Genomic DNA, 112,098 nt, shown 5'->3' with positions numbered 1-112,098 from the left:
CTCGTGTTCGGCTTGAGGAACATCAGCGGCTCGTCGGGGACGTCGTTGCCGAGCTCGGCCGCGTGCGCCGCGTAGTTGCGGCCGATGCCGACCACCTTGCTGCGCGGCAGGACCGGCGCGAGCAGGCGCACGTCCTCCAGCCGGTGCTCCTTCTCGAGCAGCTTGATGCCGACGTAGAGCGGGTCGCCCGCGAGGCCGACGATCACCGCGTCGTCGCCGGGCTGGCCGTACTCGTCGAGGTCGCCTACCAGTACGCCGTACGACGGCTCACCCTGTCCGATCTCTTGGCTGGTCGTGAATCTGACGATGCGCACGCGGCGAGCCTATCGACCTAGGCTGGTGGGTCGTGACAGTGCCGGTCGGGAAGGGGCAGGTCGCCGCGGAGCAGCGGTGGCGGGAGCGGGCGGCCGCCCATGCCGCGCGCATCGACGCCTACGTCGCCCCGCACCTCGCCCGCCGCGAGGCGCACGTGAAGCACCCGGTGTTCGACTTCCTGTTCACCTACTACTCCTACCGCCCGGCCCAGCTGCGCCGCTGGCATCCGGGCTTCGGGGTCGTGCTGGAGTCGGCCCCCGAGTACGCCGGGCTCAAGGGGTACGGCGCGGACGGCGCCGTCGAGTTGTCGTATGTCTTGTCGCAGCGGCGGTTGATCTCGTCGCTGCACGCGCTGCTCACCGCCACCGCCCGGCGCGCGCCCCACTTCGGCTGCTTCGGCCTCCACGAGTGGGCCATGGTCTACCGCCTCGCCGAGGACGAGACCCGCCACGCCGACTGGCCGCTGCGCCTCGGACCCGCCGGCACCGACGCCGTCGTCGAGGGGCACCGGATCGCCTGCTCCCACTTCGACGCCTACCGGTTCTTCACTCCCCCGGCACGTGGACTGAACACGCTGCACCCCGGTCGCGACGACCGGCCCGCCTTCGAGCAGCCCGCCTGCCTGCACGCCGGCATGGACCTCTACAAGCACGCTTTCCGGCTCTCGCCCATGATCGACTCCGACCTCGTCGCGGACTGCTTCGAGCTGGCCTGGGACATCCGGGTGATGGACATGCGGGCGGCGCCGTACGACCTGGCCGACCTGGGGTTCGATCCGGTCCGGATCGAGACGGCCGAGGGGAAGGCGGAGTACGTCGAGGCGCAGCGCGGGTTCGCGGAGCGGGGCGCCCCGCTCAGGGACCGGCTGATCGAGGAGTGCGAGCGGCTGCTGTCGACCCAGAGCTGAACCGCACCCCATGCGGATCTGTCGTCGATCACCCTGATCCACGACGAATCCGCACGGGGCGCGGCGCAGGATCAGTCCGCCGAGACCGGAGCCAGCTGGCCCGAGAGGTTCGGGTCGGTGTTGTCGGAGAGGTACGGCTGGACCCGCTCGTCGAAGAAGACCTTCTTGAGCTTCTCGACCTGCGGGTCGTCGAGGTAGGCGGTGCCGACGACGAGCTGGCCGGCGAACTCCTTGGGGGCGTCGGGCTCGTAGATGCGGTACCTCTCGGGGGTGCCGGCGTCGACGAAGGACATGTTGTAGTCGATGACGGCGTCGACGGAGTCGAGGGTGCGGGGCCCGGCGCCGTACTCCATGTAGGTGAACCTGTAGCCGCCGATGTTGTCGGCGATGTCCTGCTCGGTGGCCGCCCACGGGTCGACGCCGTCCTTGAAGGTGAGCTTGCCGGCGCGCTCGAGGATCCACAGCGCCTGCGCGGTGTTCGCGGGGTCGTTGAGGAGCGCGATGGTGGCGCCCTGCGGGAGCTCGTCGAGGGAGGCGTGCTTGGTGGAGTACACGGAGTACGACCACTGGAAGACCTCGCCGAGGGCGGTCAGCTCCATGCCGGTGGCGTCGGTGACCTGCTTGAGCCAGTGCTTGTGCTGGTAGATGTTCGCGATGTACTTGCCGTCGGCCGTGGCCTGGTCGAGCTGGTTGCCGTCCTCGATGCCGATGCCCTCGATGGTGACGCCGTAGTCGGGTGCGATCTCGTCGTTGAGGTAGTCGAGGAAGGCCTTCTCCGAGGCGCTGCTGGCCTGGTAGGCGATCTGGAAGTCGTCGCCGAAGTGGCTGCCGGCGACGGTCTTCTCGTCGCCGCCGGAGAGCTTGAGGACGAGGAGGACGACGAGGGCGAGGACGACGATCCCGCCGATCGCGGGCAGGAGCCACCGGCGGCGGGCGCCGCCGAGGTCGATGGCGTCGGCTCCCTCGTCGGCGGTACGGCGACCGGGCTGCTGGGTGGTGGACATGACGGTTCCTTTCGAGGGACTACAGGGACGAGCGCTCAGTGGGTGAGCGCCCGGACGATCCGGTCGCCGGAGAACTGGATGAGCTGGACCAGCGCGATCAGCAGCACGATGCAGGCGATCATGATGTTGTCGTCGAAGCGCCGGTAGCCGTAGTTGACGGCGAGATAGCCGACGCCGCCGGAGCCGATGGCGCCCGCGATGGCGGAGTACTCGATCATCGCGATCACGTTGAGCGTCAGCCCGGCGGCGAGTCCGGGCAGCGCCTCGCGGAGCTGGATCGAGGTGACGATCTGGCGCTTGCTGCTGCCGCCGGCGAGGCCGACGTCGAGGAGCTCGCGCGGCACCTCGCGCACGGCGTTCTCGGTCAGCCGCGCGAAGAACGCGATGCCGGCGATCGACATCGGGATCAGCGCCGCCTGGAAGCCGATGGTGGTGCCGAAGACCAGCTTCGTCACGGGGATCACCGCCGCCATCAGGACGAGGAACGGCAGCGAGCGGCCGAGGTTCGCGACCCAGCTGATCGACACGTGCACGGGGCGGTGGGGGAACAGCCCGAGCGGCGAGGTGTTGAAGATGAGCAGCCCGAGCGGCCCGCCGAGGAGGACCACGATCGCCATCACGATCGCGACCATCCGGAAGGTCTCGCCGAGGGCGGGCAGCAGCAGGTCCGGTACGTCGGGCCAGGGCGTGCCGAGCAGGACGGTCATGCCGCGCCCTCCGTCCCGGCGGTCCCGCTCGTCCCGGCAGCCCCGGCGGCCGCCGGCACCGCGCGCAGCACCGCCCGGTCGACCGGCTCGGCGACCACGCCGTGCCGCTGCAGCACGTCGGCCACGCGCCGGTCGTCGAGCCGCGGGTCGAGGCCGATGGTGAGCCGCCCGACCGGCGACTCCCCCGCCGCCTCGACGAGAGCCGCGAGAACGGCGATGTCGGTGTCGAGCTCGCGGCCGGCCTGCGCGAGCCAGACCGGTGACACCGCGGCGTCCTCGTAGCGCACGGTCCACGGCCACAGCCGGTCCTCCTCCGGGACGGGCGGCATCGGCAGCAGGGCGCGGGAGAGCGCCGAGTCGGAGCGTCGTACGACGTCGGCGACCGTGCCCTGCTCGACGATCCGGCCGTGGTCGAGCTGGGCGACCAGATCGGCGATCCCGCGTACGACGTCCATCTCGTGGGTGATCACCAGGATCGTGACGCCGAGGTCGTCGCGGAGCTCGGTGAGCAGGTCGAGGATGGCGCGCGTGCTCTCGGGGTCGAGACCGGACGTGGCCTCGTCGGCGAGGAGCACGGCGGGGCGCAGCGCGAGCCCACGGGCGATGCCGATCCGCTGCCGCTGCCCGCCGGAGAGCTGCGACGGGAAATGGTTGGCGCGGTGCAGCATCCCGACCCGCTCCAGCAGGTCGGCCACCCGGCGGCGCACCTCCGCGTCGGGCAGGCCGGCGTGCCGCAGGGGCAGCGCGACGTTCTGCGCGGCGGTGAGCCGGCGGAGCAGGTTGGCGGACTGGAAGACGGTGCCGATCTGGCGGCGGGCCTCGCGCAGGTCGCGCCGCGAGAGCCGGGTCAGGTCCTGGCCGTTGACCGCGATGGTGCCGCTGGTCGGCCGCTCCAGCAGGTTGATGCAGCGGGCCAGCGTGCTCTTCCCGGCACCGCTCGGGCCCACCACGGCGGCGATCCGCGCCTCGGCGACGGTGAGGTCGATGCCGTCGAGCACGGTGGTCGCGCCGTAGGACTTGGTGAGTCCGGAGATCTCGATCATCCGGCGCCCCCTTCGACAGTCGTTGTTTCTCGACTGACTTTATTGACTTTCGGGGGCGGCGCCAGAGAGCGCGGTCACTTCCCACCCTGGACCGGCCGATCCCCCGATCACCCGGGCCTTGCAGCCGGGGGCTCAGCGCGCGGCGATGCCGTCGTACATCACGGCCCGGATGGCCGCGCTCAGCCGGGCCTGCCGCTCCGGCGCGGGATCGCGCAGCCCGGCCAGGACCGAGCCGAGGATCATCCCGTTGATCGCCTGCGCCGTGGGCTCGACGTCGAGGTCGGGGCGCAGGTATCCGAGCCGGACGCCGTGCTCGAGGTACGCCGCGGTGAGCGGCGTGGTCGTGTCGAACAGGTCGAGCATCCGCTCGCGCATGGCGTCGTCGATGCCGGCGGCGGACAGCAGCAGCTGGGGGACCCGCGGGTCGTCGCTGAAGATCCGGGCGAGGGCGGCGCCGATCCGCTCGGTCTGCGCGCGGTAGCCCTCGAGGGTGGTGACGGCCTCCGGTGCGTTCTCCTCGCCGAGCGCGTCGACGATCCGCTCCACCGTCTCGGTGATGACGTGCTCGACGATGTCCCGCTTGTTCTCGAAGTAGCGGTAGAAGGTGCCGTGCCCGATGCCGAGTCGTGCGGCGATGTCGGCGATCCCGGTGGCGTGGTAGCCCTGCTCCGCGAAGCAGGTGAAGGCGGCGTCGATGATCTCGCGCCGGGTCTCGGCCTTGCGCCGCTCCAGTCGCGTGAGCCCCTCCGTCGTCGCCGTCATGACCTCGGAGCCTATTGCAGGCGGTCGAGAATGACGATACGTTCCGAAACTGACATCCCGTTCCGTTTCGTACGACAGGGGCCGCATGGGGCGCGCACTGGTCATCGGGTGCGGCGGCACGCTGGGCTTCGCCTGGACCGCCGCCGTGCTCGCCGAGCTGGAGCGGCAGGGCTGGGACCCGCGCACCGCCGACGTCCTCGTCGGTACGTCGGCGGGGGCCGAGCTGGTCGCGCTGCTCGGCGCCGGGGTGCCCGGCAGCGCGATCCACGACGGCAGCGACCACCTCGTCGCCGCGCACCTGTCCTCGCCCGGCGCCCCGGGCGGCCTGCCGGGCCTCCCCCGGCCGGGACTGCCCGGCCTCGGCCTGACCCGCGCCGCGCTCGCCCGCCGCGTGGACCTGCTCGCCGGCCTCGCCGGCCTGCTCCCCCGCGGTGGGGGCGACGCGCGCTGGCTGGTCGACCTCGGCGACGCCCTCGCCGATCCCGTGACCGGCTGGACGACACATCCGCGGACCTGGCTGGTCGCCGCCGACGGGCGCACCGGCGAGCGGGTCCCCTTCGGCCGTGCGGACGCGCCCACCACCACCCTCGGGCGGGCGATCGCCGCGTCGTGGGCGATCCCCGGCTGGTTCCCGCCGGTGCGCATCGGCGAGCGCGCCTTCCTCGACGGCGGTGCCGTCTCCCCGACCTCGGCCGACCTGCTCCTCCCCCGGGTCGCCGACGGCGGCATCGACGAGGTGGTCGTGGTGGCCCCGATGTCGAGTCGGGGCGGGGCTCCCGCCCGCGGACCGGCCCGCGCCGAGCGGCTGCTGCGCCGCCCGATGACCCGCCGCGTCGACCGCGAGGTCGCCGCCCTGCGCGCGGCGGGCGCGCACGTCGTCCGGATCGAGCCGACCGCCGCCGACCTCGACGCCCTGGGCGCCAACTTCATGGACGGCTCCCGGGTCCAGCGGGTCCGCGACACTGCCACCCGCTCCGCCCCCGCCCTCGTCGCCCAGCTGGAGGTCCTCCGATGACCCGCCCCACCCCGATCGACCTCGCCGGCGCCCACGTCGCGATCACCGGCGGCGCGCGCGGCATCGGCCGCGCCACGGTGGAGGCCTTCCTCGCACGCGGCGCGAGGGTCTCCTTCGGCGACCTCGACCTGGCGACCGCGCAGGCCACCGCCGAGGAGACCGGCGCCGGCGCCCACCCCCTCGACGTGGCCGACCCCGCGTCGTACGACGCCTTCGTGACCGCCGCCGAGGCCGAGCACGGACCGCTCGACGTGCTGGTCAACAACGCAGGCGTGATGCCCAACGGGCCGTTCCTGGAGATGGATCCGGCGCTGGACCGGCTGATGATGGAGGTCAACGTCCACGGCGTGCTGCACGGCATGCGGCGGGTGCTGCCCGGCATGGTCGAGCGCGGCCGCGGCCACGTCGTCAACGTCGCCTCGCTCGCCGGGAAGTTCCCGATCCCGGGGCTGGCGGTCTACAACGCCAGCAAGTTCGCGGTGGTCGGGCTGACCGCCGCGACCCGGCTGGAGATGGCGCCCCACGGCGTGACGCTGACCGCCGTACTCCCGTCCGCGGTCGACACCGATCTCGCCTCCGGCCTGGACATGAGGCCGATCCCGAAGGTCGGCCCCCAGCGGATCGCCGAGGCGGTGGTCGGCTCGGTCCGCAGCCGTGAGGCCGAGATCGCCGTGCCGCGGTACGTCGGCGCGCTGGCCGCCACCACGACGCTGCTGCCGACCGGGGTGCTCGACCGGGTCCGCAGGGTCGTCCGCGACGACCGCGCACTGCGCACCGACGCCACCGAGCGGGCCGGCTACACCGAGCGCCTCATCGGCGCCGCCACCGAGAGGACCCTCCGATGACCCAGCTCCAGGACACCGCGATCCACGACGCCGTCATCGTCGGCGCCGGCTTCGGCGGCATGGGCGCCGCCATCGAGCTGCACCGCCAGGGGTACGACGACCTGGTGATCCTCGAGCGCGAGGACGACCTCGGCGGCACCTGGCACGTCAACCGCTATCCCGGCCTGGCCGTCGACATCCCCAGCTCGACGTACTCCTACTCCTTCGAGCCGAACCCGCACTGGTCGCGGCTGTTCGCGCCCGGCCCGGAGCTGAAGAGGTACGCCGAGCACGTGGCCGACAAGTACGGCCTGCGCCGCCACCTGCGGTTCGGCACGGTCGTCGAGGGCGCGCGCTGGGACGAGGACAGCGCCACCTGGGAGGTGCGGGTCGAGGGCGGCGAGGTGGTCCGCGGCCGCTTCCTGCTGACGGCGACCGGCTTCCTGTCCCAGCCGCGGCTCCCCGACATCGCCGGCATCGAGGACTTCGCCGGCACCGTCGTGCATACCACCCGCTGGGACGACGACCTCGAGCTCGAGGGCAGGCGGGTCGGCATCATCGGCACCGGCGCGACCGCCGTCCAGCTGATCCCCGAGCTGGCGAAGGTGGCCGGCCACCTCACCGTCTACCAGCGCACGCCGATCTACGTCTCCCCCAAGCTCGACGGCCCGGTGCCCGGCATCGTGCGCGCTGCCTTCGCGAAGGTGCCCCTCACGCAGCGGGCGACCCGGCTGGTCGGCACGTCGATCCTCGAGCTGCTCATGGTCGCCGGCGTCCTGCACTTCCGCGACCTGCCGTGGGCCAACGCCACCGGCAAGCGGGTCTGCGAGGCCCACCTCAGGCGCCAGGTCAGGGACCCGGAGCTGCGGGCGCGGCTGACGCCCGACTACGACTTCGGCTGCAAGCGCCCCACCTTCAGCAACACCTACTACCCGACCTTCACCAAGCCCCATGTCGACCTGGAGACGACCTCGATCGACCACGTCGACGCCGGCGGCATCGTGACGGCCGACGGCCGTCGTACCGACCTCGACGTCCTGGTGCTCGCCACGGGCTTCGACCTGTGGGAGGCGAACTTCCCCGCGATCGAGGTCGTCGGCCGCGAGGGCCGCAACCTCGGGAGGTGGTGGCGGGAGAACCGGTTCTGCGCCTACGAGGGCATCACGATCCCGCGGTTCCCGAACTTCTTCTCCCTCAACAGCCCCTACTCCTACTCGGGCCTGTCGTACTTCACGACCATCGAGACCCAGATGGCCCACCTGGGGCGGCTGCTGCGGACCATGCGGAAGCGCGGCGCCGACGTCGTGGAGGTGACCGAGGAGGCCAACGACCGCTTCCTGGACCGGATGACCGGCCTCCTCGGCAACTCCGTCTTCAACGCGGGCAGCTGCGCGACCGCGCGGAGCTACTACTTCAACCAGCACGGCGAGGCGGTGCTGCTGCGCCCGACGTCGACGCTGAGCGCGGCCCGCGAGGCCACCCGCTTCCCGCTCGACGACTATGTCTACCTCCGGAAGGAGGTAGCGGCGTTGTCGGTGTGACCGCGCTCACCTACCGTGGGGGCATGGCCCTCGACCTGTCCCGCACGCTCGCGGAGTTCCGCGCGACCGGCGACAGCGACATGGCCTTCGGCGGCCCGGTGGTCGCGGACGGCACGGCCATCGACATCACCGGGCTGCACAGCGCCCGGACCCGCTCCCTGCAGGGTTTGCGCGTGCGCTCCGGCTTCGGGCTGGGCGGCAAGGCGCTGCTCCTCGGCCGGCCGACCTCGGTCACCAGCTACCACCACGCCCGCGGCATCACCCACCAGTACGACGAGCCGGTGCGCGCCGAGCGGCTGGAGACCGTGACGGCGCTGCCGATCGTGGTCGACCGGGTGCCGCGGATGGTGGTCTACCTCGGGCACCGCGCGCAGGTCGTGCTCGGCGACGTCTGGTACGACGCGTTCCTGCCGCTCGTCCGCCGGGCCGAGCGCGAGATCGCCGTCGACGACGAGGTACGCCGCCGGCTCGGCCGCCTGCGCGGCCTCGGGCACACCCCCGAGCCCGCCGCGCCGCAGGTCCGGCTGACCCGCGCCGACCTGCGCGACATCTCCGACGAGCTCGCCGACCTCGCCGCGCTCGTGGAGGACGACGCCCTGCGCGCCCGCCTCGAGGACGTGCGCAGCCGGGTGGAGCGGGGCCGCTCCCCCGCGGCGTCCCCGGACCGCCGTACCGCACGGGGCGCCGCGCCGACCGGCCTGGCCGCGCGCGAGATCGACGTCCTCGCCCAGATCGCCCTCGGCCAGAGCAACCGCGAGGTCGCCGCCTCGCTGGGCCTGGTCGAGAGCACCGTGAAGTCCTACCTGAAGAACGCCATGCGCAAGCTGCACGCCACCAACCGGGTGCACGCCGTACGACTGGCCCGGGAGGCGGGCGTCATCGACTGAGCGTCAGCCTCGATCCGCTGATTTGCCGCGTTGCGAGCGTCACCAGCGCGCCCGGATGGTGACGCGCAGCAGCGGCAAGTCGGCGGATCGAGGCTCAGGCGCCCATCGAGTTCGGGTCGCGCCACTGCCGCTCGAACGGCAGCCGCCAGGCGTACGGCGCGACCAGCTGGTGGATCTGGTTGGGCCCCCAGCTGCCCTGCCGGTACGGCCGCACCACGGGCGGTGCCTCGAGCAGCGGCTCGGAGACCTCCCACAGTCGCTCGATGCCCTCGGCGGAGGTGAACAGGGTCTGGTCGCCGCGGGCGGCGTCGTAGATGAGCCGCTCGTAGGCCTCGAGCACCGAGCCCGCCCAGGTCGTGTCGGTCATCGCGAACTGCATGGACAGCTTGTCGAGCCTCATCCCCGGTCCCGGTCGCTTGCCGTAGAACGACAGCGACATCTTCGCCTTGTCGGCCAGGTCGAAGGTGAGGTGGTCGGGGCCGTGGTCGCCGACGCCGGAGTTCTTCGGGAACATCGAGCGCGGCGGCTCCTTGAACGCGATCGAGATGATCCGCGCCCCCTCGGCCATCCGCTTGCCGGTGCGCAGGTAGAACGGCACGCCGGCCCAGCGCCAGTTGTCGATGAAGCACTTGAGCGCGATGAAGGTCTCGGTCTCCGAGTCCGGGGCCACGCCCTCGATGTCGCGGTAGCCCTGGTACTGGCCGCGGACCACGTTGGCCGGGTCGATCGGCATCATCGAGCGGAAGACCTTGTTCTTCTCCTCGTTGATGGCGTCGGGGTGCAGCGAGGTCGGCGGCTCCATGGCGGTGAACGCGAGCACCTGGAACAGGTGGGTGACCACCATGTCCTTGTAGGCGCCGGTGGACTCGTAGAAGTTGGCGCGCTGCTCGAGTCCGAGCTCCTCGGGGACGTCGATCTGGACGTGGTCGATGTTGTTGCGGTGCCAGATCGGCTCGAAGAGGCCGTTGGCGAACCGGAACGCGAGGATGTTCTGCGCCGCCTCCTTGCCGAGGAAGTGGTCGATCCGGTAGATCTGCGACTCGTCGAAGGTCTCGTGCAGCTCGGCGTTGAGCGCCTTGGCCGAGGCGAGGTCGACGCCGAACGGCTTCTCCATGATGATCCGGCTGCCCGCCGCGAGGCCCGCCTCGTCGAGCGTGTGGACCACCGCCAGCGCCGCCTTCGGCGGCACGCTCAGGTAGTGCAGCCGCACCCGGTCGCCGTCCCACCCGGACTCGGCCTTCTCCACCGCGGCCCGCAGGCCGGCGGGACCCTCCGCGCCCGGCGCCCAGTGCAGCAGCTTGGCGAACTCCGGCCAGGCCGCCATGTCGTTGTCGTCACCGGAGAACTCCAGCACCGCCTCGTGCACGAACTCCACGAACGACTCGGTCGTGTGCTCGTCGAGCGAGGTCCCGATGATCTGCAGCTGCGGCAGCAGCCCGGTCTCGAACAGGTGGAGCATCCCCGGCAGCAGCTTGCGCCGGGCGAGGTCCCCCGTCGCCCCGAACAGCACGACCGTCACGGGCCTCTGGGTCTTCGGTGCCATGTCGTCCACAGTGCCTCCTCGTCGTTACCGCCACGATAACGAGAGACGACGGGTGTACGCCGTCAGGCGAGCCGGGCGCGCAGCCCGTCCAGCACCAGCCCCAGGCCCAGCGCGAAGTCCGCGTCGTCGGCGTCCTCGTGGGACAACACGAGCCGGACCAGGGTGCGGGCGCCCACCCGGGTGAGCTGCGCGCCGGCGCCGGCGCGCTCGAGGGCCGAGCGCAGCGGCTCCTCGAGGGCCTCGGCGTCGGAGCGGTTGACCTGGGCGATGAGGAGGGCGCCGTCGCGGTGACGGCGCATGGCGTCGCGCAGGCCGAGGCACAGCAGGTGCAGCTCGGCGTCCCAGGCCATGATCTCGGCGGGCCGGCGGCCGCGGTGGAGGATCTCGTCGGCGATCGCGGCGAGCAGGGCGTCCTTGTTGGTGAAGTGGTGGTAGAGCGCGCCGGGCTGGACGCCCAGGTCGCCGGCGAGGCGGCGCATGGAGAGGGCGTCGAGCCCGTGGGCGTCGAGCACCTCGATCGCGCGCGCCACCACGTCGCTCCTGCGGTACCGCACCGTCCTGCACTCCCCTCGTCCGCGGACCCCCGTTGACCGGGACCCTTCGGTCAGCCTAACCTGAACACTGTTCAACTGCGCGGATCGCGCAGCCCTGCCCCGAGAGTGACCCATGACCCGCCGTACCCCCACGACCGACGTCGCCCTGATCGCCGGCTTCGCCGCGCTCATCGCCGTGTGCGCCATCCTGCCCGACATCAAGACCGGGATCGGCGTGCCGTACTCCCTGCAGACCTTCGGCGTGCTCCTCGCCGGCGCCGTGCTCGGCCCGGTGCGCGGGTTCCTGTGCGTGCTGCTCTACCTCGTCGCCGGGCTGGTGCTGCCGATCTACTCCGGCGGCGCGTCGGGGATCTCGCACTACAGCGGCGTCACCGCCGGCTATCTCGTCGCGTTCCCACTGGCCGCGGCGCTGTGCGGCTTCCTCGTCTACCGCAACCGCCAGAGCGCCACGCAGTTCACGCTGGTCTTCACCTGCGGCCTGCTCAGCAGCTTCGTGTTCATCCACACCCTCGGGCCGCTCAACCTTGCCTGGCGGGCGGACCTGAGCATCAAGGAGGCGTTCAGCTTCGACGCCGCCTACTTCCCCGGCGACATCGCCAAGAACGTCGTGATGGCGCTGGTCGCCACCGCCGTGCACCGGGCCTTCCCCGACCTGATCGGCCGTCGCCGGAGCTCCGCCGAGGCCGAGGAGATCCCGCGGAGCTCTCGTGAGCCGGGCGGTATGAGTCGGATCGAGCTCGACCGGGTCGTCGTCCGTGCGGCGACACCCGGCGGGCCTGCTCCCGAGGTCACGGTGCTACGGGAGACCACCCTCGACCTCACCGAGCAGCGGATCGCGCTGATCGGCCCCAACGGCTCGGGCAAGTCCACCCTCGCCCGGCTCGTCAACGGCCTGGTCGAGCCCACCTCGGGCCGGGTCGTCGTCGACGGGCTCGACGTGGCCAAGAAGGGCCGTGAGGTACGACGCCGGGTCGGCTTCGTCTTCACCGACCCCAGCGCGCAGCTGGTGATGCCCACGGTCGTCGAGGACGTCGCGCTCTCCCTGCGCCACCAGGTCAGGGGGCGCGAGGAGCGGGCGGACGCGGCGCGGGCGGTGCTGGCGTCGTACGGGCTGACGGAGCTGGCCGAGCGCAGCGTGCACACGCTGTCCGGCGGGCAACGGCAGCTCCTGGCGCTGGCCGGGGTGCTCGCCACCGACCCGGCGGTCCTGGTCGCCGACGAGCCGACCACCCTGCTCGACCTGCGCAACGCCCGGATGATCGGCGACCTGCTGTTCGGGCTCCCCCAGCAGCTGGTGCTGGCCACCCACGACCTCGACCTGGCACTGCGCTGTGAGCGGGCACTGCTGGTCGACGACGGGGCCGTGGTCGCCGACGGCGCGCCGGACGAGGTCGTCGCCCACTACCGCGCCACGGTGGGCTGATCCGTGGCCGCCAGCCCGCTCGGCGACTACCAGCCGGGGACCTCCGTGTTCCACCGGCTCCCCGTGGGCGCCAAGCTGCTGGGTCTGCTCGTCCTGAGCATCGTCGCGGTGACCTTCCGGGGCGTCACCACGACGAGCGCCCTGCTCGCACTCGCGGTGCTGGGCTGCGTGGTCGCCGGCGTCCGCCTGGGCCGCGCGGCCCGGGCGCTGCGCGGCGTCCTGGTCGCGATGACCCTGCTGGCGGCGTACCAGACCTGGCAGCGCGGCGCCGAGCACGCCTTCGTGGTCGTCGGCGCGCTGGTCGCGCTCCTGCTGCTGGCGACCGTCTTCACCACGACCACCTCGGTCGAGCGGATGGTCGACGCGATCACCCGCTGGCTCGGGCCGTTCCGCCGCTTCGGCGTCAACCCCGAGCTGGTCGCGCTCGCGTTCTCGCTGATGATCCGCGGCATCCCGCTCACCCTCGCCATCGCCGGCGAGACCCGCGACGCCGCCCGCGCCCGCGGCCTCGACCGCAACCCCCGCGCGTACCTCACGCCCCTCGTGATCCGAGTCGTCGCCCACGCCCGCGCCACCGGCGACGCCCTGCACGCCCGCGGGCTCGGCGACGACTGACGAAGTGTGAGGTCTGCACCCGCGAAGTGCGAGTTCTGCAGCCACGACGTGCGCGGCCTGCACCCTCGAGGTGCGAACACTGGCTCACTCGGCCCGCAGCCGCTATCGTGAGCGACCTGAACACTGTTCAGTTCGACGCCCAGGACCCCCGAGGAGCACCATGACCACCACGAGCTTCGACGAGCTGGCCACCCGGATCCTCCACGGAGGTGCGGCCACCGAGGCCGACGCGCTCGCCGTACTCCGGGCCTCGGACGACGACCTGATGTCCGTCGTCGCGGCGGCCGGGCGGCTGCGACGCGCGCACTTCGGCAACACGGTCAAGGTCAACTACCTGGTCAACCTCAAGTCCGGGCTGTGCCCCGAGAACTGCAACTACTGCTCGCAGGCGCTCGGCTCCGAGGCGCCGATCCTCAAGTACTCCTGGCTGTCGAAGGACGAGACGCTCGAGCAGGCCGGCGCCGGGCTGCGCGGCGGCGCGACCCGGGTGTGCATGGTGTCGTCGGGCCGCGGACCGTCGAACCGCGACATCGACCGGGTCGTGGAGATGACCGAGGCCCTCAAGGAGGAGTACGACGGCGTGGAGGTCTGCGCCTGCCTGGGGCTCCTCAAGGACGGGCAGGCCGAGCGGCTCAAGGCGGCCGGCGTGGACGCCTACAACCACAACATCAACACCGCCGAGTCCCACCACGACAACATCGTCCAGACCCACACCTACGACGACCGGGTGGACACCATCGGGAGGGCGAAGGGCGCCGGCCTCTCCCCTGCTCGGGCCTGATCGCGGGCCTCGGCGAGACCGACGAGCAGCTGGTCGAGGCGCTGTTCGCGCTGAAGGCGCTCGACACCGACTCGATCCCGGTCAACTTCCTGATGCCGTTCGACGGGACGCCGTACCAGAACACCTGGGAGCTCGCCCCGATCCGCTGCGTGCTGATCCTCGCGATGGCGCGCTTCGTGTGCCCCGACAAGGAGATCCGGATCGCCGGCGGGCGCGAGATGCACCTGCGCTCGCTGCAGGCGACCGCGCTGCAGGTCGCGAACTCGCTCTTCCTCGGCGACTACCTCACCTCCGAGGGCCAGGACGCGCAGGCCGACATCGCGATGATCCGCGACAACGGCTTCGTGATCCTCGGCGCCGAGGACGCCTTCGAGGAGCCGGCGGTCGAGCACGACCCGGCGATCCGCCGCCGCGGCGCGGGCACCGAGGTCGCCGCGAACGCCTGACCCCGCCATGACCGTCGCGCTGACCGAGGACCTGCTCGCCTTCGACCGCGAGCACCTGTGGCATCCCTACACCTCGATGACCGAGCCCACGCCGGTGCGGCTGGTCACCGGCGCGCGCGGCGGCGAGCTCGAGGTCGACGGCCGGTGGGTGGTCGACGGGATGGCGTCGTGGTGGTCGGCGATCCATGGCTACCGTCACCCCGTCCTCGACGCCGCGATCGCCGAGCAGGCCGCGCGGTTCAGCCACGTGATGTTCGGCGGGCTCACCCACGAGCCGGCGGTCGCGGTCGGTCGCCGACTGGTCGAGATCACGCCGGAGCCGCTGGAGCGGGTGTTCCTCGCGGACTCCGGCTCGGTCGCGGTCGAGGTCGCGCTGAAGATGGTTCTCCAGTACCAACGCGGCTGCGGCCGTACTGATCATCCGTCTGGGCGCACCCGGATGCTCACCGTCCTCGGCGGCTACCACGGCGACACCTTCCACCCGATGAGCGTCACCGATCCCGACGGCGGGATGCACGCCATGTGGCGGGGCGTGCTCCCGGGGCAGGTGTTCGGTCCCCGGCCCCCGGCGTACGACGCGAGCCCGGCCTCGATCGCGGAGTGGGCCGATGCGCTGCGGGATCTCGCCGCGCGCCACGCCCACGAGCTCGCAGGGATCGTCGTCGAGCCGCTGCTCCAGGGCGCGGGCGGCATGTGGCCGTACCCGCCTGCGTGCCTGCGGATCCTCCGCGAGGTGGCCGACGAGCACGGCCTGCTGCTGGTCTTCGACGAGATCGCGACCGGCTTCGGCCGCACCGGCCACCTGTTCGCGAGCGAGCTGGTGACGCCGGACGTGCTGTGCCTCGGCAAGGCGCTCACCGGCGGGTACCTCACGCTGGCCGCCGTCCTGACGACCGACCGGGTGGCTCGTGGCATCTCCGGCAGCGAGGCCGGCGTGGTCATGCACGGGCCGACGTTCATGGGGAACCCGCTCGCGTGCGCGGTCGCGAGCGCCTCCATCGACCTGCTGCTCGCCTCGGACTGGCCGGCACGCGTGGGCGCGATCGGCACCCACCTGGCCGCGGGCCTCGCTCCCCTGCGGTCGCTGCCCGGCGTCCGCGACGTCCGCACGATCGGGGCGGTCGGGGTCGTGCAGCTCGACCACCCCGTCGACGTCGTCGCGGCGACGGACGCCGCACTCGCCGCGGGTGTGTGGCTGCGGCCGTTCCGGGACCTGGTCTACGCGATGCCGCCGTACGTCGCCGGCGCCGGCGAGCTGGACCGGCTCGTCGCGGGGATCGGGGCGGCGGTGCGAGCGGGATGACTGCGTGGGAGGAGTGGCTCGCCGCGGAGGCCGCATCACGGGAGGCCGCGGGACTGACCCGGCGGCTGCGGCCGCGGGCGGCGGACGACGTCACGATCGACCTGGCCGGCAACGACTACCTCGGCCTCGCGCGCGACCCCGAGGTCCGGCAGACGGCCGCGGACGCCGCGCTGCGCTGGGGATCCAGCGCGAGCGCCTCGCGGCTGGTCACCGGCACCCTCGCGCTCCACGAGGAGCTCGAGACCGCGCTCGCGGCGTACCTCGCGCAGCCCGCGGCCCTGGTCTTCTCGACCGGCTACCACGCCAATCTCGCCGTCGTGAGCGCGCTCGCCGACCGCGGCACGCGCGTGCTCTCCGACGCTCATGTCCACGCCTCGCTGGTCGACGCCGTCCGGCTCTCGCGCGCCCGGCTGAGCGTCGTACCGCACAGCGACGTCGACGCCGTGCGCGCCGGCCTGGCCGCCGCGGCCGAGGCCGGCGAGCGGGCGCTGGTGCTCGTCGAGTCGGTCTACTCGGTGCTCGGCGACGCGGCGCCGCTGGTGGAGCTGGCCACCCTCTGCGAGGAGTACGACGCCCTGCTGGTCGTCGACGAGGCGCACGCCGTGGGGGTGCACGGGCCGGGACTCGTCGCGACGCTGGGACTCGCCGGGCTCCCGCATGTGGTCGTCACGGCGACGCTGTCGAAGGCGCTGGGTGCGCAGGGCGGTGCCGTGCTCGGGCCGGTCGCACTGCGGGAGCATCTCGTCAACCGGGCCCGCCCGTTCATCTTCGACACCGGCCTCGCGCCCGCCCCGACCGCCGGTGCGCTGGCCGCGCTCCGGGCGGTCCGCTCGCGGCCGGGGCTGGGCGCCCTGGTCCGGGAGCGGGTGGCCGCGCTGGCCGACGTGCTCGGCGTCGTCGCGCCCGCGGGCGCGGTGCTGTCCGTGCCGATGTCCTCGCCGCAGGCCGCCGTCGCGGCCCAGGCCGCCGCGCTGGAGGCCGGTCTGCGGGTCGGCTGCTTCCGCCCGCCGTCAGTGCCCGACGGCATCTCGCGGCTGCGGATCACCGTCACCGCGGGGGTCGCCGACGACGACTGGGCGCGCGCGGTCGACGTCCTCGTGGCGCTCGTGAAGGAGCACCAGTGACCCGCGTCGTCGTGGTGACCGGCACCGACACCGGCGTCGGGAAGACCATCGCCACCGCGGCGCTCGCCGCGGCGGCCTCCGCCGCCGGGGACCGGGTGCTGGTGGTCAAGCCGGTGCAGACCGGCATCGGCAGTCCCGACCCCGACACCCCGGACGTCGACACGGTCCGCGCCCTCGCCGGCGTCGAGACCGTCCAGCTCGCCGCCCTGGACGAGCCCCTCGCCCCCGACACCGCGGCACGCCGCCAGGGCGTGCGGATCCCCACCGTGCGCGAGCACGTCGCCCGGATCCGCGAGCTGCTGCCGTCGTACGACGTCGTGATCGTGGAGGGCGCCGGCGGCCTGCTGGTGCGCCTCGACGCCGAGGGCGGGACGCTGCTCGACATCGCCCGCGATCTCACCTTCGCGCTGATCCGGGCCGACGGCTCGCCGGTCGAGGTGGTCGTCGTGTGCCGTGCCGGCCTCGGCACCCTCAACCACACCGAGCTCACCACGACCGCGCTGCGAGCGGTCCAGGTCGAGCCCGCGGGCCTGGTCATCGGCGCCTGGCCCGTCGAGCCCGGCGTCGCCGAGACCTGCAACCGCACCGACCTGCCGCGCGTCACCGGCGTACCGGTCCTCGCCGTCATCCCCGACGGCGCCGGCTCCCTGGCGCCCGAGGACTTCCGGGCCGCGGCCCCGGCCTGGTTCGGCTGAGCCTCACCACAGCGGCGGCCGGCGATCCCTCCAGGGGGCGGCGGCCTCGACCTGGGCGGCGAGGGAGATGAGCAGCTCCTCCTCGGCGGGGCGGGCGGCGAGCATGACGCCGACGGGGAGGCCCTCGGGGGTCTGGTGGAGCGGGAGGGAGATGGCGGGCATGCCGGTGACATTCCACGCCGAGGTCCACGGGGTGAACCGCTTCTGCGCCTCGAAGTCGCCCGCCGGATCCGCGTCGTCGCGGATCGCGCCGACCGGGAGCGGCGGGGTGGCGAGGGTGGGCGTCAGCACGATGTCGTACGGCGCCAGCGCGACCAGCGCATCGGCGGCGTACCGGCGCATCGCCCCGATCGCGAGCCCGAACTCCGGCCCCGACACCGCCTCGCCCCGCTTGCCGAGCCAGCGGGTGAGCGGTCGCAGCTGCTCGCGCTGACCCGGTCCGAGCGGCACGGTCGAGAGCGCGGTCAGCACCGCCCAGCAGGTCTCGAAGACCGCGACCGCCTCGGGCGGGAGGGGGACGGGGACGTCCTCGACGGCGTGGCCGAGCGAGGCGAGCAGGCGGGTCGCGTCGTCGTAGGCGCGTTGGACCTCCGGGTGCACGTCGGCGTCCGCGATGACCGGGGTGTCGAAGCAGGCGATCCGCAGTCGCCCGGGCTCCCGGCCGGCGGCGGACAGGAAGGTGCCGGCCGGGTCCGGCGCCCAGGCGGGATCGCCCGCCCGGCGGCCGGCGAGCACGTCGAGCAGGGCGGCGGCGTCGGCGACGGTGCGGGCGATGGATCCCGAGACGGCGAGGCCGACCGGGTCGCCGTACATCGGGAAGCCGCTGATCCGGCCGCGGGTCGGCTTGAGCCCGACGAGTCCGCAGCAGGACGCGGGGATCCGGATCGAGCCGCCGCCGTCGGAGCCCTGGGCGACCGGGACCAGCCCGGCGGCCACCGCGGCCGCGGCGCCGCCCGAGGACCCGCCCGCCATCCGGGTCGGGTCCCACGGCGTGACCGCGGGCGGGCGTCCCTCCGGCTCGGTGTAGCAGGGCGAGCCGAACTCCGGCGTGCTCGTCTTCCCGAGGCTCACCATCCCGGCGTCCTCGATCGCGAGGGTCACCCCGTCGGAGACCTCGGGCACGTAGTCCGCGAACACCGGCGAGCCGAACGCCGTCGGCACGCCGCGGGTGAGGTTGAGGTCCTTGATCGCCGTGGGTACGCCGGCCAGTGGCGACGCCCCGTCCCCCACCGGCCCCACGGCCGCGACCTCGCGGGCACGCCGCCGTGCGGCGTCGGGGTCGCGGAGCACGAACGCGCCGTCGACGTACTCCTGCGGGAGCCGCGCGGCGCGTTCGAGGTAGTGGTCGGTGAGCTCGACGGGGCTGATCTCGCCGGTGCGGATCAGCTCCCCCTGCTCGAGGGCGGTCAGGTCGTGGAGTTCGGCCACGACCCGACCGTAGCCCCTCGGCGGCTGTCAGGCGGCGGTGGTCTCCGGCGCGAACGCCACCAGCTTGGCGATGGCGTCGTGCAGCTTCGCCCGGGCGTCGCGGTCGACGAGCACGTCGCCCTCGCCGGCCGGGTGGGAGACGGTCGCGTCGGCGACGACCTTCGCGCCGGCGATGCCGGCGGAGCGGGCGGCGTCCTCGTGGGCCCACTTGCCGCCGTACGGCGTGGGCGTGGTGCCGATGACCGCGAACGGCTTCCCGCTGATCGCGCCGGCGCCGTAGGGACGCGAGAGCCAGTCGATGGCGTTGTTGAGCACGGCCGGGAGGGTGCCGTTGTACTCCGGGGTCACGGCCAGCACGCGGTCGGCCAGGGCGACCCGCTCGCGCACGGCCACGGCGGCGGCGGGAGCGTTCTCGCCGTCGATGTCCTCGTTGTAGAAGGGGAGCCGGTCGAGCCCCTCGACGATGTCGAGCACGACGTCGGTCGCCGCCTCGTCGCGCAGGAGCTCGGCGAGCTTGCGGTTGACGGAGTCGGCGCGGAGGCTGCCGACGAGCACGGCGACGCGGGTCTTCTGGGTGTCAGTCATGGAGATCGAAACGGACCGTGGTCCGCTTCCATTCCCCGGGCTGGAATATTTCTCAGAACGTGAGGACCCGGACGTCGACGGCAGACCCGACCGTCGTCGGCGCTGCCCGTTACTGTGACGAGACCATGCCGAAGCCCCTCCCCCTGCTCACCGCGGCGCCCGTCGTACGACGCGACGCGGCCCGCAACCGGGAAGCGCTCCTGCAGGCCGCGGCCGAGCTCGTCGAGCGCTGCGGCGTCGCCGACCTCACCACCGATGCCGTGGCGGCTCGGGCGGGGGTCGGCAAGGGGACGGTGTTCCGCCGGTTCGGGAGCCGCGAGGGCCTGATGGCCTCGCTGCTCGACCACCGCGAGCAGGAGTGGCAGGCCAGCGTCATCAGCGGCCCGCCACCGCTCGGACCGGGCGCGCCGCCGATGGAGCGGCTGCTCGCCTTCGGCGCGTCCCGGCTGCGCCACCACCGCGAACAGGCCGCGCTGATCGAGGCGGCGGGCAGCACGTGGGGCGAGAACTACGCCGTGCTGGGGTTCGTCGCGCTCCACGTCCGGATGCTGCTCACCCAGCTCGGCGTGCACGGCGACCTCGGCTACCTCGCGACCGCCCTGGTCGCTCCCCTGAGCGTTCCCGTGCTGCGCCAGCAGATCGACGTCGGCGGCCTGACCGAGGAGCAGGTGATCGCGGGCTGGACCGATCTCGTACGCCGCGTGGTCGGCGCCGACTCCCCCGCCTGAGACGACGGTCGGCGTCAGTCCCGATGCTGGCGCAGCAGGCCGAAGGTGAGGCTGTCGGCGAGCGCCTCCCAGGACGCCTCGATCACGTTCGCGCCGACGCCGACGGTCACCCACGACGACGCACCGTCGGTGGTCTCGATGAGCACCCGGGTGATCGCGTCGGTGCCGTGCCCCTGGTCGAGGATGCGGACCTTGAAGTCGATCAGCTCGAACTTCGCGATCTCCGGGTACGCCTGCTCGATCGCCGCGCGCAGCGCCTGGTCGAGCGCGTTGACCGGGCCGTTGCCCTCGCCGGTCACGACATAGCGCACGCCCGCCGCGCGGAGCTTGACGGTCGCCTCGGAGACGGCCTCCTCGTCGGGCTGGGCGTGGGTGAGGGTCTCGGTGATCACCCGCCAGCTCTCGACGTCGAAGTACGACGGCCGCCGCCCGTCGACCTCCTCGGCGAGGAGCAGCTCGAAGGAGGCGTCCGCGGCCTCGAAGGTGTAGCCGCGCAGCTCCAGCTCCTTGACCCGATTGGTCACCCGGGTGACCAGCTCGGGGTTGTCGGAGAGGTCGAAGCCGAGCTCGCGGCCCTTGAGCTCGATGGTGGCGCGCCCGGCCATGTCCGAGACGAGCAGCCGCATGTCGTTGCCGACCCCGGCGGGGTCCATGTGCTGGTAGAGGTCGGGGTCGACCTTGATCGCGCTGACGTGCAGGCCGGCCTTGTGCGCGAACGCCGACGCCCCGACGTACGGCTGGCGCGAGGCGGGCGGCACATTGGTCACCTCGGCGACGGCGTGCGCGATCCGGGTCGCCTCGGTGAGCAGGCCGGGGGGCAGCACCTGGCGGTCCAGCTTGAGCTCGAGGTTGGCGACGACGTTGACGAGGTCGGCGTTGCCGGTGCGCTCGCCGTACCCGTTGATGCAGCCCTGGACGTGGGTGGCGCCGGCCTCGACCGCGGCGAGCGTGTTGGCGACCGCGCAGCCGGTGTCGTTGTGGCAGTGGATGCCGACCCGGACCTGGGCGTTCTCGATGACGTCGTGGACCACGTCGGACACCCAGCCCGGGAGCATCCCGCCGTTGGTGTCGCAGAGCGCGATCACGTCCGCGCCGGCGTCGTACGCCGTCCGGAGCACCTCGAGCGCGTAGGACCGGTCGAGGCGGTACCCGTCGAAGAAGTGCTCCGCGTCGAGGAACACCTGCTGGCCCTCCGCACGGAGGTGGGAGACGGTGTCGCGGATCATCGCGAGGTTCTCCTCGGTCGTGGTCCGCAGCGCCTTCTCGACGTGGCCGACGTGCGACTTCGCGACCAGGGTCACCACGCCCGCTCCGCTGTCGCGCAGCGCCGCGACCTGCGGGTCGTCGGCGGCGAGCAGGCCCGCCCTCCGGGTGGAGCCGAAGGCCGCGAGCCGGGCGTGCTTGAGGTCCAGCTCCTCCGCCGCGCGACGGAAGAACTCGGTGTCCTTGGGGTTCGCGCCCGGCCAGCCGCCCTCGATGTACCCCACGCCCAGGCCGTCCAGGTGCCGCGCGATCGCGAGCTTGTCCGCCACCGTCGGGTTGAGGCCCTCCTGCTGCATGCCGTCGCGCAGGGTGGTGTCGTAGACGTGGAAGGAGCCGTGCAGGTCCAGGGGCTGGTTCATCGGGGTCTCTCGCGTGGTGGGTCCGGGCAAAACAAAAGCCTCCGAGAACGAGAGGCTGGCGCGTCCGACGGGGCGTCGGACGCGCTAACTAATGATCGTCGTGAGGGTGGTCACGAGGTCAGTCTGCCACGGATCGCGCCGGCGCCGGGTCAGAGCCCGAACGGACCCGAGCTCCACGGCATCCAGCTGACGCCGCTCCCGGCCACGAGCGCGCCCAGCCCACCGGCGACGGCGAGCAGCACCGCGCAGGTCAGCAGCCACGGCACCGGGCGGCGGCACACCGGGTCGAGGACGCGCCCGATCGGCGAGCGGAACCTGCTGCTGCCCGGCCCCGACCAGAGGGCGACGCCGAGGGTCGCGCCGCACGCCATCAGCGTGCTCGGCACGTCGAGCTGGAGCGCGTAGCCGAGCAGCCCGGCGGCCAGGCCGAGCCCGGCGCTCCACGCGACGAGCACGGCCGTCCCGGTCACCGCACGGACCAGGTGCCACGGGCTGGTGGCGAGCCAGCGCAGGCCGTCGTACCACTTGACGCCGCGGACGGTACGGCGGCTGGCGACCGCCGACGCCGCCAGGGATCCCGCCCGGAGCAGCCAGACCGCGAGCACGACCACCGTGGTCGCGACCCACGGCGCGGCGGCGAAGCCGGCGCCCACCGCGACCGCACCGAGGCCGATCGCCGCCCAGCGCCGGATCCGCTCGGCCAGCGGCGGGCGGGACGGGGGCGCGAACGGGCGGTCGGGGTCGTAGCCCTGGTCGAACTGCTCCTCGAGCCGGGCCATCGCCGCGGCCGGCGGAGGCGGCGGAAGGGGGGCGAGCGGTCCGGGCGGCGGGGGCGGCGGCGCGACCTCGGTCGGCAGCGCCCGGGTGCCCGGCGCGGCCGGCTCAGGGACCGTCGGCGGGGTGAGCGGGCCGGGCGCGACCGCCGGGCCCGCCTGCGCGGCCAGCGCCAGCGGCAGCGTGTAGTCGTCGTCGACCGGCGCCGGCGCGGCGAACAGCGCCCCCGGCGGCGGGACCGGCGGCAGCTCGGGACGGGTGCTCAGCGGCCGCAGCCAGGCCAGCAGCTCCTCGAGCAGCGGCCGCTCGAGCGGGTCCGGGTCGAGCGCGGCGGCGAGGACGTCCGCCAGCGGGCTCTCGATCCCCGTGAGGTCGTGCTGGCCGCGCCGGGTGCGGTCCATGACCGCCATCGCGGGACCGCGGCCGTACGGCGGCCGCCCGCTCGCGGCGTACGCGACCGTCGCCGCCCACGCGTGCACGTCGGCCGCGGGCGTGGCCTCGTCGCCGTACAGGATCTCGGGAGCGAGGTAGCCGGGCGTGCCGAGCAGCCAGCCGGTCTGGGTGAGGCGTACGTCGTCGGCGACCCGTGCGAGCCCGAAGTCGATGAGGATCGGGGTGCGCCCCTCCATCAGCACGTTGCCCGGCTTCACGTCGCGGTGCAGCACTCCGGCGCCGTGGACCGCGGCGAGCCCCTCGGCGAGGCAGCCGGCCAGCCAGTGCAGGTCGCGGCCGGCGATCGGCCCCTCGGCGGCGACGTGGTCGTGCAGCGAGAAGCCCGGCACGTAGCGGGTGACGACGTACGGCACCTCGGCCCACGGGTCGGCGTCGAGCATCTCCGCCACCCACGGGCTGCGCACCCGGGTCAGCGAGCCCACCTCGCGCGCGAGCCGGTTGCGCGCCTCCTGGTCGCCCACGACCTGCGGCCGCAGCACCTTGAGCGCGACCCGCTGGCCGTCGGGTCCCTGGGCGAGGTGGACGATGCCCATCCCGCCCTCGCCGAGCCGGGTCAGCAGCGCGTAGCGGCCCACCTGCGTGGGGGCGCTGCTGTCGGGCCGGATCGTCATAGACGAGAGGCTACCCAGCGATCGCGCTCGGCACGCCGCGACGCGACCTCGCCACGGCCTCTCTGGCTTACATCAGTATCTACTGATATAAGTGGACCATGACCTTCACCTTCCCTCCTGCCGACCACCTGGGCGCCGTCGAGCGCTCGCTGTCCACCCGCGACCGGGACGGCGAGGAGCTCCGCGTCCTCACCGTCACCCGGACCTTCGACGCCTCCCCCGCGGAGGTGTGGGACGCCCTGACCACCAAGGAGCGGATCGACCGCTGGCTGATGCCCGTCAGCGGCGACCTCCGCCTCGGCGGCCGCTACCAGCTCGAGGGCAACGCCGGCGGGGAGGTCACCGCCTGCGAGCCGCCGGAGCGGCTCAGCCTCACCTGGGAGTACCAGGGCATCAGCTGGGTCGACGTGACGCTGACCGGGGACGAGCGGACAACGCTCGTCCTGGAGCACGCCGCGCCGGTCCCGCCGGAGCTGTGGGAGCAGTTCGGCCCCGGTGCGGTCGGGCTCGGCTGGGAGTCCATGCTGATGGGCCTGGCCGAGCACCTCGCCGCCCCGGACGCCGCCCCGCCGCGGGAGAGGGTGCCGGACCTCACCGACTTCATGGCCGGCGCCAGCGCCGCCTGGGCCGAGGCCGACATCGCCTTCGGCACCGACCCCGAGCAGGCCCGGGCCGCGGCGCGGCGCTGCTTCGAGGCCTACACCGCCGTCCCCGGGGAGGACGCCTGACGTGCACGCCTTCGACGTCCTCGGCGACCCCGTCCGGCGGCGGATCCTGGAGCTCCTCGCCGAGGGGAGCACACCTCGGGCGCGGTCGTGGACGTCATCGCGGCGGAGTTCGGGATCAGCCAGCCGGCCGTGTCCATGCAGCTCCGGGTGCTGCGCGAGAGCGGGTTCGCGACCGTCCGGGCCGAGGGGACGCGCCGCATCTACGCCATCGACGCCGGCCCGCTCGCGGAGGTCGACGCCTGGCTCGGCCGATTCCGGTCCTTCTGGGAGCAGCGCCTCGACGCGCTCGACACCGAGATCAGGCGGGGTCGGCGCGAGGGTCGCTGACGCCCGGCGGCGCGTCAGCCCGTCAGTCCCGGGCGTCGAGCTCGGCGAGCAGCCGCTTGCCGGCGACGCCGCGGTACGACGCGTCGACCAGCTCGGCGATCTCCTGCCAGTCCACGTCGGGCCGGGCGAGGTCGGTGGCGCGCCAGGGCGAGCTGCCGGCGTACATCGGCAGGAAGAAGCGCTCGTCCTCGTCGATCGCCGGCAGCTCCTCCGGCGCGATCTTGACGCTCAGCGCGCTGTCGACGCGCCGGTGCGTCCCCGGGCCGGTCTTGAGGCCGGCGCCGAAGGAGGCGAACACCTTGCCCTTCTCCCCCGCCTTGAAGCACGGCCGGCCGTGGCTGACGAACTCCACCGCGCCCGGCAGCGCCAAGACGATCTCGCGCAGCTCGGCGAGCCCCGGGTCGTCGTCGCGGAACATGATCGGGTGGGCCACGGCACCAGCCTGTCAGTCGAGCAGCGCGCCGGGGCGGACGGTGACCTCGAACGGCGTCGTGGCGGTCCACGCCTGGCCGGCGCCGACGTCGGCGACCTCGGCGTACCGCCCGTCGCGCAGCTCCCACGCCACCAGCCGCAGCTCCGTCGGATCGACGATCCAGTACGACGGCACGCCGGCCCGCTCGTAGCGGCTGAACTTGGTGGTCAGGTCGTAGAGCCGGTTGGACGGGGAGAGCACCTCGACCGCGAGCAGCGGGATGCCCTCGAAGTAGCGATGCTCGAGCGCGGAGCGCGGCGCCACGAAGAGGTCGGGCTCGACCCAGGTGATGTCGTCGACGATCGCGCCGGTCGGCGCCTGGATCACGATCAGGTCCGGCGGAGCGGCATGCCGCAGCACCTCGCGCAGGCCGGAGGCGACGTAGGTGTGCCGGACGTCAGCGGGCGCCATCGCGATCAGCATCCCGTCGATGAGCTCGTAGCGCGGGGTCGGCCCCTCCCCGTCCGGCTCGTCGGGCAGATCGAGCAGGTCCGCCACCGTCACCGGCCCGCGCGGCGCCCAGTCGAGGTCGGCCTCCAGCGTCATGTCCACCATCGTGCCCCATCCTCCCGAGAGAAGTCATGGGGCGATGCTGGCACCGACCTCCGTCACGGCCGGGGGTTCTCCACAGGAGGGCAAGTGATCCCCATCTACGACGCGCGGGACCCTCGCGGCGCTCAGACCACCCGGTGCATCCAGCCGAACGTGTCCTCTTCCCGGCCGAGCTGGACGCCGACGAGCGCCTCGCGGATCCGCATGGTCAGGTCCTGGCCGGCGGGGGCGGGGGTCTCGCCGCCGGCGTACTTCAGCGAGCCGACGGGGTGACCACGGCCGCTGTGCCGCAGGCGAAGATCTCGGTGATCCGGCCGCTGGCGACGCCGTCGCGCCACTCGTCGATGCCGAACCTCCGCTCGGTGACCTGGTGGCCCATCTTGCCGGCGAGCTCGATGATCGAGGAGCGGGTGATGCCTTCGAGGATGGTGCCGGTGGCGGGGGTGACGATGGAGCCGTCGTCGAAGACGAAGTACATGTTCATCCCGCCGAGCTCCTCGACGTACCTGCCCTCCTGCCCGTCGAGGAAGACGACCTGGTCGCAGCCCTCGGCGTAGGCCTCCTGCTGGGCGACGAGGGACGACGCGTAGTTGCCGCCCGTCTTGGCCGCGCCCATGCCGCCGCGGCCGGCGCGGGTGTACTCCTCGGTGAGCCACAGGGTGACCGGCTTGACGCCGCCCTTGAAGTAGGCGCCGGCGGGACTGGCGATCACCATGAAGGTGACGTGCTGGGCCGGCCGGACGCCGAGGAACTTCTCCGAGGCGAACATGAACGGCCGCAGGTAGAGGCTCTTCTCGCCGCCGTCGGGGTTGCCGGGCACCCAGCGGGCGTCGACCCTCACCAGCTCCTCGACGGCCTGGAGGAAGTCGGGCACCTCGAGCACGGGCAGGGCGAGGCGGTGGCTGGAGCGCTTCATCCGCTCGGCGTTCGCCTCCGGCCGGAACAGCCACAGCGAGTCGTCGTCGTGGCGGTAGGCCTTCATCCCCTCGAAGGTCTCCTGCGCGTAGTGCAGGACGGCCGCCGCGGGGTCGAGCGTGACCGGTCCGTACGGCGTGATCCGCGCGTCGTACCAGCCCTTCTCGGGCGTCCACTCCACGGTGAACATGTGGTCGGAGAAGTGGGTCCCGAAGCCCGGGTTGGCCAGGATCTCCGCCAGGCGGGTGTCGTCGGTGGGGGTCGCAGAGAGCGTGGTGGTGATCTGCATGGTCATCAGGTTAGTCCTCGTTAACGCGGGTCGGGAGGGTGCAGGAATCACCGCTTCAGCGGCGATTCCTGCGCTTCTTGGCCGTTGCAACGGGCGGTAAGTGCAAGTTTCACCGCTTCAGCGGCGATTCCTGCGCGCCCTCACCCCGCTACTCGCGCCGCGATCGCGTCGCCCACCTCCGGCGTACGACGCCGCTGGGCCGGGTCCCGCGCCTCGAGGTCGGCGAGCACGGCCGCCTCGATCCTCGCCGCGGCCTCGGGGTGGCCGAGGTGGTCGAGCAGCAGCGCGCCGGAGAGGATCGCGGCGGTCGGGTCGGCGATCAGCTGGCCGGCGATGTCGGGGGCCGAGCCGTGCACGGGCTCGAACATGGAGGGCGCGGTGCGGTCGGGGTTGACGTTGCCGGAGGCGGCCAGGCCGATGCCGCCGCTGATCGCGGCGGCGAGGTCGGTGACGATGTCGCCGAACAGGTTGTCGGTCACGATGACGTCGAAGCGCTGCGGGTCGGTCGCCAGGAAGATCATCACGGCATCGATGTGGCAGTAGTCCGTGGTGACGTCGGGGTACTCCGCGCCGACCTCCTGGAACAGCCGCCACCAGACCTGCCCGGCGTGCACGAGCACGTTGGTCTTGTGGACGAGGGTGAGCTTCTTGCGGGGCCGGCGCCGGGCGCGCTCGAAGGCGTCGCGGACGACCCGCTCCACGCCGTACGCCGTGTTGACGGAGACCTCGGTGGCGACCTCGGCCGGGGTGCCGACGCGCAGCGCGCCGCCGTTGCCGGTGTACGGGCCCTCGGTGCCCTCGCGGACGACGACGAAGTCGACCTCGCCCTTGGCGAGCACCTCGTCGGACAGCGGGGAGACCGAGCCCGGGTAGATGCGCGAGGGGCGCAGGTTGACGTAGTGGTCGAGCGCGAAGCGGAGCTTGAGCAGCAGCCCGCGCTCGAGGATGCCCGGCGGCAGGTTCGGGTCGTTGGGCTTGCCGCCGACCGCGCCGAGCAGCAGCGCGTCCTGGCCGCGGATCTCCTCGAGCACGCTGTCGGGCAGCACCTCGCCGGTGCGCAGGTAGCGCTCCGCACCCAGGTCGTACTGCGTCGGCGCGAACTTCAGGTCGGCCGGCGCCGCGGCCTCGAGGACCTTGAGCGCCTCGGCGGTCACCTCGGGTCCGATCCCGTCGCCGGGGATGACGCCCAGGGCGACCTGGCCGGTGGTGACGAGGGCGGCGGCGGAGGTGTCGGTCGAGGAGTCGGTCATGGACGAAAACCTAGTTGTCGTCGGGTCGGGCGTCGTCGCCGTCTCGCAGGGCAGTCCCGAAGAAGCCGTCGGACTCGCGGTGCGAGGGCTGGTCGGGATCGTGACGGGCCGGGCCCCACTCCGAGGTGTCGGTGGTCAGGGTGGCGTACCCGGTCGGGTTGGTACGACGGATGGTGGTGCTGGACATGCTGGTCTCCGTAGGTGACGGGACCCGTCGAGAAGATCTGCGGCGGGCCGGGATCTGATGGTCCGAGGGGCCCGCGCGGAGTCAGGGGAACGCCGCGGTCACCGCGGCGAGGTGGCCTCTCTCAGGCCTCGCCGCGGCGCACGATTACGAGAAGGGCGCTCCGCATGATGGACGGGATCCTACGCCGCCTGCGCTCCTGTTGTCCTGGGAACGTCCAGGATCCGGGCAGGTGGGGCGACGTTGCATGGATCCCGGACATCCGGGGATCCATGCGGTTGTCAGGGGTTGCAACGCCTGACAACCGCATGAACTCCCCGACCGGCGGGACTCCTGAGACGGGTGGGACACTCCAGCGCGAGCCGCCCGTCGCCGGCCACCCCCACCGCGACCACGATCCGAGACCGGCGTCCCGTCCCTTGATCGCGGGGTGAGACTCGACGCATGACCACCCACGGTGTTCTTCTCCTCCGCTGCGCTCCCCGAACAACACCGCGGGGACGCCGGATGAGCGCGCCTCCCGAGCTGCCCGACGTGGTCCACCGCGCTTTCGACGTGTCCCGGCGCGCCGGCTACGTGTCCTTCTGCCGCAACGAGACCGGCCGGCTGCTGGCCGCGCTCGCCGCGACCCGGGAGGGGACGATGGCCGAGTTCGGCACCGGCTGCGGCGTCGGCACCGCCTGGCTGCGCTCGGGGGTGCGCAACGACAAGGCCCGGATCCTCACCGCCGAGCTGGACCCGAAGCTCGCCGCGGCCGCGACCGAGATCTTCCATCACGATCCGCTGGTCGACGTCCTCGAGGCGGACTGGTCGACCCTGCTCGACAAGGGGCCGTTCTCGCTGCTCTTCCTCGACTCCGGCGACCCGTCGGCGGTGGCGGTCGACAAGCTGGCCGATCTCGTCGAGCCGGGCGGGATCGTGGTCCTCGACGACTTCGTGCCGTGCGAGATGTGGCCGCCGATCACGGGCGGGCGGGTCGACACGCTCCGCGAGGAGTGGCTGACCGACGAGCGGTTCACCACCGTCGAGGTGATGGTCGCGCCCGACGCGTCCGCGCTGATCGCCACCCGGCGCTGAGCCCAGCCCAGCCCAGGGAGGCTCAGCCCTCGCCGCGCGCCCTCCGCTCGTCGTTGGCGACGTTGCGGGCGCTGGTGGAGCGACCGAGCGCCCGCACCTCGGCGTCCATCCGCGGCAGCAGGTCGGGGACGAGCTTGAGGACCGGCCGGTTGCCCGCGGCGGAGTTGATGACATTGCGGTTGAGCCCGGCCGCGCGGACCCAGCCCGGGCAGTAGACGTGCCGCGAGCGCCGGTCGACGCCCTTCACGAACGCCTTCACGCACGACTCGACGTCGGTGGTCCGGTTCAGCGGCGGCGGCAGCTTGCTCAGCAGCTCCTGGAAGGTCGGCAGGTCGCTCTTGGCGTCCTGGACCAGCGGGGTGTCGATCCACGACATGTGCGCCGACCCGACGGCGATGCCCAGGTGGGCGACCTCGAGCCGCAGCGCGTTGGCGAAGTGCTCGACGCCCGCCTTGCTGGCGTTGTACGCCGCCAGGCCGGGCGCCGCGGCGAAGGCGGCGAGCGACGACACGACCAGCAGGTATCCCTTGCTCTCCTCGAGCGCGGGCACCGAGGCCCGCGCGGTGTTGAAGACGCCGACGACATTGATGTCGATGGTGCGCTGGAAGGCCGCCGGGTCGATGGCCAGCACCGAGCCGTAGCTCGCGATGCCGGCGTTCGCGAGCACCGTGTCGAGGCGCCCGAACCGCCCCAGCGTGGTCGCCACCGCGGCCTCCATCGCCGCCAGGTCGCACACGTCGGCGACGACGCCCTCGCACCGCTCCGCGCCGATCGCCTCGACCGCCTCGGCCAGGGCCGGGCTGTCGAGGTCGGTCAGCACCAGCCGGGCGCCCTCCGCCGCCAGCGCCTTCGCGGTCTCGAGCCCGATGCCGCGGGCGCCGCCGGTGATGAGGATGACCTGGTCCTTGATCGCCATGGACGCATCGTCGCAGATACCGGCGTCACGACGGCCCGCCGCCGGCACCTCGCGACCCTCGGACCCGGATCACCTCGTGACCTTCACCTTGACCGTGGCCGAGACCGCCGGCAGGTACGTCGCGTCGCCGGCGTACGCCGCGCTGAGGCGCCACTTGCCCTTGGCCAGCCTCGGCAGGGTCACGGTCACCGCGCCCGCCGCCAGGGTGCCGGTCGCCTGCTTCGACTTCGCCCCCTTCGTGAGGGTGACGGTGACCCGGCCGCCCGGGACGGGGAGGCCGGTGGACGGGGGTACCCGGACCACGGCCTTGCCCTTCTTCCTCGGAGTGGGCGCCTTCTTCACCTTCACCGTGGGCGTCCGCGGCGGCACCTTCACCGTGGGCGGCACCGGCGCGGGTGGCACGACCTGCGGGACGGTGACGGTCGTCTGGGCGAAGCCGGCGAGGACGGCGCCGCTGCCGTCGTACTCGACGCGGAGGGTGTGGCTGCCCGAGGTCACGACGCCCGAGGGCAGGGTGAGCGTGGCGGCGCCGCCCGCGAGGGTGCGGGTGTCGACGGGCGTGCCGTCGTACCGGAGCCGGACGGTGCCGGTCGCGGCCTGGCCGGTGCCCACGGCCGTCACGGTGACGCCGACGGCCGCAGGAGCGCCGGCGGCGAGGGCCGGCCACGTGACGCCGACAGCGGCCGCCACCGGCGGCGGGGTGTCGGCGGGCACCCACTTCCGGAACTCCACGTAGCGGGCGACGGAGCTGCCGAGGTAGACCGAGCCGTCGGGCGCCTGGAGTGCGGACCAGTGGCGGGTGTTGCCGTCGAAGCAGGCGTTGAGGAAGTCGCTCAGCACGCCGTCCCCGCCCAGCACGCGGGTGTTGCAGGAGCCGCCCGGGCCGATGTTGGAGGCCGGGGCCGAGTGCTGGTAGCCGACCAGGATGTCGTCGCCGGACACGAACGTGGCCGACACGAAGCCGGAGCGGCTCGACGTGGTCGTGCCCGGCGCCTGGAAGGAGCCGTTCGGGTTCGCGAACGTCCGGCCCTCCCGGTAGTAGTTGATGGTCCGGCCGTACTCCCCCTGCCCGCCGACGAAGACGGTCCGATCCCCATCGGCGTCCCAGACCTGGTGGATGCTGCGACCGTCGGGCAGCTTCGGCAGCCCGGGGAGCACGGTCTCGAACGCGCGGCCGTCGAGGTCGTCGTCGGCGACGACCATGCCCCCGACGCCCTGCTCGCAATAGCACCGGATGGTGTAGTTCGGGTAGAGCCCATCGACGTACGACATGCCGTACCGGTTGTTCCACCACAGGTGCAGGTCGCCCTCGGGGTCGTACGTCGCCCCCGCCATCCCGGTGACCTCGTTGCGGTAGCAGAGGGTGACGGTAGCCGCGATGTTGCCGTTGGCGTCGAGGACCCCGACGTCCACCTCGCAGTTCGTGTAGATCTGGTGCGTCGTCACGGTGGTCCAGTCCCCGCCGGGATCGAGCTGGGCCAGCCGCAGATGGTCGCCGTCGGCGGCCTTGTAGGCGACGCTGATCTGGCCGTCGCTCGCCCGGACCGCCGTGCCGTAGTCCGCCCAGTACCTGGGGAGCTCGTCGCCGCCGGGACCGATCTTGGCGGCGGCCCACGAGCCACCGGACCAGGTGCGGGACCTGATCACGTCCGCGTCGTCGTCCTGCCAGACGACGGTGCCGCCGGCCGGGCCCGGGAAGAGCCGGCGCAGGTCGCCGACGTCACCGGTCCACAGGTCGGTGGGCGGGCTCCAGACGCCCGCCAGCGACCGGGTCGACGTCCGCAGCGCCACGTCGACCCCACCGATCGGCAGGTACCAGACGGCGACCACGCTGCCGTCGGGCGCCGCGAACGCCTCCAGGTCGAAGGGCACGGCGCCCTCGCCGGCCCCGTCGGGGAACTCCATGGCGCCCCAGGACGCCCCATCGCCCGACCAGGCGATCACCCGGCTGGGCAGCGCCTGGTTGGCCGACTGGGTGATGGTCAGCTCGACGAACGAGCCGTCGGGACGTCGTACGAGCGCGGTGTCGGCGGCCGCGAAGTTTCCCGTGGCCGGACTGTAGATCCGGGTGGTCTGCCAGGCGTAGCCCGTGAAGTCCGCCTGCGCCGGCGGCGCCGCGAGGAGCGGCAGCACCAGGAGCAGGGCCGTGGCCAGCGTCAGGGCAGGCAGGGCAGGCAGTCGGAAGCGCACCCGTCGAGCATCGGGCGCGCGCCGGGAGCCCCGGAAGGCCGAGCCGGTCTCACCCTGGTCTCACCTGTGCCGGGCGTTCGACCCGGCTCAGACCTCGCCCGGCTGGGCCCGGCGGATGACCAGCCGGGTCCAGGCGCCGAGGTAGACCCGCGCGTCCGGCGCGATCTCCCGCTTCTCCCCCGACGGGATCGGCTGCGTGGGCAGCGCGCCGACCGTGGAGCCGAGATAGGTGCCGTTGGACGAGCCGAGGTCCTCGACCCACCAGCGGGTGCCGTCGGTGGTGAGCTGGCAGTGGCGGCGGCTGATGCCGTTGTCGGAGCCGAGGTCGATGTCGGGGTGGATGCCCCGGCTGCGGGAGGTGCGGCCGACGAGGACCGACGTGGTCTTCAGCGGTACGACGGTGGGCACGCCCGCCGACGGCAGCGGATCGGTCGACTCCTGGTCGGCGTACCAGTCCGGGTCGATCCAGACCTCGGCCACCCACGCGTCGGCGAGCGGTGGCGCGATGGAGGCCTCGGCGGCCGGCGGGGCGGCGTCCGGCTTCCGCGCCTCGGCGGTGCCGGGGTCGTCGGCGCCGGCCGGCGTGCCGAGGTCGAGCACCGACGGCGGCGTGATCGGCCGCGGCATCGAGCCGGTGGTGAAGTCGTAGCCGCAGGCCTCGCAGAACAGCGCGTTGGGCGGGTTGGCCGCCTGGCAGTTGGGGCACTCCGTGGTCGCCGGGGCGGCCGGCTCCGCCGGCGCCGAGGACGCCGCTGCCGGTGCGTCGGCGGGCGCGGACGGTGCGTCCGGCGCCCCTCCGCTGTCGCCGCCGCTCGTGCCGCCCGCCGGGATCGGCAGCCCGCAGACGTCGCAGTAGTCGTCCGAGGCCGACTCGTGCCCCGACGGGCAGGTGCTCATGAGGTGGGCTCCTTGCGGATCCGCGTCGTCTTGGTGGACGCGGTGTCGAGGGCCATCTCGTCGGCCTTGTCGACCGCGCGCTTGAGCCGGACGGTGCCGGTCTCCTCGTTGTCGACGTCGACCACCTTGCGCAGCTTGGACGTGGCCTCGTCGTTGCCGGTCTCGGCCGCCAGCTGGACCGCGCGACCCAGCTTCGTGGTCGCGGTCGCCTCGTCGCCGGCGGCCTTGGCGGCCAGGCCCTCCTGGATGGCCTCGGCGAGCTCGGCCTGTCCCGTGTAGTGGGCGACCTGCTGGTCGATCCGGGTGGTCAGCTCGGAGTTGTTGGACCAGGTCGCCTTCACCAGCGCCTGGGTCACGACGTCGTTGCCGAGCGCCAGCTGGACCCGGGCGGCGAGCTGCTCCTGGCCGATCGCCTTGGCCGGGACCCGGACCGCGACGTGGTAGTCGCGGGACTCGTCGGCCCAGGCGCCCGTCGGGTAGTCGCCGGTGAGCGGGTTGACCGGGGTCCGGCGGTTGGTGAGGTCCTCGACCGTCGGGGAGACCTGCCGCACGAAGAGCACCTCGGCGCCCTGCGGCGTCCACACCCGCAGCGACGCGTCCGCGACGCCGCGGGACATGGCGTTGCGCATGATCTCCTGGAACTGGGCCTTCATCTCGGCGGGCCGCGGGATGATGTCGACGGTTCCGAGCAGGGCCTGCGCGATCCGGCGGATCTCGGCGACCTGCCAGTCCGTGCCGGCGCCGCGGCAGTCGGCCTGGAAGTAGCCGGTGGCCCGGTTGATGGCGTCGTCGAGACGGCCCGGGCGCTCGCGGTTCTCGCCGTCGGTGAGCAGCAGCACGTGGCGCTGGGTGATCTCGGCGACCGAGGCGAACAGCTGGCCGGCGAGGTCGAGCCACGTGCTGATGGCCGTGCCGCCGCTGCCGACGAACCGGTCGATCGCGGCCGACGCCTCCTGGCGGCTGCGGGCGTCCATCCGCACCAGGCCGGGGCCGCTGGAGACCTGCGGATAGGCGAGCATCGCCCGGTCCGCGCCGGCGATCACGCCGAAGTAGGTGCCGTCGACGATCTCGGCGAGCGCGGCCTGGGCCGCCTCCTTCGCGGCCGACATCGTGGCCGGCCCCATCGAGCCCGACGTGTCGACGATGATGATCTCGCCGGCGCTGCCCGCTCCGGATTGACCGGCCGTCCCGGCACCCTTGCAGGTGATCGTGACGATCGCGTTGACGTCGGTCCCACCGTCGGGCAGGAACTCGTTCTGGTAGACGGCGGCGTTGAACTCAGCCATCGCTCGGCTCTCCTCCTGGGGTCGGCGTCTGGTCATTCTGCCCGAGGCCGGTGACATCGACCCGGGCGAGGGCGGCGGTGATGTTGTCGTGCCCGCCGGAGTCGTTCGCGAACGCGACGAGCGCGCGGGCGAGCGTGGCGGGGTCGGTCGTGCCGGCGGCGCGGACCTGCGCGGCCAGGGCGTCGGGCTCGGACGCGTAGTTCCACAGCCCGTCGGAGCAGGTCAGCAGCCAGCCGCTCTCCGTGACCTCGAGCGAGCCCACGGTCGGCGTCTGGTCCTCGGAGTCGCGGCCCAGCCACTTGGTGATGGCGTGCGCCTGGGGCCCGTTCTCGGCGACGTCGCGGGCCACGCCCGCGGCGATCTGCGCCTGGGCGACCGAGTCGTCGACGGTGAGCTGGAGCGGCGTGCCGGCGTCGGGCAGCCAGTACGAGCGGGAGTCGCCGATATTGGCCCAGGTGATCCGGTTGCCCTCCAGCACGGCGGCGGTGAAGGTCGCGGACGCCGGGTTGGGCGAGTCGGGGTCGGTGACCGCGACGATCGCGGTGTTGGCGGCCGCGGCGGCGTTCGCGAGCACCTTGCGTACGGCGGCCTCGCGGCTCTCCGGCGTACCCATCCCCGACGGCAGGGGCATCCGCAGCACCTCGCGCGCCGCCCGGGCCCCGGCGAGAGACGCGACGTCGGAGTCGATGGAGTTGGAGACGCCGTCCATCACGATCAGCACCGCCCGCGAGCCGGGCTCGGCGCCGGCGAGCAGGGCCATGGCGTCCTCGTTGCGGTTCTTGCGGACCGCCTTGTCGCAGACGCCGGCCACCCAGGACGCGGGCTGCTCCTCGAAGTGGTCGCGCTCGCTGGGCGCCTTGGTGCCGCACTCCAGGCAGTAGAGGTCCGGACCGACCTCTCCCCCGCACTCCGTGCACGGCCTACGGCCGGCCGGGGCGGGCGGGTCGGGCAGCGCGGACGCCGGCTTGCGGGTCGGTGCGCTGATCGGCGCGTCCCCGAGCGCGTCGTCGAACGGCCCTCCGACCGTGGTGGCGGCGGGGGCGGCGACCGCCGCGGCGTCGCCGAGCTGGGCGCCGCAGTTCTCGCAGAACCGCGCACCGGGCGCGAGGGCGGCGCGGCAGGACGGGCAGTTCACGTGAGGCTCCAGTTCCGGACGGCGTTGGCCTGGTTGACCAGGGTGACCCGCTCCTTGAGGTCGACGGCATCGCGGGCGAGCATGCGCAGGGCGTTCTCGAGCCCGTCGCGGACGCCGGCCTCGGTCGCCTCGATCGCGCCGATCCGCGCTCCGGCCGGCAGCGAGCCGTTGCTGACCACGGGCAGGGCCTCGTTGAGGATCCGGACCGTGAACCGCTGCCGGGTCTGCTGGTCGACGCTGGAGCTGTCGATGGTGCGCATCGCCTGGTCGAGGACCGCGATGTCCTGGGAGCTGCCGGACAGCAGCACCTCGGCGCGCTGCTGGCGGCTCTCGGTGTAGCCCCGGCTGGTCGTCGGCACCAGGTCGAGCGCCGCGACGGCGCCGGCGGTGTCCTTGCGGTCGGCGCGCACCCGGGCCATGCCGAAGGCAGCCGGCGGGACGTAGGCGGCGTCGGTCAGCGCGCAGACCTGGTAGAGGCCCTCGGCGACCTCCGGCAGGCCGCCGCGCTCGCAGGCGAACGCCAGCGCCAACTTGGGCGCCAGCTCGCCGGGGACCTGCTGGTAGACCGCGTTGAACGACGCCTTCGCCGTCTCCCAGTCGCCCGCCTCGACCGCCGCGAGCCCCTCGATCCACAACGCCCGCCACTCCCACGGGTCGTCGGTGAGCAGCCGCTGGGCGTGGTTCTTCGCGAGCACCGGGTCGCCGAGGTCGAGCGCCGCCCGGGCGCGGGCCAGCCAGATCTCGGCGGTGTCCTCGGGCGCGGACTCCAGGTCCTTGAGCCGCTGGCGCGGGTCGTCCTCGCCGATCGTGCTCAGCCAGCCGTACTGCGCATCGGTGGTGTCCACCCGCAGGTCGGGCAGCTGGCTCCACTCCGTGATCGGCCGGGCGGTGGCGGGCGACTCGAAGAGCACCGACGCCGCCGAGGTCGTGGCCGTCCCCTGCCGCTTGCGGGCGACCACCTCGCGCAGCACGCCCAGCACCTGGGTGCGCATCTCGTCGACCGAGGCGAACCGGTCGGCGGGGTCGGGCGCGCAGCACTTGGCGATCAGCTGGTAGAGCGAGTCGTTCTGCTGGAACAGCGGCGTGGAGTCGACCGGCGGCAGGCTGTGGAGGTAGGTGCCCTGGTAGCCGCGGAACTCCATGCACAGCACCACCAGGGTGCGGCCGATCGTGTAGATGTCCGAGGCCACCGACGGCCCGACCTCGGCGACCTCGGGCGCCTGGTAGCCGACGGTGCCGTAGATCGCCGACTCCTCGTCGTCGATCCGGCGTACGCCGCCGAGGTCGATCAGCTTCATGGCGTCCCCGACCTGGATCATGTTGTCGGGCTTGAAGTCGCAGTAGACCAGACCGAGGTCGTGCAGGTACTGGAACGCCGGCAGCAGCTCGAGGATGTACGCCAGCGCCTGGTCGACCGGCAGCGGGTCGTACGCCCCGTTGTTGGCGGTCATCCGCTGCTTGAGGATCTGCTTGAGCGACTTGCCGCCGACGTACTCCATGACGATGTAGCCGGCGCCGTCGTGGGTGACGAAGTTGTAGATCTCGACGATGAGCGGGTGCTCGACCTGGGCGAGGAACTGCTGCTCGGCGATCGCCGCCGCGAGCGCGTCGGGGTCCCCGGAGTTGAGCAGGCCCTTGAGGACGACCCAGCGGTTGGAGACGTTGCGGTCGCGGGCGAGGTAGATCCAGCCGAGGCCGCCGTGGGCGAGCGCGCCCGCGACCTCGTACTGCCCCGCGACGAGGTCACCCTGCTGCAGCTTGGGGGTGAACGAGAACTGCTGGCCGCAGTTGGGGCAGAAGCCCTCGCTGCGGCCGGGCTGGCCGTCGATGCTGCGGCCGACGGCGTTGCCGCACTTGGCGCAGCTGCGCTTGTCCTCGGGCACCTGCGGGTTGGCCATGATCGCCTTGGCGGCGTCGACCGGAGGCTCGGGGGGACGACCGTCAGGCCGGCGCCCAGCCGGGCCGCGCGCATCCGCTGCGACCCGGTGCGGGTACGGCGGGTGGAGGTGCTGCCGCTGGCGCCGGCCCGCTTGGAGCCGATCGCCGCGGACTGGACCCGGCTGGCGGCGGTCGCGGAGGTCCCCTCGCGGCCCGACAGCGGCTGGGACTCGGCGATCGCGGTCGCCTCGGCCACCCGCGCCCCCGGCACGGCGGGCGTCCCGCAGACGTCGCAGTAGCCGTCGAGGATGGTGCCCGTGCAGCCGGGCTGCTGGCAGGTCGAGGACGCGACGCTGGGCGCGCTGCCGCCCGCCACGGCGGCCGCGATGGGCGCCTTGACGGTGGCGGCCTCGCCGGCCGGCGTCGTCGTGCCGCCGTCGCCGGGCATGCCGCACACGTCGCAGTAGCCGTCGACGATGCTGCCCGTGCAGCCGGGCTGGGTGCAGGCGCCTGCGCTCATGGGTTGGTCTCCTTGTTCAGCCAGGTCTGGTACGTCGTGACGAGCTGCTTCGCGACCGCCATCGGGGTCGGGCGCCGCTCGAGCAGGTCGCGCGCGGACCGCTCGCTCGCGACCAGGTCGGGGTGGTCGGCCACGGCCGCCGCGCGGGCCTTGGCGACGTAGGCGTCGAGCAGCGCGACCAGCTGGGTGTGCTCGGCGAGCGCGTCGGCGTAGGCGTGCTGGGCGATCTCGAGCGCCTGCGACACCCGGTCGAGCCGCTCCAGGTAGGGGCCGATCTCGTCGGGCGTGACGGGCACCGGGCCGAGGGCGTCGACATCGGGTACGGCGTAGCGCGGCGCCGGGTCGACGGTCGCCACGCAGGTCTCGGCGAGCTTCTCCAGCGCCGCCTCCCGCGCCTCCAGGTCGGCGCGCAGCTCGCGCGCCGAGATCACCTGGTCGCGGGCGTCGCGGCGCCGGGCGTTGCCGACGATGAGGTCGCGCTCGAAGGTGGTCGCCTCGGTCTCCAGCGGGCCGAGCATGCCGCCGACGTCGCCGCCGCGCTCGGCCTTGGCGGTGATGCCCTCCAGCCGCGACATCAGCTCGGCGAGCCGGTGCACGGCGGTGTCGCGGGTGAGCGCGGGCTCCAGGCCGACCTGGTCGCGGATCCGCTCGAACTGCGCCCGCAGCTCGCGGATCCGGGCCGCCGACGCGTCCGCGCCCGGCACCAGCGCGAGCCGGTTGCGCAGCTGCCCGGTCAGCGCGTCGCAGAGCCGGCCCGCCTCGGGCAGGGACACCGCCAGGCCGCCGGGCAGCTCGGTCGCGCCGTCCAGCCGTCCCCAGATCAACGCCGAGATCCGCTCCCGCTCCTGCTGCAGGACCCGGCCGCCGTCCCAGGTCGCGAAGACCAGCTGGTAGCGGTCGGTGATCGCCTTCCACAGCGCCAGCGCCAGGGACATGTCGCCGGCCAGCTCTGCTCCCCGGCCCGCACCCAACGCGGCCTGGTCGAGCTCGTCGAGCTCGGAGCGTCGTACTCGCAGCCAGGTGTCGAGCTCGGCGAGATAGGCCTGGATCGCGGCAGGCTCCAGCGCGTCCCCGAGCTTCCCGGGGGCGGTGGGTGCCGTCGTGGTCATGGTCGCCTGCACGCTCACCGGCCGTAGGCGGGGGCGGGGGCGTGGCGTCGACCGTCAGCGTCGGCTTGAGCCACTCGTCGTAGATCGCGGTCCAGCGGCCGTCGGCCCGCATCTGGTCGAGCACCGAGTTGGCGAACCGCACCAGCGCGACGTCGTCCTTGTTGAAGGCGAGGCCGTAGGGCTCGTCGGTCAGCTTGTCCTGCTGCGGCACCGCGGTGTACGGGTCCTGGGCGGCAAGCCCGGCGAGAACGGTGTCGTCGCCGGTGATGGCGTCGACCTCGCCGTTCTGGAACTTGATCAGGCAGCCGGTGTGGTTGGCGGCCTCGACCGCCACGACGTCGGGCTCGATCTTCTTGATGTTGGCCACGCTGGTCGTGGCGGCCGGCGCGCAGACCCGCTTGCCGGCCAGGCTCGCCGGGCCCGTGTAGGTGTCGCCCTCGGTCGAGCCGACCAGGACCTTCTGGGTCGCGTTGTAGTAGACGGCGGAGAAGGCGACCTGGGTCCACCGGTCGCAGTTGACCGTCATGTTGCGCGCGACCATGTCGAGCTCGCCGCTCTCGAGCTTGGGGATCCGCTCGGCCGCGGAGATCACCCGGAGATCGAGCGTGACGCCCAGCGCCTTGGCGATGGCGTCCGCGAACTCGATGTCGAAGCCCTTGAGCTCGGCGTCGGTCGGGTCGGTGAAGCCCATCTTGTAGGTGTCGCCCGAGACCCCGACGACGAGCCGGCCCTTGTTGGTGAGCTGCTTGACCGCGGCCGCCTTGTCGTCGCTCGCGTCGTAGGACTGCGTGGCGTTGTCGCACTCGACGGGCGTGGAGCCCGACGAGCCCGACGACGCCGCGCTCTCCTCGTCCGGCTTCGGCAGCGGCGTCGCGTCGTACCCGCACGCGGACAGCAGCGCGACGCACGCGGTCAGCGTCGCGACCAGCACCCGGATCCGCCTCATGAGAACTCCCTCCGTCGCTCGCCGATACCTCGGGCGACCGCGACCGCCGCCGCGACACCGAGGAGCAGGGTCAGACCGCTCAGCGCGAGCGCGAACCAGCGGCCACTGCGCAGGTCGTGGGTGGCGATGTCGCCGTTCCTCTCGACGGCCGCGCGGGTGGCGTCGTCGAAGGGCTGGAAGGCCTGGCTGCTCTCCTCGATCGCCTTCTGGCGGGCCTCCGCCCAGTTCCCCTCGTCGTCGAGGGCGACGATCTCGTCGTGCACCTTCGTGTAGGCGCTCCACTCGCTGCTCGCACCGGTCCCGGACTCCGTCACGGCCTGCGCCGAGGCCTTCCAGTTGTCCTCGTACGTCGTCCCCGAGCCGCGCTTGATCAGCCGCAGGCTCTCGTTGGCCTTGGCGTCATTGCCGGCCGTGCGGGCGTCGGCCTCGTTGACGGCCGTGGCGAACTCGCCGTCGCGCAGGCTGTCGTTGGAGTTGTCCCGGATCCAGGCGCCGATCACCGTGACGAGCGTGAGCGCCAGCACGATGACCGCCGCGATGGCGATGCCCTTGTTGATCCGCCGCCGGAAGTGGCGGGCGAGCTCGCGGTTGAGCCAGACGAGGGCCACCAGGATCACGACCCCCAGCAGGAACAGCCAGATCGGGTGCTGGCCGGCCATCGCGTCCTCGGCCCGCTGCTGGTTGGCCTTGACGAGCTCGTCGAGGATCGGCAGCGCGGACGCCCGCAGCTCGGTGCTGGACGTGTTGAGGTACTCCGCCCCGATGGGGAAGTTCTGCCGGTTGTTGTCGCGCCCCTGCGCGACACCGGTGGCGTAGCCGGTCACCTCGATGTTGAGCGCCGCGAGCGCCTCGCGGTCGGCGGGCTGGGCCTCGGCCGCGTCGGCGATGGCGGTGAGGACGCCGTCGATCGCCTCGTCGTACTCCTGGCGCCGGTCGGGATCCTCCAGGCCGCCCTTGAGGAAGGCGTTGGTCGCGAGGGCGTCGGCACGCAGCAGCGAGGTCTTGATCTCCTGCACGCGCAGCAGCTGCTCGGTGTCGTCGGCCGCCCGGCCGTCGGCCTGCCAGCTGAGGAACTGCACGAGCGCGCTGACGATGCCGAAGACGATCGCCACGCTCATCCCGATGAGCTGCCAGCGGTTGAGCAGCCCAGGCGTGTCGACGTACGACGTCGCGGGCTGTGCCGCGGCGGCGGGCGCCGGGACGGCCGGTGCCGGGCGGCGGGTGCGGCGGCCGGCGGTGGCGGGGCGGCCTGGGGGCGGTCTGGCTCACGACTCCTCCTCGGGAGTGTCGGTGAAGGGGTCGACCGGCTCGGCCGGCTCGACGTGCTCGGGCGGCACGACCTCGCCGTCGGCGGCCTCGGCGGCCGCGCGCTGCTGGTCGTTGGGGTCGACGACGAGGTCGTCGGGCTCGAGGCCGCGCAGCTGCTCCAGCGTGGGCGCGGGGACGTCGCGCAGCCGCCAGGCGTGGCGGCCGATCGCGGCCTCCATCAGGTTGCGCACGAACCGGGCGTTGCCGAACGACGGGCCGCGCTCGGTCTCGGCGAGGATCTCGCGCAGCCGCTCCTCGACGGCGTCGCCGGCGTCGTAGTCGGCGCCCTCGACCATCGAGGCGAAGATCGCGACGAGCTCGTCGTCGGTGTAGTCGGCGAAGTCGACGGTGGTGCGGAACCTGCTCTCCAGGCCGGGGTTCTCGGAGATGAAGATCGCCATCGGGAGCGGGTACCCGGCGACGATGACGACGAGGTCGTCGCGCTTGTCCTCCATCTCCTTGACGAGGGTGTCGATGGACTCCTTGCCGTACTGGTCGCCGGAGAGGGAGTACGCCTCGTCGATGAACAGCACGCCGCCCTCGGCGGACGCGACGACCTCGGCCGTCTTGGCGGCGGTCTGGCCGAGGTAGCCCGCCACCAGCTCGGAGCGGTCGACCTCGACCAGCTGGCCCTTCGAGAGCAGCCCGAGCGCGCGGTAGATGCCGGCCACCAGGCGGGCGACCGTGGTCTTGCCGGTGCCGGGATTGCCGTTGAAGACGAGGTGTCGGGTGATCGTCGGGGTGTCGAGGCCGGCCTCCTTGCGCAGGCCCTCGACCCGCAGCACCGCCGCCTGGCGGTGGATCTCGCCCTTGACGTTGGCCAGGCCGATCAGCGCATCGAGCTCGGCGAGCAGCTCCTCCACTGTCTTGGTCGGCTCCTCGGGCTTCGGCTCCTCGGCCGGCGGGGTCTCCGGCTCCGCGGCCTGGGTCTGTACGCCGTCGGCGGGCCGCGGCACGTCGGTGCTCGTCGGCTCGGCGGTCGTCGGGTCGGGGTCGGTGGGCAGGGTCGGCGCGGCGCTGTTGAGCGCGCCGAGCTGGCGGCGTACCTGGTCCCCCACGCGGCGGACCTGATCGAGCATCTGGTCGCCGAGACCCGGGACCGGCTGCCGCTCGGGCAGGTCGAAGGCCCCCGGGGCGCTGGCCGGCGGGGTCAGCCCGGCGCTGCCGCCGCCGAGCTGGGCGGTGGTGACGGTGGTGGCGGCGCCGACGGCGTCCGGGCCGGGCTCCCCCAGCCGGGATCCGGCGATCGCGACGTCAGCGAGGGCACCGGCGTAGTCGGCCGCCTGGGCGGACTTCTCCAGCAGCAGCTGGGACATCAGCGGCGTGGGGCCCGCACGGAACCGGTTGCCGCGCTTGGCGGCGAGCATGTGCTCCTCGGCGGAGCGCTCGCGCCCGGTCTGGGTGCACCAGTCGACGAAGGCGCCGCGGGAGCGCTCGGACACGGTGGCGGCGACCGCCTCGCCCTCGGCACGGGCGGCGGCCTCGTCGAGGCCGGCGGCGCGGGCCGCGGCGACGAGCGCGTCGAGGGCGTCGGGGAGGGTCGTCATGGAGCACCTAGGGTGAGATCGGGGCCACCCGAGGAGGAGTGGCCGAACTTGGCGTCGAGGAAGCGGCTGTGCGCGATCAGCGCCTGGGCGTCGGCCCGGTTGGCCGCGTCGAGGATCTGGTCCATGGTCACGCCGAGCAGCTCGAGCGCCTCGATGAGGACCATCAGCGCGGTCTTCGGGCCGTCGATGGGCCGGGTGTCGGCCCAGTCGCGGGGCAGCCGCAGGTAGGACTGCAGCGCCTCAGGGAGGTAGTCGGTGGCGGTGGCCACGACCGAGTAGCTCTCCTCGCTGCCCAGCCCGAGCTGGCTCAGCCGCGGCAGCGTCTGGTTGATGGTGCGCGCGATCCGCTGCACCCGCGAGACGACCACCGGCGGGGCGTTGCTGTCGGTGAGCATGCCGTACACCTGGTTCAGCGCCGCCCGGATGTCCTGCTCCGTCGGCGCAGGCGGCACGACGTACGCCTGCTCCTGCGCGGCGCCACCTCGGCTGCGCCACCATGACCTCAACCCCACCCCGACCTCGGATCAGCCGATGTCGAGCGTGCCGGCGGCGTTGCGCTCGTCGTGCTGCCGGACCCGCTCGAGGTACTCCTTCGACTTGGCCACCTCGGTCTCCAGCACGCCGATCGTGGTGGACATGTTGTCGAGCGCCTTGAGCTTGAACTCGTCGATGGAGTCCATCGTGGCGTAGATGTTGGCGAACGCCGCCTGCAGCTGCTCCATCCCGATCGTCGACGACGCGGCCTGCTCCTGGATGGCGGCGGAGTTCTCCTTGAGCATCTCCGAGGTCCGCTGGATCATCGCCGAGGTCGTCGTGTTGAGCGCGGTGATCTGGTCGAGGACGAGCTTCTGGTTGTTCAGCGCCTGCGCCACGATGACCGCCGTCCGCAGCGCGGAGATCGTGGTCGTGGTCGCCCGGTCGACGCCCTTGATGAGCTCGATGTTGTTCTTGATGATGATGTCGATCGCTAGGTAGGCCTGGATCGACACCGCCAGCTGGGTGAGCAGGTCCTGGTGCTTCTGCCGGACGTAGAACAGCACGTCCTGGCTGAGCGTCTTGGCCGTGTCGGGGTCGCTCAGCTCGAGCTCGGCGATCTTGGCCGACAGCTTCGCGTCGAGCTTCTCCGCGACGTAGATGTACTGGTTGAGCCGGCCCATGACGCCCCAGAGGTTGGTCTTCTCCAGGTTGAGCGCCACGTTGTCGCGGGTCAGCTCGTCCTGGCCGCTGCGCAGCGCGTGCAGGATGCCGTTGAGCTGGCTCTGCGAGGACTGGTACTTGCGGAAGTAGTCCTCGATCTTGTCGTTGAAGGGCAGCTTGTCCCACCACTTCTTCACCCCGGTCGCCTGACCGGGGTCGAGGTCCTCGACGGTACGACGCAGCTCGAGCAGCGTCTTGCCGACATTGGAGCCCTGCGCGATGCCGCCGGACTTGAGCGCGTTCACCGGCTTGTCGAGCATCCGGTTGGACGTCTCGGCCGCCTTGCGGATGTCGGCGTCGCCCATGGTGCGGACGTTCTCGGCCTGCGCCGCGAACTCCGGGCTGCCGGCCTTGGTCGAGGTCAGCGAGGTCAGGAAGCTGTCGACCTTCGCGTCGAGCTCGGGCACCATCGTCGCCTCGACCTGGGGCGCCATCTTCGGCGCCTGGGTCTCCACGACCGGGGCCGGAGCCTCCGGCGCCGTCAGCGTGATGGCGGGCTCGGGGGGTGCGAGCGGGCTGGGCTCGGGTGCAGCAGCCTGGGAACCGTCGGTGGTCATGGCCCCGAGCCTATCCAGCGAACCCTCCTCCCATGCAGGGTCAGGCGCGCAAATCAGGGTCCGGCTAGGGGAATCCCCGGCGGAATCACGGCGGAATCACGGCGGAATCACCGCAGCGCGGACCGCAGCAGCTGGGTGGACGCGGCAGACAGGTCCGGGTCGCGACGCTCCACGGCGCGCAGCGCCAGGTCCCGGATCCCCGGCGTGAGGCCACCGGTCACCTTGAGCTCGGCGAAGGCCGCGGCGACCACGAGGAAACCGTGCTCGTACTCGTCCTCCTCGGCGAGCTCCGCCAGCGAGGCGAATCCCGACTCCACCGCCTCGCGCTCCACGAAGTCGAGGATGTCGATGGGGCGCTGATCGAGGTAGGTCGCCAACAGGTCCGCGCCCGTGTCATTGCCGTGCGGCGCCTCGTCGTCGGCCGGGTCCCAGTAGAACGGGTCGTCGAGCAGGGCCCGCGCCTCGGGCGCGTAGAGCGACCAGTCGACGTCCACCACTTCCCAGGGCGCCATCGCGGCCCACCGCGCCTGCGCCCGATCGCGCAGCTCGGTCATCGTCGCGGTCAGCTCCTCCGGGGTTCCGGGCAGCTGCTCCAGCCTCGCGTTCAGGTGGGCGAGCAGGCGAGGCAGGTCGAGATCGTCCCCGCGCTTGACCCGGCGATCGAGCCCGGCGATCGCCGTGACCACCTCCCGCGCGGCCGTTGCGAACACTTCCGGGGTCTCGTCCGGGCCGAGAGCGTCGTAGTCGGACAGCTCGCTCACGATCCGTACGTCGACCCGGTTCGCCTTGCGGCGGAAGGTCAGCGCCGGACCTCTCTGCCGCTCCTCCTCGTGCCCGCTCCCCCAACCGGCGCTGCCCTCGGGCCTGTCGGGCGCCTGCGGATGCCCGGTGAGAAGCAGGTCTGCCTCGATCCGCTCGACCGCCTCACCGACGGGCGGGAGCCCTTCGGTGAGGAAGTCGCCGACGTCGCCGAGCCAGCCACCCCCGCCGTACGGCGACCTCGCCATGACCTCGATCCGCATGACCGGAGCATGGCAGGCCTACAACCGGATCAGCCCTCCAGGTCCACCAGGAACCACGGCATCATCCACTGGGCGATCGGCCCGATGCCCAGCGCGTAGGCGACCGTCCCGAGGCCCAGGGTGCCGCCGAGGAGCAGGCCGATCACGACGACGGCGACCTCGATGCCGGTCCGCACCAGCCGGAGGGAGAGCCCGGTACGACGCGCCAGGCCGGTCATCAGCCCGTCGCGCGGGCCGCGGCCGAGCTGGGCGCCGATGTAGAGCGCGGTGGCGAGCCCGCAGAGGAGGATGCCGCCGGCCATCAGCGCGATCCGGGCGAGCAGGCCGTCCGGGGCGTCGAACATCGCCAGGGTCGCGTCGGCGGAGAGGCCGACCACGATCGCGTTGGAGATGGTGCCGAGGCCGGGCTTCTCGCGCAGCGGGATCCAGAGCACGAGCACCACGAAGCTGAACAGCACGACCGCCTGGCCGAGGGTGATCGGGACGTGGCGGATGAAGCCGGAGTGCAGCACGTCCCACGGCGCCAGGCCGATCGCGCCGAGCACCATCAGGGCCAGGCTGACGCCGTAGAGCCACAGGCCGACGTACAGCTGGACCAGGCGGCGGGGCAGGCGGCCGGCGCGCAGCTGCGCGACGGGGCCGAGGTCGGCGAGCTGGGCGGCGACGCGTGGAGTGGGCGCGGCGATCGACATGATCCCAGCGTGACCGCGATTGGACTGTTGTGAAATAGCCAATCGTGGTCTACTGGCCACTATGGAGCAGGCCACTTCGCTCGCGGCGACGCGCCTCGCCTCCCTCGTGGAGGGCTTCGACCGCGCCCCCGCGTACGCCGGCCTCGCCGACGCGCTGCGCGAGCTGATCGGCGACGGCCGGATCGGGTACGGCACCCGGCTGCCGAGCGAGCGCGACCTCACCGAGGCGCTCGGGGTCTCGCGGACGACGGTGACCCGGGCGTACGCCGTGCTGCGGGACTCGTCCTACGCCGAGGCGCGCCAGGGTGCCGGGACGTTCACCCGGCTGCCCGGCGGCCGGACGCGCGCACTCGACCGGGCGCTGTGGCCCAGCGACGTCGGCAACGGGGTGATCGACCTGGTCTGCGCGGCCGCCACCGCTCCCCCGGGCATCGCCGCCGTCTACGCCGAGGCGGTCGCCGACCTGCCCACCCACCTCGGCGGGCACGGCTACTTCCCCGCCGGCATGCCGGACCTGCAGGCCGCCATCGCCGCGACGTACGACGCCCGCGGGCTGCCGACCTCGCCCGAGCAGATTATCGTCACCCCCGGCGCCCTCGCGGCCACCGCGGTGGTCGGCAGTGCCCTGGCCGGTCCGCGGGAGCGGGTGCTGATGGAGTCGCCGACGTACCCCAACGCCGTGCAGGCCCTGCGCGCCGGCGGCGGCCGGCTCACCACGATCGCGCTCGACCCGTCCGGCTGGGACCTCGACGCCGTCGCCACCACCCTCGCGCGGCACCGGCCGCGGCTGGTCCACGTGATGCCGGACTTCCACAACCCGACCGGCCTGGTGATGTCGGACGCCGATCGGGAGCGGTACGCCCGGCTGCTCGCCCGGCACGACGCCGTCCCCGTGGTCGACGAGGCGCACCACCTGCTGGCCCTCGACGACGGCGCCGAGGCCGGGACACCGTTCGCGGCGTACGCGAAGGACGCGGTGTGTGTCGGCAGCGCCAGCAAGAGCATCTGGGGCGGCCTGCGGCTCGGCTGGATCCGCGCGCCGCACGCCCTGGTCGACCGGCTCATCCGCGCCCGGGTGGGCCTCGACCTCGGGGTTCCCGTGCTGGAGCAGCTGGTGCTGACCCGCCTGCTGCGCGGCGACCTCGACGCCGTCGTATGCGGACAGCGGGCGCGGCTGCGCGAGCAGCGCGACGCGATGACCGCCGCGCTGGCCGAGCACCTGCCCGACTGGGAGTTCCGGATGCCTGCCGGGGGGATGGCGCTGTGGTGCCATCTCCCCGTCGCCGGCGCCACTGCACTGTCCACCGAGGCGGAGCGGCACGGCGTACTCCTCGCCCCCGGCCCGTCCTTCGCTCCCGAGGGCGGACTCGACCGCTACGTGCGGCTGCCCTACGCGATCGCGGCGGCCGAACTGGTCGAGGCGGTACGCCGGATCGCGGACGCCTGGGCGGTCGTCACGGCTGCCGGCGGGTCGCGGCGGCCGACCCCCGAGGGTGGGCCGGATCCGGTCCTGGTCGCCTGATTGCGACGAATCCCTATCGTCTGCGACGACGGGGAGGATCACCATTCGTGACGTGCGAGTGCTCCTGGGAATCGTCACGTCCGACCGCCGGCTGCCGGGCGGCCTGGCCCTGCTCCTGATCGTCGGCCTGCTGCTGACGCCGGCAGCGCCGGCGCGGGCCGTGGTCGGCCTCGGCAACGACAACCGCGCCAACGCCCTGCTGTGGGAGTACGGCCACACGTACGGCGACAGTACCGCCGACGCGACCAACGAGGCCGGGGAGACCGGCGCGCTGTCCGGCTGCGACGGCCCCCAGCCGACCGTGCCGTCCTCGGCACACTCGGTCTGGTTCAGGTTCACGCCCTCGCGGACCGCGATCTACGTCTTCGACGTCACCAGTGCCGGCTTCGACACGGTGCTCTCGATCGAGACCAGTGCCGGCAGCACCATCGCCTGCAACGACGACAAGGTCACGGGCGACACCAAGTCGAAGGTCGCGAAGGAACTGATCGCCGGCCAGACCTACTACATCCGGCTCGCCGGCTGGTCGACCGCGTCCGGTGCCTACATCATGACGATGAGGGCCCTGCCGCCCATGAACAACGACCGCGCCGACGCGACGTACCTGTCCACGTCGCTGGACCACGCGGCCGTCTCACTCCTCGAGGCCGACACCGAGACCGACGAGCTGGACCCGCCCGGGTGCGAGTACGGCATGCAGCAGACCGTCTGGTTCAGGTACCACGCCAACTCCACCGGGCGGCTGAGCATCACCAACCACTGGGTCCACGGCACGCGGATGCGCCTGTTCGAGGTGACCGCCGGAGATCCGCAGGTGATGGTCTGCGACAGCTACCACGACGGTCTCACCGGCGACGACGGCCTGATCAACCAGTACGTCACCGCCGGTCGCGACTACCTGCTCCAGATCGGGCGTCCCTCCGGGGGATCGATCCAGGGCGGCACGAGCATCTCGACCTCCTTCGCGGCCTCGCTCCGACCCGCCAACGACTCCTTCGCCACTCCGACGACCCTGACCGGATCCACCGGAGCCGTCGACGTCGAGGCGGCCCAGATGACCACCGAGCCGTGGGAGTTCCCCCTCTACGGCGCCACGGTCGGATGGCGCTCGGCCTGGTACCGGTGGACCGCACCGTCGAGCGGGACCCTGAGGCTCACGTTCCCGCCCAACGGTCAGAACGTGCTGGTCTGGGCCGATGTGGCCTACCCGGAGCTCCTCGACAGGGACGGACTCGGCACCATCACCTACCCCCGGGCGGCGGGCACCTCCGCACCGTCGAGGTGACCAAGGGCACGACGTACCGGATCCTCGCCGACTGGCGCTCGCCCGCCTCGTTCACCGTCGCCTATGTCTTCACCTCCAACGGCACCGACGACACCCCGCCGGCCACGGCTCCTCGCCAGGTCACGGCGCCGAGCGTGAAGGTCAAGAAGCGCAAGGCCGTCGTCTCGTGGGCCGCCCCCGCCGACGGCGGCGCGGCGATCACCGGCTACACGCTGACGCTCCAGGTCAAGGCCGGTCACCGCAAGCGCACCGTGGTGCGCCAGGTCGACGCCGGCCGACTGCGGGTGGTCCTCAAGCGGCTCAAGCCGGGCAGGTACAAGGTCAGCGTGAGCGCGACCAACGCCGCCGGCACCTCGGCCCCGAGCCCGGTCGTCAGGTTCCGGGTGCGCTGAGCGGCGTACTTCGTGGCCGGTTCTGGCGCTTGTTGACCGTTGCAACGGGCGGGAAGCGCAGGAATCACCGCCGAGGCGGTGATTCCTGCAGCCGCGTCAGACCAGGTCGACGGCCCGGATGGAGGTCGCCTCGATGGCCGTCTCGATCTGGGTGAGCGTGTCGGCGGGGATGGCGGAGTCGACGGAGAGGGCGACCAGCGCCTCGCCGCCCTTGGTCTCGCGGGAGACCTGCATGCCGGCGATGTTGACCTGGGCCTCGCCGAGGATCTGGCCGACGGTGCCGACCATGCCGGGGCGGTCGACGTAGGTGAAGAACGCGAGGTGCTCGGTCGGCTCGATGTCGACGATGAACCCGTTGACCTCGACCAGCCGCTCCCGCTGCGCGATCCCGACCAGGGTCCCGCTGACCGAGACCTGGGTGCCGTCGGCGAGGGTGCCGCGCAGGGTGATCAGGTTGCGGTGGTCGCCGCTCTCGCCGTCCATGACGAGGCGTACGGCGATGCCCCGCTCGGCCGCGAGCAGCGGGGCGTTGACGTAGGAGACCTGGTCCTCGACGACGCTGCTGAACACGCCCTTGAGGGCCGCGAGCTCGAGCACCTTGACGTCGTGGTCGGCGATCTCGCCGCGGACCTCGACGTCGAGCTGCTGGGCGACCTCGCCGGCGACGGCGGTGAAGACCTGGCCGAGCTTCTCGGTCAGCGGGATGCCCGGGCGGACGTCCTCGGCGATGACGCCGCCCTGGACGTTGACCGCGTCGGGGACCAGCTCGCCGGACAGGGCGAGGCGGACCGACTTCGCGACGGCGATGCCGGCCTTCTCCTGGGCCTCGTCGGTGGAGGCGCCGAGGTGCGGGGTGGCGACGACGTTCTCGAGCTCGAAGAGCGGGCTGTCGGTGCACGGCTCCTTGGCGAACACGTCGAGCCCGGCGGCCGCGATCACCCCGGTCTTGAGGGCGTCGTAGAGCGCGTCCTCGTCGACGATGCCGCCGCGGGCGGCGTTGACCAGGACGAGGGACGGCTTGGCCTTCGCGAGGGCCTCGGCGTCGATCAGGCCGACGGTCTCGGGCGTCTTGGGCAGGTGGACGGACATGAAGTCGGACTCGGCCATGAGGGTGTCGAGGTCGACCAGGCGTACGCCGACCTGGGCGGCGCGGCCGGCCGGGACGTACGGGTCGTAGGCGATCACGTTCATGCCGAACGCCGCGAGGCGCTGGGCGACGAGGACGCCGATCCGGCCGAGGCCGACGATGCCGACGGTCTTCTCGAACAGCTCGATGCCGGTGTACTTCGACCGTTTCCACTCCCCGCCCCGAAGCGCGGCGTGGGCCGGCGAGACGTGGCGGGCGGCGGCGAGCATGAGCGCCACGGCCAGCTCGGCGGCCGAGACGATATTGGACGTCGGCGCGTTGACGACCATGACGCCGGACTGGGTGGCGGCCTTGACGTCGACGTTGTCGAGGCCGACGCCGGCCCGCGCGACGACCTTGAGCCGCTTGGCGGACGCCAGCGCCTCGGCGTCGACCTTGGTGGCCGAGCGGACCAGGATCGCGTCGACGTCGACGATGGCGGGCAGCAGCTCGGCGCGGTCGGCGCCGTTGCAGTGGCGGATCTCGAAGTCCGGTCCGAGCGCCTCGACGGTGGCGGGGCTCAGCTCTTCGGCGATCAGAACGACGGGGCGGTCAGTCACAGCGGGGTCCTTGCGGGATCGTGCGGGTGGAGACGGCACGGCGCTGTGCGTGAGCGCCAGCCTACTCGTACTCGCGGTTCGTTTCTAACGTGTGAACGAGGAGTGGTCAGGCGAACAGCGCCTGGCCGACGTACTCCCCCTCGCCGACGCCGGGAGGGACGGCGAAGAGCGCCTGCCCGGTGAACCGGAGATACTCCATGAGCGCGTCGGTCTTCGACATCGCCCGCTGGAGCGGGATGAAGTGGGTGCGCGGGTCGCGGACGTAGGCGATGAAGAACAGCCCGGCGTCGAGGCCGCCGACGTCGTTGCTGCCGTCGACGAAGTTGTAGCCGCGGCGCAGCATCCGCACGTTGTCGTGCGCGCGGGGGTGGACCACCCGGACGTGGGCGTCGACCGGGATGAGCGGGCCGGCGCTGCCCCGGATGTCGAAGTCGGGGACGCTGAACTCCTCGCCGCCCGAGAGCGGGGCGCCGGTCCCCTTGGTGCGGCCGACGAACTGCTCCTGGGCGTCCAGCGACTGCCGGTCCCAGACCTCGATCGTCATGTTGATCCGGCGGGTGACGAGATAGGAGCCGCCCGCGAGCCAGGCGGCGTTCGGGTCGTCGTCCGCGCCGACCCACACGTGCTGGTCGAGGGCGGCGGCCTCCTCGGCCTTGATGTTGGCGGTGCCGTCCTTGAACCCGAACAGGTTGCGCGGCGTCGACTGGCTCCGCGAGGTCGTGGACGTGCGGCCGAAGCCGAGCTGGGACCACCGCACGGCCGTCGTACCGAACCCGATCCGGACCAGGTTGCGGATCGCGTGGACGGCGACCTGCGGGTCGTCGGCGCAGGCCTGGATGCAGATGTCGCCGTCGCTGCGGGCGGGGTCGAGGACGTCGGCGGAGAAGCGGGGCAGCCGCTCGAGGGCGGCGGGACGGCGCTCGGCGATGCCGAAGCGGTCGTTGCCGTCGGCGTCGGCGAACAGGCTCGGTCCGAAACCGAAGGTGACGGTGAGCCCGCTCGGCGGCAGGTCGAGCGCCTCGCCGGTGTCGTCCGGCGGCGCGTTGCCGGGCCCGTCGACGGCGCCGACCGGGCCCGCGGAGGTGCCCCGGGTCATCCGCTCGGCCGCCTCGGTCCAGGCCTCCAGCAGCGCCACGAGCCGGTCGCGGTCGTCGGTCGTGACGTCGAGGGCCACGAAGTGCAGGCGGTCCTGCGCCGGCGTGACGATGCCGGCCTGCCGCTCGCCCCGGAACGGGTACGACGCCACCGCACCCGACACCGGCTCGGCATCGGGTGCGGCGAGCCGCCCGGCGGCGAAGGCGCCGGCCACCCCGGCGGCGGCCGCGCCACCGCCGAGGAGACCGCGCCTGCTGACGCGTGGCTTCGGGGTCAGGAGGTCACCGCCGCCGTGAGCTTGGAGAGCGGCTCGGAGAGGGCGTTGACCGCGTCGGTCATCTTCTTGGTGTCGTCCTTGGTGAGCTCGGTGTAGAGGACGAAGCCCTCACCGTCACGGTACTCGTCCAGCAGCGCCTGCAGCGCCGCGAACTTCGTGGTCAGCTCCTCGGCCAGCGCGGCGTCCTTGGTCTCCAGCAGGCCCTGGACGCCCTCGTAGGCGACCCGGGCGCCGTCGACGTTGGCCTGGAAGTCCCACAGGTCGGTGTGCGACCAGGCCTCCTCCTCGCCGGTGATCTTGCCGTTGGCGACCTCCTCGAGCAGGCCGATCGAGCCGTTGGCGATCGCGTCGATCGGGTACTCCAGCGCGTCGGCGCCGGTGGCCTGCACCCGCTTGTCGAGCTCCTGGGTGTTGGCGAGCAGGTCGTCGGCGTACGTCGCGCGCTCCTCGGGCGTCAGCGCCGTGTAGCCCTTCGCCTCGGCCGGCCACAGGTCCTTCTCGATCCGGTGCCAGCCGGTCCACTCCTCGCCGGCGGCGAAGTCGACGTCGGCCTCGCGGGCGTCGGTCTTGGGGTCGAGGTCGCCGAAGGACTCCGCGACCGTCTCGATCCGCTCCCAGTGCTCGCGCGCGACCGGGTAGAGCGCCCGCGCGTCGTCGTCCTTGCCGTCCTTGTAGAGCTGGACGAACTCCGTCGTCTTCGCCAGCAGCTGGGCGGACTGGTCCTGGACGTAGGCCCGGTAGTTGTTCTGCGCCTGGTCGATGAGCTCCTGGTCCGAGGCGCTCACCTCCTGCTCCTCGTCGGAGTGGGTGACGGTGAAGGCGGCGCGGATGCCCTCGCCCACCATGCCCGGCTTGCAGGCGGTGAAGTAGTCGCCCTCCGGAGCGTTGACGGTGAGCTTCTTGGTCAGGTTGGGGCCGATGTTCTCGACCTCGCCGACGATCCGCAGCCCGTCGCTGCCGAGCAGGTAGAACTCGGTGACGTCCGAGCCGGTGTTGGTGACGTTGAAGGTCAGCGTCCCGGCCGGCGCCTCGCCCGAGGAGAGCTCGCAGGCGTCGGCGCTCGACGTGACCGTCAGCGCCCGGGCGTTGCCCTTCGCGTCGCCGCCGTCGCCGTCGGAGGCGTTCTCGGTGCAGGCCGCGAGGGCGGGGACGACGGCCAGGGCGGCCACCGAGGCGAGCAGGGTCTTGCGCATGGTTCAGTGCTCCTGAGTCTGGAGGTTGGGTCGGAAGATGCGAGTGCGGAAGAGGAACAGGACGCCCACCGGCACGACGTACAGGACCCAGGCGAGGGCCTCGAGCCTGGTCGTGGCGGGCGAGAAGTTGAAGACGCCCTTGAGCAGGGTGCCGTACCAGGACGAGGGCGGGATGACGTCGGAGACGTCGAAGGCCAGGCTGTGCAGGCCGGGCAGGATGCCGGCCTCCTGCAGGTCGTGGATGCCGTAGGCGAGCACGCCCCCGGCGACGAGGATGAGGAAGGCGCCGGTCCAGGTGAAGAACACGGTGAGGTTGAGGCGGATCGCGCCGCGGTAGATCAGGTAGCCGAGGGCGACCGCGACGAGGATGCCGAGCAGCGCGCCGACCAGCGGCTCCCAGGTCGGGGTCACCGAGCCGACGGCGTCGCGGGTGCCGGCCTGCGTGGCCGCCCACAGGAACAGCGCCGTCTCCAGGCCCTCGCGCCCCACGGCGAGCATCGCCACGACGGCGAGCGACCAGCGTCCACCCTCGGCGGCCCGGTCGATCTGGCCGCGGAGCTCGGCGCCGAGGCCGCGGGCGGCGGCCGACATCCAGAAGATCATCCAGGTCACGAACGCCACCGCGACGATCGACAGGGTCCCCCGATCGCCTCCTGCGCCTCGAACGTCAGCCCGCGCGGCCCGAACGTCAGCGCGGCGCCGAACGCCAGCGAGGCCGCGACCGCCAGCGCGACACCCGCCCAGATCCGCGGGAGCAGCTCGCGACGCTCCGACTTCACGAGGTAGGCCACCAGGATGCTGACCACCAGCGCGGCCTCGAGGCCTTCGCGCAGGCCGATCAGGAAGTTCGCGAGCACAAAAGGGCAATGTACGCCTGTTTGCTTAGGCTGGCCTCACTTGTCTCGGCATGACGTGGGTCACATCGCAGCCGCTAGGCTCGGCCGCAGGGATTCGACGAGCGCGCGAAGGAGCCAACCATGCGGGTTTTCACGACGTTCGAGGAGCTGACCGAGGCAGCGGGAACCGACCTCGGAGCGAGCGACTGGGTCACCATCGACCAGCGCCGGGTCAACCAGTTCGCCGACGCGACCGGCGACCACCAGTGGATCCACGTCGACCTCGAGCGCGCCAAGGAGGGCCCGTTCGGCGGCACCATCGCCCACGGCTATCTCACGCTCTCGCTGGTGCCGTGGCTCGGCAGCCAGGTGTTCACGCTCCGCACGCCCGGCGCGAAGCTGAACTACGGCGTCAACAAGGTCCGCTTCCCCGCGCCCCTGCTGGTCGGCAAGCGGATCCGGCTGCACGTCCGGCTCGGCGAGGTGGTCGACATCCCGAGCGGCAAGCAGCTCACCGTGCAGCACACGGTCGAGATCGAGGACGAGGAGAAGCCGGCCTGCGTGGCGGAGACGGTGGTCCTGCTGCTGCCGTGAGGGGCTGCATGAATCCCGGATGTCCGGGGATTCATGCGCTTGTCAGGCGTTGCAACCCCTGACAAGCGCATGAATTGCCCGACAAGTCCGGCCGGGCGGGGCAGTCCGGGGCCGGCCAGCCGGGAGTCAGAGCACGGTCAGGCCTGGCTGTCCCAGGCCTGCGCGAGCGCCTGCTCGAAGAGCTCGGTCGGCTGGGCGCCGGAGATGCCGAACCGGCCGTCGAGGACGAAGAACGGGACACCGCTGGAGCCGTACGCGCGCGCCTGCGCGACGTCGGCCATCACCTCGTCGCGGAACTCGTCGCTGCCCAGCACCTCCTCCACGCGCCCGGCATCGAGCCCGGCCGCCGCGGCCGCGCGGCGCAGCACGTCGTGGTCGCCGAGCGACTCGCCGCGGGTGAAGTACGCCGCCAGGATCTCCTCGAGCAGCGCCTGCTGCCGTCCCTCCGACCGAGCCAGGTGGAGCAGGCGGTGGGCCGTGAGGGTGCGGGCGTGCAGGGCGTCGGCGTGCGCGAAGTGGAGTCCCTCGGTGGCGGCGACCTCGTCGGCCTGGGCCATCATCGCGCGGGTGCCGGCCTCGTCGGCGCCGAGCTTGCGGCCGAGCACCTGGACGGTGGTCTCGGTGCCGACCTCGGGTGCGAACGGGTCGAGCTCGTAGGAGCGGTACACCACCTCGACCTCGTCGCGGTGGTCGAAGGAGGCCAGGGCCTTCTCCAGCCGGCGCTTGCCGATGTAGCACCACGGACAGACGACGTCGGCCCAGATCTCGATACGCACGACGCCCCAACGCGTCGTACCCCTGATTGCTTCCCCTAGGGGCCACCGGGGCGACCTCAGGGGCGGGTCAAGGGATCTGCCCGAAGCGCCGCACGCCCGCCGGCCGCGAGGCTTCCGGTCATGATCACAGTCGAGTCCCTCACCAAGTCCTACGGCAGCTTCACCGCCGTCGACGACGTGTCGTTCACCGCGCAGCCGGGCCGGGTCACCGGGTTCCTCGGCCCCAACGGTGCCGGCAAGTCCACCACCATGCGGGTGATGGTCGGCCTGACCGCACCCGGCCACGGCGAGGTCCGGGTCCTCGGGCGCCGCTTCGCCGACCTGCCCGACCCCGGCCGCGAGGTCGGCGTCCTGCTGGACGCCTCCGCCCAGCACGCCGGGCGCACCGGCCGGGAGATCCTCACCATCGCCGCCCTGACCATGGGCCTGCCCCGCACCCGCGTCGACGAGATGCTGGAGCGGGTCAGCCTGACGCCGGACGAGGCCAGCCGCCGGGTCCGCAACTACTCCCTCGGCATGCGCCAGCGCCTGGGCATCGGTACGGCGCTGCTCGGCGACCCCGAGGTCCTCATCCTCGACGAGCCCGCCAACGGTCTCGACCCGGCCGGCATCCGCTGGATGCGCGACCTGCTCCGCGGCTTCGCGGACCAGGGCGGCACCGTGCTGCTGTCGTCCCACCTGCTGCACGAGATCGAGGTGATCGCCGACGACCTCGTGGTGATCGGCAACGGCCGGATCGTCGCGCAGGGCACCAAGGAGGAGCTGCTCGCCGGCGCCGGCACCCTGGTCCGGGCCGCCGACGGCGCGGCGCTGGCCGCCGCCCTGCAGGCCGCCGGGATCACCGCCCGCCCGACCTCCGGCGGCGCCGTGCTCGCCGAGGCCGACCTGACCCGCGTCGGCCGCGCCGCCTTCGCGGCCGGCATCGCCGTCACCGAGCTCCGGGCCGCCGACGGCGCGGGCCTGGAGGAGATGTTCCTGGCGCTCACCGCCGAGAGCCAGCGCGACACCGTCACGACCACCGACACCCAGCAAGGAGCAGCGGCATGACCGCCACCGCCGTGGAGGCAGCAGCCCTCCCCGATACCACGACCGCGCGCCGCCCGGCGCCCGCGCCGACCCCGTTCCGGCGGGTGCTGCGCGTCGAGCTGCGCAAGATGTTCGACACCCGCTCCGGCTTCTGGCTGATGGCCAGCATCGTGATCCTCTCCGTGATCGCGACCGGCGCCACGATCATCTTCGGCGACCGCGACACGCTGACCCTGGAGGACTTCGCGTCCGCCGTCGGGATCCCGATGTCGGTGATCCTGCCGATGATCGGCGTGCTCTCGGTGACCAGCGAGTGGAGCCAGCGCACCGCCCTGACGACCTTCACGCTGGTGCCCAGTCGCGGCCGCACCATCGCCGCGAAGCTGATCAACGTGCTGGTGATCGGCGTCGTCGGCATGGCCGTCGCCATCGCGGTCGGCGCGGTGGGCAACCTGGTGGTCAGCAACGCCGTCGGCGTCGACACGAAGTGGGACGTCACGCTCACGTCCCTCGGCCAGATCGTGCTGGCCAGCGAGATCGGCATGCTGATCGGCTTCGTGCTCGGCCTGGTGATCCGCTCCTCCGCCGGGGCGATCGTCGGCTACTTCGTGTTCGCGCTCGTGCTGCCGGGCATCTCCGGCGCGCTCGCGGAGGTGCAGACCTGGTGGGCGGACAACGCCCCGTGGTTCGACGTCAACGCCGCGACCTTCCCGCTGTACGACGAGAGCATGACCGGCCAGATGTGGGCCCAGCTCGGCGTCTCCTCGCTGATCTGGCTGGTCGTCCCCGGCCTCATCGGCCTACGCCTGATGCTCCGCTCCGAGGTCAAGTAGCACCGACCCGGCGCAACCCGACCCGCGTACGACGCCGACCCGGCGCTTCCCGACCCTCCCCGAGGTCGGGAAGCGCCGGGTCGGCAGATGCCTCATATGGGTGAGTCGCGAACGGCCGTGACGTGCGAGCGTCGTGTCGTCTCGGCCGAGTCAACGGGGGGCACCGTGCGTCGAAACCGTCACAGCCGCATCATCGTTCTGCTGATCGCGGTGGTGGCCGCGCTGCTCGCGGTCACACCGGGCGGTCCGCCGGCCGCCGCGCATCCCGCCCACCAGCGGCTGATCCCGTCCGCCGTCCCGGCGACCACGCCGAACATCATCGACGGCCGGACCTACGCGATCGCCGAGGTGGGCTCGAAGGTCTTCGTCGGGGGCACCTTCACCGTGACCAAGAACTCCGGGACCGGCGGGGAGATCCCGACGCCGTACCTGCTGCGGTACGACCGCGGCACCGGCCTCGTCGACACCGCCTTCGCCCCCGCCCTCGACGGCAGCGTGACCGCGATCGCGCCCACGCCCGACGGCACGGCGCTGTTCGTCAGCGGCACGTTCAAGCTGGCCGGCACCACGAAGGTCCGCAACCTGATCAAGATCGACACCAGCACCGGCGCCCTGGTGCCAGGGTTCAAGAACCCCAGCCCCAACGGGGGCGTCCTCGACATCGCGCTGGTCGGCAACCGGATCCTGATGGCCGGCAGCTTCACGACCGTGAACACGCTGCCGCGCGGCGGCCTCGCGTCGCTCAACGCGACGACCGGCGCCGTCGACGACTACCTCGCGATCAACGTCGCGACCAACCACAACTGGCCGTCCGGCACCGCCAAGGCCCCCGTCGGGGTCGCGAAGCTGTCCGCCAGCCCCGACGGGTCGCGGCTGGTCGCGATCGGCAACTTCCGGTACGCCGACGCCTTCGACCGCGACCAGGTGATGATGATCCGGCTCGGCGCCGACGCCGCGACCGTCGACCCGGCCTGGCGGACGCTGCGCTACACCCCGGCCTGCCAGAAGAACGCCTTCGACTCCTATGTCCGCGACGTCGACTTCTCCCCCGACGGCTCCTACTTCGTCGTCGCCACGAGCGGCGCGGGCTACAACGGGACGCTGTGCGACTCCGCCGCCCGCTGGGACGTCGCGGTCACCGGCCAGGCCGTCGAGCCCACCTGGGTCGCGGCGACGGGACAGGACTCGCTGCTCTCGGTCGCCGTCGCCGACAACGCGGTGTACGTCGGCGGGCACCAGAAGTGGATGAACGCGATCCAGAGCGGCGCCGACGAGCAGGCCGGGCAGGTGCCGCGCCCGGGCCTCGCCGCGCTCGACCCGCTCAGCGGCATCCCGCTGTCCTGGAACCCCGGACGGCACCCCCGCGGCGTCGGCGCCGAGGAGCTCCTGGCGACCGACAACGGCCTGTACGTCGGCAGCGACACCGAGTACATCGGCAACCGCGAGTACCGCCGGGCGCGGCTCGCCTTCTTCCCCGTCGAGGGCGGCACCGCGCCGGTCGTCCAGCCCTCCCCCGTGCTGCCGCGCAGCCTGTACCGGCTCTCGGGGACGACGGTCACCACCCGCCAGTTCACCGGGACCTCGGCGACCACGCCCACCACGGTCGCCACGACCGGAGCGGGCAGCTGGACCAACGCCCGCGGCGCGTTCATGGTCGGCTCGAAGCTGGTCTACGCCTGGACCGACAACAAGCTGCACTACCGCACCTTCGACGGCACGGCCTTCGGCCCGGACGTCGTCGTTGACCCCTACAACGACCCGCTCTGGACCACCGTCACCACCAGCGGGGGGACGCAGACCTATCGCGGCCGGGTGCCCAACCTGTACGCCCAGCTGTCGACCGTCACCGGCCTGGCGTACGCCGACGGGCGGCTCTACTACACCCGGCAGTCGCAGGGGCGGGTGTTCTGGCGGTGGTTCTCGCCGGAGAGCCTGATCGTCGGCGCCCAGGAGTTCAGCGTCGCGTCCTCGACCTTCCCCACCTCGCGCGACGTCCGCAACCTGGTGTACGCCGACGGGCAGCTCTGGGCCGGCATGTCCACCAACGAGCTGTGGCGCCTGCCCGTCGCCAACGGCGTCGCCGGAGGAGCCTGGACCCGGGTGACCGGCACCGGCATCGACGTCAACCCGCAGTGGTCCAGCGGCACGATGTTCCTCGGGCCGCTGGCGAACCAGACCCCGGTCGCCTCGATCCAGACCTCGTGCGCGGGCCAGACGTGCAGCTTCGACGGACGGGGCTCCAGCGACCCGGACGGCACCGTGACGTCGTACGCCTGGTCGTTCGGGGACGGAGGCACGGCCACGGGAGCGCAACCGGGGCACGTGTACGCCGGGCCTGGGACCTATTCCGTCACGCTGACCGTCACCGACGACCGCGGGGCGACGGCCTCGGCGAGCGCCGAGGTGGTCATCGAGAGCGGCACCAGCGCCATCGGGTTCCGCGACGCCACCGGCAAGGTCACCAACGCGACGAGCATCTTCACCACGATCCCCGCGACCACGCAGCCCGGCGACGGCCTGCTGGCGGTGGCGTCCGTCTCGAGCACCACGGTCCCGGCCGCGCCCGCCGGGTGGATCCAGGTCGGCGCCCCGGTCGCCACCGACGCGATGACCACGGTGGTCTGGCAGCGCGTCGCCGCGACCGGCGACGCCGGGCGCACCGTGACGGTGGCCCTCGGCGCGACGGCCGTGAAGGCGACGCTCACCGTGCTGGCCTGGTCCGGCACCGACCCGTCCGGACCGGTCGCGGCCGTGGCCGGCAGCGCGGAGGCGGCGGCGACCACGGCCCACCGCAGCCCGACCGTCGCCACCCCCGGCGACTGGGTCGTCACCGTGTGGGCCAACCGCACCACGGCCGGCACCGAGTTCGTCGAGCCGCCCGGCTCGACGGTCCGGCAGCTCCTGATCGGCGTCGGCGGCGGGCACGTCGACAGCCTCGTGGTCGACAGCGGCGGCCCGGTCGCCGCCGGCCCGTACGGCAACCAGACCGCCACCACGGACGCCGCCGGCAAGGGCACCAGCCTCACCATCGCCCTGCACTGAGGTCCGCTGGGATAGCGTCAGCTCACATGGACCTGACGTCGACCTGGTGGTTCTGGGCGCTGCTGTCGGCGGTGTTCGCGGCGCTGACGGCGATCTTCGCCAAGGTCGGCGTGAAGGACATCGACTCCGACGTCGCGACCTTCATCCGCACCATCGTGATCCTGGTGACGCTCGGCCTGATCCTGCTGACGCTCGGGAAGTTCCACTCGCCGGGCGAGATCAGCACCCGGACCTGGGTCTTCCTCGTCCTGTCCGGGCTGGGGACGGGCGCCTCGTGGATCTGCTACTTCCGGGCCCTCAAGGTCGGCGACACCTCGCTGGTGGCGCCGGTCGACAAGCTCAGCGTGGTCCTGGTGGCCCTGTTCGGCGTCACCCTCCTCGGCGAGCGCCTCTCCGGACTGCAGTGGGTCGGCGTCGCGATGGTCGGCGGCGGCGCGGTGCTGCTCGTGCTGAGCGGCTGACCGGCCCGCCCACCGCGGCGCGGCGCGGCGATCAGTCCACGTCGTGGGTGAACAGGCAGAACGTGTGGCCGGCCGGGTCGGCGTACACGCGCAGCGGCTCCTCGGGGTCGTCGGACCGGTCCAGTCGTACGGCGGCGCCGAGCTCGACCGCGCGGCGGTGGTTCTCCTCCAGGTCGGCGCGCGTGTCGGCCATGAGGTCGAGGTGGAGCTGCTGCGGCACCTCCGGGGAGGGCCAGGTGGTGGGCGGCAGCTCGGCGACCTCCTGGAAGGCGATCCGTTCCCCCGACGGGCCGACGATCACCCGCCAGTCGGTGAGCTCGTCGATGTCGTAGCCCTCGGGGTAGGACCAGCCGAGGAGCCGGCGGTAGAACTCCGCGAGTCGCGGCACGTCGGTGGTGTCGAGGACGATGCTGCGCAGCCGTGGGAGTGCCATGCCGATCAGCCTGCCACGCGGCGCCGACAGCGCCGGCGCGGCGGGGGCGGCCTCAGCGGGGGGCGGCCTTCAGGTCCGGGTCCCAGTCCGGCAGCAGCTCGAGGAGCGGCACCTCCAGCACCTGGCTGAGCGAGACCAGAGTCTGCAGCTGCGGGTTCATCGGCGTCCCCGGCTTGGACTCGCCCTTCTCGTACTTCTGGTAGGTGAAGCCCGCGATGCCCGCGAGGTGCGCGACCCGCTCCTGGCTGAGCCCCGTCGCGGTGCGCGCGCTGTGCAGGTTGCGCCCGAGCTCCACGGCGTACGCCGTCCAGCTGATGTCCGCCCGTCTTCTTCTCGCCACGCCGCCATCATTCCCGTATGCCCACGCTTTGGCGACCATACTGGGATGGCTTTCGCTCGGACGGCTGTGGACGAGCGCGGGCGACGACCGGCGATGTGTCGATCGGGCCGCCTAGGGTCACGGTCCAGCAAGAGAGGGGCGTTCGATGACGGACCGAGAGGCACCCACCTGGCTCACGGAGCCCTGTCCTGCGTGGTGCGAGCGCGAGCACCTCGAGGACGACCATCCGGAGGACCGCTACCACCAGAGCGCGGTGGTCCAGGTGCCGGTGGTCGCCGGGCCCCGGGCGATCCCGATGACCGCGCGGCTGGTCCCGCTGGAGATGACGGTCCGGATCGGCCGCCACCTCGGCGAGCGCCGCGTCTGGCTCGCCCTGGAGCCCGCCGAGGGAGGGGCGCCGAGCCTGGTGCTGTCGGCGGAGTCGGGGTCGGTGCTCGCGGCGGCGATCGACGAGGTCCTCGCCGGCCTCGGCTGAGCTCCGCGTCCCGCTGACGCGCGAACGCCCCCGGAGCCCGGACGGGCCCGAGGGCGTTCGTGGGTACGCCGTGGGGGTCAGCGCGCGGCCGAGCCCTCGGTGTAGTCGTCGTCGGTGTGCGACCACGAGAAGTGCGAGCGCAGCACCTTGCCGACCGCCTCGATCGGGTGCGCGGCACCCTTCTCCCGCAGCTCCTTGAACTCCGGCGCGCCGGCGTCCTGGTCGGCGATGAACCGCTCGGCGAACGCACCGCTCTGGATGTCGGCGAGGACCGCCTGCATGTTCTCCTTCACCCGGGCGTCGATGACGCGCGGGCCGGAGACGTAGTCGCCGTACTCGGCGGTGTCGGAGACCGACCAGCGCTGCTTGGCGATGCCGCCCTCCCACATCAGGTCGACGATGAGCTTCAGCTCGTGGAGGACCTCGAAGTAGGCGATCTCGCCCTGGTAGCCGGCCTCGGTGAGCGTCTCGTAGCCGTACTGGATCAGCTGCGAGACACCACCGCACAGCACCGACTGCTCGCCGAACAGGTCGGTCTCGGTCTCCTCGGTGAAGGTGGTCTTGATGACGCCGGCGCGGGTGCCGCCGATGCCCTTGGCGTAGGACTTCGCCAGGTCCCAGGCCTTGCCCGAGGCGTCCTGCTCGACGGCGATGATGTCCGGGATGCCGCGGCCGGCGACGTACTCGCGACGCACGGTGTGGCCCGGGGCCTTCGGGGCGACCAGGACGACGTCGACGCCGGCGGGCGGCTTGATGTAGCCGAACCGGATGTTGAAGCCGTGACCGAAGACCAGGGTGTCGCCCTCGGCGAGCGCCGGGGCGATGTCGTCGGCGTACAGGTGGCGCTGGACCTGGTCGGGGGCGAGGATGACGATGACGTCGGCCTCCTCCGCCGCCTCGCGCGGGGTGAGGACCCGCAGGCCCTCCTCCTCGGCCTTGGCGCGGCTCTTCGAGCCCTCCTTGAGGCCGACGCGGACGTCGACACCCGAGTCGCGCAGGTTCAGCGCGTGGGCGTGGCCCTGGCTGCCGTAACCGATGACGGCGACGTGCTTGCCCTGGATCAGGGACAGGTCGGCGTCGTCGTCGTAGTAGATCTCAGCCACGTCGGGCTTCTCCTTGCTGGTTGGGGATGGGGTGGGGTTCTCAGGCGTGGGCGGCGGGCGGCACGGGGACGGCGACGGGCTTGCTGCGCTCGGAGATGGAGCGCGACCCGCGGCCGATGGCCACCATGCCGGACTGCACGAGCTCGCGGATGCCGAAGGGCTCGAGCACGCGCAGGAAGTCGGCGATCTTGCCGTCGTTGCCGACGATCTGCATGGTGATCGCGTCCGAGGCGACGTCGATGACCTTCGCCCGGAACAGCTGGACCACGTCGAGGACCTCGCCGCGGTTCTCCGCCGTGGCGCCGACCTTGACGAGCACCAGCTCGCGGGTGACCGACGCGGCCGCGTCGAGCTCGACGATCTTGATCACCTCGACCAGCTTGTTGAGCTGCTTGGTCACCTGCTCCAGCGGCGAGGACTCGACGTTGACGACGATCGTCATCCGGGAGATCTCCTCGTGCTCGGTCGGACCGACGGCGAGGGACTCGATGTTGAAGCCGCGGCGGCTGAACAGCGCGGAGATCCGCGCCAAGACGCCGGGCTTGTCCTCGACGAGGACGGACAGGGTGTGCTTGGCCATCAGAGGTCGTCCTCGTCGAACTGGGGCGCCAGGTCGCGCGCGTACTTGATGTCGTTGTTGCTCGTGCCGGCGGCGACCATCGGCCACACCATGGCGTCGCGGTGGACCCGGAAGTCGACGACGACGGGCACGTCGTTGATCTCCATCGCCTTCTGGATCGTCGCGTCGACGTCGTCGGGCGACTCGCAGGCCAGGCCCACGCAGCCGTAGGCGTCGGCGAGCTTGACGAAGTCGGGGATCCGCTTGGAGTGCAGGTCGGTGTTGGAGTAGCGCTCGTTGTAGAACAGCGTCTGCCACTGGCGCACCATGCCGAGCGACTCGTTGTTGATGACCGCGACCTTGATCGGGATGTCGTTGATCGCGCAGGTGGCGAGCTCCTGGTTGGTCATCTGGAAGCAGCCGTCGCCGTCGACCGCCCACACCGTCTGGTCGGGCATCGCGACCTTGGCGCCCATCGCGGCCGGGACGGAGAAGCCCATGGTGCCCAGCCCCCGGAGTTGATCCAGGTGTTGGGGCGCTCGTAGCCGACGAAGTGGGCCGCCCACATCTGGTGCTGGCCGACGCCGGCGGTGTAGATCGTGTCGGGGCCGGAGAGGACGCCGAGGCGCTCGAGGACGTACTGCGGGGCGAGGCCGCCGTCGGCCGGCGCGTCGTACCCGAGGGGTACTTCTTCTTCACGCCGGCGCAGAACGCCACCCAGCCCTCGTAGTCGCCGGTGTTGCCGGCGTCCTGCTCGGTGCGCAGGGTGGTGACCAGGTCGACCAGGACCTCGCGGACATCGCCCACGATCGGGACGTCGGCGAAGCGGTTCTTGCCGATCTCGGCGGGGTCGATGTCGGCGTGGATCACCTTCGCGCCGGGCGCGAACGAGTCGAGGTTGCCGGTGACGCGGTCGTCGAAGCGGGCGCCGAGGCTGATGATCAGGTCGCTCTTCTGCAGCGCCGCGACGGCCGCGACGGTGCCGTGCATGCCGGGCATGCCGAGGTGCTGCGGGTGGCTGTCGGGGAACGCGCCGCGCGCCATCAGCGTGGTGACCACCGGGATGCCGGTCAGCTCCGCGAGGGCCAGCAGCTCCTTCGACGCGCCGGAGCGGATGGTGCCGCCGCCGACGTACAGCACCGGCTTGCGGGACTCGAGGATCAGCCGGGCGGCCTCGCGGATCTGCTTGGCGTGCGGCCGGGTCACCGGGCGGTAGCCGGGCAGGTTGAGCTCGGTGGGCCAGTCGAAGGTCGTGCCGGCCTGGAGCGCGGACTTCGTGACGTCGACCAGCACCGGGCCGGGGCGGCCGGTGGAGGCGATGTGGAAGGCCTCGGCGATCTTGGTCGGGATCTCCGCGGGGTCGGTCACCAGGAAGCTGTGCTTGGTGATCGGCATCGTGATGCCGCGGATGTCGGCCTCCTGGAAGGCGTCGGTGCCGATCAGCGAGGCCCCGACCTGGCCGGTGATGGCGACCATCGGCAGCGAGTCCATGTGGGCGTCCGCGAGCGGCGTCACCAGGTTGGTCGCGCCCGGTCCGGAGGTGGCCATGCAGACGCCGACCTTCCCGGACGCGGCGGCGTACCCCTGCGCGGCGTGCCCAGCGCCCTGCTCGTGGCGCACGAGGACGTGGCGGATGCTGCTGTCCATCAGCGGGTCGTACGCCGGGAGGATGGCGCCGCCCGGGATGCCGAAGATGTCGGTGACCCCGGCCGCCTCGAGGGACCGGACCAGGCTCTGTGCTCCGGTGATGCCCTCTGCCTGGGCATCGGCGCCCGACCCCTGCTGCTCACTCATCCGAGTCGTTCCTTGTCTCTGCTGTGGTGGCTATGTCGTACTCAACAAAAAACCCCTCGGTTGCTGGGCAACGAGGGGTGGACGCGCTGGCGTTCGTCTGACGGAAGTCCTGGTCAGGCTCAGCCGGCGCGTCCGGTGCGTACGAGAATCAGGTCAAGCATGGAGCCACCGTAGCCGCCGCACGTCGTGCCGTCGAACCAGTGTCGCACTTCGTCCCAGATCGCAAGACGGCGGTCTCAGATTCCGTGCACGCGGCGGAGGGCGTCGAGGGCCTCGGGGAGGCCGTCGAGCGCGCTGCTCGCGGCCGCCTCGACGTGGGCGACGACGACGGCCGGGGCGCCGGCGGACCACAGATGGCCGGCGAGGAGCAGGGCGTCGCGGTGGTCGCCGAGGCGGCCCTGCACCTCCTTGCCCAGCCGCGCCAGGTCGCGCTCCCCCACGGCGTCGGCGACATGGCGCAGCCGGCGGGCGGCCTTGCGGACCTCGTGGGAGGTCTCGCCCTGGGCCGCGCGGTCGAGGACCCGGCGCACCTCGCGGTCCAGCACCTTCGTGCTCACCCGGTCCGCGCGCCGGCCGGCCCGGCGGGTGAGCGGCACCTCGTCGCCCCAGCGGGCGAGCAGCCGGTCGAGTGCGACGGCGTCGGGCGAGGCGTGCCAGTCGACGAGCACGGTGTGCGCGCCGTCGTGGGCCGCGAGGAGCGGGGCGACCAGCGCGGGCTCCAGGTCGGTCCGGCCGACCTCGGCGAGCACCCGCCGGCAGTCCTCGGCCCGCACCTCCAGGTCGCGTCCGGCGCCCAGCAGCGCGCCGTACGACGCCAGGTGGCCGCGCAGCACGCGCGCGGGCCTCTTCTCGACGTAGCGGCCGAAGCCGGCGAGGACGTTGCGGAGCCGGCGTACCGACGTGCGCAGCTGGTGCACCGCGTCCGGCTCGTCGGCCAGCGCCGGCTCCCGGCCGTCGCGGATCTCGGCGACCAGGGCGCCGACGGCCTGCGTCAGCAGCTCGCCTGCCGGGGTGCCCGCCACGCCTCCCACTGTGCCATCGTGGCGGGTCCCCCGGCAGGGAGTCCGGGGCATTGGTCAGCGCAGCGTCGCGACCAGCAGCCAGACCTGCAGCGGCAGCGACCGGCCCCAGTCGCCGTCGAGCGCGGTGACCGGGATGTCGTTGCGGGCGAGGGCCGTCGTGTCGGCACCGGGGCGGGTCTCGCGGGCCGGGTCGCCGGCGACGAGGCGGTAGGTGCCGCCGGCGGCCGGCACGTCGTCGAGGAAGGTCAGGCCGAGGTCGCTGCTCCGGCCCACCTCCGCCCGGACCGCCCGGCCCAGCTTCTCGCCGGGGCCGACGAACGGGTAGTTCACGTTGAGCACCAGGCTGCCGGTGAGCGCCCGGTGCTTGACCAGCGTCGCGAGCAGCCTGACGGCGAAGTCGCCCGCGGCGGCGAACGGGACGTTGGGGATCTGGGCCAGGTCGCGCGGGACCTCGGCGCTGACGGCGAGCGCCGGGACGCCGTACTCGTGCGCGGTGACGACGGCGCCGACGGTGCCGGAGTGGTTGAGCGTCGCGCCGATGTTCTGGCCGAAGTTGGTGCCGGACAGGACGACGTCCGGCCCGCCGCTCCAGTAGTCCCGCGCGAACCTGCTCAGGCCCACGTGGACCGCGTCGGCGGGCGAGGCCGACGGCGAGGCGGACGTGCACGGCGCGGCGGCGACGCAGACGCCGAAGACGGCGCCGCCGGTCGAGGTGCCGGCGCAGTCGTCGGCGTACGCCGCCGGCGGGGTCACGGCCTGCACCGTGATCGACACCGGCGTGAACCCGGGCGTGGTCATCCGCGCGCCGGCGCCGCTCTGCTGCGACCACGGGGCGACGACGAGGACGTCCGCGCCGGCGGTGCACAGGGCGCGACGCAGCACGTAGAGGCCCTTGCCGTCGGTGCCGTAGCCCGCATCGGCACCACGGGCGCTGTCGTCGTTGGTGAGCAGCACCCTGAGGCCGGCGAGCGGCGTGGCCGGGGCCGGCGCGGTCGCGGGCGCCGCAGCGGCGGCCGACGGTGCTGCTCCGGCCGATGGCGCTGCTCCGGCCGATGGCGCGGCGGTGGTCACCGGAGCCGCCGCGACGATGCCGGCGAGACCGGCGGCGAGACCGACGCCGACCGCGAGGAGGCGTGGGAGCAGGGGGACGGTGGGGACGGGGCGCATCGCGAACTCCTCGCTGGGGTGGTACCGGAGTGGAACGCGTTCTAGATTCGGGGTGCGGGCAGTGGCCCGTCCAAGACCCGTTCGGCATGGGTCGCGAGCATCGAGGCACGGACGAGATGAACATCCAGCAGCTGCGGTACGTCGTCGCGACGGCCGAGCACGGCAGCATGACCGCCGCGGCGGCGGCGCTGTTCGTGGCCCAGCCCGCGCTGAGCCGCGCCGTCCGCCAGCTGGAGCGGGAGCTGGGTCTCGCGCTGTTCGCACGGGACGGGCGCGGTGTCGTGCTCACGCCGAGCGGGGACGCCGTCGTGCACCGGGCCCGGGCCGTGCTCCGCGGCATCGACGCGCTCCGCAGCACCGCCGCCGCGGCACCGGCGGCGACGCCGCTGGTGATCGCCGCCTCGCCCACCCTGCAGGCGGCGCTCGCCGTACCGATCCTCGCCGGGCTCCGCGAGCACGGCATCGCGGTCCACGCCCGCCTGCTCGGCGGCAGCAGCTCGGCCGAGGTCGCCGCGCTCGTCGTGCAGGGCCGAGCCGATCTCGGGCTCTGCGACAGCCGGGTGCCCGGCGACCTCGCCCAGGTCGCGATCGGGCGGGCCGAGGTGCGGCTCTACTCCCCGGCGCACGTCGAGCTGCCGGATCCGGTGACCTTCGCCGATCTCGGCACCGTGCCGCTCGTGCTGCCCACGCCCGGCTCGGACCGGCGGGCCACGCTCGATGCCTTCTTCGCGGGCTGCGGGATCACCCCCGAGGTCGCCGTCGAGACCGACGAGCGGCACGCCTGGCTGGCGGCGGTCAGCAGCGGCGTCGCCTCCTGCCTGTGGCACAGCCTCGACCCGCGCCGGGCGCCGCTGCCCGGCGTGGTCTCGCGCGGCTTCGACCCGCCGATGCACCGCACCCTGGTCGCGGTGCACCGGGCCGGCGCCACCACCGGCGTACGCCGGCACCTGCTCGCCGTGCTGCGTGACGTCGGCACACTGGTCACCGGAGAGGGAGTTGCCGGAGAGGGAGTTGCCGGAGAGGGAGTTGCCGGAGAGGGAACCGAGCCGTCCCTCGCGGACCCTTCTCCTGTGTGAGCCCGCCGACCCGCACCCCGCCGATGTGCCCACCGCCGACCTCCGAAGGAGTCCTCGTGGACGGTGCCGACACCGATCACTGGGAGCTCCTGCGCCGGGGCGACGCCGCCGCGCTGGCGACGCTCTACGAGCGGCATGTCGACGCGGTCTTCCGCTTCGCCTTCCGTCGTACGGCGTCGACCGGCGGCGCGGAGGACGTCGTCCAGGCGGCGTTCACCACCGTCTGGCGGCAGGCGACCGAGGGACGACTGCCCCGCCTCGAGCTCCCTACCGCACGACCGCTGCTGCTGCGGATCGCGGCCAACGAGTGCCGCAACCTGAGCCGGTCGGCGCGGCGGCTCCGGGTGCTGCGGGACCGCATCGAGCAGCACGAGCCCGGCCGTCACGAGGAGGACCACGCCGACGACGTGGCCCGCCGGGTCGACGACGAGCGGCGCATGGCCGACGTGCGCCGGGCCCTGGCCGGCCTGCCGAGCGGGCAGCGGGAGGCCGTGGAGCTGGTCGTCTGGGAGGAGCTCTCGATCGCCGAGGCCGCCCACGTCCTCGGCGTGGCCGAGGGCACCGTGAAGTCCCGGGTCTCCCGCGCCCGCACGCGGCTCGGCGCCGTGCTCGCCCCGACCGAACCGACCGAACCGACCGAACCGACCGAACCGACCGAACAGGAGGAGCGTCGATGAACCCGCTCAGCCCCCACGACGTACCCCGTCCCACGCTCGCTCCGGCACGCCGCGACGAGATCCTCCGCGAGGTCCTGTCCGCCGCGCCCGCGCCCCGACGGCCGCGTCCGGCGTGGCAGCTGCCGCTGGCGGCGGCCGCCGCCGTCGGCGTGATCGCGACCGGGAGCGCGGTGCTCCTGGGGGCGACGGCTCCCGCCCCCGTCCCGCCGCGACCACCACCGTGCCCACCGCGACCACCACACCGACCACCCCCGTCGACGACATCGGCGGTGGCCCGCTGTCGCCGGGTGCGGCCCAGCGGGTGATCGACCACTGCGCCCGGTCGATGGGTTTCGACGCCGGCCGCTACGCCCCGGTCTTCACCCAGGAGGCCCGCACCGGCAGCGGAGCGGTCGCGGTCGTCCTCGCCCGGGACGCGGCGACGGGCACGGAGTACCTGTGCCGCGACGCCGCCTACGGCACGGACGGGTCGATGGTCGCCGGACCGCAGTCGAAGTCGGTGGTCGAGCAGCCGAGCGCCGACCGGCCGCTGACGAGCGTCGACGCGGGCGGGTGGAGCTACGCGACCCCGCTCGACCGCCCCGGGGTGGTCACCGACCTCGGCGTCGACCGGTCGTACCGCGTCGACCCCGCCGTCGGCCGGGTGGAGATGCGGGTCGGCACCGCGACCGCTCCCGGCACCTGGCGCAGCGCGGTCCCCAGCGACGGCTACGTCTACGTCGCGGCCTGGGCCGACACCGAGCTCCCCCTCGACGGGATCGTCCTCGAGACACGGGCCTTCGACACCGCCGGTCGCCCGCTGGCCAGCGACCTGCTCGGCACCGAGCGCCCCGATCTCGGATCCCCCCGCCCCTGAGTCCGCAGGGCCCGGAGAGCCGGAAAGCAGGAGAGCCGGAGGGCCGCCTCCGAAGGTCAGCTCACGGAAGCACCACCTCCCCCACCGGGCCGGGGTTGTAGGCGATCTCCCACCGGTAGCCGTCGGGGTCGGCGAAGTAGCCGGAGTAGCCGCCCCAGTCGCGCTGCTCGGCCGGCTGCACGACCGCCGCGCCGGCGGACCGGGCCGTCGCCAGCACCTCGTCGACGCCCTCGGCCGTGGACAGGTTGTGGGCGATCGTCAGCGGTGCGACGCCCGGCCCGGTCATGGTGGCACCGACCTCGGCCTCGAAGTGGCTGCGCTCCCACAGCGACAGCACGAGGTGCTGACCGGCCCGGAACATCAGCACCTCGCCGGGCACGTCGAGCTCCGGCGTCCACCCGAGCCCGTCGCGGTAGAAGCGGCGGGTGGCGTCGAGGTCGGCCACGGCGAGGGTGATGAAGCTGATCCGCTGGTCCATGGAGGGAGCCAAGCACGCCCCTCCGACACGAGGGCGGGAGTGACCGCTGTCACATCCGCTCGTTGTGGAGAGCATGCTCCCTCGTCGTACCTCCACCCTGCTCGGCCTCCTGTCCCTGGCCGCCCCGGCGCTCGCCGTCGCCGTCCAGGCTCCGACACACGCCGCCCCGGCCGCCGCCGAACCAGCCGCCGCCGAGCCGGCCTACGACGAGTACGTCGCGCTGGGCGACTCGTGGTCGGCGGACGTGGTCTTCCTGGACAAGGACGGCCTGCCCGACGCGACCCACGTGCCGATCGACTGCGCGCAGTCGCACAGCAACTACCCGAAGCTGGTCGCGAAGCGGCTCGGCGTCGCGACCTTCCGGGACGCGACCTGCGGGTCGGCGACCACCGATCACTTCACGCAGCCGCAGCGGCTGCCGCTCGGGGGCGTCAACGCCCCGCAGTTCGACCGGCTCACGCCGACCACCGACCTCGTGACGGTCGGCATCGGGGGCAACGACGCCGGCATCGCCAGCGGTGCGATGTCGTGCATCTCGCTCTCGCCGATCGGCATTCCCGCGCCCGCGCTGCCGCTGCCCGACGTGCTGCCGCTGATCGACGTCTCCCAGCCGCCGCTGGGCGCGTGCAAGCAGCGGTTCACCCGCGGCGGCGTGGATCAGCTGGCCGAGAACATCGTCGCCTCCGAGGACAAGGTGGTGGCGGCGCTGCAGGAGATCCGCCGCCGCTCGCCGCACGCGCGGGTGCTGCTGGTCAACTACCTCGACGCCATCCCGGAGCGGGGCTGCTGGCCGGTCGTGCCGATCACCAACGCCGACATGGCCTACCTGCACGGGGTCTTCGCGCAGCTCAACGCCATGCTGGCCCGGGCGGCGCAGCGCGGCGGCGCGGAGCTGGTCGACACCCACCCGCTCAGCACCGGCCACCACGTGTGCACCGGCCCGCTGACGAGGTACGTCGAGGGGCTGGGCGTGATCTCCCTCAACGGCCTCGCGGTCGCCGTCCCCGCACACCCCAACTCCGCCGGGGCCCGGGCGCAGGCGGAGTCGGTGCTGCAGGTCCTCGGTCGCTAGGAGGACGTGAGCGCGCCCAGCGAGGCGCGCTGCCACCCGGCGTCGTCGAAGTTGCCCGGGTCCAGCCACCGCTCGTGGGCCGCGCGGACGCGCGGCCACTCGGCGTCGGTGACCGAGAACCAGTCGGTGTCGCGGTTGCGGCCCTGGGTGACCATGTGGTGGCGGAAGCGGCCCTCCTCGATGAACCCGAGCCGCAGCGCCGCGCGCCGGGAGGGCTCGTTGAGGCTGTCGCACTTCCACTCGAAGCGCCGGTAGCCGAGGTCGTCGAAGGCGTGCCGCATCAGCAGGTGGAGGGCCTCGGTCGCGGCGCGGGTGCGCTGCAGGACCCGGCCGAGGAGGACGCCGGCGACCTCGACCTGGCCGTGGGCCGGCTCGATCCTCTGGTACGACGCGAGGCCGGCCGCCGCGCCCGCCGCCGCGCCCTCCAGCGGCACGAGCGCGAAGGTCGCCATCGCGGGGTCGTCGAGGTGGGCCGCGAGGTGCATCCACAGCTCGGCGAGGGAGCCCGGCCTCGGGATCGGCCGGTAGGTCCACAGGTCCGCGTCGCCGGGCCCGCAGGTCGCGGCGAAGAGGTCGGCGTAGCGGGCCGAGGTCAGCGGCTCGACGGTGACATACCGGCCCTCGAGCACGACCGGCTCCGGCCAGGGCCGCGGCTCCCAGCCGGGGACCGGGTCGCCGACCGCCTGGCCGTGCTCGTTCACCTGGGCCATCGCGATCCCCTCAGCCGGTCGGTCACTGGTACGACACGAAGCGGACGCGCGGCCGGATCTTGTGGACCGCCTTGGCGCCCATCAGCCGGACGTCCTCGTCGTAGAACAGCTTGAACCCCATCGCGAAGATGTCCGGGCGCGCGACGGCGCGGTAGGTGTCGAGCTTCTGGCCGCGGGTGCCGAAGCCGTCGACGTGCTGGACCAGCTGGAGGCCGTCGCGGGGCTTGATCCGCCCGATGTGGCGCACCATCGAGTTCCGAAACTGGTGGACGACGAACAGCTTCTCCGGCAGGTCGTGCTCGACGACCAGCCGGGACAGCCACCTGCTGGTGCGGTTGACCTCGCCGGCGCCGACGCTGCCGATCACCCGGCCGGGGACCTGGTGGCGCCGCATCCGCCACTCCGGGTCGATGGCCAGGCCGACGTGCGGCTGCTCGAGGGCCCACGACCAGCGCTGGGCGACCGTCAGGAAGTCCGAGCGGCCGGTCTGGATGTCGAGCACGAGGAGCGCGCCGAGCTCGCGGGCGGCGTCGACGTACCGGCGGACGTGCTTCTTCTTGACGTCGTGGCTGAAGTCGCCGTCCTTGCCGGGATGGGCGTCGGCGATGGTGACGATCAGCTCGAACACCGGGCGCACCGGCCGCCCGGGACGCTTGAAGGGCCGGGCGGCGCGCTTGAGCCGCTTGAACGCCTTCGTGGGCGAGGTCTCCCCCAGGACGCCGAGCGCCCCGGTGCCGGGAGTGCCGTAGTAGGCGATGAGCATCCCGCGGTCCGGGAGCACCGGCTCGGCCTGCCAGCGCGGCGTCGCGGTAGGCGCGGCCGGCGCAGGCGCCGGGGCCGGGTCGGGCGCCGGCGGCGGCTCGGCGGCCCGGCTCGGGACGGGCGCGGTCAGTGGGCGCAGCACGCCGGAGTCGTCGCGCGCGCCGTGGCCCGGGTCGGTGAAGGCGGCGAGCAGCAGCGCCATCCCGAGGATGACGACCGCGGCCAGGCGGTGCGGAGGAGTCACCAGCGGCCCCGCAGGTCGGCGTCGATCGGCGACGTCACCGGATCGGCGGCGTCGCCGACGAACACCGCGGCGATCGCGCCGCCGCGCTCGTCGTGGGCGTCGCGCAGCGCCCGCCAGGCGGCGAGGTCCGGGTGGTCGACCGCGGTGCACGCGGTGGCCGGCGCGAGCGCGGTGATCGCCTCGTCGAGCTGCTGGCGGCTGACGTCGAGGGTCGCCGTGGAGCCGTCGTGCTTGAGCACGGTCGCCAGGACGACGGCCGGCAGCCGGCGCGGCCCGCCGGGCCCGTCGACGTGGCCGATCACGCCGTCGAGGGCGAGGGCGTACGACGCGGGCTCGGCCCAGCCGTCGATCTGGGCGGCCAGCCGCGCCCGGATCCGGTCCAGCCCCTGGCGCGTCGCCCACTCGTCGAGCGGGTCGTAGTCGTAGGCGGGCAGGCCGTCGATGCTGGTGCGGTTCTTGCGGCGCCGGTAGTCGGCCGAGCCCTCGACGCCCTTGCGGCGGAAGTAGCGCGGCAGGAGATCCCGCTCGCCGGCGTACTCCATGAGGGGCACGCCGTAGCCGCACGCGTCGGAGATCCGCTCGATGTCGACCACGATCACCGCCCGCGCGCCGGGTACGTCGTCGAAGCGGCCCGCGAACCCGGCGTACTCCTCGTCGTAGATGGTCACCGCCCGGCCGCGGCCGTGGAACCGGAGGATGTTGGGCGGGCCCTCGAAGGCGCAGAACATCACGACGATCCGGCCGTTCTCCCGCAGGTGCGCGATGGTCTCGCTGCCGCTGCCGGAGGTGTCCACCCAGGCGAACGTGTGCTCGTCGAGCATCCCGAAGCTGCCGGGGACGCCGCGCGGGGACACGTTGACGTGGCCGTCGCCGGCCAGCGGCGCCGTGCCGACGAAGAACACGTGCTGGCGCTCGACGAACGAGCGCAGGCGTCCCTCCACCCGTGCGTGGATCTTCCCCATGGCGGCCGATCAGCGCCGGTCAGTCGGGGACACGGCGGTAGGCGCCGTCGGAGGCCGCGGTGGCCATCGAGGCGTACGCGCGGAGCGCTGCGGAGACCGTGCGCTGGCGGTCGAGCGGGGTGTAGGGCTTGTCGCGCTTCTCCTGCAGGACCCGGCGCTCGGACAGCGTGTGCTCGTCGACGTCGAGGTGGATGGTCCGGTGGGGGATGTCGATCGAGATCGGGTCGCCGTCCTCGACGAGCGCGATCAGGCCGCCGCCGGCCGCCTCGGGCGAGATGTGCCCGATGGACAGGCCGCTGGTGCCGCCGGAGAAGCGGCCGTCGGTGATCAGCGCGCACTTCTGGCCCAGGCCGCGACCCTTGAGGAAGGCCGTCGGGTAGAGCATCTCCTGCATGCCCGGGCCGCCCTTGGGGCCCTCGTAGCGGATGACCACGACGTGGCCCTCCTCGACCTTCTTGCCGAGGATGCCCTCGACGGCGGCCTCCTGGGACTCGAAGACGACCGCGGTGCCGTGGAAGGTGTGGCACTCCTCCGGCACGCCGGCGCTCTTGACGACGCAGCCGTCGGCGGCGATGTTGCCGGTCAGCACGGCCAGGCCGCCGTCGGCGGAGTAGGCGTGCTCGACGTCGCGGATGCAGCCCTCGGCGGCGTCGGTGTCGAGCGTGCCCCAGCGGTTCTCGGTCGAGAACGGCTCGGTCGTGCGGACCCCGCCCGGGGCGGCCTGGAACAGCTCGAGGGCCTCGGCCGACGGGCTCTCGCCGCGGATGTCCCACTTCCCGAGCCAGGTGTCGAGGTCGGGCGCGTGGACGGAGTGGACGTCCTCCTTGAGCGCGCCGCCGCGACGCAGCTCGCCGAGCAGGGCGGGGATGCCGCCGGCGCGGTGGACGTCCTCCATGTGGAACTTCGGGGAGTTGGGCGCGACCTTCGACAGGCAGGGCACCCGGCGCGAGATCGCGTCGATGTCGTGGACGTCGAAGTCGAGCTCGGCCTCGCGGGCGGCGGCCAGCAGGTGCAGCACGGTGTTGGTGGAGCCGCCCATCGCGACGTCGAGGGCGACGGCGTTCTCGAACGCCGAGCGGTTGGCGATATTGCGCGGCAGGACCGAGTCGTCGTCCTCGTCGTAGTAGCGGCGGCACAGGTCCATGACGACCCGGCCGGCCTCCTCGAACAGCGCGCGGCGCTTGGCGTGCGTGGCCAGGGTCGAGCCGTTGCCCGGCAGCGACAGGCCGATCGCCTCGGTGAGGCAGTTCATCGAGTTGGCGGTGAACATGCCCGAGCAGGAGCCGCAGGTCGGGCAGGCCGAGCGCTCGATGACGTCGAGCTGGTCGTCGCTGACCGCCTCGTTGGCGGAGGCGACCATCGCGTCGACCAGGTCGAGCTTGGAGTGGACGATGCCCTCGATCGCGGTGGTCTTGCCGGCCTCCATCGGACCGCCGGACACGAAGACCACGGGGACGTTGAGCCGCAGCGCGGCGAGCAGCATGCCGGGGGTGATCTTGTCGCAGTTGGAGATGCACACGATCGCGTCGGCGCAGTGGGCGTTGACCATGTACTCCACGGCGTCGGCGATCAGCTCGCGGCTCGGCAGGGAGTAGAGCATGCCGCCGTGGCCCATCGCGATGCCGTCGTCGACGGCGATCGTGTTGAACTCCTTCGCGACGCCGCCGTTGGCCACGACCGACTCCGCGACGATCTTGCCGAGATCACGCAGGTGGACGTGACCGGGGACGAACTCGGTGAAGGAGTTCGCGATGGCGATGATCGGCTTGCCGAAGTCCGAGTCGGTCATGCCGGTCGCGCGCCAGAGGGCACGCGCGCCGGCCATGTTGCGGCCCGAGGTGGACGTCGCGGAACGGAGGGTGGGCATGCCTCAAGGCTACGCCGCTCCCCGACAGGAGGGGAGCTCAGGCCTGCTTCGCCTCCGCGACGGACCTGAGCGACGCGAGGCCCTTGTCGAAGTCCTTGCCGATCGCCTTGTCGAAGAACAGCCTGCCCATGACCGCGAACAGCAGGTTGCGCCGGCCGCTCATGGTCCAGGCGACCCGGGTGCGGTCGCCGTCCGCGGTGAGGTCGAAGGTCACGACGTTCTGCGCCTTGAACGGCTTGAGGAACTCCAGGTCGACCACGACCTGCTCCGGCGTGATGGAGGTGAAGGTCATCCGGCCCTCGCCGGCCTGCTTGTTGCCCGACCACTGGTACGACGCGCCGACGCCCGCGCCGTCGTACGTGCGCTCCAGGTCGGGGTCGAGGCCCTCCCACGGCGACCAGTGGATCCACTCGTGGAAGTCGGAGACGAGGCCGTGCACCGTCGCGGCCGGGGCGTCGATCGTGGTCTCGTGGGTCTGCGAGAAGGCGGGCACGGCGCGCAGCCTACTCAGAACGATCCGGCCTTGACCGACATCACGTCGGGCAGGTCCGCGGCGATCGGGCGCCAGCTCTCGCCGTCGTCGGTCGAGGCCCACACCGAGCCGTTGCGGGCACCGAAGTAGAGGCCGGCCGGGTCGTGCGCGTCGACGCACATCGCGTCGCGCATGACGCCGACGTAGAAGGCGTCGGGCAACCCGTCGCCGTACGCCGTCCAGGACTCGCCCGCGTCGTCGGAGCGCCACACCCGCGCCTGCGCGTGCGGCGGATAGCGCCGATCGCCGCCGCCGAGCGGGAAGACCCAGATCGTGTCCGGCCGGTGCGGGTGGACGACGATGGGGAACCCGAAGTCGCTGGGCAGGTCGTCGCCGATGGAGGTCCAGGAGCCGCCCTCGTCGTCGGAGCGGTAGACGCCGCCGTGGTTCTGGGCGTAGAGCCGCTCGGGCCGGCGCGGGTGGCGGGTGACCTTGTGGACGCACTGGCCGAACGCGGGGTACCGCTGCTCCTCGGGGAGGAAGTCGGCGCGGATGCCCTGGTTGCGCGGCTCCCAGGACGCGCCGGCGTCGCTGGTGCGGTAGACGCCACCGGTCGAGATGGCGGCGGTGAGCGAGCGGGCGTCGTCGGGGTGCGGGAGCACGGTGTGGAACGCCTGGCCGCCGAAGCCCTCGCCCCACTCGGCGCGGTGCGGGTGGTTCCACAGGCCCTCCTCCAGCCGGAAGCTCTCGCCGCCGTCGTCGGAGGTGAAGACCGCGCCCGGCTCGGTGCCGGCGTGGAGCACGCCGTCCTCGACGCCCGGCACGATCTGCCAGATCCGCTCCACCGTGGCGCCGGCACCCTCCGGGAACCGGATCGCGCCGTTCGGGGTCTCCTGCCAGGTCGCACCCAGATCGTCGGACCAGCGCAGCTGGGGGCCGAGCCAGCTCGACGAGGCGCCGGCGAACAGCCGCGGCGTCGTACCCCGGGTGTCGACCAGGCAGGAGTAGACCTCCTCCATGTCGTGGTGCGGCCCGGTGAGCGTCCAGTCCCGCCGGTCCTCGGAGCGGCCCACCCACAGGCCCTTGCGCGTGCCCACCATCAGGATCGTCGTCATCGCTTCCTCCTCGACTGCGCGCCGGCTCCGCACCGACTGGTCCTCCCCACTGTGACCCCGACCACCGACGGAAGTCATCGGCCGGCACGCGAATCTTCTTGTGTCCGTGGCCGCCACGGATGTAGTGCACCCGGCGACGCCCGAGGCTGGACCCATGACGACGCTGCTGGCCACCCTGGTCCTGGTCCCCGACCGCAGCGACGAGGTGCTGGCCCGGCTGCGCGGCGAGGTCGCGCCGTGGCTGCGCCGCCTGCCCGGGTTCGTCACCAGCCGCTGGCTGCTCGCCTCCGGCCACGACCGCTGCACGGTCCTCGTGGAACTGGCCGACGTAGCCGCCGTACCGGAGCTCGAGGCGGCGCTCGCCCCCGGCACGCACGACACCGCCCGGTCGTGGTGGTGCGAGCGGCTCGAGGTCGTCGAGGACCTCGGGCTGGCCGCCCGGCCGAGCATCACGCTCTGACCTGGCCGGCCCGGCCAGGGCCGGTCAGGGCCGGTCAGGGCCAGTCAGGGCCGCAGGTGGGCGGCGAGCCCGCCGCGGTCCGCGCAGCCGGTGCGCTGGAGCAGCCGGGCCACGTGGGTCTCCACGGTGCGGACCGAGAGGTAGAGGCGCTCGGCGATCTGCCGGTTCTGCAGTCCCTCGGCGACCAGCTCGAGCACGTCGTGCTCGCGGGCGGTGACACCGAGGCGCTGGAGGTGGGGCGGCACCCGCTGCGCGCCCGCCGCCTTGCGGGGCACGGCGAAGCCGGCCTCGCGCATCGCGACCCGGCAGCCCGACGCGGCCTCGGTGAGGCCGTAGCCGACGAGGCCGTCGAGACAGTGCCGGAGCCACGGCTCCGGCGTGCCCCAGCCGTCACGGGCGGCGGCGACCGCGACCAGGAGCCGGGCGTGCAGCTCGGGCCACGGCTCGCGGCCCGGCAGCCCCCACTCGGCGTCGGCGAACACCCGCTCCGCCTCGGCGGTGTCCCCCGCGCGGCCGAGGGCGATCGCGTCGGCGTAGCGCAGCGCGAACAGGTTGTGCGGGCTGTTGGCCTGAGGCCCCGTCCGCACCTCCTCGCGCGCGGCCGCGCCGTCGTCGGTCAGCGCCGTCTCGAGCAGCGCCCAGAGGCCGCGCAGCGAGAACGGCAGGCTGGGCGAGAGGCGGTGGTACTCCATCGCCGTCGCGAGTTGGGCCCGCGTCTCGTCGTACCGGCCGTGGGCGAGGGCGACGAAGCCCCGCACGTGGCCGGGGACGCCGACCGCGCGCAGCGCCTCGTCCATCGGCTCGCCGGCCGCGACCGCGATGTCGGCCTCCATCGCCTGCGTGTCGCCGGCCAGCCCCTGGGTCGCGGCCCGCAGGAGGTAGGCCATGGCGAGGTCGGGCAGCCGGAGCCGGGTCATCATGGCGATCGCGTTGCCGATCGCCTCCATCGCGTCGTCGAGGTCGAGGTAGCGGATCCGGACCATGTTGAGCTCGATCTCGATCCGGGCGGCGGTCCCGATCGCCCCGGCGCCGAGGGCGAGCTGGCGCGCGGCGACCAGGCGGTCCTCGGTGGGGCGGCGCGCCGCGAGGTCGAGCGAGCCGAGCGCCGCCAGCAGCCGGCACCGCCACAGCGGCAGGTCGTGGGCGTCGGCGAGCCGGTAGCCGGACTCGAAGGCGTCCTCGGCGGCGACGAAGTCCCGCGCGCGAGCGGCCCGTCCGAGCACCTCCCACGCCTCGCACGCGATCTCCGGGCGGTCCTCCCCGACGGCCGCGAGCGCTGCTGAGGCGCATTCAGCCGCGGCCACGTCGTCCTCCCGGCCCAGCGCGAGCCGGGCGGCGAGCACGTCCTCCTGGACCGGGTCGTGCCCGGCCGCGCCGGCGAGCAGCGCGTCCGCCTCGTTCCACAGGCCGCCGGCGAGGAGCGCCCGCGCCAGCCGGAGCCGTACGGCGGCCAGCCGGCCCGGCTCGCCGGCGAGCTCGGCGGTCAGCCGCTCCCCCGCGGTCAGCGCCCGGGGTACGTCGCCGGCGAGGGCGTGCACCTCGACCTCCGCCTCGCGCACCCGGACCTCGAGCGCGCTGCCCGGCGCGCAGCGGTCCAGCGCCCGGCGGATGGCCTCGCCGGCACTGACCAGCGCACCGCGGCCGATCGCGTCGCGGGCCGTCGCGAGCCACAGCTCCACCGCCCGGGCGTCGTCCCCGGCGGCCTCGAACAGCTCGGCGAGCTGGTGGTGGTCCTCGGCGGCCGCGGCGTCGTCGGTCGTCCGGGTCGCGAGAGCGGCGGCGAGGAGCCCCGCGAGCCGGGAGCGCTCGGGGGCGAGCAGGCCCCCGAGGACCGCCTCGCGGGTGAGCGCGTGGCGGAAGACGAACCGGTCCGGCGGGGCCGGGACGACCAGGCGCTGGTCGCGGAGCTCGCCGAGCGCCGCCGCGACGACGCCCTCCGAGAGCCCGAGCGCGGAGGCCACCAGCCGCCAGTCGAGCTCGGGGCCGAGCATCGCCGCCGCCGTGGCGACCTCGCGCGCGACCGGCCCGACCTCGGCGAGCCGGCCCTCGACGGAACGGACGAAGGGCCGCGGCACCATCACGGGCAGCGGCGCCACGAGCGACCAGGAGCCGTCCTGCTCGGCGAGGGCACCCGCGTCGCGCAGGTCGGCCAGCATCTCCTCCACGAGCAGCGGGTAGCCCGCGCTGTACCGCTGCAGCCACCCGACGACCTCGCCCGGCGGCTCCCCGCCGAGGCAGGCGATCGCGACCGCGGCGACGTCGTCGTCCTCCATCGGCAGCAGGTCGACGGCCTCGGCGCAGCGCCGCCGCTCCAGCGCGGCGACCAGCTCGTTGGCGGCGGGCGACTCGTGGAGCCGGCTGGTCACGAGCACCACGAGGGGGACGTCGCGGGCGTGGTCTCCGAGGTACTCCACCAGCGCCAGGGTCTCCGGGTCGGCCCAGTGCAGGTCCTCGACGACGAGCACCATGCCCGGGGCCGGCACCGCCTGCGCCAGGCGTAGGAGGCCCTCCCCGAGCAGCATCACCGACGACGGCGCGTCGGGGGCGACCGGACCGAGCTGGGGCGCGAGCCGCGCGAGCGTGGGGAGGTACGGCGCCAATAGCCGGTCCTCGGGGACGCTGCGGGTGCGCAGCCAGGCGAGCAGGGCCTCGCTGAGCGGGCGGAGCGGGGTCGGCGTACCGGAGGGGACGGCGCGGCCGGACAGCACCTCCAGGCCCTGCACGGCGGCGTCGGCCGCGAGTGCGGTGGCCAGCCGGGACTTGCCGATACCCGGGTCGCCGCGGAGCACCCAGAGCCCGCCCCGACCCTCCCGGAGGCCGTCGAGCGCGGCCGTCAGGCGCGCCCGTTCGACGGTCCGCGAGACGAGCACGGGCGAGCGCACCCTCGGCATCGTAGGGGGTTCGCCAGATCTTGGCTCCGGGTCTCCGTGGGTTGTCTCCGTGGCGCCGGACCTTGGTTCGGTGGTGCTCGCGGATGTGACCGGTACCCCTCCGCGGCGAGCGTGGGTGTCATCAGCCCGACCGCGGGCTCCTACGAAAGGCACCACGAATGCGAAAGCAGCTTCTCGGACTGACGACCGCAGCGCTCGCTGTCGGCACGCTCAGCCTCACCAGCAGCCCCGCCCAGGGGGTCGGCGGCATCGACGGCGGCAACATCAGCGGCTCCGGCGACGTCCCGACCTCGGTCGACGTCGCCGCCTTCGGCTCCGGCGACGCGATCGCCGCCTGGTCACGTCCGGTCGTGGGCGGCACCCGTGTGTACGCCGCGATCGCGACCGACGGCGTCTGGGGCGCCCCCAAGGCCGTCACGGCGACCGCGGTCACCGACGCCCACGACGTCCGGGCCGTCGCCAACGACGCCGGCGACCTGGCCGTCGTGTGGAACCAGACGATCGGCGGCGAGCACCGGGTGCGCGGCTCCCGCCACCTCGGCAACGGGAGCTGGGACGGCTCGACGCCGCTCAGCCCGGCTGTCGATGTCGAGACCGTCGAGTGGATCGACGCCGACATGGACGGCGCGGGCCGGGTGCACCTCGCCTACGAGGCCGAGAACGACGGCGCGCACCGGGTGTCGGCCACCGTGTGGGCCAAGGGCGGCACCCCTCAGTTCACCACCTTCGGGGCGCACACCTTCCGCCCGTCGCTGGACGTGAGCCCGGCCGGCGCCGTCCTGATGTCGTACTTCACCGACGACGGCGGCGACGAGGTCATGGTCACGCGACGCACCGCGGGCGCGGGCTGGACCAGCCCGAAGCCCGTCGCGTGGAACGGCAACCTGTCCGAGGAGACGGTGGCGGCGATCGCCGACGACGGCCGCGGCGCGGTCCTGGTCGGCGGCTGGGAGGACGCCGGGGCCCGGGCGGTCGTGACCCGGGTCGACGCCGCGGGTGGGCTCGGCGGCGCCGAGCTGGTCTCCCCCGGCGGGGTCGGCACCGCCTTCCGGGACCTCGCGGTCAGCCCCAACGGGACGATGCAGGTCACCTGGACCGCCTTCGAGAACGGCACGACCTACGTCATCCGCGCCGCGGTCGCCAAGCCCGGCCAGGACTTCGGCGGCGCCGGGCTCGCGGACCCGGGCACGGTCACCAACCAGCGGCACCTCAGCCTGGTCTCCGACCGCGGCGCCCAGGTCGTCGTCCACGACGACGCGGACCGGCTGACGCTGCGGCACCGGACCAACCCGGTCCTCGGCTTCGGCGAGTACGACGCCGGGACGGCCGACGGCCCCTTCGCCGCCGCCATGGACCGGGAGGGCAACGTGGTCGCGACCGGCGTCGTGGAGAACGGCTTCTCGTCGTACGTCGAGGCGGACTTCCTCGACATCGCCGGCCCGGCCGCCCAGGTGACCGGTCCCGGCGCCCAGGTCGCGACGCCGTCGTTCCCGGTCTCCTGGAGCGTCACCGACTCGCTGTCGGGCGTGAAGAGCACCGACGTGATGGTCCGCTCGGCGTCCTGGAACAGCGGGTTCGGCCCGCAGCAGGTCATCGGCGACGACGTGACCAGCTCGTCGCGGCAGTTCGCCGGCGCCTTCGGCGGCACCTACTGCTTCCAGGTGCAGGGCACCGACAAGGCGGACAACCTCGGGTTCCGCTCCGACGAGCGCTGCACGACGGTCCCGCTCGACGACACCGCCCTGGCCGGCAAGAAGTGGAAGCGGGTCGCGAAGGCCGGCGCCTTCAACGGCACCGCGACCACGACGAAGAGGAAGGGCCGCAATCTGGTCCTGCCCGGTGTCCAGGCCCGCCACCTCACGCTCCTGGTCACCAAGGCCAAGAAGGGCGGCAAGATCAAGGTCACCTGGAACGGCACCCTGCTGAAGAAGGTCGGCCTCAAGGGCACCGGCCAGGCCACCATCGCCCTCGCCGACTTCTCGAACGTCCAGACCGGCACGCTCAAGATCAAGGTCATCGGCAAGAACGGCCGCAAGGTCACCATCGACGGGCTCGTCGTCGGCAAGTGATCCCCACCGGCTGATCCCCACCGGCTGATCCCCACCGGCCCGCGAACCGCCGACCCCACCGGGTCGGCGGTTCGTCGCTTTCCCAGGAGTCGTCCTACGTTTGCACCGTGCACCCGACCCCTCGCCACGGACCGCCGGTGGGTCTGGCGATCGGGCTGGTGCTGCTGGGGATCGGGTCGGTGCAGCTCGGTGCGGGGTTCGCGAAGCTGCTCTTCGACGACATCGCGCCGAACGGCGTGGTGTGGCTGCGGCTGGCGACCAGCTCGCTGGTGCTCATGCTGTGGGCGCGGCCGCGGCTGCGGGGGCGCACCCGGGAGGACTGGCTGGTCGCCGCCCGGTACGGCGCCTGCCTCGGCGCGATGAACTGGGGCATCTACCAGTCGTTCTCCCGGATCCCGATCGGGGTCGCGGTGACGATCGAGTTCATCGGGCCGCTGGTGCTGGCCACGATCGGGTTCCGCCGCCCGCGCGACCTCGGCTGGGTGGTGCTCGCGGCGCTGGGGGTGCTGCTGCTCGGCTTCGAGCGCGGCCATCTCGACCCCGTCGGCATCGCGTACGCCGTTCTCGCCGGGGCGGCCTGGGCCGGCTACATCCTGTCCAGCGCCGCCACCGGCCGGCGGTGGGAGGGCATCGACGGGCTGGCGGTGGCCAGCCTGGTCGCCGTCCTCCTCCTGACGCCGCTGCTGCTCACCGTCGACGCCGCCGACCTGGCCGACCGGCGGGTGCTGGTGCTCGGCGCGGCCGTGGGCCTGCTCAGCTCGGTGGTGCCGTACAGCGCCGAGCTCGCCGCCCTGCGCACCCTGCCCGCGGCGACCTTCGGGGTGCTGATGAGCCTGGAGCCGGCCGCCGCCGCGCTCGCCGGGCTCGCCGTCGTCGGCGAGGCGCTCGCGCCCGTCCAATGGGTCGCGATCGGCTGCGTCGTGGTCGCCAGCGTCGGCGCCACCCGCGCCACCCGCGCGGCGGTTCACCCAGATGTCACCCCGACGTGACCTGCCGTCACCCCGGGCGGCCGTAGCGTGGGCCTTCCCCCATCCCCCATCCGGAGCGGTCTCGCGATGACACCTCCCACCCGTCTCCTCCATTCCTGGGCCGTCGCCCTCCAGCTACGGGCGCGCCGCAACGCCATGGTCGCGCTCACCGACTGCACCCGCCGGCGCGCCGAGCGCGAGGACGTCGAGCGCTTCCTCGCGGACCGCGCCGCGGCCCGGCGTACCCCGCTTGCCGACGGCTCGGTCTCGCTCCACGCCTGACCGTCCACGCCGCCGGCTGGCCGGGTCCGGCAGAATCGGCACCATGTCGACCTCCGCTCCCCGGCCCGAGCAGCGTGTCCGGTCCGCGTCGATCGCCTTCCGCGACATCCTGTCCGACGACGGGACGCACGTCCGCGCCTGGACGAACGACCCCGACGGGGAGATCGACGGGCCCACCGTCGTGCTCTGCAACGGGCTCGGCACGAACCCCTACCTGTGGCCGTGGCTGCTCGAGCCCGACTGCGGCGTGCGGGTCGTGTCGTGGAACCACCGCGGCGTCGGCGGCTCGGAGCGCCCGGCCGATCCCCGGCACGTCGAGATCGAGCACTTCGTCCAGGACGGGCTGTCCGTCATGGACCACTTCGGGATCGACAGCGCGGTCCTCATGGGCTGGTCGATGGGCGTCAACACCGCCTTCGAGATGACCTACCGCCACCCGGAGCGGGTGCGCGGGATCTTCGCCATGTGCGGCGTCCCCGGCGACACCTTCGCCACGATGCTCGGCCCGCTGCACCTGCCGCGGCTGGTCGCGCGACTGGTCACGGTGAACGCCTGCCGGGTCGCCCAGTACGCCGGCTGGGCGGTCAACCCGCTGGTCCGGCACCTGCCGATCAACGCGCGCACGGTGCGGCTGCTGGGCCGCACCGGGTTCATGTTCCCGATGGCCGACCCCGAGGCGGCGGCGATCGGCCTGCAGGAGTTCGCCACCACGCCGATCGACTGGTACGCCCACCTCGCGATCAGCACCTCACGGCACCCACGGGTGCGGCTGAGCCGGATCGAGGTGCCGACGATGTTCGTCTCGGCGACCTGGGACGTCCTGGCCGGCGCCCGCGACATGGCCAGCGCGTCGCGGCGACTGGCCGGGAACGGCAGGCAGAGCACGTACGTCGAGCTGCGCGGCTCCCACTTCGTCCAGCTGGAGCAGCCGGAGCGGGTCCACGGCCTGCTGCTGGAGTTCCTGGAGCAGCTGTCGTGAGGCGGCTCGCCGGCCTGGCCGTACTGGCGCTCCTCGCCGCGGGCTGCGGCCAGGGCGGCAACGTCAGCGAGGTCGACGTGATGGGCACCGCCACGGCCGCTCCCACCGGGTCGGTCGTCGACGGCGAGGTCATCTTCACCATCGACGGCGTCCCCGACGTCGTCGCGACCGTCGCCAGCGGCCTCGAGACGCCCTGGGGCGTCGACTTCCTGCCCGACGGCCGCGCCGTGGTCACCGAGCGCGACAGCGGCCGGGTGCTCGTCGTGACGCCGCCGGAGGTCGGCGGCAACGGCGCGACCACCGACGACGAGGGCGAGGTCGTCGAGGTCGGCCACATCCCGGAGACCGCGCCCGTCGCCGAGGCGGGCCTGCTCGGCGTGGCCGTCTCCCCCACCTTCGCCTCCGACGGGCTCGTCTACTTCTACGTCTGCACCGACGACGACAACCGGGTGGTGCGCGCGAAGCTCGACGGCGACGAGCTGGGCGCCACCGAGCCGGTGCTGACCGGGATTCCCAACGGCCGCATCCACGACGGCGGCCGGCTGGCGTTCGGCCCCGACGGCTTCCTCTACGTCTCCACCGGCGAGACCGGCGACGACGAGCTCGCCCGCGACCGGGAGTCCATGGCCGGCAAGATCCTGCGGATCACCGCGGACGGCGAGCCCGCCCCCGGGAACCCGTTCGACGACGCCGTCTGGTCCTGGGGCCACCGCAACGTGCAGGGCCTGGCGTTCGACGACAAGGGCCTGCTGTGGGCCTCGGAGTTCGGCGACAGCAAGGCCGACGAGCTCAACCGGATCGTGCCCGGCGAGGACTACGGCTGGCCGGTCGTGGAGGGCAAGGGCGGGCCGGCCCGGTACACCCAGCCGCAGCTGACCTGGAGGACCGACGAGGCGTCGCCCTCCGGCCTCGCGTACGCCGGCGGGTACCTCTGGATGGCCGCGCTCAACGGCGAGCGGCTGTGGCGGATCAAGGTCGCCGACGGCCAGGTGAGCGACCCGACGGCGTACTTCGCGGGCGAGAAGGGCGGCGCCGGCGAGTACGGCCGGCTGCGGACCGTCGTCCGCGCGCCCGACGGCCGGCTCTGGCTGACCACGAGCAACGAGGACGGCCGCGGCGACCCGGCCCCCGACGACGACCGGATCCTGCTCATCGAGCCGTAGCCGCACACACCCGCTCCGACCGGCACGTTTGCCCGGTGAGCACCCGGGAAGGTAGCCCTGCGTCTCACCTTCTGGCCGACTCGGGACCTCGTTTCGCAGCAGGTCGGCCGCTACCTCTCTAAGGAGCTCCACCATGCGCAGGCTCGCCTCCGCTGGCGTCGTCGTGATCACCTCGATCGCCCTCGCCACGCCGGCCCTGACGTCCACCGCCGCCGCTGCCCCCGGCACCGCCGACAGCCCGGCCACCTCGGCTGCCGGTTACGCCGCCAAGGTGAAGGCGAAGGCCAAGAAGAACAAGATCAAGATCAAGAAGTCCGCGCCCGGCGTCCAGCCCGGCATCAAGAAGCTGGTGCTGACCGCCACGAAGCTCCGCGGCTCCGGCAAGGTCAAGTTCACCATCACCGGCGACAACGGGGTGAGCCTCAAGGCGAAGGCCAAGGCCAAGAAGGGCAAGGCCAAGCTCAACGTCCCGCCGCTGGGCACCGGCCACTACAAGGTCAAGGCGAAGTTCAAGAAGCAGAAGGGCAAGACCAAGTTCGAGGTCTACGACTCCGCCCTGAGCGTCAGCACCACCACGCTGACCTGCTCCATCAGCAACGCCGCCAAGCGGACGCCGCTGTCCGGCAGCGTCCGGTACAAGGGCGCGCCCGCGGCCACCGGCTACGTCGACTTCTACCGCAACGGCAATATCGCCGGCGGCAACCAGTCGCCCGACTTCCTGGGCTTCGCCTCCTTCTCCCCCGCCGGCTCCGGCCAGTTCAAGACCGGGAGCGACGGCAAGGGCTTCTGCACGAAGATCACCTCGGGCAGCGGCCTCGCCGGCGGCAACATCGCGCCGCTCGGCAAGGGCACCTACACCTTCCAGGCGTACTACACCAAGGACGCCGGGTACGACGACTACGTCTCGTCGAACTTCCTGACGGTGACGGTCGTCGACTGACCGGGATCTCCCAGCGCTACCGGCGGGCCCGCTCCTCAGGGGCGGGCCCGTCCGCGTCGTCAGCGGGGCACGGCCGCGGGGTCGATCCGGGCCTTGCGGGCGGCCCGGCGCAGCGTGACGAGCACGGCCGGGCCGAGCAGCACGATGGCGAGCGCGTTGGTGATCGCCCGGCCGGTGTCCCAGCCGCCCGTGGAGGTCAGCAGCGTGTAGACGAGGAAGTGGTGCAGGTTGTCCAGCACCGCGGCGCCCGGGACGTAGGACAGCTCCGAGGAGTCCTGGCCGGGGACCTGGATGCCGGCGATGAAGGGCCAGCCCTGGAGGTTCATCAGCAGGCCGTAGGCGTAGGCCGAGACCACGCCGTACACCGTCAGCAGGGCGATCTCGCGGCGGCCGCGCACCCGGCGGGGCAGCAGCCCGGCGCCCATGCCGACCCAGGCGGCGACGAGCATCTGGAACGGCAGCCACGGCCCGACACCGGCGGTCATCAGGGCCGAGGCGAACAGCGAGGTGCAGCCGAGGACGAAGCCGAACCCCGGGCCGAAGACCCGGCCGCCGAGGATGAGCAGGAAGAACACCAGCTCCAGGCCCGCCGTACCGGCGCTGAGCAGGCGGAGCACCGCGTTGACCGCGCTGAGCACCCCGAGCACGGCGAGCACCCGGGCGTCCATCCCGCCCTCGCTCAGCTCGGCGAGCACCACGCCGAGGATCACCGGCAGCAGGAGCAGGAAGAGGAACGGCGGGTCGACGCGCTCGGCGTTCGGGTCGACGTCGAGGAGCAGCGGCCAGGCCAGCATCAGCAGGCCGATCACCGAGGTGATGACGAGGACGACGCTCGAACGGAGCCGGAGGGGTACGGCGGCGCTCACGGCCCGACCCCGGCCGTCAGGCCCGCGGCGACGTCGTCGACGCTCAGCCACCCGGCGCCCAGCACCTTGGTGACCTGCGGCGCGAACGCCGGGGACTCCGACACCGTGGGCACGACCGGGCCGGCGGACACCACCTCACCCTCCGCGAGGACCACGAGGTCGTCGGCGACCTGCGCGACGAACTCCACGTCGTGCGTGGCGACGAGCACCGCGCGCCGGGCGCCGGGCTCCTGGGCGAGCTCGCGGAGCAGGCCGGCCAGGGCCCGCTTGGCCGGGTAGTCCAGGCCGCGGGTCGGCTCGTCGAGCAGCAGCACCGGCGGGCGCGCGGTGAGCACGATGGCCACCGCGAGCGCGAGTCGCTGCCCCTCGGACAGGTCGCGCGGATGGCGGTCCGGGTCGATGCCGGGGGCCAGCCGCTCGAGCAGTCCGGCGCAGGTGCCGGCGGCCGCGTCCGCCGAGGCGTCGGCGGCGGTGCACTCCTCGGCGACGGTCTCGAGGTAGAGCAGGTCGGCGGGGCTCTGCGGCACCAGTCCGGTGGTGGCGCGACGCTGCTCCGGTGTCAGGCTCGCCGGATCGCCGCCGGCCACCCGCACGCTGCCGCTGCCCGCGGCGTGGCGGCCCTGGAGCGCCCACAGCAGCGTCGACTTGCCGGCGCCGTTGCGGCCCATGAGGGCGGTGACCGTTCCCGGGCGGAGGGTGAGGTCGACCTCGCGCAGCACGGGCGTGCGGCCGTGGGCGACCACCAGGCGTCGTACCTCGACGAGGGGATCCCCGGCGGCGGCGACCCGCTCCCGGTGGGGCGGGTCCCCCAGCCGGGCGCGCAGGTCGGGCGCGCGGCGCCGGGCGTCGCGCACGGTGAGCGGCAGCGGCCGCCACCCGGCGAGCCGGCCGAGCTCGACCAGCGGCGGGGCGATCGGGGCGTCCTGGAGGACCTCGGCGGGGTCGCCGACCCGGGCGCTCCCGGGGCGGGCCGGGTCGCCGCCGAGCAGGCAGAGCCGGTCGGCGAAGGGCACCACCCGCTCCAGGCGGTGCTCGGCGACCAGGACCGAGACGCCGAGGTCGTGGACCAGCCGGGTCAGCGTGGCCAGCACGTCCTCGGCGGCCGTCGGGTCGAGCGCCGACGTGGGCTCGTCGAGCACGAGCAGCCGCGGGTGGGTGGTCAGCACGGCGCCGATCGCGACCCGCTGCTGCTGCCCGCCCGACAGGGTGCGCAGGTCGCGGTGGCGCAGGTCGGCGATGCCGAGCAGGTCGAGCGTCTCCTCCACCCGGCGGCGCATGGTCGGCGCCGGCAGCCCGAGCTGCTCCATCCCGAACGCCAGCTCCTCCTCCACGGTGTCGGTGACGAACCAGGCGGCGGGATTCTGGCCGACGTACCCGATGGCGTGGGCACGCTCCCGGGCCGGCCGGTCGACGATGCCGGTGCCGTCGAGGAGGACGTCGCCGGTGAGGGTGCCGCCGGTGTACGACGGCACCAGGCCCGCCACCACGCCGAGCAGGGTGGACTTGCCGACCCCGGTCGGGCCGGCGAGGACGACCAGCTCGCCGTCCGCGACGGTCAGGTCGATGCCGTCGAGGACGGTCGCCGCCGAGCCCGTCTCGGGGTCGTCGTAGCGCAGGGTGATGGCGCGCAGCTCGAGCATCAGGCGGGCACCTCCTCGCGCCGCTGGGCGGTGACGGGCAGCGGCGCGGCCCAGACCGGGAGCACGGCGACGAGCGCGGCCACGAGCGCCGGTAGCGACACGCCGGGGACGGCGAGGACGCCGGGGTGGGCGAGCTGCGGGTCTCCGTTCCACACGGCCCACATGCCCGCGCCGGCGGCGATGCCGGAGGCCGCGACGAGGAGCTCGGGCAGGCGCCAGCGGTCGGGGCGGTACCGGGTCCGCCGGACCCGCCGGCCCGCGAGCGCGAAGCCGCCGAGCGCGACGAGCATCCCGAGCGCCAGCATCGGCAGCGCCAGCACCCGCGGGGCGGTGTCGTCGAGGAAGGCGTAGACGCCGACGCACACGCCGAGCAGGCCGGCGATGATCAGTGCCCCGGTGGTGCGGCGCTGCGCGGTGGTGAGCTCGCCGGTGCGGCCGTAGCCGCGGGCGTCCATCCCGGCGGCGAGGGCGAGGGAGCGGTCGAAGGAGTCCTCGAGGATCGGGACCAGCAGTCGTCGTACGCCGCGGATCCGGCGGAACCGGCCCACCGGTCCCCCGCGCAACTGTTGCGCGGCGCGCACCCGGCGGGCGCTGTCGGCGAGCTGCGGGACGACGCTGATCGCGACGGTCATCGCCGTACCGATCTCGTAGAGCGCGGGCGGCAGCGACTTCATCAGCCGCTTGGGGTTGGCCAGCGCGTTGGCGGCGCCGACCGCGATCAGCAGCGTGGCGAGGCGCAGTCCCTCATAGGTCGCGGCGAGCAGCTCCTCGCGGGTGAACGGCCCGAGCAGCGAGATGCCCGCGGCCCAGTCCGGGAGCGGGATCGTCGGGAGCGTGAAGAGGACGTGGCCCGGGACGTCGCCGCCGAGCAGGACCCGGAACAGGATGCGGACCACGACGACCACCACGCCCAACCAGGCGTAGAGCCGGAACGAGCGCGCCCACGGCTGGTCGGAGCGGCAGGTGAGCACGACGAGGGTGATCACGCCGAGCAGGACGAGCAGCAGGAACGGGTTCGTCGTGCAGGACGCCGCGACCGCCAGCCCCACCGCCCAGACCCACCACGCCACGGGATGGAGGTCCCGCGGCAGCCTCATCGACCGCCGCCCATGGCTCAGGCCTTGGCCCCGCGGCGCCGGAGGAGGGGTACGGCGGCGGCCGCGCCCAGCACGACGACCACCAGGCCGACGCCCAGCCAGGCCGGGAAGCCGCTGCCGTCGTCGTCACCGCCGGCGCCGGCGTCGGCCGAGGTCGCCTCGGGACCGTCGGTGATCTCGTCGATCGAGGGCAGGCCGCTGGTCGCGGTCTGGCTCGGGGTGTCCGAGGGCGCGGCGGTGCTGGTGGCGTCGGTCGGCGCCTCGGTGGGGGCGGTCGTGCTCGGGGACGCGCTCGGGGACGTCGTCGGGGTCGTCGAGGACGCGCTGGGCGACGGCGTCGCCGACGGCGTGGCCTTGCCGGTCTTCTTCGCGCTCTTGCCCTTCCCGCCCTGTCCGCTCTTGGTGGGGCTCGGGCTCGCGGACGGCTTCGGGGCGGTGGCCCGCGGCGTCGCGGCGACGTCCGGCGGCGAGGCCTTCCCGGCGCCCTGGTGCCAGGAGAACGCGACGTACCCGCCGTCGGGCACCTTGAGCCCGCCGACGCCGCGGTTGGCGTAGATCCAGGTGCCGGACCGGCCGTCGGACCACCACAGGCTCCAGTAGGCGTCGGTCTCGGTGCAGTGCCCGTCCGCCGGGTTGCCGTTGACCTTGCAGACGAACCCGCTCATGCCGGACGCCTGGCTGTACTCGATGGTGTATCCGGCGTCGGCGAAGTTCTTCGCCGCCACCTCGCCTGCGGCGACCGAGGGGTCGCAGCCCGCGCTGATGCCCGCGCCGAGCTCGCCTGCGTCGACGACCACGGTGACCCGCCCGTGCCGCTGCACGCTGCCGCGGTGGCGGGCGCGTGCGGAAGCAGCACCACGGCGGCCGCGACGAGGAGCGTCGCGGCCACCGTGCGCAGGGACCTGGTGGGCGTCATTCAGACGACCCGGGTCGTGGCCTTGCCCGTGCGGTCGGGGAACTGGCCGGTCACCTTGACCTTGGCCTTGCCCTTCTTCTTGACCTTGACCTTCACCTTGGCGACGCCCTTGGCGTTCGCGACGCCCGAGGCCTTCTTCTTGCCGACCTTGACGGTGACGGTCTCGCCGGCGGCGAGGCCCTTCACCTTGATGGTGGCCTTCTTCTTGGCCTTGAGCTTGCCCTTCACCTTGACCTCGAGCTTCTTGGCGTCGAGGGCCTTGAGGGTGGCGGTCGCGCTGCCGCCCGCGTAGCTCAGCGTGAGCGTGTGGTCACCCGTACCGCCCGGGACCAGGAAGGTCGTGCTGCCCTGGCCGACGAACCACTGCGTGGCGCCGACACCGGTCAGGCAGGCGGTCTGGCCGGGACGCAGGCCACCGACCTGGACCGTGGCCGGCTGGCCGGCGTCGACGTAGCCGGTGGGCGCGGTCAGGGACCCGGTCGTCGCCGGGCGCGTGGGCAGGTAGGCGAGGCCGGCGAGGGCCTGCGCGCCGGCGATCACCCAGGTCTGCTGGTCGGTGGCGGTGATCCCGTCCTTGATCGCGTCCCTGATGTTCTTGTCGTCGTAGGCGAGGGCGCCGGTCTCGCCGGCCAGCGGCGTCGCGCCGCAGGCCGCCGGGACGGCCGTCACCTGGTGGTCGGCGACCCAGGTCGCCGCGGCCTCCGCCTTCGCGGTCTCCCCGGCCTCACCGAGCGCCCAGGCCGCCAGGCCCGAGCCGTTCGCCTCGCTGGTGGTGCCGTTGGCGTTGTCGCCCCAGTCGCCGAAGCCGCCGTCGGCCCGCTGCTGGCCGTCGAGCCAGGCGATGCCGTCGTCGATCGCCGCCGCGACGTCGGGGTCGTCCTGCTGGGGCAGCAGGGCGAGCACCGCGTACGCCGTGCCGTCGGGTACCGAGACGCAATCGCCCGTCTGGAAGTCGTCGTATCCCCAGCCCCCGTCGTCGCACGCCTGCTCGATCAGCTTGTCGGTCGCGTCCGCGGTCTTGGGGCTGCTGGCCTCCCTGAGCACCTGGACCGCCCAGGACTGGCCGTAGACGTCCTTGGACCCGCCGAGCTGCCCGTCCGCCTGGATCACGCCCTCGAGAGAAGTCAGCAGATCGAGGCCGTCGATGTCCTCGATGTCGAAGTCGGCCGCCTGATACAGGGCAGCAGCCTTGGCCAGACCACCGGTGTTGGTGACCTCGGGCGTGCCGACGTAGTCGGCGAGAACCGCTTGGACACCGGTCAGCGCGGTGTTCAGCTGAGGTGCGTCGGGATCGGTCTCCAGCAGGCTCAGCCCGAAGTCGATCGTGGTGCCGATGTCGGTGGTGGACTGGCCCTGCCAGTCGAGGTAGGTGAACAGGCCGTCCTCGTCGAGCTGGTCGGCGAGCCAGCCGGCGGCCGCCTCGGCCTCCGCGTTGACGGGAGCGGCGTGGGCCACCGGGGTCGGCCCGGCGACCATCAGGCCGCCGGCGACGACGGCACCGCCGGCGACGGCAGCGACCGCGCGGCGTACGGGGAAACGTGGGGACATGTGGGGCCTTCCCGCTGCGATCAACGGGCGGGCCCAGATTCCTGGTGCCACTGACCCGCTGCTCTCCACGACAGCGTTGTGTCAGGACGCGCCACGGCAGGTGCTCCGGCTCACCGCTCCGGCGAGGAGCGGTCCACGGCTGCGGGTCAGCGCCGGACTTCGACCGGCTTCCCCCACCACGGGCGTGTTCTCGATGTGTCTCCGGGAGTCTAACTCCGGGGATCGGGCTCCTCGTCATCGGGAAGGACGGCCAGCCCGAGGGAGCGGGCGGCGGAGCGCAGGCGATGGTCGAACGTCGCCAACGCCGATCCTGTCTGTTGGGCCACCAACAGCAAGCAGCAGTCAGGCATCTTCACGCCCGTGGTCGCACGAAGCTCCGCAAGTCGGACCGCGGCATCAGTGGGCAGCGGGATCTCCTCGATCCCGATCACGTCCATCTGCGCGATCGCCTCGGCCGTGCGCCCGCGACGCGTGGCACCCACCAACGCCTCCGCACGCGTCACCGGTCCCATCACAAGTCTCTGGTCGCCGGCAGCAAGCAACAGCTCGAACGCAGCCTCGTTGTGGGCGTCGAGCTCATCGAGAACAGCGATGACAACGCCCGCATCGACAGCGATCATTCAGGCCACTCCGCGCGGAGCTTCTCCAGGTATCCGGGACCGTACACGCCCGTAAGAGAGCCCTTGACACGCTCTAGCGCCCGGCGTCGTGCGAGCGCCTTCTCGTCGAGCTCGACCTCGATCGTATGGAACCCGATCTCGATGAGATGGTTCAGCAGCCGCGCTGGCCGGTCACGGTCCTCCGGCCACTTCCGCGCCGCGGCCTCGAGGGCAGCCGCGACCGCCTCGGTCTCGGTGATCGCGTGGCGTCGCCGTGCAGTCGGCATACGCCAAGTGTAACACCTCTCTTCCGGTGTCACACCTGGCGCGATTCTGACCTCACCCCAGTTTCTCCAGGATCAGCTCCCGGACCCGGCCGGCGTCGGCCTGGCCCCGCATCTCCTTCATCACCGCACCGATCAGCGCACCGGCGGCGGCGACCTTGCCGTCGCGGATCTTGTCCGCGACGTCCGGGTTGTCGGCGATCGCCTTGTCGACGGCCGCCGACAGCGCGCCGTCGTCCGACACGACCGCGAGGCCGCGGGCGGCGACGATCTCCTCCGGGGTGCCCTCGCCGGCGAGCAGGCCGTCGAAGACCTGGCGGGCCAGCTTGTCGTTGATCGTCTTGGCGTCGACCAGCGCCTGCACCTCGGCGACCTGCGCGGGGGTGACGGACAGCTCCGCGAGCTCGACGCCGGCGTCGTTGGCGCGGCGGGCCAGCTCGGTCAGCCACCACTTGCGGGCGGACTGGGGCGCGGCCCCGGCGGCGACGGTCTGCTCGACCAGGTCCAGCGCGCCCGCGCCGACCGTGTCCCGCATCTCCAGGTCGGAGAAGGCCCACTCGGCCTGCAGCCGGGCGCGCTTCTGGGTCGGGTTCTCCGGCAGCGTGCCACGCAGCTCCTCCACCCACTCCCGCGACGGGGCCACGGGGACCAGGTCGGGCTCGGGGAAGTACCGGTAGTCCTCGGCGTCGGACTTCTCGCGCCCCGACGACGTCGTACCGGTGTCCTCGTGGAAGTGCCGCGTCTCCTGGAGTACGGCGCCGCCGGCGTCGAGGATCCCGGCGTGCCGCGACATCTCGAAGCGCACCGCCCGCTCGACCGAGCGCAGCGAGTTGACGTTCTTGGTCTCCGAGCGCGTCCCGAGCCTCGACACGCCCTTGGGGGCCAGCGACAGGTTCACGTCGGCGCGGATCGAGCCCTGGTCCATCCGGGCGTCGGAGACGCCGAGCGCGACGATCAGGTCGCGGAGCTGGGCGACGTACGCGCGGGCCACGGCCGGCGCCTTCTCGGCGGGCACCAGGATCGGGCGGGTCACGATCTCGATCAGGGGGATGCCGGCGCGGTTGTAGTCGACGAGCGAGTAGTCCGCGCCGTGGATCCGGCCGGTCGCGCCGCCGACGTGGGTGGACTTGCCGGTGTCCTCCTCCATGTGGGCGCGCTCGATCTCGACCCGGACCGTCTCGCCCTCCCCTCCTCGGACGGCACAGTCACGTCGAGCCAGCCGTCGAAGGCGATCGGCTCGTCGTACTGGGAGGTCTGGAAGTTCTTCGGCATGTCCGGGTAGAAGTAGTTCTTCCGCGCGAACCGGCACCACTCGGCGATGTCGCAGTTGAGCGCGAGCCCGATCCGGATGGCCGACTCGACGGCCTTGCCGTTGACGACCGGCATCGCGCCCGGCAGGCCCAGGCAGGTCGGGCAGACCTGGGTGTTGGGCTCGGCGCCGAACTCCGTCGGGCAGCCGCAGAACATCTTGGTGTTCGTGTTGAGCTCGACGTGCACCTCGAGGCCGAGGGCGGGGTCGTAGCGGGTGATGACGTCGTCGAACGGGACGAGCACGTCGGTCATCGGGACACCTCCAGGCTCGGGGCCTTCGCAAGGATCGGACCGCCCCAGCGGTCGGTGAGCGCCGTCTCGACGGCCGCGCCGACGCGGTAGAGCCGGTCGTCGGCGAGCGCCGGCGCCAGCACCTGGAAGCCGACCGGCAGGCCGTCCTCGGCGGCGAGGCCGGCGGGGACCGAGATGCCGGGTACGCCGGCCAGGTTGGCCGGGATCGTGGCGAGGTCCTGCAGGTACATCGCGAGCGGGTCGTCGAGCTTCTCCCCCAGCGGGAAGGCCGTGGTCGGCGAGGTCGGCGAGACCAGCACGTCGACGCTCTCGAAGGCGGCGGCGAAGTCGCGCGAGATAAGCGTGCGGACCTTCTGCGCCTGGCCGTAGTAGGCGTCGTAGTAGCCGCTGGACAGGGCGTAGGTGCCGATCATGATCCGGCGCTTCACCTCATCGCCGAAGCCGGCGTCGCGGGTGGCCTTCATGACCGCCTCGGCACTCGGCGGCGCGCCGTTCGCGGCGGCCTCCGGCACGACCCGCAGGCCGTACCTCATCGCGTCGAACTTGGCGAGGTTGGAGGAGCACTCCGCCGGCAGGATGAGGTAGTAGGTCGCCATCGCGTGCACGAAGGTCGGGCAGGACACCTCGGTGACCTCGGCGCCGAGCTCCTTCAGCAGGTCGACGGTCTCGGCGAAGCGCTCCATCACGCCGGGCTGCCAGCCGTCGCCGGAGAGCTCCGTGATGACACCGACCTTCAGGCCGGCGAGGTCGCCCGTCGCGCCTGCGCGGGCCGCCTCGACGTACGCGCCGACGGGCACGTCGACCGAGGTCGAGTCGAGCGGGTCGTGGCCGCCGATCAGCTCGTGCAGCAGGCCTGCGTCGAGGACGGTGCGGGCGACCGGGCCGACCTGGTCGAGGCTGTTGGCGAGCGCGACCAGGCCGTAGCGCGACACGCCGCCGTAGGTCGGCTTCACGCCGACCGTGCCGGTGACCGCTCCGGGCTGGCGGATCGAGCCGCCGGTGTCGGTGCCGAGCGCCAGCGGGGCCTCGAAGGCCGCCACCGCCGCGGCCGAGCCGCCACCGGAGCCGCCCGGGATCCGGCCCTGGTCCCACGGGTTGCGCGTCGGCCCGTACGCCGAGTGCTCGGTCGAGGAGCCCATCGCGAACTCGTCCATATTGGTCTTGCCGAGGATCGGCAGGCCGGCCGCCTTGATCTTGCGGACCACGGTGGCGTCGTACGGCGGCACCCAGCCCTCGAGGATCTTCGAGCCGCACGTCGTGGGCAGGCCCTGCGTGGCCAGCACGTCCTTGACCGCGATCGGCACGCCGTCGAGCAGGTGCCGTGCCTCGCCGGCCGCGCGCCGGGCGTCGGACGCGGCCGCCTGGGCCAGCGCGCCCTCGGCGTCGACGTGGAGGAAGGCGTGCACCCCGGACTCGGCGTCGCCGTCGACGGCGGCGATCCGGTCCAGGTGGATCTGGGTCAGCTCGACCGAGGTGGTCTCGCCCGCGGCCAGCAGGTCGGCCAGCTCGGCGGCGGTCTTCGTGATCAGCTCACTCACTGCTCGTCCCCCAGGATCTGCGGGACCCGGAACCGCTGCTCCTCGGCCTCCGGCGCGCCGGACAGCGCCTGCTCGGCGGTCAGGCCGGGCACGACGACGTCCTCGCGGAAGACGTTGGTGAGCGGGATCGGGTGCGAGGTCGGCGGCACGTCGTCGCCGGCCACACCGCTGATGGACGCGACCGCCTCGAGGATCACGTTGAGCTGGGGAGCCAGGTGGTCCAGCTCGGCGTCGTCGAGGTCGATCCGGGCGAGATCGGCCAGGTGGGCCACCTCGTCGCGGGTGAGTTGGGACATGCCGGCAATCCTAGGGCGCGAGCCGGTCCCTAGAATCCGGCGGGTGCACGCCCCCGCCCCTTCCCGCGCCGCCTCCCGCAGCGCGTGGTCGTGGCCGGCGCCCCGGGCGAGCAGCTCACGGCCTTCCTCCGGCGGCTCGCGGCCCTGCTCGACGTACCCCTCGCCCCCTCGCCGACCTCTCCGGGCCGACCGAGGTGGCCCGCCTGGCGGCCTTCGACGGGTGGGTGACCACCGGCGAGGAGGAGTGGGCGCGGCCCGTGCTCCTCGAGCGCGCGGAGGTCCTGGTCCGGGTCGAGCTCGAGGCCCCCACCCTCGCCGGACGGGTACGCCGCACCCTGCGCCGGATCCGCTCCGACGTCCGCGAGCCGGACCTCGACTGGGTGGACGACGTCGCAGTGCAGCGTCCGGGGCTAGAGGTCGTCCGGCTACCGGACCCGCACAGTGCTGACAGCTGGTTGAGATCGTTCGACGAGGAGTTCCTATGACCGAGATCCCGCACGAATTGCTGAATCAGTTCGGGACCGGGAACTCACCTTTCGGCGACCTGACCCCGTCCGCACGGCAGCGCCAAGCGATCTCCCGTGGCAGCTCCGCCGTGTGCGCCAACCTGCTCGGGAAGGCGACGGTCGCGCTCGGCGAAGGTGACCGGGAAGCTGCCGACCGCTACCTTCGCCGGGCGGCGAGCAAACCGTTCGACGACCACGAAGAGGTCTGGCCGATCCTCTGGGAAGCCCACTTGATGTTGCATGGGCTGGTGGTCGACACCCTCGAGGGCTCCGAGCGGGGGGACCACCGCTGGCTGGACGTCAGCCTGGCGGTCCTCGACGATGCCCCGCCCGATGCACAAGTCGAGATGAAGGCCGTGCTCACGACCGTCGCGGCGGAGTACGAGCTGGAGAAGCGCGAGCGCACGCGCATCAGGGAGCGCGCCGGGACGAAACCTCCTGCGCTGCTCCACGAGGATCGCAGCGTCGACGCCAGCCGACGCTTCGAGGTCGCCAGGGAGGTCATCGAACTGTGCGGTGCCTTCGTCGACGCAGCCGCCGAAGCGGGCATCGCACCGCGCTAGACAGTGCTGATCAATGGGGCACCACTGTTGTTCGTCGAGTAGCGAGCGTCAGCGAGCGTATCGAGACGCCAGATACTCGGCGCGAGAACGTCTCGATACGCCCTCGCCCAGGGGCTCGGGCCACTCGACGACCAGCAAGGATGCCCCATGGATCAGCGCATCCCTAGTTGCGTCGGTGGAAGTGGATGTCACCGTTGGGGAGTTGTTGGTGGCTGTAGTTGTGGTCGTGGATGCGCTGGTGATGGTGTGCGCACAGGGTGACGGCCCGGTCGAGGTCGGTGGTGCCGCCGCGTGACCAGGGGTCCTCATGGTGCAGGTGGCACCAGCGGGCCGGGATGGTGCAGCCCTCCCCACGACAGGTGCGGTCACGCAGCCGGATCGCAGCACGTTGGGCGGGTTGGAACAGCCGCGCGGAGCGGCCGAGGTCGAGGACCCGGCCGCGGCCGTCGAGGACAGCGGGCAGGATCCGCGCCCCACACGCCAGCCGGCGGGCCTGGGTCGCGGAGATCGACTCCTCACCCTCAGGAGTGAGTATCCCCGCCGTGGCCAGATCGGTGCGGAGCTGCTCGATGCCGATGGTGACCACCACCGTGGTCGCATCACCCCCGTGCTCAGGCAGGGTGTCAGGGTCGATGAGCTCGAGCAGGTCGATGAACGCCCACGCCCGGCGACGGTGGAACGGGGTCCGGACCAGGTCCGGATTCGCCTCGTCGGTGCCGTGGCGGGTGCGTCGGGTGGGGTTGGTGTGAGCGTCGAGGTAGGTCTTCAACCGGGCCACGGCAGGTGTGGGCAGGAGCCCGAGCATCCGGGTGCTGCCGTCGCCGAGGTCGCGGAATTTCAACGACGCCTTCTCGCGGGCGGCTGCCTCTTCGCGCTCCAGACGCTTGGCCTCCTCTTCCTCGGCGATCTCCGGGGCGAGGACGTCCAAGATCCGCCGACAGAGCCCCGCGGGGTGGTGGGCTTTGAGGTGATCCTCGGTGCCTACGAGTCGCTGCCCTCGATGGCGGCGACGGGGTCAGTATCGCTGGTCTCGTAGAGCTTCGCCATCGAGCCTTCAGACAGGTAGCGGCGATCGGCGGCGATCCACTCGTCGTGCATGTCGATCAGCACGGCTCCGACCAGCCTGATGACCGCAGCGGGGTTGGGGAAGATCCCCACGACGCGGGAGCGGCGCTTGATCTCCTTGTTGACCCGCTCGAGCGGGTTGGTCGACCAGATCTTGCGCCAGTGCTCGCGCGGGAACGCGGTGAAGGCGAGGACCTCGGTCTTCGCGTCGTCCATGTAGGGACCGATCTTGGGCCACCTGAGGGCGAACTCCTCACGGGTGCGGTCCCAGGCCGCGTCGATGTCGGCTGGCTTGGCTTGGGCGAAGATCATCCGGAACGCTGCGGCGACGTAGTCGGCCTGACCCTTGGGGACGTGGGCGAGGAGGTTGCGGGCGAAGTGGACACGACACCGTTGGTGCGCGACGCCCTGGAACGCTCGGGACAGGGCTGCGACTAGCCCGGAGTGCTGGTCGCTGATCACCAGTTGTACCCCGCCCAGACCTCGCTGCTTGAGGCTGAGCAGGAACGCTCGCCAGAACGTCTCGTCCTCGCTGTCGCCGACGTCCAGTCCGAGGATCTCCCTGTCCCCACGGGCGGTAACGCCGGTCGCGACGACCACGGCCATGGACACGACTTGGCCACCCTTGCCGGGCTTGTTGCGGACGTGGAGGTAGGTCGCGTCGAGGTAGATGTAGGGGAACTCGACGTGGTCCAGGGTGCGGGTGCGGAACGCGCCGACGGTCTCGTCGAGGTTGGCGCAGATCCTGGAGACCTCGGACTTGGAGATCCCGGAGCCGCCCATCGCTTCGACCAGGTCGTCGACGCTGCGCGTGGAGATGCCGTGGACGTAGCACTCCATCACCACCGCGTAGAGCGCCTGGTCGATGCGGCGGCGGGGTTCGAGGATGATCGGGAAGAACGATCCCTTGCGGAGCTTGGGGATCCGCAGCTCGACGTCGCCGGCCTTGGTGGTCAACGGCCGCGTCCGGTGGCCGTTGCGCTCGTTGGTGCGGTCCTCGGTGCGCTCGTAGGGCGCGGCGCCGATCCGTTCGGTCGCTTCGAGTTCGATCAGCTCCTGGAGCGCGACACGGACCGATTCACGGATCAGGTCGACACCATCACCGGCACGAAACGCGTCGAGGATCTCGGACAGGGCAGACTGGGGCAAGGCCATCGGAGGGACTCCTTCTTCAGTGTGTTCTTGGTCGTTCACACCGAAGATCCCGCCGATGGCCGCCTACGTGCTGACGCCTCGCCGCTGGTCCCTCAAACCCCACCACTCCCGGGGACTCTTACGATCCGCCGTCCCAGACGTCGTAGCTCGGCGGGCGCGAACTCGGCGGCGTAGTCGACCAGCCGGGCCTCGGCATCCGCGGCCAGGTCGGGTCCGAGCCTCTCGGGCAGCGCGTCCACGGCAGCGGTGATCACCCTGGCCTGTGCCGACGTCACGGCCCCGGCCCGCATCGCCTCGGCCACCCGTGGCCGGGCCTCGAGCCCGTGGGCCAGATGCAGGTCCGCACGGGCCGGGGCGGGGTCGAGGTGGGCGGCGTGAGCCAACCACGCGGCCGTATCCCGGGCACCGTGCACGACGGCGATGTCACCGGCATCGGCCAGGGTCCGCAGCCGCAGCTCCTCGACCTGCGCCACCAGCCGGGTGGTCTGGAGGAGCAGCTCCTCCTTCTCGGCGGTCGACAGGTAGAGCGGCTGCGCGTCCGCGACCGCAGCCAGCACCTCACGACACGACGCGACTGCTGCCAGCAACGGCTGCTGAACAAGCGGAGCGACGGTCATGATCCGGACCTTCCCGAGTGGTCGACGTGCGTCGATCCTACCACAAGACTCGAACAAATGTTCGAACATGCTGGGCCCTGTGGATCCCTCTGTGTTATGTCTCAGGACATCGGTGACAGTTCTGCATCAGGACATCGGTGACACTTTGAGGGTTCGTGGTGGTGACACTTCTGCCTCGAATCTCGGGCGGTGGCTGCGAATGAACTCATCGATCCTCGTGTCCGTCTCGCGATCGCTCAGTGGCCCGATGACGCCCCGCGCGGGGCGGTGTCGACGTTCTGTGCTGAGCACGGCATCTCGCGCAAGTCGTTCTACGAGCTCCGCAAACGCGCCCAGGTCGACGGGCCGGCGGCGGTGCTTGAACCACGTTCGAGGCGACCGCGGTCGAGCCCGTCGCGGTTGAGCGAGGAGGCCAAGGCCTCGGCCCTGCAGGTCCGCGCGGCGCTGGAGTCCTCCGGTCTGGACTGCGGGCCGATCAGCGTGCACGACAAGATGAAGGCGATGGGGTTCGAGGCCGTGCCGTCGACGGCGTCGCTGTCGAGGATCTTCCGCGAGGCCGGCGTGGCTCGTCTGGAGCCGAGGAAGAAGCCCCGCTCGGCCCGCCACAATATGGCGGCGGTTCGTCTATCCCGCCCCGAACGCCTGCTGGCAGCTCGACGCCACCGAGCCGATATGGGTACGTCCTCACGGGCGGCCGCAAGTGTGTGATCTTCCAGCTCGTCGATGACCACTCCCGCTACGCGGTCGCCTCTCACGTCGCGGAAGGCGAGACCGCTGACGCCGCGATCGTGGTCTTCGACAAGGCCGTCACCGCGCACGGTGTGCCGCAGCGGCTGCTGTCCGACAACGGGCTCGCGCTCGACCCCTCCCGGCGTGGCTATCTGGGCCAGCTCGTGGAGCATGTCTCCTCGCTGGGTGTCGAGGCGATCACCGGCAAGCCCTACAAGCCCACCACCCAGGGTAAGAACGAGCGCTTCCACCAAACGCTGTTTCGGTATCTCGACAAGCAGCCCCTTGCCGCCAGCCTGGCCGAGTTGCAGGCCCAGGTCGACGCGTTCGACCACCTCTACAACACCCAACGCCCCCACCAAGGCCTCCCCCGGTCGGTTCACACCACAGACCGCCTGGCAGGCCACCGAGAAAGCCGAGGCGCCGCGACCCAAGCCCGAGGAGCCGTTCTTCGTCCAGACCGCCGCGAAGCGCCTTCGACCCGCGCCCGTGCCGCAGGACCTGCCCGCTGGCACCAGCGTCAGGAGGTTGAGCACCGCCGGCACCTTCATGCTGGCCGGGGTCAACTACAAGGTCGACGGACGCTACGGCTTCCAGGACGTTCTGGTCATCGTCGAGGGCGACAACATCACCGTCGCCGACCTCGACGGCGAGATCCTCATCGAACACCAACGACCCGCACCCGGCATCACCTACGTCGGCAACGGAAGACCTCGTGGAGGTCGAGGAGCCGCACCCCACGACTGAAGTGTCACCGATGTCCTGACACAGCAAGTGTCACCGATGTCCTGATGCAGAACTGTCACCGATGTCCTGAGACATCACACTGTGGATCCCTCTGCGTCTTGGTGCGGAAGCCGCCAGACCTGCCGTCGCCGCTACGACAGGTGGCGCTGCAGGAAGCGGCCCGTGCGCTCCATGGACAGCTCGAACTGCGGGCCGAACGCATGCCCCTCGCCGTCGTAGACACGCAGGGTCACGTCGACGCCGGCCTGCTCCATCAGCCGCCGGGTCTCCCGGCTCCATCTGATCGGGCAGGAGTCGTCGGCGGTGCCGTGGTGGATGAGCACCGGCTCGGTGACGTCGCCGAAGTAGGTCCGGGCGCTGATCCCCTCCCAGAACGCCGGGTTGGCGCGCGGCCCGCCGTACTCCTGCAGGATGCGGCGCGCCACGCCGTCCCGCGCGGGATCGGGCCGGATCCAGCGCTCGAAGTTGTCGACGGCGTCGGAGCTGACCGGCGCGAACACGACCGCCGCGTCGACCAGCCCGGGCTGCACGGCGAGCGCGTTGTAGACGACGCCACCGCCCATGGAGCGGCCCACCAGCGCGACCCGCTCGTCGTCGACCGGGCCGTCCCAGTCCCGCAGCGCGAGCACCGCGTTGACGACGTCCTCGGTGTAGCCCATCCGCATGTCCAGGCCCTCGCTGGCGTCGGGGTCGGAGCCGGCGTGGCCGCGGTAGTCGACATGCAGCGCGACGTACCCGTGGTCGCCGAACCACGCCCGCTCCCGGGTCATGCCCTGCCCGTTCACGTAGATCGCCGGGTCGATGTAGCCGTGCGCGAGCACCACGGCCGGGAACGGCCCGTCGCCCTCGGGCACCGCGAGCCGCCCGGAGACGGTGAGCCCGCCGCTGCGGTAGGTGACGGCGTACTGCCGGTGCTGCCCGGTCCGCGCCACCTCCTCCCCCAGCCGGAGCCGGCCGCCGTCGAACGACTTCTGCGCGAGGGCGGGCAGCGACACCGGGTGCGGAGGTACGGCGGCCGGGGGCTCCGACGTCGCGGGCGGCGACGACCCGGATGCGCTCGACGGTGCGCTCGACGAGCCCGGCGGCGTCGGAGCGCCGTCGGGGTCCCCCGCGCCGGAGCACGAGGCGCCCAGCAGCGCCAGCAGGACCAGCGGGATCCACCGCGTCATGGACTCATTCTGCCTCGGCGCCGTCGGGCCCGTTCTCCAAGAGCTTCTTGAACCCGTCCTCGTCGAGCACCGGGACGCCGAGCTGCTCGGCCTTGTCGGCCTTGGACCCGGCGTTCTCGCCGACCACGACGAAGTCGGTCTTCTTCGAGACCGACCCGGCGGCCTTGCCGCCACGGGACAGGACCGCCTCCTTGGCGGAGTCGCGGGAGAAGTCCTGCAGCGATCCGGTGACGACGACGGTGAGGCCCTCGAGGGTGCGGGCGACGGACTCGTCGCGCTCGTCGGCCATCCGCACCCCGGCCCGCTCCCACTTCTCGACGATCTCCACGTGCCACGGCACCTGGAACCACTCGATCACGGCGGCGGCGATGGTCGGCCCGACGCCCTCCGCGGCGGCGAGCTGCTCCTCGCTCGCCTCCCGGATGGCCGCCATCGAGCCGAACTCCTGGGCGAGCGCGCGCGAGGCGCTGGGCCCGGTGTGCCGGATCGAGAGCGCGACGATCACCCGCCACAGCGCGACGTCCTTGCGCGCGTCGAGGTTGGCGAGCAGCTTCTCGCCGTTGGCGCTGAGCTGCGGGCCGTCCTCGTCCTTCTTCGGCGCGCGGGTGAACAGCGGCGCCGTCATCAGCTTGGCGGCGTCGAGGTCGAAGACGTCGCCCTCGTTGGTGATCGCGCCCGCGTCGAGCAGCGCGACCGCGGCCTCGTAGCCGAGGCCCTCGATGTCGAAGGCGTTGCGGCCGGCCACGAAGAAGACCCGCTCACGGACCTGGCCCGGGCACTTCTCGTGGTTGGGGCAGCGCCGGTCCTTGTCGCCCTCCTTCTGCTCGACCAGCTCGGTGCCGCACGCCGGGCAGGCCGTCGGCGGCACCCACGGCTCGAGCCCCTCGGGGCGCAGCGGCAGCACCGGGCCGACGATCTCGGGGATCACGTCGCCGGCCTTGCGCAGCACGACGGTGTCCCCCGGGCGGACGTCCTTGCGCTCGACCTCGTGGAAGTTGTGCAGGGTGGCGTTCTCCACCGTGGAGCCCGCGACCTTGGTGGGCTCCATGACGCCGTACGGCGTGACCCGGCCGGTCCGCCCGACGTTGACCGCGATGTCGAGGAGCTTGGTGTTGACCTCCTCGGGCGGGTACTTGAAGGCGATCGCCCACCGCGGCGCCCGGCTCGTGGAGCCCAGCCGTCGCTGGAGGGTCACGTCGTCGACCTTCACCACGACGCCGTCGATCTCGTAGGGCACGATCGAGTGCCGGTTCTCGCCGGCATGCTCGATGTAGGCCTCCACCTCGGCGAGCGTCGGCAGCACCCGCACCTGCTCGGAGGTCGGCAGCCCCCAGGCGGCGAGGGCGCGGTAGGCCTCGGACTGGGCGGTGGGCTCGAAGCCGCGGCGGGCGCCGACGCCGTGGCAGACCATGCCGAGGGCGCGGGTGGCGGTGACCCGGGGGTCCTTCTGGCGCAGCGAGCCGGCCGCCGCGTTGCGGGGGTTGGCGAACGCCGGCTTGCCGGCCTCGGTCATCGTCACGTTGAGCGCCTCGAACGCCTCGCCGGGCAGGAACACCTCGCCGCGCACCTCGACCAGCTCGGGCACGGGGAACTCGTCGGTGCCGGTCAGCCGGTGCGGGACGGACGCGATGGTCTTGACGTTGGGGGTGACGTCCTCGCCGGTCCGCCCGTCGCCGCGGGTCAGCGCCCGGACCAGCCGGCCCTGCTCGTAGAGCAGGTTGATCGCCAGCCCGTCGACCTTGAGCTCGCACAGCAGCGCGGCGTCGGTGATGCCGTCGCGGCCGAGCCGGGCGTGCCAGGCCGCCAGCTCCTCGAAGGAGAAGGCGTTGTCGAGGCTCTCCATCCGCTGCAGGTGGTCGACCGCGGTGAACTCCGTCGCGACCGCGCCGCCGACCTTCTGCGTCGGCGAGTCGGGCGTGCGGAGCTCGGCGTACTGCTCCTCGAGCTCCTCCAGCCGCCGCATCCGCACGTCGAAGTCGGCGTCGGAGAGGGTGGGCTGGTCGAGCACGTAGTAGCGCCAGCGGGCCTCCTCCACCTCGTCGACGAGGGTGGCGTGCTCGTCCCGGGCCTCAGGGGGGACGACGGGGAGGTCGGCGTCGCTCATGAGGGGCATTCTTCCGCGTGCCTCCGACAGCATGCGCGCGGCCCGCCCGAGCGGCGTGAGCCGGATCACGGTTGCCAGACTTGAAACGAAACCGTACCGTTTCATCCATGGTCCCCCGTCTCAGCCGCCGTGAGGCGCCGACCCGACCCCGCGTCGAGGGGGACCGCGAGCAGGAGATCCTCGACGCCGCGCTGGCCGTTCTCGTCGACGTGGGCTACGACCGGCTCACCATGGACGCCGTGGCCACCCGGGCCAAGGCGTCCAAGGCCACGCTCTACCGCCGGTGGGAGGGCAAGGCCGCCCTCGTCACCGACGCGCTCGTGTCGCAGAAGTCGGCGCCGGAGGTCCCCGCGGACACCGGCAGCCTCCGCGGGGACCTGCTCGCGATGTTCTGCGGGCACGGCGGCCTCACCGACGAGCACCAGACGGCGATCCTCGGCAGCGTGGTCACCGCCATCGGCCGCGACCCGGAGTTCGCCGCGGCGTTCCGGGAGCGGTTCATCGCCCCCAAGGTCGCCGTGGCCCGCAAGGTCTACCAGCGGGCCCAGGACCGGGGCGAGCTGCGCGACGACATCGACCTGGACATCCTCACCGCGGCGCTGCCCGGCATCGTGCTGCACCGCGGCTTCCTCCTCGGCGACCCGCCGACCCCCGACCTGATCGCCCGCGTCGTCGACCAGGTCATCCTCCCGGCCGCCACCCGCGGCTGATCGTCCACCCCTCTGCACGTCAACTCCTCACACCCAAGGAAGCACTGTGCCCGAACTGACCGCCTCCGACCTGCCCGAGAAGGAGCAGGCCAGGCCCGCCGCCGGGAAGCACCTCGGCTGGGCCCTCGTCCTCATCTGCATGGCGCAGCTGATGGTGGTGCTGGACAGCACCATCGCCAACATCGCGCTGCCCTACATCGGCAGCGACCTGAGCATCGACGCCTCGAACCTGTCGTGGATCGTGACCGGCTACGCGCTCGCCTTCGGCGGCCTGCTGCTCCTCGGCGGCCGCCTCGGCGACCTCTACGGCCGCCGCCGGATCTTCATGGTCGGCGTCACCGTGTTCGCCGTCGCCTCGGCGCTCGGCGGCATCGCCCAGAACGAGGCCATGCTGCTCGGCTCGCGGGGCCTGCAGGGTCTCGGCGCCGCCCTCGCCTCGCCGACCGCGCTGGCGCTGATCACCACGACCTTCCCGGCCGGCCCGCGGCGCAACCGCGCGTTCTCCGTCTTCGCCGCGATGTCCGGCATCGGCGCCGCCATCGGCCTGGTCCTCGGCGGCTGGCTCACCGACCTCGACCCCAACTGGGGCTGGCGGCTGACCTTCCTGATCAACGTCCCGATCGGCCTGGCCGCGGCGTACTTCGCCCCCCGCCTGCTGCCCGACACCGACCACCACGCGGGCACGCTCGACCTGCCCGGCGCCGTGCTCGGCACCGGCGGACTGCTCGCGCTGGTCTTCGGCATCACCCGCACCAGCAACCTCGACCCCGGCACGATCACCGCCACCAACCCGAGCGGCTCCACCTACGGCTGGGGCGACCCGGTCGCCGTGACCGCGATGGTGCTCGGCGTCGTCGCCCTGATCGCCTTCGTGCTCACCGAGGCCCGGGTCCGGAAGCCGCTCATGCCGCTGTCGATCTTCGCCAGCCGCGCCCGCGCGGTGGCCTTCGTGTCGATGATGATCACACCGGCCGCGATGTTCGCGATGTTCTTCTTCCTCTCGCTCTACGTCCAGAACGTGATGGGCTACTCGCCGCTGCGGACCGGTTTCGCCTTCCTCCCGTTCGCCGTCGGCATGGTCTTCGGCGCGACGGCGTCGTCGAAGCTGATCTCGAAGGTCGACCCACGCTTCCTCGCCGGCACCGGCACCATCCTCGCCGGCCTCGCCCTGTTCGGGTTCTCCCGGCTCGAGCTCGGCCACGAGAGCTACTGGACCGACATCGTGCCCTTCGTCGTGCTGATGTCGATCGGCATGGGCCTCACCTTCGTCCCGATGACGCTGGTGGCCGTCCACGGCGTGCGGACCCAGGACGCCGGCATCGGCTCCGGGGTGCTCAACACCATGCAGCAGGTCGGCGGCGCGCTCGGCCTGGCCACGCTGTCGGCGGTCGCGTCCCACTTCACCACCGGCAAGCTGGGCGAGCTGGTCTCCTCGGGCAGCAACCCCGCGGACCCGCTGACCGGGCTCACCGCGTTCGCCGACGGCGCCACCCACGCCTTCATCGTCGGCGCGTTCATGATCTGGACCGCGTCGCTGATCATCTGGGCGCTGCTCAACGTCAAGCACACCGAGCTCGCGGGCGACGCGCCCGAGGGCGTGCACGTCGGCTGATCGCACCGGCGCCGGTCGCCGGCCCCGGCTCGTCAGCCGGGGCCGGCGCCTTCCGCGAACTCCCGGGTCGTGGTGAGCACGTAGGCCGCGAAGCCGTCGGCCAGGGCCAGGTAGTCCTCCCCCGCCCCGCCGAAGCGCGACCGCATCCGCGGCGGCCCGTCGATCACCGGCGCCCGCACGGTCGCGAGCATGACGGCATCGGGCGTACGGCGGATCGCGATCGCCGCGCCCGGCTGCCAGCCCCGGACGACGTCGCGCCGGGTCTCGCAGTGCCAGTCCGCGCCGCACACGGGCACCGACGGGCTGTCCCGGGGCACGAGCACCACCGTGACGGTGTGGTCCTGGGCGGTCAGCTCGACGCCGACGGCCCCGTCGCCGTACTCCGTGGTGTCGGCCGGGCGGGTGCTGACAGGGTCGCCGACGCCGTCCTCGCGCATCCACTGCGCGACGGCCTCCGGCGTCGTCGGGACCGAGTCGCCGCGGGTGTCGTCCTTCGGCCACCTCGGCAGGTCGGCGTCGACCATCGCCCGGGTGGTGGTCGCCGACAGCCGGTCGTCGGCCAGCAGCCGGGCGAGGTCGTCCTCGACGTCGAGCGGCAGGTCCTGCTCGCGCGGGTCGCCGGTGATCTGCTCGCCGGCGTAGGTGACACTGCGGACCTCGTCGCCGGTGCGGAGCGTCAGCACCACGATGCCCGGGTCCTCCTCGGGCTCCTCCTCCTGCCAGGCGAGGTGGAACCGGCCGCCGTCGGCCTCCCAGTCGGCGCACTGGTAGTACTCGCTGCAGGTGGGCTCCTCGCCATCCGCCTCCGCGACCCGGACGTGGAGGTAGTGGGAGTCGCCGTCCTCCCCCTCGGGACGGAACCGGATCTCCACGCCGAGCGGCTCCGGGACGTCCCAGCGCGGGTTGACGTCGTACGACGTCGGCTCGATGCCCAGCACGTCGACCGTGACCGCCGCGACGGCCTTCTTGGTCGCGGGCGCGGGGCTGTCGTCGGGACCGGTGAGCCAGCCGCCGACCGCGACCACGCCGGCGATCACGCCGAACACGACCGCCGCCGCGGCCAAGCCCCTGAGCAGGAAGCCCCACGACCTCATCGACTCAGCCTGTCACGGCGCGGGCGACCGCCTGGGCGAGCTCGAGGGCGTGTCGGGCGCCGGCGGGCGTGCTGCCGGCGAGCCCGCAGGCCGGCGAGACGACCAGCCCGCCGCCGACCCGCTCGGGGTCGAGGCCGAGCAGGTCGAGCCAGCGCAGCACCCGCTCCACGAGCACCTTGTCGCCCGGCAGCGGTCCGGTCGTGGGGACGACGCCGAGCACGACGGTCTCCCCCGCCTCGAGCGCCTCCGCCGACGCATCGTGGCCGTCGGCGTCGAGCAGGTCGAGGTCGAGCATCACGCCCCGCGCGCCCGCGCCGCGCAGCAGCCCGATCGGCACGTCCGGCGCGCAGCAGTGCACCCAGGGAGTCGCCCCGGCCTCGGCGGCCGCCGCCAGCACCCAGGAGAGCGCCTCGCTGGCCTCGGGCGGGTGGACGGTGCGGTGCTTGCCGAACCCCGACGCCGTCGGTACACGGCCCGCGAGCACCGCCGGCAGGGCCGGCTCGTCGAGCTGGAGGACCAGCTCGGAGGCGACGGGCAGCCGCCGGCGAAGGTCGGCGAGATGGTCGGTGACCGCGACGGCGAGCGCCTGCGCCAGCTCGCGGCGGGCGCCGTGGTCGGCGAGCAGCTTGTCGCCGCGAGGGCGCTCGACGGTGGCCGCGAGCGTCCACGGCCCGGCGACCTGGACCTTGACCGGGCCGGTGTGCCCGGCGGCGCGCTCCTCCAGGGCGTCGAGGTCCTGCGCGAGCAGGCTGCGCGCCCGGCGCTGGTCGACCGGCGGGGCGCCGGAGGTGCCGGTGAGCCGCCAGCCCTCGGGCTGGAGGTCGGCGTCGAGCTCGGCGACCAGGCCGAGGGTGCGGCCGGTCAGGCCGGCGGTCGCGCCGCGGCCGGGCACCTCGGGCAGGAAGGGCAGGCCGCGCTCGTCGGCCGCCAGCTCGCCGAGGACGATCGCGAGCGCCTCGTCGAAGTCGCGCTGATCGTCGCCGGGGAAGGACCCGACCCCCGTCGCCCGCACCCCGCCGTCGCTCACGCGGCCGCCCGGCGG

The 112,098-nt window shown here is 72.8% G+C and carries 107 protein-coding genes, 5 pseudogenes and 1 riboswitch (2 of these 113 cut by a window edge); of the genes and pseudogenes, 43 read left to right on the top strand and 69 right to left on the bottom strand.

Annotation, left to right across the window (positions count from 1 at the left end):
• Positions 1 to 314, bottom strand: the beginning of a protein-coding gene (locus FIV44_RS24465; RefSeq protein WP_141006726.1) for a fumarylacetoacetate hydrolase family protein. 514 nt of this gene lie to the left of the window's left edge; only the first 314 of its 828 coding nucleotides appear in the window; it begins with the start codon at positions 312 to 314; its stop codon lies beyond the left edge, outside the window.
• Between the two features lie 32 nt (positions 315 to 346).
• On the opposite strand from FIV44_RS24465, the gene FIV44_RS24460 reads away from it, so the two are divergent.
• The gene (locus FIV44_RS24460; RefSeq protein ID WP_141006725.1) at positions 347 to 1,222 is read left to right on the top strand and encodes a 3-methyladenine DNA glycosylase; all 876 of its coding nucleotides are present in this window, start codon (positions 347 to 349) and stop codon (positions 1,220 to 1,222) included.
• A 71-nt stretch (positions 1,223 to 1,293) separates the two neighbouring features.
• Here the strand turns inward: FIV44_RS24460 and FIV44_RS24455 are convergent, their stop codons facing one another.
• From FIV44_RS24455 to FIV44_RS24440, 4 genes are all read right to left on the bottom strand, one after another.
• The gene (locus FIV44_RS24455) at positions 1,294 to 2,226 is read right to left on the bottom strand and encodes a MetQ/NlpA family ABC transporter substrate-binding protein (RefSeq protein ID WP_141006724.1); all 933 of its coding nucleotides are present in this window, start codon (positions 2,224 to 2,226) and stop codon (positions 1,294 to 1,296) included.
• Positions 2,227 to 2,261: 35 nt separating this feature from the next.
• The gene (locus FIV44_RS24450; RefSeq protein WP_141006723.1) at positions 2,262 to 2,933 is read right to left on the bottom strand and encodes a methionine ABC transporter permease; all 672 of its coding nucleotides are present in this window, start codon (positions 2,931 to 2,933) and stop codon (positions 2,262 to 2,264) included.
• Positions 2,930 to 3,976 carry a methionine ABC transporter ATP-binding protein gene (locus FIV44_RS24445; RefSeq protein ID WP_141006722.1) on the bottom strand — a complete coding sequence of 349 codons (1,047 nt, stop codon included), beginning with the start codon at positions 3,974 to 3,976 and terminating at the stop codon, positions 2,930 to 2,932. The genes FIV44_RS24450 and FIV44_RS24445 overlap by 4 nt, the downstream gene beginning before the upstream one ends.
• Before the next feature lie 132 nt (positions 3,977 to 4,108).
• Positions 4,109 to 4,738 carry a TetR/AcrR family transcriptional regulator gene (locus tag FIV44_RS24440; RefSeq protein WP_141006721.1) on the bottom strand — a complete coding sequence of 210 codons (630 nt, stop codon included), beginning with the start codon at positions 4,736 to 4,738 and terminating at the stop codon, positions 4,109 to 4,111.
• Positions 4,739 to 4,823: 85 nt separating this feature from the next.
• Between FIV44_RS24440 and FIV44_RS24435 the strand changes: the two genes are divergently transcribed.
• The 4 genes from FIV44_RS24435 to FIV44_RS24420 are packed head-to-tail and all read left to right on the top strand — an operon-like array spanning position 4,824 to position 9,005.
• Positions 4,824 to 5,753 (top strand): patatin-like phospholipase family protein, encoded by a 930-nt coding sequence (locus FIV44_RS24435; RefSeq protein ID WP_141006720.1) that lies wholly within the window; start codon positions 4,824 to 4,826, stop codon positions 5,751 to 5,753.
• Positions 5,750 to 6,598 carry an SDR family oxidoreductase gene (locus tag FIV44_RS24430; protein WP_141006719.1) on the top strand — a complete coding sequence of 283 codons (849 nt, stop codon included), beginning with the start codon at positions 5,750 to 5,752 and terminating at the stop codon, positions 6,596 to 6,598. Before FIV44_RS24435 ends, FIV44_RS24430 begins: the two co-directional genes overlap by 4 nt.
• On the top strand, positions 6,595 to 8,118 hold the full coding sequence (locus FIV44_RS24425) for a flavin-containing monooxygenase (RefSeq protein WP_141006718.1): 1,524 nt from the start codon (positions 6,595 to 6,597) through the stop codon (positions 8,116 to 8,118). Before FIV44_RS24430 ends, FIV44_RS24425 begins: the two co-directional genes overlap by 4 nt.
• 23 nt (positions 8,119 to 8,141) lie before the next feature.
• Positions 8,142 to 9,005, top strand: a complete 864-nt coding sequence (locus FIV44_RS24420; RefSeq protein ID WP_141006717.1) for a helix-turn-helix domain-containing protein — start codon at positions 8,142 to 8,144, stop codon at positions 9,003 to 9,005.
• Between the two features lie 94 nt (positions 9,006 to 9,099).
• Here FIV44_RS24420 and zwf read toward each other — a convergent pair whose 3' ends face one another.
• Positions 9,100 to 10,548 (bottom strand): glucose-6-phosphate dehydrogenase, encoded by a 1,449-nt coding sequence (zwf, locus tag FIV44_RS24415; RefSeq protein ID WP_141006716.1) that lies wholly within the window; start codon positions 10,546 to 10,548, stop codon positions 9,100 to 9,102.
• A 62-nt stretch (positions 10,549 to 10,610) separates the two neighbouring features.
• Positions 10,611 to 11,078: a TetR family transcriptional regulator gene (locus FIV44_RS24410; RefSeq protein WP_246086601.1), complete on the bottom strand. Its 468-nt coding sequence runs from the start codon at positions 11,076 to 11,078 to the stop codon at positions 10,611 to 10,613.
• 136 nt (positions 11,079 to 11,214) lie between these two features.
• Here FIV44_RS24410 and FIV44_RS24405 point away from each other — a divergent pair, with 136 nt between their 5' ends.
• The 7 genes from FIV44_RS24405 (at position 11,215) to bioD (ending at position 17,489) form a co-directional block, all read left to right on the top strand.
• Positions 11,215 to 12,525, top strand: coding sequence for a biotin transporter BioY (locus FIV44_RS24405; protein ID WP_141006714.1), 1,311 nt, complete (start codon positions 11,215 to 11,217; stop codon positions 12,523 to 12,525).
• Positions 12,526 to 12,528: 3 nt separating this feature from the next.
• Positions 12,529 to 13,140 carry an energy-coupling factor transporter transmembrane component T family protein gene (locus FIV44_RS24400; RefSeq protein ID WP_141006713.1) on the top strand — a complete coding sequence of 204 codons (612 nt, stop codon included), beginning with the start codon at positions 12,529 to 12,531 and terminating at the stop codon, positions 13,138 to 13,140.
• A gap of 160 nt (positions 13,141 to 13,300) precedes the next feature.
• Complete coding sequence (locus FIV44_RS32645) at positions 13,301 to 13,921, top strand: radical SAM protein (RefSeq protein ID WP_246086600.1); 621 nt, start codon at positions 13,301 to 13,303, stop codon at positions 13,919 to 13,921.
• Positions 13,922 to 14,013: 92 nt separating this feature from the next.
• On the top strand, positions 14,014 to 14,367 hold the full coding sequence (locus FIV44_RS32640) for a biotin synthase BioB (RefSeq protein ID WP_246086599.1): 354 nt from the start codon (positions 14,014 to 14,016) through the stop codon (positions 14,365 to 14,367).
• 7 nt (positions 14,368 to 14,374) lie between these two features.
• Positions 14,375 to 15,670 (top strand): adenosylmethionine--8-amino-7-oxononanoate transaminase, encoded by a 1,296-nt coding sequence (locus tag FIV44_RS24390; RefSeq protein WP_141006712.1) that lies wholly within the window; start codon positions 14,375 to 14,377, stop codon positions 15,668 to 15,670.
• On the top strand, positions 15,667 to 16,794 hold the full coding sequence (locus tag FIV44_RS24385; RefSeq protein ID WP_141006711.1) for an 8-amino-7-oxononanoate synthase: 1,128 nt from the start codon (positions 15,667 to 15,669) through the stop codon (positions 16,792 to 16,794). The genes FIV44_RS24390 and FIV44_RS24385 overlap by 4 nt, the downstream gene beginning before the upstream one ends.
• Complete coding sequence (bioD, locus tag FIV44_RS24380; protein WP_141006710.1) at positions 16,791 to 17,489, top strand: dethiobiotin synthase; 699 nt, start codon at positions 16,791 to 16,793, stop codon at positions 17,487 to 17,489. The genes FIV44_RS24385 and bioD overlap by 4 nt, the downstream gene beginning before the upstream one ends.
• Before the next feature lie 3 nt (positions 17,490 to 17,492).
• Here the strand turns inward: bioD and FIV44_RS24375 are convergent, their stop codons facing one another.
• Positions 17,493 to 18,917, bottom strand: a complete 1,425-nt coding sequence (locus FIV44_RS24375) for an amidase (RefSeq protein WP_141006709.1) — start codon at positions 18,915 to 18,917, stop codon at positions 17,493 to 17,495.
• A gap of 27 nt (positions 18,918 to 18,944) precedes the next feature.
• Positions 18,945 to 19,502 carry an NAD(P)H-dependent oxidoreductase gene (locus tag FIV44_RS24370; protein ID WP_141006708.1) on the bottom strand — a complete coding sequence of 186 codons (558 nt, stop codon included), beginning with the start codon at positions 19,500 to 19,502 and terminating at the stop codon, positions 18,945 to 18,947.
• Between the two features lie 125 nt (positions 19,503 to 19,627).
• Between FIV44_RS24370 and FIV44_RS24365 the strand changes: the two genes are divergently transcribed.
• Positions 19,628 to 20,230, top strand: coding sequence for a TetR/AcrR family transcriptional regulator (locus FIV44_RS24365; protein ID WP_141006707.1), 603 nt, complete (start codon positions 19,628 to 19,630; stop codon positions 20,228 to 20,230).
• A 14-nt stretch (positions 20,231 to 20,244) separates the two neighbouring features.
• On the opposite strand, the gene cimA is transcribed toward FIV44_RS24365, so the two are convergent.
• Together cimA and FIV44_RS24355 are read right to left on the bottom strand one after the other, a co-directional pair.
• Entirely contained in the window at positions 20,245 to 21,852 is a 1,608-nt protein-coding gene (gene cimA, locus FIV44_RS24360; RefSeq protein WP_141006706.1) for a citramalate synthase, read from the bottom strand.
• Positions 21,853 to 22,001: 149 nt separating this feature from the next.
• A complete protein-coding gene (locus tag FIV44_RS24355) occupies positions 22,002 to 23,690 on the bottom strand; it encodes a serine/threonine-protein kinase (RefSeq protein WP_141006705.1) in 1,689 nt (562 codons plus the stop codon).
• A gap of 98 nt (positions 23,691 to 23,788) precedes the next feature.
• Between FIV44_RS24355 and FIV44_RS24350 the strand changes: the two genes are divergently transcribed.
• Entirely contained in the window at positions 23,789 to 24,418 is a 630-nt protein-coding gene (locus tag FIV44_RS24350; protein WP_141006704.1) for an SRPBCC family protein, read from the top strand.
• Positions 24,419 to 24,505: 87 nt separating this feature from the next.
• A complete protein-coding gene (locus FIV44_RS24345; protein ID WP_246086598.1) occupies positions 24,506 to 24,745 on the top strand; it encodes an ArsR/SmtB family transcription factor in 240 nt (79 codons plus the stop codon).
• 22 nt (positions 24,746 to 24,767) lie between these two features.
• Here the strand turns inward: FIV44_RS24345 and FIV44_RS24340 are convergent, their stop codons facing one another.
• The 5 genes from FIV44_RS24340 to FIV44_RS30830 form a co-directional block, all read right to left on the bottom strand.
• Positions 24,768 to 25,178 (bottom strand): MmcQ/YjbR family DNA-binding protein, encoded by a 411-nt coding sequence (locus FIV44_RS24340; protein ID WP_219996156.1) that lies wholly within the window; start codon positions 25,176 to 25,178, stop codon positions 24,768 to 24,770.
• A 12-nt stretch (positions 25,179 to 25,190) separates the two neighbouring features.
• Positions 25,191 to 25,772, bottom strand: coding sequence for a Uma2 family endonuclease (locus FIV44_RS24335; protein WP_141006703.1), 582 nt, complete (start codon positions 25,770 to 25,772; stop codon positions 25,191 to 25,193).
• Positions 25,773 to 26,022: 250 nt separating this feature from the next.
• Entirely contained in the window at positions 26,023 to 26,979 is a 957-nt protein-coding gene (locus FIV44_RS24330) for a branched-chain amino acid aminotransferase (RefSeq protein ID WP_342778848.1), read from the bottom strand.
• A 134-nt stretch (positions 26,980 to 27,113) separates the two neighbouring features.
• A complete protein-coding gene (locus FIV44_RS24325) occupies positions 27,114 to 28,223 on the bottom strand; it encodes a 3-isopropylmalate dehydrogenase (RefSeq protein WP_141006702.1) in 1,110 nt (369 codons plus the stop codon).
• Positions 28,224 to 28,233: 10 nt separating this feature from the next.
• Positions 28,234 to 28,410 carry a hypothetical protein gene (locus tag FIV44_RS30830; RefSeq protein WP_181410803.1) on the bottom strand — a complete coding sequence of 59 codons (177 nt, stop codon included), beginning with the start codon at positions 28,408 to 28,410 and terminating at the stop codon, positions 28,234 to 28,236.
• A gap of 504 nt (positions 28,411 to 28,914) precedes the next feature.
• Between FIV44_RS30830 and FIV44_RS24320 the strand changes: the two genes are divergently transcribed.
• Positions 28,915 to 29,484 (top strand): O-methyltransferase, encoded by a 570-nt coding sequence (locus tag FIV44_RS24320; protein WP_141006701.1) that lies wholly within the window; start codon positions 28,915 to 28,917, stop codon positions 29,482 to 29,484.
• Between the two features lie 22 nt (positions 29,485 to 29,506).
• Here the strand turns inward: FIV44_RS24320 and FIV44_RS24315 are convergent, their stop codons facing one another.
• From FIV44_RS24315 to FIV44_RS24290, 6 genes are all read right to left on the bottom strand, one after another.
• Positions 29,507 to 30,400, bottom strand: a complete 894-nt coding sequence (locus FIV44_RS24315; protein WP_141006700.1) for an SDR family oxidoreductase — start codon at positions 30,398 to 30,400, stop codon at positions 29,507 to 29,509.
• A gap of 69 nt (positions 30,401 to 30,469) precedes the next feature.
• The gene (locus FIV44_RS24310; protein ID WP_141006699.1) at positions 30,470 to 32,590 is read right to left on the bottom strand and encodes an Ig-like domain-containing protein; all 2,121 of its coding nucleotides are present in this window, start codon (positions 32,588 to 32,590) and stop codon (positions 30,470 to 30,472) included.
• Positions 32,591 to 32,677: 87 nt separating this feature from the next.
• Positions 32,678 to 33,487, bottom strand: a complete 810-nt coding sequence (locus tag FIV44_RS24305) for a double zinc ribbon and FHA domain-containing protein (protein WP_141006698.1) — start codon at positions 33,485 to 33,487, stop codon at positions 32,678 to 32,680.
• A complete protein-coding gene (locus FIV44_RS24300) occupies positions 33,484 to 34,773 on the bottom strand; it encodes a vWA domain-containing protein (RefSeq protein WP_141006697.1) in 1,290 nt (429 codons plus the stop codon). Before FIV44_RS24300 ends, FIV44_RS24305 begins: the two co-directional genes overlap by 4 nt.
• Positions 34,766 to 35,908, bottom strand: coding sequence for a PP2C family protein-serine/threonine phosphatase (locus FIV44_RS24295; protein ID WP_141006696.1), 1,143 nt, complete (start codon positions 35,906 to 35,908; stop codon positions 34,766 to 34,768). Before FIV44_RS24295 ends, FIV44_RS24300 begins: the two co-directional genes overlap by 8 nt.
• Positions 35,905 to 37,806, bottom strand: coding sequence for a serine/threonine-protein kinase (locus FIV44_RS24290; RefSeq protein WP_246086597.1), 1,902 nt, complete (start codon positions 37,804 to 37,806; stop codon positions 35,905 to 35,907). Before FIV44_RS24290 ends, FIV44_RS24295 begins: the two co-directional genes overlap by 4 nt.
• Before the next feature lie 87 nt (positions 37,807 to 37,893).
• On the opposite strand from FIV44_RS24290, the gene FIV44_RS32635 reads away from it, so the two are divergent.
• Entirely contained in the window at positions 37,894 to 38,085 is a 192-nt protein-coding gene (locus FIV44_RS32635) for a hypothetical protein (protein ID WP_246086596.1), read from the top strand.
• Positions 38,086 to 38,103: 18 nt separating this feature from the next.
• Positions 38,104 to 38,253, top strand: coding sequence for a hypothetical protein (locus FIV44_RS32630; RefSeq protein ID WP_246086595.1), 150 nt, complete (start codon positions 38,104 to 38,106; stop codon positions 38,251 to 38,253).
• Between the two features lie 49 nt (positions 38,254 to 38,302).
• On the opposite strand, the gene FIV44_RS24285 is transcribed toward FIV44_RS32630, so the two are convergent.
• The 8 genes and pseudogenes from FIV44_RS24285 to yczE all read right to left on the bottom strand — a co-directional run bounded on the left by FIV44_RS24285 (position 38,303) and on the right by yczE (position 46,684).
• A complete protein-coding gene (locus FIV44_RS24285) occupies positions 38,303 to 39,433 on the bottom strand; it encodes a hypothetical protein (RefSeq protein WP_246086594.1) in 1,131 nt (376 codons plus the stop codon).
• Positions 39,434 to 39,491: 58 nt separating this feature from the next.
• Positions 39,492 to 40,361 (bottom strand): annotated as a pseudogene (locus FIV44_RS32625) (glutamate ABC transporter substrate-binding protein); the annotation flags it as partial.
• Complete coding sequence (locus FIV44_RS24275) at positions 40,358 to 41,479, bottom strand: hypothetical protein (RefSeq protein WP_141006695.1); 1,122 nt, start codon at positions 41,477 to 41,479, stop codon at positions 40,358 to 40,360. The pseudogene FIV44_RS32625 and the gene FIV44_RS24275, both read right to left, overlap by 4 nt.
• A gap of 147 nt (positions 41,480 to 41,626) precedes the next feature.
• Positions 41,627 to 43,216 carry an AAA family ATPase gene (locus FIV44_RS24270; RefSeq protein WP_141006694.1) on the bottom strand — a complete coding sequence of 530 codons (1,590 nt, stop codon included), beginning with the start codon at positions 43,214 to 43,216 and terminating at the stop codon, positions 41,627 to 41,629.
• Positions 43,213 to 43,728: a hypothetical protein gene (locus FIV44_RS24265; RefSeq protein WP_141006693.1), complete on the bottom strand. Its 516-nt coding sequence runs from the start codon at positions 43,726 to 43,728 to the stop codon at positions 43,213 to 43,215. The genes FIV44_RS24270 and FIV44_RS24265 overlap by 4 nt, the downstream gene beginning before the upstream one ends.
• Before the next feature lie 12 nt (positions 43,729 to 43,740).
• Positions 43,741 to 44,970, bottom strand: coding sequence for a toxic anion resistance protein (locus FIV44_RS24260; protein WP_141006692.1), 1,230 nt, complete (start codon positions 44,968 to 44,970; stop codon positions 43,741 to 43,743).
• A 107-nt stretch (positions 44,971 to 45,077) separates the two neighbouring features.
• Positions 45,078 to 45,992, bottom strand: coding sequence for a hypothetical protein (locus tag FIV44_RS24255; RefSeq protein WP_141006691.1), 915 nt, complete (start codon positions 45,990 to 45,992; stop codon positions 45,078 to 45,080).
• 29 nt (positions 45,993 to 46,021) lie between these two features.
• Entirely contained in the window at positions 46,022 to 46,684 is a 663-nt protein-coding gene (yczE, locus tag FIV44_RS24250; RefSeq protein ID WP_141006690.1) for a membrane protein YczE, read from the bottom strand.
• A gap of 61 nt (positions 46,685 to 46,745) precedes the next feature.
• Between yczE and yczR the strand changes: the two genes are divergently transcribed.
• Genes yczR through FIV44_RS24240 form a run of 3 tightly spaced genes read left to right on the top strand, consistent with a single transcriptional unit; the run spans position 46,746 to position 49,883 of the window.
• On the top strand, positions 46,746 to 48,206 hold the full coding sequence (gene yczR / locus FIV44_RS24245) for a MocR-like transcription factor YczR (RefSeq protein WP_141006689.1): 1,461 nt from the start codon (positions 46,746 to 46,748) through the stop codon (positions 48,204 to 48,206).
• A gap of 52 nt (positions 48,207 to 48,258) precedes the next feature.
• The gene (locus FIV44_RS30825; protein WP_181410802.1) at positions 48,259 to 49,491 is read left to right on the top strand and encodes a hypothetical protein; all 1,233 of its coding nucleotides are present in this window, start codon (positions 48,259 to 48,261) and stop codon (positions 49,489 to 49,491) included.
• Complete coding sequence (locus FIV44_RS24240; RefSeq protein ID WP_181410801.1) at positions 49,488 to 49,883, top strand: fibronectin type III domain-containing protein; 396 nt, start codon at positions 49,488 to 49,490, stop codon at positions 49,881 to 49,883. Before FIV44_RS30825 ends, FIV44_RS24240 begins: the two co-directional genes overlap by 4 nt.
• A 96-nt stretch (positions 49,884 to 49,979) precedes the next feature.
• Here the strand turns inward: FIV44_RS24240 and serA are convergent, their stop codons facing one another.
• From serA to FIV44_RS33370, 5 genes are all read right to left on the bottom strand, one after another.
• On the bottom strand, positions 49,980 to 51,569 hold the full coding sequence (gene serA / locus FIV44_RS24235) for a phosphoglycerate dehydrogenase (protein WP_141006687.1): 1,590 nt from the start codon (positions 51,567 to 51,569) through the stop codon (positions 49,980 to 49,982).
• A 106-nt stretch (positions 51,570 to 51,675) separates the two neighbouring features.
• The gene (efeB, locus tag FIV44_RS24230) at positions 51,676 to 52,941 is read right to left on the bottom strand and encodes an iron uptake transporter deferrochelatase/peroxidase subunit (protein ID WP_141006686.1); all 1,266 of its coding nucleotides are present in this window, start codon (positions 52,939 to 52,941) and stop codon (positions 51,676 to 51,678) included.
• Positions 52,938 to 54,134, bottom strand: a complete 1,197-nt coding sequence (gene efeO / locus FIV44_RS24225; RefSeq protein ID WP_141006685.1) for an iron uptake system protein EfeO — start codon at positions 54,132 to 54,134, stop codon at positions 52,938 to 52,940. The genes efeB and efeO overlap by 4 nt, the downstream gene beginning before the upstream one ends.
• Positions 54,135 to 54,137: 3 nt before the next feature.
• Positions 54,138 to 54,737 carry an FTR1 family iron permease gene (locus tag FIV44_RS24220; RefSeq protein ID WP_281285885.1) on the bottom strand — a complete coding sequence of 200 codons (600 nt, stop codon included), beginning with the start codon at positions 54,735 to 54,737 and terminating at the stop codon, positions 54,138 to 54,140.
• A 5-nt stretch (positions 54,738 to 54,742) separates the two neighbouring features.
• Positions 54,743 to 54,991, bottom strand: a complete 249-nt coding sequence (locus tag FIV44_RS33370) for an FTR1 family protein (protein WP_281285762.1) — start codon at positions 54,989 to 54,991, stop codon at positions 54,743 to 54,745.
• A gap of 120 nt (positions 54,992 to 55,111) precedes the next feature.
• Between FIV44_RS33370 and FIV44_RS24215 the strand changes: the two genes are divergently transcribed.
• Positions 55,112 to 55,564: a MaoC family dehydratase gene (locus tag FIV44_RS24215; RefSeq protein WP_141006684.1), complete on the top strand. Its 453-nt coding sequence runs from the start codon at positions 55,112 to 55,114 to the stop codon at positions 55,562 to 55,564.
• A gap of 137 nt (positions 55,565 to 55,701) precedes the next feature.
• Here the strand turns inward: FIV44_RS24215 and FIV44_RS24210 are convergent, their stop codons facing one another.
• On the bottom strand, positions 55,702 to 56,340 hold the full coding sequence (locus FIV44_RS24210) for a DsbA family oxidoreductase (RefSeq protein WP_141006683.1): 639 nt from the start codon (positions 56,338 to 56,340) through the stop codon (positions 55,702 to 55,704).
• Positions 56,341 to 56,460: 120 nt separating this feature from the next.
• On the opposite strand from FIV44_RS24210, the gene FIV44_RS24205 reads away from it, so the two are divergent.
• From FIV44_RS24205 to FIV44_RS24190, 4 genes are all read left to right on the top strand, one after another.
• Positions 56,461 to 57,387, top strand: coding sequence for an ABC transporter ATP-binding protein (locus FIV44_RS24205; RefSeq protein ID WP_141006682.1), 927 nt, complete (start codon positions 56,461 to 56,463; stop codon positions 57,385 to 57,387).
• Positions 57,384 to 58,199, top strand: a complete 816-nt coding sequence (locus tag FIV44_RS24200) for an ABC-2 transporter permease (RefSeq protein WP_141006681.1) — start codon at positions 57,384 to 57,386, stop codon at positions 58,197 to 58,199. Before FIV44_RS24205 ends, FIV44_RS24200 begins: the two co-directional genes overlap by 4 nt.
• 165 nt (positions 58,200 to 58,364) lie before the next feature.
• A complete protein-coding gene (locus FIV44_RS33365; protein WP_141006680.1) occupies positions 58,365 to 61,241 on the top strand; it encodes a PKD domain-containing protein in 2,877 nt (958 codons plus the stop codon).
• Positions 61,242 to 61,267: 26 nt separating this feature from the next.
• Entirely contained in the window at positions 61,268 to 61,702 is a 435-nt protein-coding gene (locus FIV44_RS24190; RefSeq protein ID WP_141006679.1) for an EamA family transporter, read from the top strand.
• A 31-nt stretch (positions 61,703 to 61,733) separates the two neighbouring features.
• Here FIV44_RS24190 and FIV44_RS24185 read toward each other — a convergent pair whose 3' ends face one another.
• A complete protein-coding gene (locus tag FIV44_RS24185; protein WP_141006678.1) occupies positions 61,734 to 62,135 on the bottom strand; it encodes a VOC family protein in 402 nt (133 codons plus the stop codon).
• A gap of 52 nt (positions 62,136 to 62,187) precedes the next feature.
• Positions 62,188 to 62,475, bottom strand: coding sequence for a helix-turn-helix domain-containing protein (locus tag FIV44_RS24180; RefSeq protein ID WP_246086591.1), 288 nt, complete (start codon positions 62,473 to 62,475; stop codon positions 62,188 to 62,190).
• 145 nt (positions 62,476 to 62,620) lie between these two features.
• On the opposite strand from FIV44_RS24180, the gene FIV44_RS24175 reads away from it, so the two are divergent.
• Positions 62,621 to 62,950, top strand: coding sequence for a DUF6907 domain-containing protein (locus FIV44_RS24175; RefSeq protein WP_141006676.1), 330 nt, complete (start codon positions 62,621 to 62,623; stop codon positions 62,948 to 62,950).
• 77 nt (positions 62,951 to 63,027) lie between these two features.
• On the opposite strand, the gene ilvC is transcribed toward FIV44_RS24175, so the two are convergent.
• From ilvC to FIV44_RS24150, 5 genes and pseudogenes are all read right to left on the bottom strand, one after another.
• The gene (gene ilvC / locus FIV44_RS24170) at positions 63,028 to 64,053 is read right to left on the bottom strand and encodes a ketol-acid reductoisomerase (protein ID WP_141006675.1); all 1,026 of its coding nucleotides are present in this window, start codon (positions 64,051 to 64,053) and stop codon (positions 63,028 to 63,030) included.
• Positions 64,054 to 64,093: 40 nt separating this feature from the next.
• Positions 64,094 to 64,633 carry an acetolactate synthase small subunit gene (gene ilvN / locus FIV44_RS24165; RefSeq protein ID WP_141006674.1) on the bottom strand — a complete coding sequence of 180 codons (540 nt, stop codon included), beginning with the start codon at positions 64,631 to 64,633 and terminating at the stop codon, positions 64,094 to 64,096.
• Positions 64,633 to 66,406: pseudogene (locus tag FIV44_RS24160) on the bottom strand (acetolactate synthase large subunit). The gene ilvN and the pseudogene FIV44_RS24160 overlap by 1 nt, the downstream one beginning before the upstream one ends.
• 236 nt (positions 66,407 to 66,642) lie before the next feature.
• A complete protein-coding gene (locus FIV44_RS24155) occupies positions 66,643 to 67,428 on the bottom strand; it encodes a CHAD domain-containing protein (RefSeq protein WP_181410800.1) in 786 nt (261 codons plus the stop codon).
• Between the two features lie 54 nt (positions 67,429 to 67,482).
• Positions 67,483 to 68,595 carry a 5'/3'-nucleotidase SurE gene (locus FIV44_RS24150; protein ID WP_141006672.1) on the bottom strand — a complete coding sequence of 371 codons (1,113 nt, stop codon included), beginning with the start codon at positions 68,593 to 68,595 and terminating at the stop codon, positions 67,483 to 67,485.
• Positions 68,596 to 68,711: 116 nt separating this feature from the next.
• Between FIV44_RS24150 and FIV44_RS24145 the strand changes: the two genes are divergently transcribed.
• The 3 genes from FIV44_RS24145 to FIV44_RS24135 all read left to right on the top strand — a co-directional run bounded on the left by FIV44_RS24145 (position 68,712) and on the right by FIV44_RS24135 (position 71,204).
• The gene (locus tag FIV44_RS24145; RefSeq protein WP_181410799.1) at positions 68,712 to 69,671 is read left to right on the top strand and encodes a LysR family transcriptional regulator; all 960 of its coding nucleotides are present in this window, start codon (positions 68,712 to 68,714) and stop codon (positions 69,669 to 69,671) included.
• A 56-nt stretch (positions 69,672 to 69,727) separates the two neighbouring features.
• Positions 69,728 to 70,348: an RNA polymerase sigma factor gene (locus FIV44_RS24140; protein WP_219996155.1), complete on the top strand. Its 621-nt coding sequence runs from the start codon at positions 69,728 to 69,730 to the stop codon at positions 70,346 to 70,348.
• A gap of 220 nt (positions 70,349 to 70,568) precedes the next feature.
• A complete protein-coding gene (locus FIV44_RS24135) occupies positions 70,569 to 71,204 on the top strand; it encodes a hypothetical protein (RefSeq protein ID WP_141006670.1) in 636 nt (211 codons plus the stop codon).
• A gap of 61 nt (positions 71,205 to 71,265) precedes the next feature.
• On the opposite strand, the gene FIV44_RS24130 is transcribed toward FIV44_RS24135, so the two are convergent.
• On the bottom strand, positions 71,266 to 71,682 hold the full coding sequence (locus tag FIV44_RS24130) for a VOC family protein (protein ID WP_141006669.1): 417 nt from the start codon (positions 71,680 to 71,682) through the stop codon (positions 71,266 to 71,268).
• Positions 71,683 to 71,755: 73 nt separating this feature from the next.
• Between FIV44_RS24130 and FIV44_RS24125 the strand changes: the two genes are divergently transcribed.
• Positions 71,756 to 72,754, top strand: coding sequence for an SGNH/GDSL hydrolase family protein (locus tag FIV44_RS24125; RefSeq protein WP_246087064.1), 999 nt, complete (start codon positions 71,756 to 71,758; stop codon positions 72,752 to 72,754).
• On the opposite strand, the gene FIV44_RS24120 is transcribed toward FIV44_RS24125, so the two are convergent.
• Genes FIV44_RS24120 through FIV44_RS24095 form a run of 6 tightly spaced genes read right to left on the bottom strand, consistent with a single transcriptional unit; the run spans position 72,751 to position 78,886 of the window.
• Positions 72,751 to 73,464 carry a GNAT family N-acetyltransferase gene (locus FIV44_RS24120; protein ID WP_141006667.1) on the bottom strand — a complete coding sequence of 238 codons (714 nt, stop codon included), beginning with the start codon at positions 73,462 to 73,464 and terminating at the stop codon, positions 72,751 to 72,753. The two genes, FIV44_RS24125 and FIV44_RS24120, sit on opposite strands and share 4 nt — an antisense overlap.
• Positions 73,465 to 73,486: 22 nt before the next feature.
• Positions 73,487 to 74,470 carry a hypothetical protein gene (locus FIV44_RS24115; protein ID WP_141006666.1) on the bottom strand — a complete coding sequence of 328 codons (984 nt, stop codon included), beginning with the start codon at positions 74,468 to 74,470 and terminating at the stop codon, positions 73,487 to 73,489.
• Complete coding sequence (locus FIV44_RS24110; RefSeq protein ID WP_141006665.1) at positions 74,467 to 75,432, bottom strand: pyridoxamine 5'-phosphate oxidase family protein; 966 nt, start codon at positions 75,430 to 75,432, stop codon at positions 74,467 to 74,469. Before FIV44_RS24110 ends, FIV44_RS24115 begins: the two co-directional genes overlap by 4 nt.
• Positions 75,433 to 75,451: 19 nt before the next feature.
• Positions 75,452 to 77,299, bottom strand: a complete 1,848-nt coding sequence (gene ilvD, locus FIV44_RS24105; RefSeq protein WP_141006664.1) for a dihydroxy-acid dehydratase — start codon at positions 77,297 to 77,299, stop codon at positions 75,452 to 75,454.
• 37 nt (positions 77,300 to 77,336) lie between these two features.
• Positions 77,337 to 77,792, bottom strand: a complete 456-nt coding sequence (locus FIV44_RS24100; protein WP_141006663.1) for an SRPBCC family protein — start codon at positions 77,790 to 77,792, stop codon at positions 77,337 to 77,339.
• Between the two features lie 14 nt (positions 77,793 to 77,806).
• A complete protein-coding gene (locus tag FIV44_RS24095) occupies positions 77,807 to 78,886 on the bottom strand; it encodes a WD40/YVTN/BNR-like repeat-containing protein (protein ID WP_141006662.1) in 1,080 nt (359 codons plus the stop codon).
• A gap of 154 nt (positions 78,887 to 79,040) precedes the next feature.
• Here FIV44_RS24095 and FIV44_RS24090 point away from each other — a divergent pair, with 154 nt between their 5' ends.
• Positions 79,041 to 79,346, top strand: coding sequence for a hypothetical protein (locus FIV44_RS24090; protein ID WP_141006661.1), 306 nt, complete (start codon positions 79,041 to 79,043; stop codon positions 79,344 to 79,346).
• Between the two features lie 44 nt (positions 79,347 to 79,390).
• On the opposite strand, the gene FIV44_RS24085 is transcribed toward FIV44_RS24090, so the two are convergent.
• Positions 79,391 to 82,228, bottom strand: coding sequence for an ATP-binding protein (locus tag FIV44_RS24085; protein WP_181410798.1), 2,838 nt, complete (start codon positions 82,226 to 82,228; stop codon positions 79,391 to 79,393).
• A 167-nt stretch (positions 82,229 to 82,395) separates the two neighbouring features.
• On the opposite strand from FIV44_RS24085, the gene FIV44_RS24080 reads away from it, so the two are divergent.
• From FIV44_RS24080 to FIV44_RS24055, 6 genes are all read left to right on the top strand, one after another.
• Positions 82,396 to 84,306 (top strand): hypothetical protein, encoded by a 1,911-nt coding sequence (locus FIV44_RS24080; RefSeq protein WP_141006659.1) that lies wholly within the window; start codon positions 82,396 to 82,398, stop codon positions 84,304 to 84,306.
• 107 nt (positions 84,307 to 84,413) lie between these two features.
• Positions 84,414 to 85,295 (top strand): EamA family transporter, encoded by an 882-nt coding sequence (locus FIV44_RS24075; RefSeq protein WP_246086590.1) that lies wholly within the window; start codon positions 84,414 to 84,416, stop codon positions 85,293 to 85,295.
• 66 nt (positions 85,296 to 85,361) lie between these two features.
• The gene (locus tag FIV44_RS24070; protein WP_141006658.1) at positions 85,362 to 85,556 is read left to right on the top strand and encodes a hypothetical protein; all 195 of its coding nucleotides are present in this window, start codon (positions 85,362 to 85,364) and stop codon (positions 85,554 to 85,556) included.
• Positions 85,557 to 85,599: 43 nt separating this feature from the next.
• Complete coding sequence (locus tag FIV44_RS24065; protein ID WP_141006657.1) at positions 85,600 to 86,535, top strand: alpha/beta fold hydrolase; 936 nt, start codon at positions 85,600 to 85,602, stop codon at positions 86,533 to 86,535.
• On the top strand, positions 86,532 to 87,698 hold the full coding sequence (locus FIV44_RS24060) for a PQQ-dependent sugar dehydrogenase (protein WP_246086589.1): 1,167 nt from the start codon (positions 86,532 to 86,534) through the stop codon (positions 87,696 to 87,698). Before FIV44_RS24065 ends, FIV44_RS24060 begins: the two co-directional genes overlap by 4 nt.
• Positions 87,699 to 87,831: 133 nt before the next feature.
• A complete protein-coding gene (locus FIV44_RS24055) occupies positions 87,832 to 88,638 on the top strand; it encodes a hypothetical protein (RefSeq protein ID WP_141006656.1) in 807 nt (268 codons plus the stop codon).
• A gap of 59 nt (positions 88,639 to 88,697) precedes the next feature.
• Here FIV44_RS24055 and FIV44_RS24050 read toward each other — a convergent pair whose 3' ends face one another.
• The 10 genes and pseudogenes from FIV44_RS24050 to gatC all read right to left on the bottom strand — a co-directional run bounded on the left by FIV44_RS24050 (position 88,698) and on the right by gatC (position 98,985).
• On the bottom strand, positions 88,698 to 89,504 hold the full coding sequence (locus tag FIV44_RS24050) for an ECF transporter S component (RefSeq protein ID WP_342778847.1): 807 nt from the start codon (positions 89,502 to 89,504) through the stop codon (positions 88,698 to 88,700).
• Positions 89,501 to 91,144 carry an ABC transporter ATP-binding protein gene (locus FIV44_RS24045; RefSeq protein ID WP_141006655.1) on the bottom strand — a complete coding sequence of 548 codons (1,644 nt, stop codon included), beginning with the start codon at positions 91,142 to 91,144 and terminating at the stop codon, positions 89,501 to 89,503. The genes FIV44_RS24050 and FIV44_RS24045 overlap by 4 nt, the downstream gene beginning before the upstream one ends.
• A complete protein-coding gene (locus FIV44_RS24040) occupies positions 91,144 to 92,241 on the bottom strand; it encodes an energy-coupling factor transporter transmembrane component T (protein WP_141006654.1) in 1,098 nt (365 codons plus the stop codon). The genes FIV44_RS24045 and FIV44_RS24040 overlap by 1 nt, the downstream gene beginning before the upstream one ends.
• A gap of 17 nt (positions 92,242 to 92,258) precedes the next feature.
• Positions 92,259 to 93,062, bottom strand: a complete 804-nt coding sequence (locus tag FIV44_RS24035; RefSeq protein ID WP_141006653.1) for a hypothetical protein — start codon at positions 93,060 to 93,062, stop codon at positions 92,259 to 92,261.
• Positions 93,063 to 93,157: 95 nt separating this feature from the next.
• Positions 93,158 to 94,705: a prenyltransferase/squalene oxidase repeat-containing protein gene (locus FIV44_RS24030; protein ID WP_141006652.1), complete on the bottom strand. Its 1,548-nt coding sequence runs from the start codon at positions 94,703 to 94,705 to the stop codon at positions 93,158 to 93,160.
• A 78-nt stretch (positions 94,706 to 94,783) separates the two neighbouring features.
• Positions 94,784 to 94,900, bottom strand: a riboswitch (cobalamin riboswitch).
• Positions 94,901 to 94,914: 14 nt separating this feature from the next.
• Entirely contained in the window at positions 94,915 to 95,325 is a 411-nt protein-coding gene (locus FIV44_RS24025; RefSeq protein WP_141006651.1) for a type II toxin-antitoxin system VapC family toxin, read from the bottom strand.
• Positions 95,322 to 95,591: a hypothetical protein gene (locus tag FIV44_RS24020; RefSeq protein ID WP_141006650.1), complete on the bottom strand. Its 270-nt coding sequence runs from the start codon at positions 95,589 to 95,591 to the stop codon at positions 95,322 to 95,324. Before FIV44_RS24020 ends, FIV44_RS24025 begins: the two co-directional genes overlap by 4 nt.
• Positions 95,592 to 95,643: 52 nt before the next feature.
• A pseudogene (gene gatB, locus FIV44_RS24015) lies at positions 95,644 to 97,151 on the bottom strand (Asp-tRNA(Asn)/Glu-tRNA(Gln) amidotransferase subunit GatB).
• The gene (gene gatA, locus FIV44_RS24010) at positions 97,148 to 98,689 is read right to left on the bottom strand and encodes an Asp-tRNA(Asn)/Glu-tRNA(Gln) amidotransferase subunit GatA (RefSeq protein WP_141006649.1); all 1,542 of its coding nucleotides are present in this window, start codon (positions 98,687 to 98,689) and stop codon (positions 97,148 to 97,150) included. Before gatA ends, gatB begins: the two are co-directional and overlap by 4 nt.
• Positions 98,686 to 98,985, bottom strand: a complete 300-nt coding sequence (gene gatC / locus FIV44_RS24005) for an Asp-tRNA(Asn)/Glu-tRNA(Gln) amidotransferase subunit GatC (protein WP_141006648.1) — start codon at positions 98,983 to 98,985, stop codon at positions 98,686 to 98,688. The genes gatA and gatC overlap by 4 nt, the downstream gene beginning before the upstream one ends.
• A 194-nt stretch (positions 98,986 to 99,179) precedes the next feature.
• Between gatC and FIV44_RS24000 the strand changes: the two genes are divergently transcribed.
• A complete protein-coding gene (locus FIV44_RS24000) occupies positions 99,180 to 99,470 on the top strand; it encodes a hypothetical protein (RefSeq protein WP_141006647.1) in 291 nt (96 codons plus the stop codon).
• On the top strand, positions 99,467 to 100,054 hold the full coding sequence (locus FIV44_RS23995) for a hypothetical protein (protein WP_141006646.1): 588 nt from the start codon (positions 99,467 to 99,469) through the stop codon (positions 100,052 to 100,054). Before FIV44_RS24000 ends, FIV44_RS23995 begins: the two co-directional genes overlap by 4 nt.
• A 163-nt stretch (positions 100,055 to 100,217) precedes the next feature.
• Here FIV44_RS23995 and FIV44_RS23990 read toward each other — a convergent pair.
• From FIV44_RS23990 to FIV44_RS23980, 3 genes and pseudogenes are all read right to left on the bottom strand, one after another.
• Positions 100,218 to 101,009, bottom strand: a pseudogene (locus FIV44_RS23990) (HNH endonuclease signature motif containing protein); the annotation flags it as partial.
• A 26-nt stretch (positions 101,010 to 101,035) separates the two neighbouring features.
• On the bottom strand, positions 101,036 to 102,274 hold the full coding sequence (locus FIV44_RS23985; RefSeq protein ID WP_141003212.1) for an IS256 family transposase: 1,239 nt from the start codon (positions 102,272 to 102,274) through the stop codon (positions 101,036 to 101,038).
• Between the two features lie 92 nt (positions 102,275 to 102,366).
• On the bottom strand, positions 102,367 to 102,891 hold the full coding sequence (locus tag FIV44_RS23980) for a DUF222 domain-containing protein (RefSeq protein WP_181410797.1): 525 nt from the start codon (positions 102,889 to 102,891) through the stop codon (positions 102,367 to 102,369).
• Positions 102,892 to 103,080: 189 nt separating this feature from the next.
• Here FIV44_RS23980 and FIV44_RS23975 point away from each other — a divergent pair.
• A pseudogene (locus FIV44_RS23975) lies at positions 103,081 to 104,367 on the top strand (integrase core domain-containing protein).
• Between the two features lie 131 nt (positions 104,368 to 104,498).
• Here the strand turns inward: FIV44_RS23975 and FIV44_RS23970 are convergent.
• Positions 104,499 to 105,536: an alpha/beta hydrolase family protein gene (locus FIV44_RS23970; protein WP_141006643.1), complete on the bottom strand. Its 1,038-nt coding sequence runs from the start codon at positions 105,534 to 105,536 to the stop codon at positions 104,499 to 104,501.
• A gap of 4 nt (positions 105,537 to 105,540) precedes the next feature.
• The gene (ligA, locus tag FIV44_RS23965) at positions 105,541 to 107,640 is read right to left on the bottom strand and encodes an NAD-dependent DNA ligase LigA (RefSeq protein ID WP_141006642.1); all 2,100 of its coding nucleotides are present in this window, start codon (positions 107,638 to 107,640) and stop codon (positions 105,541 to 105,543) included.
• A 107-nt stretch (positions 107,641 to 107,747) separates the two neighbouring features.
• Here ligA and FIV44_RS23960 point away from each other — a divergent pair, with 107 nt between their 5' ends.
• Both FIV44_RS23960 and FIV44_RS23955 read left to right on the top strand, forming a co-directional pair.
• Positions 107,748 to 108,350: a TetR/AcrR family transcriptional regulator gene (locus tag FIV44_RS23960; protein ID WP_141006641.1), complete on the top strand. Its 603-nt coding sequence runs from the start codon at positions 107,748 to 107,750 to the stop codon at positions 108,348 to 108,350.
• Positions 108,351 to 108,396: 46 nt separating this feature from the next.
• Positions 108,397 to 109,962: an MFS transporter gene (locus tag FIV44_RS23955; protein ID WP_246086588.1), complete on the top strand. Its 1,566-nt coding sequence runs from the start codon at positions 108,397 to 108,399 to the stop codon at positions 109,960 to 109,962.
• Positions 109,963 to 109,994: 32 nt separating this feature from the next.
• On the opposite strand, the gene FIV44_RS23950 is transcribed toward FIV44_RS23955, so the two are convergent.
• The 3 genes in view from FIV44_RS23950 to mnmA are tightly spaced (at most 4 nt apart) and all read right to left on the bottom strand, a layout consistent with a single transcriptional unit that may run on beyond the window.
• Entirely contained in the window at positions 109,995 to 111,056 is a 1,062-nt protein-coding gene (locus tag FIV44_RS23950; RefSeq protein ID WP_141006640.1) for a hypothetical protein, read from the bottom strand.
• Between the two features lie 4 nt (positions 111,057 to 111,060).
• Positions 111,061 to 112,083, bottom strand: coding sequence for a uroporphyrinogen decarboxylase/cobalamine-independent methonine synthase family protein (locus FIV44_RS23945; protein WP_246086587.1), 1,023 nt, complete (start codon positions 112,081 to 112,083; stop codon positions 111,061 to 111,063).
• Positions 112,080 to 112,098, bottom strand: partial view of a tRNA 2-thiouridine(34) synthase MnmA gene (gene mnmA, locus FIV44_RS23940; RefSeq protein WP_141006639.1) — the 3' portion only. Its footprint extends 1,097 nt past the window's final position; the window shows 19 of its 1,116 coding nt (coding positions 1,098-1,116); the start codon falls outside the window, past its right edge; it ends in the stop codon at positions 112,080 to 112,082. Before mnmA ends, FIV44_RS23945 begins: the two co-directional genes overlap by 4 nt.

Source organism: Nocardioides humi, from assembly GCF_006494775.1.
Classification (GTDB): Bacteria; Actinomycetota; Actinomycetes; order Propionibacteriales; family Nocardioidaceae; genus Nocardioides; species Nocardioides humi.
The sequence above is the reverse complement of the archived record's forward strand: the minus strand, read 5'-3'. Positions and strand labels throughout refer to the sequence as shown.

Coding starts and splice junctions, on each gene's coding strand:
- FIV44_RS24445 (WP_141006722.1), bottom strand. CDS start 3,976: ATGATCGAGATCTCCGGACTCACCAAGTCCTACGGCGCGACCACCGTG.
- FIV44_RS24080 (WP_141006659.1), top strand. CDS start 82,396: ATGCGAAAGCAGCTTCTCGGACTGACGACCGCAGCGCTCGCTGTCGGC.
- FIV44_RS23970 (WP_141006643.1), bottom strand. CDS start 105,536: ATGACGCGGTGGATCCCGCTGGTCCTGCTGGCGCTGCTGGGCGCCTCG.
- FIV44_RS24365 (WP_141006707.1), top strand. CDS start 19,628: ATGCCGAAGCCCCTCCCCCTGCTCACCGCGGCGCCCGTCGTACGACGC.
- FIV44_RS24205 (WP_141006682.1), top strand. CDS start 56,461: ATGATCACAGTCGAGTCCCTCACCAAGTCCTACGGCAGCTTCACCGCC.
- FIV44_RS24455 (WP_141006724.1), bottom strand. CDS start 2,226: ATGTCCACCACCCAGCAGCCCGGTCGCCGTACCGCCGACGAGGGAGCC.
- FIV44_RS24030 (WP_141006652.1), bottom strand. CDS start 94,705: ATGTCCCCACGTTTCCCCGTACGCCGCGCGGTCGCTGCCGTCGCCGGC.
- FIV44_RS24370 (WP_141006708.1), bottom strand. CDS start 19,502: ATGACTGACACCCAGAAGACCCGCGTCGCCGTGCTCGTCGGCAGCCTC.
- FIV44_RS24040 (WP_141006654.1), bottom strand. CDS start 92,241: ATGAGGCTGCCGCGGGACCTCCATCCCGTGGCGTGGTGGGTCTGGGCG.
- FIV44_RS24330 (WP_342778848.1), bottom strand. CDS start 26,979: ATGACCATGCAGATCACCACCACGCTCTCTGCGACCCCCACCGACGAC.
- ligA (WP_141006642.1), bottom strand. CDS start 107,640: ATGAGCGACGCCGACCTCCCCGTCGTCCCCCCTGAGGCCCGGGACGAG.
- FIV44_RS24335 (WP_141006703.1), bottom strand. CDS start 25,772: ATGGTGGACATGACGCTGGAGGCCGACCTCGACTGGGCGCCGCGCGGG.
- FIV44_RS23995 (WP_141006646.1), top strand. CDS start 99,467: ATGACCGAGATCCCGCACGAATTGCTGAATCAGTTCGGGACCGGGAAC.
- FIV44_RS32645 (WP_246086600.1), top strand. CDS start 13,301: ATGACCACCACGAGCTTCGACGAGCTGGCCACCCGGATCCTCCACGGA.
- FIV44_RS24430 (WP_141006719.1), top strand. CDS start 5,750: ATGACCCGCCCCACCCCGATCGACCTCGCCGGCGCCCACGTCGCGATC.
- FIV44_RS24385 (WP_141006711.1), top strand. CDS start 15,667: ATGACTGCGTGGGAGGAGTGGCTCGCCGCGGAGGCCGCATCACGGGAG.
- FIV44_RS24190 (WP_141006679.1), top strand. CDS start 61,268: ATGGACCTGACGTCGACCTGGTGGTTCTGGGCGCTGCTGTCGGCGGTG.
- ilvN (WP_141006674.1), bottom strand. CDS start 64,633: ATGGCCAAGCACACCCTGTCCGTCCTCGTCGAGGACAAGCCCGGCGTC.
- FIV44_RS24125 (WP_246087064.1), top strand. CDS start 71,756: ATGCTCCCTCGTCGTACCTCCACCCTGCTCGGCCTCCTGTCCCTGGCC.
- FIV44_RS24390 (WP_141006712.1), top strand. CDS start 14,375: ATGACCGTCGCGCTGACCGAGGACCTGCTCGCCTTCGACCGCGAGCAC.
- FIV44_RS24435 (WP_141006720.1), top strand. CDS start 4,824: ATGGGGCGCGCACTGGTCATCGGGTGCGGCGGCACGCTGGGCTTCGCC.
- FIV44_RS24150 (WP_141006672.1), bottom strand. CDS start 68,595: ATGCGCCCCGTCCCCACCGTCCCCCTGCTCCCACGCCTCCTCGCGGTC.
- FIV44_RS24260 (WP_141006692.1), bottom strand. CDS start 44,970: ATGACCACCGACGGTTCCCAGGCTGCTGCACCCGAGCCCAGCCCGCTC.
- FIV44_RS24290 (WP_246086597.1), bottom strand. CDS start 37,806: ATGGCCAACCCGCAGGTGCCCGAGGACAAGCGCAGCTGCGCCAAGTGC.
- FIV44_RS24440 (WP_141006721.1), bottom strand. CDS start 4,738: ATGACGGCGACGACGGAGGGGCTCACGCGACTGGAGCGGCGCAAGGCC.
- gatC (WP_141006648.1), bottom strand. CDS start 98,985: ATGTCCCAACTCACCCGCGACGAGGTGGCCCACCTGGCCGATCTCGCC.
- FIV44_RS24270 (WP_141006694.1), bottom strand. CDS start 43,216: ATGACGACCCTCCCCGACGCCCTCGACGCGCTCGTCGCCGCGGCCCGC.
- cimA (WP_141006706.1), bottom strand. CDS start 21,852: ATGAACCAGCCCCTGGACCTGCACGGCTCCTTCCACGTCTACGACACC.
- FIV44_RS24145 (WP_181410799.1), top strand. CDS start 68,712: ATGAACATCCAGCAGCTGCGGTACGTCGTCGCGACGGCCGAGCACGGC.
- FIV44_RS24420 (WP_141006717.1), top strand. CDS start 8,142: ATGGCCCTCGACCTGTCCCGCACGCTCGCGGAGTTCCGCGCGACCGGC.
- FIV44_RS24305 (WP_141006698.1), bottom strand. CDS start 33,487: ATGAGCACCTGCCCGTCGGGGCACGAGTCGGCCTCGGACGACTACTGC.
- FIV44_RS24275 (WP_141006695.1), bottom strand. CDS start 41,479: ATGAGCGTGGCGATCGTCTTCGGCATCGTCAGCGCGCTCGTGCAGTTC.
- FIV44_RS30830 (WP_181410803.1), bottom strand. CDS start 28,410: ATGTCCAGCACCACCATCCGTCGTACCAACCCGACCGGGTACGCCACC.
- FIV44_RS24175 (WP_141006676.1), top strand. CDS start 62,621: ATGACGGACCGAGAGGCACCCACCTGGCTCACGGAGCCCTGTCCTGCG.
- FIV44_RS24450 (WP_141006723.1), bottom strand. CDS start 2,933: ATGACCGTCCTGCTCGGCACGCCCTGGCCCGACGTACCGGACCTGCTG.
- FIV44_RS24405 (WP_141006714.1), top strand. CDS start 11,215: ATGACCCGCCGTACCCCCACGACCGACGTCGCCCTGATCGCCGGCTTC.
- FIV44_RS23950 (WP_141006640.1), bottom strand. CDS start 111,056: ATGAGGTCGTGGGGCTTCCTGCTCAGGGGCTTGGCCGCGGCGGCGGTC.
- FIV44_RS24315 (WP_141006700.1), bottom strand. CDS start 30,400: ATGGCGATCAAGGACCAGGTCATCCTCATCACCGGCGGCGCCCGCGGC.
- FIV44_RS24220 (WP_281285885.1), bottom strand. CDS start 54,737: ATGATCTTCTGGATGTCGGCCGCCGCCCGCGGCCTCGGCGCCGAGCTC.
- FIV44_RS24055 (WP_141006656.1), top strand. CDS start 87,832: ATGCGCAGGCTCGCCTCCGCTGGCGTCGTCGTGATCACCTCGATCGCC.
- FIV44_RS24025 (WP_141006651.1), bottom strand. CDS start 95,325: ATGATCGCTGTCGATGCGGGCGTTGTCATCGCTGTTCTCGATGAGCTC.
- FIV44_RS24130 (WP_141006669.1), bottom strand. CDS start 71,682: ATGGACCAGCGGATCAGCTTCATCACCCTCGCCGTGGCCGACCTCGAC.
- zwf (WP_141006716.1), bottom strand. CDS start 10,548: ATGGCACCGAAGACCCAGAGGCCCGTGACGGTCGTGCTGTTCGGGGCG.
- FIV44_RS24355 (WP_141006705.1), bottom strand. CDS start 23,690: ATGACGATCCGGCCCGACAGCAGCGCCCCCACGCAGGTGGGCCGCTAC.
- FIV44_RS23980 (WP_181410797.1), bottom strand. CDS start 102,891: ATGACCGTCGCTCCGCTTGTTCAGCAGCCGTTGCTGGCAGCAGTCGCG.
- FIV44_RS24070 (WP_141006658.1), top strand. CDS start 85,362: ATGACACCTCCCACCCGTCTCCTCCATTCCTGGGCCGTCGCCCTCCAG.
- efeO (WP_141006685.1), bottom strand. CDS start 54,134: ATGCGCAAGACCCTGCTCGCCTCGGTGGCCGCCCTGGCCGTCGTCCCC.
- FIV44_RS24215 (WP_141006684.1), top strand. CDS start 55,112: ATGCGGGTTTTCACGACGTTCGAGGAGCTGACCGAGGCAGCGGGAACC.
- FIV44_RS24255 (WP_141006691.1), bottom strand. CDS start 45,992: ATGCGGATCGAGGTCATGGCGAGGTCGCCGTACGGCGGGGGTGGCTGG.
- FIV44_RS24425 (WP_141006718.1), top strand. CDS start 6,595: ATGACCCAGCTCCAGGACACCGCGATCCACGACGCCGTCATCGTCGGC.
- FIV44_RS23985 (WP_141003212.1), bottom strand. CDS start 102,274: ATGGCCTTGCCCCAGTCTGCCCTGTCCGAGATCCTCGACGCGTTTCGT.
- FIV44_RS32640 (WP_246086599.1), top strand. CDS start 14,014: ATGCCGTTCGACGGGACGCCGTACCAGAACACCTGGGAGCTCGCCCCG.
- yczR (WP_141006689.1), top strand. CDS start 46,746: ATGGAGCAGGCCACTTCGCTCGCGGCGACGCGCCTCGCCTCCCTCGTG.
- FIV44_RS24095 (WP_141006662.1), bottom strand. CDS start 78,886: ATGACGACGATCCTGATGGTGGGCACGCGCAAGGGCCTGTGGGTGGGC.
- FIV44_RS23960 (WP_141006641.1), top strand. CDS start 107,748: ATGGTCCCCCGTCTCAGCCGCCGTGAGGCGCCGACCCGACCCCGCGTC.
- FIV44_RS24020 (WP_141006650.1), bottom strand. CDS start 95,591: ATGCCGACTGCACGGCGACGCCACGCGATCACCGAGACCGAGGCGGTC.
- FIV44_RS24090 (WP_141006661.1), top strand. CDS start 79,041: ATGACGACGCTGCTGGCCACCCTGGTCCTGGTCCCCGACCGCAGCGAC.
- FIV44_RS24185 (WP_141006678.1), bottom strand. CDS start 62,135: ATGGCACTCCCACGGCTGCGCAGCATCGTCCTCGACACCACCGACGTG.
- FIV44_RS24110 (WP_141006665.1), bottom strand. CDS start 75,432: ATGGGGAAGATCCACGCACGGGTGGAGGGACGCCTGCGCTCGTTCGTC.
- yczE (WP_141006690.1), bottom strand. CDS start 46,684: ATGTCGATCGCCGCGCCCACTCCACGCGTCGCCGCCCAGCTCGCCGAC.
- FIV44_RS24325 (WP_141006702.1), bottom strand. CDS start 28,223: ATGACCGACTCCTCGACCGACACCTCCGCCGCCGCCCTCGTCACCACC.
- FIV44_RS24320 (WP_141006701.1), top strand. CDS start 28,915: ATGAGCGCGCCTCCCGAGCTGCCCGACGTGGTCCACCGCGCTTTCGAC.
- FIV44_RS24300 (WP_141006697.1), bottom strand. CDS start 34,773: ATGGCTGAGTTCAACGCCGCCGTCTACCAGAACGAGTTCCTGCCCGAC.
- FIV44_RS24045 (WP_141006655.1), bottom strand. CDS start 91,144: ATGCTCGAGCTGCGCGCCATCACCCTGCGCTACGACGACCCCGAGACG.
- FIV44_RS24200 (WP_141006681.1), top strand. CDS start 57,384: ATGACCGCCACCGCCGTGGAGGCAGCAGCCCTCCCCGATACCACGACC.
- FIV44_RS24065 (WP_141006657.1), top strand. CDS start 85,600: ATGTCGACCTCCGCTCCCCGGCCCGAGCAGCGTGTCCGGTCCGCGTCG.
- FIV44_RS24120 (WP_141006667.1), bottom strand. CDS start 73,464: ATGGCCCAGGTGAACGAGCACGGCCAGGCGGTCGGCGACCCGGTCCCC.
- ilvD (WP_141006664.1), bottom strand. CDS start 77,299: ATGCCCACCCTCCGTTCCGCGACGTCCACCTCGGGCCGCAACATGGCC.
- FIV44_RS24350 (WP_141006704.1), top strand. CDS start 23,789: ATGACCTTCACCTTCCCTCCTGCCGACCACCTGGGCGCCGTCGAGCGC.